This window comes from Mycobacterium branderi, assembly GCF_010728725.1.
Classification (GTDB): Bacteria; Actinomycetota; Actinomycetes; order Mycobacteriales; family Mycobacteriaceae; genus Mycobacterium; species Mycobacterium branderi.
The window spans coordinates 1-114,920 of sequence record NZ_AP022607.1 but is presented as its reverse complement, the minus strand read 5'-3'; the positions used below and the strand labels follow the sequence as shown (position 1 = coordinate 114,920).

The following is a 114,920-nucleotide window of genomic DNA, read 5'->3' as shown; positions in this document are numbered from 1 at the left end:
ACCGCGAAACCGGAGCTGTAACCGCCGTCATCTGTCAGCATCACGCAGGCCAGTTCCCACTGCCCGCCACGAACGCATTCAGACCCGTCAAAGCGGTAGGTGAGACCTACTGGGAGTTGAGCCAGCGGGTGCCCTTCGAACTCGCGCGGCCCCAGCGTGATGACCTTCGGAACGGGAGGGGCGAAATTGGACAGCGCGATGTAGTTCGCCCCGCCGGGGGCTGACGGGAACGGGCCATAGCAGTCCAGATAAGAGGTGCGGTGGCTCGACGACGTGCAGAACAGCCCGTCGGGCGTCTGAAATCCATGCACCCAGTACGCCGGGGTATCACGGACTAGGTAATCCTTATCCTGAGCCCTCGGGTAGGCGTCGAAGTCGGGCAGTGCTGGCGGGCCCGCCGCCGCCCGTGGCCAAGGCGTCACAAGCAGTTGCAGTGCCGCGCTGACGACCACCAGGCCCCTCACCGCGGACCGGACACCGATACCCATCCGCTCATTATCCCGTGGTATGCGCGCGTCGTAGCATCACTCGAATGATGAGCGGCGCGGCTGTTCGTATTGCGGCAATGCTTTCAGCGCTGCTGCTGACGGGTTGTACCGGTCGCGCCGCCCACAGCGACACCACTGCTGTGGACTCGACCCGTAACTGGGCGCGTTGGGGACCGACCAGGAGGACGACGAATAGTGGTGCCAGATCGGCTCCATCGACCAACGGTGCACCCCTGCTGACCGCGAGTGCCTCAATTCGGGACACCACGCTAAAGTCTCACCCGGTGAAATTGGTCGACAATTCGACGGTCCGGCGAGCGGTGGCGCAGTTCGCTGGCGCGCCGTGCCAAAAGTTCGCACTCGACGTGCTGCGCTCATGCATGTACGGCGAGCTCCTTTTCGATATCACCGGCTCGGATGCATTCGGCGATGGATCATTCCGCAAAGGGGGACAGCTTCAGATCTGTGGCGGAACGGGCCCCGACGGCGGGCGCGCACTCTTTGCTTTCACCCGGCACGAGGAGATTGCCCGGCGCTACCCGGCCGGCACCAATATTCAGTCGCTGGTCACACCGGCGACCGGAGCACTGGATTTGGTGCGAAAACGAGGTGACGCCTGGCTCTACATCGATCCGGCGGGACCGACCTGTGCGCTCTCAGCCGCAGAGATCGACTTCGCGCTGCGGAATCCGCACAACGAGCCACTCAAGGAAGCGCTCGCCGCGCTGGCTTCCGGCCAAACAGACAGGCAAGCGGTCTTGCAACTGCTACGGACAGACGGCCCGATGATGCTCGGCGCAGACGACACAGATCCGGCGAACGTACTGATGCGCACCACGACCCATTCCGATGGTTCGTCGAGCCTTTTCGGTTTCACCAGTGGTCCCGAAGTGCTCGCCTTCAATCCCACGGACGCGGCGGCGCCGCTAAGCACCGCCAAAGTCCTGGACATCATGCGCGAAAGGCGATACGGCGCCTTGGTCATCAATCCCGCCGGACCGTCCGTCACCTTCTCAGCCGCAGCGCTCTTCCACTGAATTCGGCGGCGATCATAAGCAGCTCTTCGTAATTCGGGCTGATGCCGGGCAGTCAGTAAGCCCCGGGCAACGATCTGCCGGGGCGCGTCTTGTCGGCGAACAGCCACCTTCCGCCACCTGCCGTCCTGATCTGGTGAGACGCCTGATACCGCCACAACTCCGGAGTAAATCCATAGCTGAGTCGGCGCGCTGGCGAGCCGGGCGGCCATCACGGCTGCTTGCCTCCCGCGCACCCGATGCTATAGTTTAATCATTTAGATAGTTAGGGGATGCGATGGACTTCGGGCTCTCGCCAGAGCACGCGGCGCTTCAGGATGTAGCGCGGCAGTTCGTCGACCGGCACTGCCCGCCCCGGCGGGCCAAGGAATGGGACGAGTCCGGCGCCTACCCGGCGGAGCTGTTCAAGGCCATGGCCGAGATGGGCTGGTACGGTCTGCCCTTTCCCGAAGAGTCCGGCGGCGAGGACGGCGGCCCGATGGAGCTCGCCATCATCGCCGAACAACTCGGGCGGGCCAGTCTGGACATCGCGATGTGCTACATCGGCACGCTGATCCCGTCCCTGACCGTCTACAAGTGGGGCACCGACGCCCAGCGTGAGGCGATCGCCGCCAAGATGATCCCCGGCGACGCGCGCTACGTGGTGGCCCTCAGTGAACCGGACACCGGGTCGGATGCGGCGGCGTTGCGCTGCGCCGCCACCGACGCCGGTGATCACTTCGTCATCAACGGCCAGAAAATGTGGTGCACGGGCGCGGGTCTGCCGGGCACCCACATCATGATGTACGTGCGCACCTCGAAGGGGCAGAAAAAGCACGACGGCATCAGCCTGGTGCTCCTGGAGGCGGACACCCCCGGTGTCGAGCTGCGCCAAACGGCGACGCTGGCCAGACACATCCTGGGCACCTACGAGATCTTCCTCAACGACGTGATCGTCCCCAAGGAAAACCTCGTCGGCGAGCAGGATCAGGGCTGGCGGGTGATGTTGTCCAACCTCGAGCTCGAGCGGGTGCTGATGAGCGGCGCATACGTCGGGGTGGCGCAGGCGACGCTGGATGAGGCGCTCGAATTTTCCAAGGAGAGAACAGCATTCGGGCGGCCCATCGGAAACTTTCAGGCGCTCGCACACGCCATGGCCGACATGCAAACCGAGATCGATGCCGCGCGACTGTTGGCCTACCGGGCGGCGTGGATGCTCGCCCAGGGCTTGTCGTGCGCACGGGAAGGCGCGATGGCCAAACTGAAAGGCTCGGAAACCTACGTGGCCGCCGCCCGGCTCGGGATGCAGATCTGCGCCGGACACGGCTTCGCCACCGACAGCGTGATGAGCTTTCGCTGGCGGGAATCCATCGTCGCGCCGATCTCCGGCGGCACCAGCCAAATCCAGCGCAACGGCATCGCCCGCAGCATGGGCCTGCGCAGCTACTGAGAGGCACACATGACCGGTCCACTCGACGGTGTCACCGTGGTTGCGATCGAGCAGGCGGTGAGCGCGCCGTTCGCATCACGGCACCTCGGCGACATGGGTGCCCGGGTGATCAAGGTGGAGCGGGTGGGCGAGGGCGACTTCGCCCGCCACTACGACACCGAAGCGCACGGTATGGCAAGCCATTTCGTGTGGGTCAACCGCAACAAGGAGTCCCTGGCGCTCGATTTCAAAACCGCCGCCGGTCGCGAGATCCTGAACGATTTGATCGCCACCGCCGATGTGGTGATTCAAAACCTCGGGCCCGGCGCGGCCAGGGGGCTGGGCTTGGCGGGCGAGCAACTGGTGACGCATTACCCGGAGCTGATCGCCTGCGACATAACCGGATACGGCGACGACGGCCCGTATGCGGCCAAGCGTGCCTACGATCTGCTGGTGCAGGCGGAGGCCGCCTCGATCGCGACGACGGGGTGGCCGGATCGTCCGGCCAAACCCGGTATCGCGATCGCTGATCTGGCTGCGGGCCTGTATGCCTACAGTAGTGTCCTGGCGGCCCTCTACGAGCGGGAGAAGACCGGCCGGGGACGCGCGATTTCGGTGAGCCTTTTCGATGCGATCAGTGAATTGATGGGATATACCGTCTATTTCACGTCGTGCAGCGGGCGGCGCCACGAGCCCAACGGCATCAGCCATCCGACGTTGTCGCCGTATGAGGCGTTCGACACCGCCGACGGCCGCAACCTGGTCGTCGGTGTCCAAAACGACCGTGAATGGCAGCGACTGGCCGGCGCGGTGCTGGGCCGCCCGGAGCTGGCCGACGACCCGCGCTACGCGACCGGGCCCGCGCGGGCTGCGCACCGCAGCGAGGTGACCGCTTTGTGCCGCAACATTTTCGCCCGGATGAGTTTGGACGAGGCGATCGCGAACCTTGACCGGGCGGCGGTGCCGTGCGGACGGGTCAACCTCGCCGACGACTTCGTCAACCACCCGCAACACGAGGCGCGCCAGCGTTGGCGCGAAGTCGATTCGCCGGTCGGGCAGATCCGGTCGCTGCTGCCGCCGCCGGTCTCGCCGGGCTGGGCGCCGCGCATGGACAGCATCCCCGCGCTCGGCGAGCACACCCGCACGGTGCTTGGCGAGCTGGGTCGCACCCAGGAGCAGATCGACGGGCTCATCGACGCAGGCGTCGTCGGTGTCCCAGCACCGACTCACACGCCAGCGGAACAATGTACCGACAGCTGAATCGTTATTCTGGCGCCGGCGCGGTCGGCATGGAGGGCGGTGGAAGGTGGGCGTTCCAAGGGCAATAGATGGTAACGGCCGCGGCATGGATGTTGTTGGCCTGATCGAATGTGTACCCGCCCGCCCTCTCAAGCGCATGGACCACGTCGAGGCTACGCATACCGTTGGTTTCCTCCTGACAACCCCACAATGCTTGCCCTTTTAGGCTCGGGAAATCCATGATCACGAAGCCGGGGGCATCGTCGTCGTGTGTCACGAAGTAGGCGAAGTGCTGATCGGGGGTGGTTCCCCAGGCCGCCCTATCGGCTGGCGAGTGCTCCTCGGTGGCTAAGCTGAGCGGCGCATACGAGCAGTTGCCGTAGTTATCTACGTAGCAACCACCGTGGTACGCGCTAGCTGGTGCCGCGACCCCTACCGCAACTAACCCGAGTGCTCCTCCGACAAGACTCGTAGCGATCTTGGTTCGCCTACTCAGGCTCAACCGTAGGGTTGCTGAGTAAGGCTGCATAAGTCGCCGGCGCGGAGGCGCGCTGATCATCAGAATCTCGACCTTCAGACCCCTCTACCGGCAAAGTATGCGCCTGAGGGATTGGACGAACGTCGCTTTCAACAAAATCAGCGCGGATTGACCCATCCTTTGCCTGGCCCGCTGATCAAGCTCGCTAGCTGACGTACCGGCTTTGCACACGGTGGAAGTCCATGGCGTACGGGTCCGGGAAATACACCTCTGTGCTTTGGCGACGGCCAAGTCGTTGCCGACCCTCGTGCAGCGGATCCAACCGCCGGAGTTCCTCGGTGGCCGGGGGTCAGCGACAGCTGTCGACGATCTCCTGTTGCCTGTTCGAGGCGAACGATACTTACTTACTTCTGCTGACCACACATCAGCCACGGGCTTCACGCGGCAGCCCGAGCGCGGACTCGGCCAGGATGTTGCGCTGGATCTCCGACGTGCCGGCATAGATGGTGCCCGACACCGCGGCGAGCCAGGTGTGTGACCACGACGCCGTCGAGTTGGGCGCGCCGGGATCGTCGGCACGGTAATGGCGCAACGGCGGCCGGCCTTCGGGGATCAGTCCGGCCGGTCCGAGCAACGTCATCGCCAGGTCGGTCACCCAACGGTGGTATTCACTCCAATACAGCTTCGACACCGAGGCCTCGGTGCCCGGTGGGTCGCCCCGCAGCCAGCCGGTGAGCATGCGCGCTCCGAGGAAGCGCATGATCTCCACTTTGGTGTAGGCGTGGGCGAGCCGATCACGAACGATCTCATCGCCGGACAGACCATGCTCCTGCACGAGCGCGATGAGACGGTCGATCTCGGCGCGAAACAGCACCGGGTTGGTGGCCGCCTCGTCGCCGCGTTCCAGGCCGAGCAGCGCCATCGCGGCCTTCCAGCCTTGATTCACGCCCAGCACGACGTCGTCGGCGCGGGTCCGGGCATCGCTGAAGAAGACTTCGTTGAAGGCGCGGCTGCCGGTGGGCATGGTGATCGGGCGGATCTCGATGCCCGGCTGATCCAGCGGCACCAGCAACATGCTGATGCCGCGGTGGCGGGGCGCGTCCGGGTCGGTGCGCGCCAGCAGGAAAATCCAGTTCGCGGTGGTCGCGTCGGACGTCCAGATCTTTTGGCCGTTGATCACCCACTCGTGGCCGTCCAGGGCCGCGCTGGTCTTGACCGCGGCCAGATCCGAGCCGGCGCCGGGCTCTGAAAAGCCTTGGCACCAGCGGTCTTGACGGTTGATGATGCGCGGCAGGTAGTGCTGCTTTTGCTCGTGGGTGCCGAACATCAACAACAGGTTGCCGATCATCTTGATGCCGAAGTTGTCGTTGGCTCCGTAGGTCGGCACGCCGGACTTGGCGAACTCTTCGGCGATGACAACCTGCTGCAGCTTGGACATCCCGCCGCCGCCATACCGCTTCGGCCAGACCGGCGCCAGGTAACCATGCTCGGCGAGAACGCCGCGCCACTGCTCGGTAAACGCGGTCGCCTCGGCGGTGTCGAGCGCGCCCACCCCGGCCCAGTCGGCGGGTAGGTGCTCGGCCAAAAAGGCGCGGATCTCGGCGCGAAACGCCTCGGCCTCAGGTGGAAATCGTGGATCCATTGGGTTACTCGCTGACAAATTGCGGTGCACGCTTGTCGAGGAACGCCGAGAAACCCTCCCGGCCATCGGGGGTGTCGAATAGGTCGGCCACCACAGCGCGCTCCTGCGTGATCCCGTCATCAACACTTAACCGAAGTGTGCTGCGCAGCAACGACTTCGCCGCTGCCGGCACCTGCATGCTGCCGGCCGCGAGTTGCCCGGCCAGCTCTGCGGCGACCTGCAGGACGGTGTCCGGCTCGCTGAGCCGATTGATCAGGCCGAGGGAATATGCGCGTTCGGCCGAGATGGGGTCGCCCAGCATCAGCATCTCGGCGGCGACCCCGGGCGGCACCAGGCGGGGGAGTCGCTGTGTGCCGCCGGCGCCGGGAAGGACGCCGAGCTTGGCTTCGGGCAGCCCGAGTTTGGTGTCGCGGGCGGCGACCCGCAGATCGCAGGCCAGGGCAAGCTCGAGACCACCGCCGAGCGCCGCGCCGTGGATGGCGGCGATCACCGGCAGCCTGCTGGCCGCGACGACGTCGAGCGCGTCGGTGAAGCCGTGAATGAACGCTTCGAACTCGCCACGACCGGCGAAGCCGCGGATCTCCTCGATGTCGGCGCCGGCCGAAAACACCCGGCCGGCGCCGTGCACCACGACCGCCCTGACTTGACGCTGCCGCCCGAGATGACCGATCGCGTCGGCAAGCTCGGTGTAGGTCGTGGTGCCGATGGCATTGAGCCGGTCGGGGCCGTCGAGCCGGACCCAGCCCACCGCGTCGTGGACCCGATAACTGATCGCGGTGGCCATCACAGCGTCGTCGTGAACGGGATGTCGGAAAATCGCGGCGGCCGCTTTTCCCGGTGCGCGGCAATGCCCTCACGTACTTCGGGCCCGCCAAAGCCATGGAATTCCAGGCCCAACGACGCCTCGAACGTCGGGGCGAACATCCGATACCACTGGTTGAGGCTGTGCTTGGTCCACCGGATCGCCGATTGCGCGCCGGCCGCGAGCTCGGTGGCGATGCGGGTTGCCACCGCGACGACCTCGTCGTCGTCGATGCACTTGGCAACCAGCCCGATGCGCTCGGCCTCATCACCGCGTAGCGGCTCGCAGGTCAGCAGGTAGTACTTGGCCTTGGCCATCCCGGCCAGCAGCGGCCAGCAGATCGCCGCGTGATCACCGGCGGCGACCCCGAGGCGGGTGTGGCCGTCGATGATTTTCGCGGTGCGCCCCGCCACGCAGATGTCGGCAAGCATCGCGACGACAAGTCCGGCGCCCACCGCCGGCCCGACGACGGCCGACACCACCGGCTTGGTGAGGGCGACCATGTTGAGCACGAGGTCACGCGCCTCGCGCATGATTCTCATCCGACTGGAGTAGTCGTCGGTCATTTCCTCGAGCAGGTCGAAATTGCCGCCCGAGGAAAACGCCGTGCCCTCGCCGCGGACCAGCACCGCACGCACCGTGTCGTCTCGTTCGATCGCCGGCCACACGTCTGCCAGGTCGCGATGCATCTGGGGCCCAACGGAATTGAGGCCCGGCGCGTCGAGCACCAGGTGCAGTACGCCATCTGCGGCGGGCCGGTCGAATCGCAGGCTGGGAAACTCGTTGTACCACTGCGCCATCTGCTCGCCTTTCCCCGCCGCCTCTTTGATGTTCGGCGGACAGCTTACCATGATATAGTTAAATGATTCATTCAATGGCGGGAGGTCCTGCGGTGCCCGAGGTAGTGATCGTAGAGGCTGTCCGCTCCGCGGTCGGCAAACGCAACGGCGGGCTTTCGCACTACCCGGCACCGGATCTTTTCGCCGATGTGCTCGCCGGACTCATCGACCGGGCGGGCATCGATTCGGCGCTGGTCGGACAGGTCACCGGCGGATGTGTCAGCCAGGTGGGCCAGCAGAGCGGCAACATCACCCGCAGCGCGTGGTTGGCCGCGGGTCTGGATCAGGGTGTCGGCGCGTGCACCGTCCACGCGCAGTGCGGTTCGTCGCAGCAGGCGTTCACGCTGGCCTACGGGCTGGTCGCGGCAGGGGTGGTCGACGTTGCAGTGGCCGGCGGTGTGGAGTCGATGAGCCAGGTGCCGATGACGGCCAGCCTGGTGCCCGAACTCGGGCGGTCCAAGTCGGCGCGCTACGAGCGCCGTTACGAGATCACCACGCAATTCGAGGCGGCCGATCGCATCGCCGGAGCGTGGGGTTTCACCCGCGATCAGCTCGAGGAGTTCGCGGTCATGTCGCAGCAGCGGGCAGCCGCAGCCATCGAACAAGGCCGATTCGCCACTCAGATCGTGCCGGTGAAGGCGCCCGTGGCCGACAGCGATGGAAAGGTGACCGGCACCGCAACCGTTGCCGTCGACGAGGGGCCGCGTCCGACGACACGCGACGGGCTTGCCGCACTCAAAGTCAACTTGAAAGACCGTCCCGGCGCATTGCACACCGCCGGCACGTCGTCGCAGATCTCCGATGGCGCCTCCGCGCTGCTGATCATGGCCGCAGAACGCAGCGCGGCGCTCAGCGTTCGCCCGCGGGCCCGGGTGGTGGACTCCGTGCTCGTCGGCAGCGACCCGGTGATGATGCTGACCGGGCCGATCAACGCCACCGCGCAGATCCTCGAGCGCAACAACCTCACACTCGATGATCTCGACGTCATCGAAGTCAATGAGGCCTTCGCCTCGGTCGTGCTGGCATGGGCCCATGAGATGAAGTCCGATCTATCCAATGTGAACGTCAACGGCGGCGCTATTGCGTTGGGCCATCCGCTGGGCGCGACCGGCGGCGTGCTGCTGACCAAGTGCCTGGGCGAACTGGAACGAACCGGCGGGCGCTACGGCCTGGTCACCATGTGTGTGGGCGGGGGCATGGGCACCGGCACCCTGATCGAGCGGATCTGAATGGACCTGGCACTGACCCCGCAGCTGCGTGACTTCCGCGACGAGGTGCGCACCTGGCTCGCCGAGCATCTGGTGGGCGAGTTCGCACAACATTGCGGGGTCGGATTCTCCTGGGACGACGCGGCATTCGACGTTCGGCTGGCGTGGGACAAGGAGCTCGCGGCCGGCGGGTGGCTGTGCATCGGCTGGCCCGAGCAGTACGGCGGAAGTGATGCCGGGGTCGACGAGCAGTTGATCTTCCAGCTCGAATATGCCCGCGCCGACGCCCCGTACCGGGCGGGTGTGCAGGGACAAGATCTGCTGGGGCCGACGCTGCTGGCGTTCGGCGACGACGACCACAAACGCAGGTTCTTGCCGAAGATCGCCGCCGCCGAGGAGCTGTGGGCGCAGGCCTTCAGCGAGCCCGGCGCCGGCTCGGATCTGGCGAGCCTGCGCACCAAGGCCGTTCGCGACGGCGACGAATGGGTGATCGACGGCCAGAAAATCTGGTCGTCGTTGGCGGTGCACGCCGATTGGTTCTATGTGCTGTGCCGCACCCACCCGTCGGCGCCGCGACACAAGGGAATCTCCCTGCTGCTGGTTCCCGCTAACCAGCCCGGGGTGGAGGTCCGCCCGATCCCAAACATCCTGGGCGGCCGCGATTTCTGCGAGATCTATTTCACCGGCGCGCGCACTGCGGCGGATCTGGTCGTCGGCGGCGTGGATCAGGGCTGGCCAGTGGCGATGGGTGCGCTGGGCACCGAGCGCGGCACCACCTTGCTGGCCGAGCATCTGCGGATCCAACGCGAGGTCGACGCGATGATCGACGCAGCCCGCAGCACCGGCCGGCACACGCGCGCCGTGATGCGCGCCGAACTTGCCAGAGCCTGGAGCGATGCGCGGATCATGGAGTGGAACGGGCGCCGGCTGCTCAGTGCCCTCAACCGCGGCGGCGGGGATCCCGGCGCGCAGGCCAGCGCGGCGAAGGTGTTCGCCGCCACGGCGCACCAGCGGATGGGCGAGCTCGGCATGCGCGCGGAAGGACCCGCCAGCGAGCTCGTCGGCTTCGGGTATCAGCTCGACCGGTTACAGCAGGTGATGCTCGCCTCCCGAGCGGAATCGATATACGGGGGAACGACACAGATCCAGCTCAACTTGCTTGCCGAACGGACGTTGGGATTGCCTCGCGAACCTCGCTGGGAGAGCACACATGACAGGTGATAGTGACGGCAAGGTCGCCAGGCTGGCCGACAGGCTTGTCGATCGGCTGCGGCTCGAGCCTGACGGGGCGGACAGGTTCGTCGGCCGGGCTCCGGCGGCACCACCACGCATCTACGGCGGAGAGCTGGCCGCACAGGCACTGGCGGCCGCCAATGCCACGGTCGACGCGGACCGCGCCGCGCATGTGCTGCAGTGCACCTATCTGGCACCCGGTGATCCCGCGCATCCGTTGGAACACAACATATCCCGGGTCCGCGATGGTCGCTCGTTTTCGACACGGACAGTGCAGGTGCTCAACGCCGGCCGGCCGGTGCTGATGGCCACCGTGGGCTACCACGTGTTCGAGACGGGATTGACACACCAGCTGACGATGCCGAAAACCCCGCCGCCCGAGGAGCTTCCGCCGATCCAGGACGCCGAGGGCACCGCGTGGACCCGGTGGGCCGAACAAGACCGCGACATTCAGATGCGGGTCGTGGCGGCGGACGTCGCCGACCCGGTGGGGCGTCGCCTGTTCTGGTGCCGCGCGGTCGGCGACGGCTGCGACGACCCTCGGTTGCAGACCGCCCTGGCCACCTACCTCAGCGATTTCACGATGGTCGCATCGATCCGGCTGCCACACGAGCCGCCCACGGTCAAGAAATACCTGATGTCCACGCTCAGCCACAGCGTGTACTTCCACCGCCCGATCCGCGCCGGGGAATGGCAACTGGTGGACCACCATTCACCGGTGGCCGCCAGCGGGCGCGGTCTGGCGATGTCGCACACCTACAGCGCAGACGGCACGCTCGTGATGTCGGCGGTGCAGGAGGGGCTCATCCGCCCGCTACCCGCGGACTACGGCTAGATCAAGCAGACAGGCGGTGACATGGTTGGGAAAGTGCGACGACTGCCGTGGTCGACGAGGTCGACCGGCAATTCCTTTGGCGGGGAGGTAGGTAACGGTGGATTTCGCACTGAATGAGGACCAGGCCACCCTGCAGGAGGTCTTACGCGACTTCTTCGACAAGAAGTCCCCCGAGTCAGCGGTGCGTGAGCAGATGGCGGACCCCGCAGGCTACGACAAGGCGTTGTGGCGGCAGATGGCCGAGCAACTCGGGCTGCAAAGCCTGGCGTTACCCGAGGAATACGGCGGCAGCGGCTTTACTTTCGTCGAACTGGGCATCGCGCTCGAAGAGATGGGCCGGGCGCTGGTGGTGTCGCCGTTCTTCGCCTCATGCGTGATGGCCACCCAACTGCTGTTGGCGGCCGACGACCACGACGCGATGAAGCAGTACCTTCCGGCTATCGCGTCCGGTGAGTTGATCGGCACAGTGGCGATCGCCGAGGACTCCGGTTCGTGGCTGCCCGCAGACGTGACCACCACGGCCACCGAATCGGCTGGCGGATGGACGATTTCGGGGCACAAATCGTATGTACTTGACGGGGCGATCGCCGATGTGGTGCTCGTCGCAGCGCGTAGCAACGACCGAGTCGGGGTGTTCGCCGTCGACGGTGGCACGGCCGGGTTGACGCGAGTGCCCCTGCAGACCATGGATCAGACCAGGAAGCAGGCCAGGATCGAGTTCGGCAACACACCGGCGAAGCTGATCGGTTCCCTGGATCGCGGCCAGCGCGCGATCCAGACCATGCTCGATCATTCGATGATCGCACTGTCGGCCGAAGCGCTCGGCGGCACCGCGAAGGTGCTTGACATGGCCGTTGACTACGCGAAGGTGCGTGAACAGTTCGGCCGGCCCATCGGCTCATTTCAAGCGATCAAGCACAAATGCGCGTCGATGCTCGTCGAGCTGGAATCCTCACGCTCGGCGGCGTATTACGCGCTGTGGGCGGCCTCAGCAGGGGATCCCGACGTGCCGAAGCTGGCCAGCCTGGCGAAGGCTTTTTGCGCCGACACCTACCTGTCCGCGTGCGGTGAAAACATCCAGATCCACGGCGGTATCGGATTCACCTGGGAGCATCCCGCACATCTGTACTTGAAGCGCGCCAAGAACACGCAGCTCTTCTTGGGCAGTTCTGATCTGCATCGCCAGCGATTGGCCGATCTGATCGGAATCTAACGAGCTCTAAGCTGGGGCGACATGATGACCCGCCGCAAATGGTGGATCAGCGCAGTCGCCGCCTGTGCCGCTGGTGCGATCGGCGCCGGGGTCGCGCTCGTTGCCTACCAACACCGGCCGCAACCGGACTGCGCCACTGTGCGCGCCCTAGTCAACGATGCCGACCGATTCACCGACAGCGTCGCCAAAAGACATTAACGAGCCCACCAGACCCATCACCGGCGACTACGCGACATTGGTCGCCCAGTTTAACAGCCAGGCAACACATCTGCGCGATCCCGGCCTGGCCCGGCGCGCACATGACGCCGCCGCACTGGCCGGCCAGATCGCCGCGCTCATCCCGGCCATTCGCGACGACAAGCGCAGCGCACAGCCCGCGACCTCGTCGACGCAGGACTTCACGCGGGTCACAACGCAATTCAACGAGAATGTCGCTGCGCTGGCCCATGCCTGCCCCGACGACAGCTACCGCGTGCGCATCGGGTGATCGTTCGCCAAGCAGGGTATTGGTGATGTAAACCGTCGAGCACCTGTCGATGGCCGGTGCTGCGCCTGATCGGCTAAATCTGGCCACTCGCCGCTCGCCACCAGCCAGCCATATGCTGGGCCGGTGGCGACGGCCCGCAGCAGTGATCCGGTCACGCCGCTGTGGCGGGCGGCGCAGGTGTTTCGTTTGCTGAGTTGCCTGTATGCGCTGGGATTCCAGGTCGCGGTCAATGCCGATTTGGCCCGGCCCGCGCTCGCATGGGCATTGTGCGCGGTGCTGCTCGGGTTCAGTGTGGCGTGTGCGGTCGCTTATGTGCGGGGGTTCGGGCGCCGCCCGGCATGGGTGATCGCCGAGCTTGTGGTCGTTGTCGCGTTGATGTGCTCGAACAGGATTGTGGCGTCGGCGCAGTGGGCGGCGGACAACCAGACCTGGCCCACGACGCTGTGGGCGACCAATCCGACGATTTCTGCGGCGCTGCTGTTCGGTCCGGTCGGCGGGATGGCGGCGGGAATAGCCGTGATGGCGACCAATTTCGCCGTCAAAAACTACTTCACCCTCGACATGAGTCACAACGCCACCCTCATCATCGAGATCGCGCTCGGGTTGGCTATCGGCATGGCCGCACAGACTGCCCGACGCGCCCACGAGGATCTGCAGCGGGCGATCCGGTTATCGGTCGCCGTCGAGGAACGCGAACGCCTGTCGCGCCACGTTCATGACGGTGTGATCCAGGTGTTGGCGCTGGTATCCAAGCGTGGCCGCGAGATCGGCGGCGACGCGGCCGAATTGGCGGATTTGGCAGGCGAACAAGAACGGGTGTTGCGCCGGCTGGTGGCCTCGGCGGAGTTGCCGCGCGACGGCGACGCGACGACGGTCGACATCCGCACCCTGCTGACCCGCCGACAGGACGACCGGGTGTCGGTCAGCTTGCCGGCCACGCCGGTGCCCCTGCTGCGGCATGCGGCTGACGAACTGGACGCCGCGGTCGGCAACGCGCTGGACAACGTGCGCTCGCATGCAGGCCCGGACGCCCGGGCATTCGTGCTGCTGGAGGACCTGGGCGATGCGGTGACGGTCAGTGTCCGCGATGATGGTGTGGGCATTCCCGCCGGCCGCCTCGACGAGGCGGTCGAGCAAGGCCATGTCGGGATCTCGAAGTCCATTGTGGGACGGCTGGCCTCGCTGGGCGGCAGCGCGCACCTGAGCACCGATGTCGGCGCGGGCACCGAATGGGAGCTTACCGTCCCGCGGGCGGAGCAACGTCGTGGCTGAGCAGACATCGTTGACGGTGATGGTGGTCGACGACCATCCGATCTGGCGTGACGCGGTCGCCCGCGACCTCGCCGACAATGGCTTTGTCGTGGTCGCCACCGCCGACGGCGTCGCCTCGGCGCGGCGGCGCGCCGCGGTGGTCAAACCCGACGTCGTCCTGATGGACATGCGGCTGGCCGACGGCGACGGCGTCCAGGCCACCACCGCGGTCCTGGAGGTCTCGCCGGCTTCACGAGTGCTGGTGTTGTCGGCGTCTGACGAGCGTGACGACGTCTTGCAAGCGGTGAAGGCCGGCGCGCTGGGGTATCTGGTCAAGAGCGCCTCGAGCGCCGAGCTGGCGCAGGCCGTGCACGCCACCGCGGCGGGCCGGGCCGTGTTCACCCCCGGTTTGGCCGGGCTGGTGTTGGGTGAATATCGCCGCCTGGAACGCAGCCCGCAGGCGGGCCCGGCCACCCCGGCGCTCACGCAGCGGGAAACCGAGGTGTTGCGGTTGGTTGCCAAAGGGCTGTCCGCCAAGCAGATCGCCAGCAGGCTCTCGCTGAGTCACCGCACGGTGGAAAATCATGTTCAGGCGACGTTCCGGAAGCTTCAGGTCGCTAACCGGGTGGAGTTGACCCGCTACGCCATCGAGCACGGCTTGCACGAATAGCTGGCCCAAGTCAGGTAGTTCTACTCATCCATTTCGATCGGTCGCCCGCGATCGTGGCAGCTATGACCGAACCGCATGTGGTGATCACCCGATTGTCGGCTGATTTCGCGTCGATCTCGCGGCAGATGTCGCGCGTCTCGGCGGACTTGGCCGAACTCGACCGCTACTTCGCGTCGTGGGCGGCGGGCGCGCCGCGGCGTGTCGCGCCCGCACCAGCCGCGCCGTCGACGCCGCCCGCCCCAGCGGAACCCGGGCCCACACCACCGCCCGCCCCTGCCCGGCCGGCGCAGGTGCAGCGCAGTGAACCAGCACCGCCGCCGGGCTGGCCGCCGCCGCGCACCCGCACACCGCGGGAGCCGCGGGAGTGGCGGTTGGCGGATTCCGGCGCGATCGGCAAGATCCTGGCCGTCGCCGGGGTCGCCGTCACGCTGGTCGGTGTCGTGCTGCTGCTGGTTTTGGCCGCCAGAGCCGGCCTGCTGCGGCCGGAGATCCGGGTGGCCGGTGGCGGCGCTCTGGCCGCCGCACTCGTGACCGTCGGCGCCCGGCTGGCCAGCCGGCCGGGTGGGCGCGTCGGCGCGATCGCGATGGCCGCCACCGGTATCGCCGCCGGCTACCTCGACGTCATCGCCGTGACCACCATCTACCACTGGGTGCCGGCCGCGGCCGGGCTGGTGCTCGCCGCCGTCGTGGGCGGTGCGGGCCTGGCTCTGGCGCGGAGTTGGGACTCCGAGCACCTCGGATTGCTGGTGGTAGTCCCGTTGGTCGGCCTGGCGCCGGCCATCACGCGCGGCGTCGATCTCATGGTCATCGGTTTCATGCTCGCCCTGTCGGTGGCGGCCCTGGCCCTGCAGTGGGGCAAGGACTGGATCTGGATGTACGCCGCCCGTATCGCCGCACCCACGGTGCCGTCGCTGATCGCGTTATCGACGATCGGTCGGGATGACCCGTGGCTGGTGGGCGCCGCCTGCGGCCTGGCCGCGCTGCTGGCCATCGTCTCGGGGCTCGCGCTGGTCGCCACCATCACCAACAAGGCCGCGCTCGCTGTGTTGGCGGCGGCGGGAACGCTGCCGGTGCTCGCCAGCGGCGTGGCCGTCGACCGGGTGCTGGCCACGCTGTTGACCGGCAGCCTCGCCGCGGGCCTGCTCGCACTGGTCGTGCTGGGCCGCGAGCTGCCCCGCATCGTCGTGCAGGTCTGGTCGGTGCTGTCGGCAGCATCGGCGCTCATCGCGGTCACCACCGCGTTCCATGGCTACCTCGAACCCCCGGTGCTGCTGGCGATGGCGATCGTCGTCGCGGTCGCGGGCCGGCGCAACGCGATCGCCCGTTGGGTCGCAGCAGGATTCGGCTTCATCGGACTTGCCGAATTCCTGCACTACGCCCCTCCGGGCAACCTGTTGACGGGCACCGCGGTGCCGACGTCGGTCGCGGTCGCCACCATGGCCACCAGCCTGCTGGCCATCGGCTATGTGGCGGCCATGGCACCGGTGCACACCCTGATCGACGCACGCGATCCCGACATCACCCGGCTGCTGGCCATCGCCGGCGTAGCGCAACTCGTCTACTCCGTCACGATGTTCAGCGTGACCGCCGGGGTGCTGATCGGCGGCGCCAGTGCCGGGTTCCTGGCCGGGCACATGGCGGCCACGATCTGCTGGATCGCCATGGCCGCTGCACTTTTCGGCTATGCGCGCCGGCAGTCGAACCAGAAGCGGGCTGTCGCGGTGAGCGGCGGTCTGGCATTGACTGCGGCAGCCACGGCCAAGCTGTTCCTGTTCGATCTGGGCACCCTCGACGGCATCTTCCGGGTGACCGCCTTCATCGTCGTGGGCCTGGTGCTGCTCGCCATGGGCACCGGCTACGCCCGCTCCCTGGCCCCGTATGACCGCACCCTCCAACACTGACCCACCATCGCGAAAAGCGCTTCACCGAAAGGCATCTGAATACATCATGACAACGTTGACCGGACTCCCCACGCCCGACGAACTGGCGGCGAGCACTCCGGCCGGGCGCGACCGTGCGCTGGACGTCATCCGCATCACCTCCCTGATCGCCGTGGTAGCCGGCCACACCCTGATGGCGATCAGTACGATCCGCGGCGGGGTCCTCATCTGGGACAACCTGCTCACCAAATCCGTTGCATTCCAGGCGCTGACCTGGATCTTCCAGATCATGCCGCTGTTCTTTTTCGCCGGCGCCGCCGCATGCCTGACGTCCTGGCAGCCCGGTACCAACTGGGGCAACTGGCTGATGACACGGTGCACCCGACTATTCCGGCCGGTGTTCTACTACCTCGGATTCTGGGCAATCGCACTCACTGCGCTGCATTGTGTTCTGCCACAACACGTCTACGACCCGATCGCCGGTGTGGCCACCCAGGCGATGTGGTTTTTGGGTGCCTACGTGTTGGTGCTCGCCGCGATGCCGGCGCTGTATCGCATCACTACCACGGTCCGCCTGGCCGCCGGTGTGAGTGCCGTCTACGGGGCCATCGCCGTCATCGACGTCGTCCGGCTGCACTGGCCTGCCGCGTCGTCGCTCGGCTATCTGAACCTCGCGGTCTGGTTGATCCCCGCCATGTTCGGCGTCGCCTACCGCCGCCGATTGCTCACTGGCCGCGCTGCGCTCACCATCGCCGCCGCGATGTTCGCGGTGAACCTCGCGCTGGTGTGGTGGGGGCCCTACCAGGTGAGCATGGTCGGCACCGGTGACCACCACCTGTCCAACACCAGCCCGCCGTCGCTGTTGATGGCCGGCCACGCCATCGTCCTGAGTCTCGTGGCGATCGCCGCCGCCCCGGCGATCAGCCGGTGGGCGCAGCGGCCACGCGTGTGGTGGTGGACAGCGCTCGGCAACTCCGGTGCCATGACCCTGTATTTGTGGCACATCCCCGCACTGCTGGGCGTCCACCTGCTCTTCGACGAACTCGGCCTGCCCCGCTACCCCGGCCAGCCCGATTTCGTCGTGGTCAGCGCCGCGCAGATACTCCTGATGAGCGGCGTCGTCGCAACACTGTTCATCGCACTGCGGCCCTTGGAGAACAACCCGCTGCCCGGTTGGGACCGCGCCGCACCCGTCAAGACCGTCGGGCGCGGCCGGGTGATCGGTACGCTGCTGTGCGTGGCCGGGGCCGCGACGTTGGTGTCGATCCATTGGGGCCTCAAAGATGTAGGCCTGTACTTCCAAGCCACCACCGTGACCGCGCTGGTGGCCGCCCGGGCGCTCGCGTCCACGCGGCCCCGCGCACATCAAGCTCTGGCACCCGCCATGGCGAACCCAGGGCGGGATCATTGATACCTCACGCGCTTTCGGCGTTATCCCGAGAGCTACACGCCGTACCGCGGCTGCGCTGATCGGTGATGTGCGTCCGCGGCGTCTGGCTGAACGAATTGGACGGTCAGCGCCGTGAGCGTGCGACCGGAACGCGAACACGTTTACCGTCGCAGGCGGTGATTTAATCGGTCGCGCCCGGTTATGGTTGCGCACTACGCTATGGCGATTCGACTGACGGAAGGTGAGTTTATGCTCGGCTGCGCCCAGGCCAGGCCGGACCGGGAGGACGACGAATAGTGGTGTCACAGAAGGTCGACGGCTGCAAGCTGCTGAACTTCGCCAGCGAGCTCGACGACTCGACCCTACAGCAGGCCAAAGAGACAGCGTCGATGCCGTTCGTGCACCCGCATGTCGCGCTGATGCCGGACGCACACTTCGGTAAGGGTTCGTCGGTTGGCACCGTCATTCCCACGATCGACGCGGTGATACCGGCAGCCGTCGGTGTCGACATCGGCTGCGGAATGATCGCCGCTCGAATGGATTTCACCACTGACGAACTGGCCGGCCGCGACCTCGCCGCGCTGCGGCGCTCGATCGAGTCCGCTATCCCGATGAGCAAGGGAAGCTATAACACCTCCACTGAGCACTTCTCGTTCACCGCGAAGCGAATCGCGCTGTTGGAGAAGCTCGCCGGCGACGCCGAGGTGGATCTCACCCACTCACCGAACTGGCGTCTGCAGCTCGGTTCGCTCGGCGGCGGCAACCACTTTATCGAGCTGTGCCTCGATGAGCAGGAGCGCGTGTGGTTGTTTCTGCATTCCGGTTCCCGCGGCGTGGGCAACAAGATCGCGCAACGCCACATTAAGGTCGCGCAGAAGCTGTGCAAGCAATGGTGGATCAAGCTGCCCAACCCCGATCTGGCGTACCTTGCGCAAGGCACGCCGGAATTCGGCCGCTACCTTCGGGAGCTGAAATGGGCGCAGAGGTTCGCGCTGGAGAACCGCGCCGAGATGATGGACCGCTTCCGCCGGGCCTTCGCCCACTGGATGGGCTGCGACCCCGACCGGGCAGATGAACTGGAGGTGGACCGGGTCAACGCGCACCACAACTACACGGCCAAGGAAAACCACGGCGGCCGCGACGTGTGGGTTACCCGCAAGGGCGCGATCGACGCGCACGAAGGGGTCCGGGGCCTGATACCGGGAAGCATGGGTACACGCTCGTATGTGGTGCGCGGCAAGGGCTCTCCGTCCGCCTTGTGCTCGGCGCCGCACGGCGCCGGGCGGCGTTACTCGCGCAACAAGGCCCGCGAATTGTTCACCGCCGACGATCTGGCGCAGCGCATGCAAGGCATCGAGTACCGACACGGTGACGCCTGGGTCGACGAGATACCCGACGCCTACAAGCCGATCGACGCGGTGATGGCAGACGCGGCCGAGCTGGTGACGGTGGAACACCAGCTGCGTCAAATCCTCAACGTGAAAGGAGAATGATCGCGGTGTGCCGACGACGCGCTCGGTGGACCGCGTCGACAAGCGTCATCGTCCATCTGGGGCCGCGGCGCGGCGCGCGGCCGCGGCGATCGCGTTAGGCCATCGTCAGGCCGCCGCTGACCGACAGTGTTTGGCCGGTGATGTATGCCGCGCCGTCGCCGGCGAAAAACACCACCGCCGGGGCGATGTCGTCGGGCGTGCCGATGCGCTTCATCGGCACCGCTTTCGCCAACGCGTCATACATGGACTGGCTGCGCTCGGAGATCTGTTTGAGCAGCGCGGTGTCGGTTGGTCCCGGGCACACCGTGTTGACCGTGATTCCCTTGGTGGCGGTTTCGCGGGCCAGCGCCTTACCGAACGCGATGACCGCACCCTTCGTACCCGAATACACCACCTCGCCGGAGGATCCAACGCGGCCGGCGTCGGAACCGATATTGATGATTCGCCCGTAGCGGCGCTCGATCATCCCGTCGAGCACTGCGCGGGTGACGATGACGGCGCCGAGATAGTTGACCGACACGACCTTTTTCCAGGTGTCTTCGGCCGATTCGACGAACGGTTCGATCTTGTCGATGCCGGCGTTGTTGACCAGGATGTCCACTGCTCCCTGCCGGGCCTGGACGGCCGCGACGGCCTCGGCGACATCGGCGCTGTCGGTCACGTCCATGGCGTACCCGGCCAGCTGTCCGTTGGCGGTCCCCGCGAGTTCGGCGGCGAGCTGCTCGGCGGCCTGGCCGTTGAGGTCACACATGGCCACGTTCGCGCCGGCTCGTGCCAGGTGCCGGCAGATCGCGTTGCCTATGCCGCCCGCTGCACCGGTGACCAGTGCGGTGCGTCCATCAAGTGTCATGTCGCTCACCGTTGATCAGCGCGGAAGTGGGGGAGGCTCAAGCGGCGTGGACGGATCCCACGCCGCGAACCGCGGCGGCCGCTTCTCCAGAAAACTGGTGATGCCCTCGTTGAAGTCGGGATGATGGCGCAAAAGGCCCATCCAATACCGCAAGGCCAGTGTACGGGCCTCTTCATGCGAACTTTCTTGTGCCGCATACACTTGCCGCTTGATCACCCCCATCGCCAGCGGCGAGGAATTGCGGGCGAGGTTCGCTGCGTAGTCGAGCGTCTGGGTCATCAGCTCGTCCGGTTCGTACACCCGGTCGACGATGCCGAGCTCGGCCGCCTCGGGCGCCATCACAACCCGCGCGGAAAATAACAGATCCAATGCCTTCGACACGCCGATGTTGCGCGGCAGCGACCAGGCCAGCCCGTGCTCGGCCATGATGCCGCGCTGCGCGAACGAGGTGGTGAGCTTGGCCGTTGACGAGGCGAATCGCAAGTCGCAGTTCATCGCCGCGACGAATCCGATGCCGGCGCAGGCGCCGTTGATTGCCGCGATGATCGGCTTGGGAATCGAGCGCGGCAACGTAAACGGTGTTCGTAGATGAGGTTCGGTGGTCGTGCCGTTCCGGGCGTTCTCGGCCAGCACACCGGCGTCCATGCCAGGGCAAAAGCTGCGCCCGACGCCGGTTACCACGATCACCCGCACCGACGGGTCATTCCCGCACTCTTCGAGGAGGCGGAAGTACTCGTTCTCCATCGGCACGGTCCACGCGTTGTTGCGCCCGGGGCGATTCCAGGTCAACACCGCGACGCCGTCGGTGACCGCTCGCGTTACCGGCTGCTGCCCGGTGGTGGCTTCTGTCATGGTGTTCCTTCCACTGCCAAATCCCCTATGCCCCAATCTCGTAACACCGCTTCGGTGTCGGCGCCGCGCGGCGGCGGAGGTGTCGGCGCGGCGGCGGGAGTCCTGCTGAAACGCGGTGCGGGAGCGGGCTGTACGGTGCCGGCGACCTCGATGAACGCCGATCGGGCCACGGCATGGGGGTGATGCGGCGCCTCGTCGAGGCTCAGTACCGGCGACACGCAGGCGTCGCTGCCGTCGAACACGGCGGCCCACTCGTCACGCGATCGGGTCCCAAACACCTCGGCCAGCCGCCGTTTGCCTTCTGGCCACAGCGTTGGGTCGTCGCGGTCGGGCAGCGAATCCGGCGCTACGCCAAGGCGTTTGACGAACTCATCCCAAAACGGCTCTTCGAGGGCGCCGACGGCGATGAAGCGACCGTCCGCGCACTCATACACCTCATAAAACGGTGCGCCGCTGTCGGAGACGTTCGAACCCGGCGCACCGGGCCAGCGGCCCTGCGCGCGCATCCCGATCGTCGTCGCCAGCTGCAGTGCCGCCCCGTCCACCATGGCGGCATCGACCACCTGGCCGCGACCGGTGCGCCCAGCATGCACTAGTGCGGCTGCGATCCCGAACGCCAAAAGCATGCCGCCGCCGCCCATGTCGCCCACCACGTTAAGCGGCGCCAGCGGACGTTCACCGGTTCGCCGGAAGTTGTCCAGCACGCCCGCCACCGCGATGTAGTTGATGTCGTGTCCGGCCGCATCGGCCAGCGGACCGCTTTGACCCCACCCGGTCATGCGGGTATACACCAGGCGCGGATTGCGTGCCAGGCAAACGTCGGGCCCGACGCCGAGCCGTTCGGCAACCCCGGGGCGAAAAGACTCGACGAGCGCGTCGGCGCGCTCGACAAGCGCCAGCAGTGTGTCACGTCCGGCCGGCGACTTGAGATCCAGCGCTATGGAGCGCCGCCCGCGGTGCGGCACATACTTTTTGGGATCGGATCCTGCGCGGCCTGCGCCGTCGATCGTCGACGCACCTGTCGCGCGCTCGACGCGGACCACCTCCGCACCAAGATCGGCTAACAGCATGCAGCCGAACGGTGCCGGGCCGATGCCGGCGAGTTCGAGAACCCGGATGCCCTGCAATGGCCCCATTCAGCGCTGCGCTTCCTCATAATCGGCGCCCCGGATCAAGCGCACCGGGGTGAAGACGAGCACCTCCTCGTCATGCTGGTTGCGCACGCTGACCGTTGCGGTGACCACGCCGCGTCCGGGCTTACTGGTGGCTCGTGACTCGGTGGTGGTGACGATGGCGTGCAACGTGTCACCGACATACACCGGCTTTTTCACCGACAGCTCCATGCTCATGAACGCCAGGCCGGTGCCGTTGAGCACGTTGGTCTGGATGATGAGGCCTTCGGCGATGCAGTAGACCATCGCCCCGGGCACCAGCCGGCCGGTGTAGCCGCCGGCCGCGGCATGCGAGGCGTCGAAGAACAACGCTTCGTTGAAGCCGCCCCAGGTCACGAATTGAACCAGGTCGGCTTCGGTCACGGTGCGTTTAGCGGTGCGGAAACTGGTGCCCGGCTTCATTTCCTCCCAGGTCTTACCCCGCACCAGGGGTTCGACCTCGGAGCTGCGCAGGTGGGTGTCGGCGGTGGTCACGGGCGGGTCCTTTCACGGTCGGACAGGTAGTCGATTGCGGGCATCCACAGGCCGGGGTCGTGCTCGTAGGGCGCGTAGAAGTTGAAGCGGTCGGCGATGTCGCCGTAACGCTCGGCTATCGCGTGGCCGAGACGGTCGGGTTCGGCGACGACCGCGAACGCCGCGACGATGTCGTCGTCGATCACCCCGCCCATCCGGGTCCAGCGGTCGGGGGAGTCGCTGCGCGACAGTGCGGTCAGTTGATGCCCAAGGTCACCCCAGCCGTGCAGCTCCAACACGGGGTAGTAGGCGGGGGTGCTCGCGTAGAACGCAATCTGTTGCTTGACGCCGTGCATGGCCTGCGCCATCTCTTCTTCGGTTCGCCCCGACACCACCAGACCGGACAGGCTGATCGAGAAATTCTCGGCGCTTCGGCCCGAACTGGCGAGCCCGCGTTGCACCGCGGGCAGTGTGCGCTCGCGCAGATATCGCGCGGTGGTGAAGGGGTGCGGCAGCAATCCGTCGCAGGCTGCGCCGGCGACTTCGGTCATCTGCTCGCCCACCGCGGCCAGATACACGGCGGGTGGCCCGAACGGTGAGGGCGGCGGCGCGAAGAAGGGGGTCATCAGAGTGTGGCTGTAGAAATCGCCGCGAAAGCGAAGTGGCTCACCGGTGGCCCATGCGGTCCAGATCGCGCGCATCGCCTCGATGAATTCCCGCATCCGTGCGGCGGGCCGGCTCCATGGCATGCCGAACCTGCGCTCGATGTGCGGACGGACCTGGCTGCCGAGGCCGAGCAGAAACCTTCCCTCGCTGAGGGTTTGCAGATCATGGGCGGTGTAGGCCAGCGACATCGGATTGCGGGCGAACGCCACGGCGATCGCGGTGCCCAGCTGCAACGTGGACGTGACGTGCGCCGCGGCGATCAACGGCAGAAACGGATCGTGGGCCGACTCCGCGCTCCACAGGCCGTGATATCCGTCGGATTCGGCCGTTCGGGCACCTTCGGCGAAGCCAGTCAGCGACTGCTTGCCGCCGTCGGCCCAGGTCAGCTTGGCATCGATCCTCACCGGCGTATAGTATAATCAGTTATACATATATGCCAAATTAGCAGCTGGTGCGCCAGCCGATCCTGTACTCTCGATAGGCTTAATGTTTTAGTTGATTGTGGATGGCCATGACAGCCGAACCTGCCGATGACGCGGCCGATCAGCGTCTGCACGTGCCGAAGATGGCCGAGGTCATCGTCGATCGGCTGCGGCGACAGATCGTGCGAGGCCAGCTGGCCGAAGGCGAAGCACTTCCCTCCGAACAGGAACTGCAGGCCCGCTTCGGGGTTTCGCGGCCAACCCTGCGCGAGGCGTTTAGGATCCTGGAAGCCGAATCGCTGATCACGATCAGGCGGGGAGCGCACGGCGGCGCGCTGGTGCGGGTGCCCAACACCGACGTCGCTGCGCGATATGCGGCATTCATCCTCGAGCATCGGGGGACGACCCTGGCCGATCTGTATGAAGCGCGCATCGTGATGGAGCCCGCGGCGGTGGGACTGTTGGCGACCAAACGCACCCAGCGCGACATCGCCCGGTTGCGCCAGGCTTTGGACGAGCACGATGCACTGGTCGCTAATCCGAAAGCCTCGATTCGCACCCACACCGGGTTTCACGCGCTGCTCATCGAACTCACCGGGAATCAGACGCTGCAGGTGCTCGCGGGGATGATCCAGCGCATCATCGACCTGGCGAACTGGAAGCACGTCGAATCCGACGCCGGCAGCGCGGCGCATGCACAGGCCAGCCGCCGCGGCTTGAAGGCCCACCACCGGGTCGTGGACCTGATCGAGGCCGCCGATGAGGCCGCAGCCACCGAGTTGTGGCGCAGCCACCTGATCGGGGCCCGCGATTATCTGCTGCGCGCCGATGTGAAGACCGTGCTTGACCTGATGAGCTGACCGCGCCGCCGGTGGGGCGGCGCGGCAATCGGCCACAATGTGCTTACGCTTGCCGGGTACGGTGCGCAAGAGCCGAGCCGAAGGGACACGCTGCCAGTGCCACTAGACGCATCTGCGGTCAGGGTGCCCAAGGCCGGTGAGCTGGTTGCGGCGGAGCTGCGGCGCAAGATCGTCACCGGCGAGCTCGAGGTGGGTGAGCCGCTACCCGGCGAGGCCGCGCTGATGGCTCAGTTCGGAGTGTCCCGACCGACATTGCGCGAGGCGTTTCGAATCCTCGAGTCCGAACAGCTGATCCGGGTGCTCCGCGGCGCCCACGGCGGTGCGCGGGTATTGAAGCCGGACCCGGCGGTGGCCGCACGCTACACGGGCGTGCTGCTGCAGTCCCTCGGCACACCGCTGCTCGACGTCTACCGTGCGCGCGCGACGCTCGAGGAGTCGGCGATCGGGATGGCGGCCGGCCGGCGCCTTACCGCCAACGTCAAGGAGTTGGAGCGGCTGCTCGGCGAGGGCGCACAAGTGGTCGACGATCCGCCGGCCTATGCCGAACACGATGTCACATTTCACCGGGCCGTCGTCGACCTAGCCGACAGCATCACGTTGAAGGTGTTGGCGGACATGCTGTTTCACATCATCGGCGCGCACAATCGGGCATTCATCGCCGCACATCCCGAGGGTTACGAGGTGCCGGCGAACCGCACTGCCCAACGCGCCCACGCCAAGCTGGTCAGGCTGCTCGACACCGGGGATCTGGATGCCGCGCAGCGGCACTGGCGTCGGCACCTGGACGGCGTGGAGAAGTACATGGTCGGCGATTCTAAACAGACGATCGTCGACGTGCTGGCCGCCGCAAGCTTCGGGTAGGTCACCAGTTGTGCTGACTACTCGTCGCTGATCCACCAGCTGCCCGGTGTCGGGCGCCGTTACATGCGCGGAACACAGCCCCGACGTCCCAGCATGGCTGCCGTCTTTCTTGCGCGGAAGTGGCCGGTGGACACCCTCAACCTTACAGTGTAAGGTAATCCATCGATGGCTGAGACGCACTAGGAGAAGACCCGAATGACATTGGCAGACCCGGCCACCGGAAGCGCCGACACAGCCCGCAAGATCTGGGCTCATTCCGGTGACTCGCACGTCATGGAGCCAGACGACTTGTGGACCTCTCGGCTGCCGAAGCGGCTGGCGGAGCGGGCGCCCCGGACCGAGCGCGGGGACAAGTACGAGATCGTCTACGTCGACGGAGAGCAGATCGACCGTCAGCTCAACGACTTCATGGATGCGATGCGCCCACCGGGCTTCAAAGACGTGACAATCCGGCTACAAGACCTGGACCAGGAAGGTGTGTGGTGCCAGCTTGCGTTCCCCTCGTCGGGCTTCTGGACGGTCAACATCGCCGACCCCGAACTGGCCCGTGCGGTGGTGCGCGCGTGGAACGAGTGGGCCGCCGACGATTTCATGGCGAGCCAGGACCGGATCTTCACCCCGGCCATCGTGCCGCTTGCCGACATCGGTGACGCCGTCGCCGAGGTGGAATGGGCCGCCGAGCACGGCTTCCAGGCGATCTTCCTGCCCACCAGCGTGCCCGACGACAAGGCCTGGGGTTTGGACTTGTGGGAGCCGTTGTGGGCGGCGACCGAGGCGGCGGGCATGGTGCTCGCCTATCACATCGGAACCGGGCGGAACAACGTCGTGTACCGCGGGCCGGGCGGTGCCATCGTCAACTACATGGAGACCACCTACCCCGGCATGCGGGTGGTGTCGCACCTGGTGGCCAGCGGCGCCCTGGACCGCCACCCCAGTTTGAAGCTGCTGATCGCCGAAGGTGGTGCCGGCTGGGTGCCCGCTCTCGGGGACCGGTTGGACGAGGCCTACCGTCAGCACGGCATGTTTGTGCGGCCGCGGCTGAGTCGGTTGCCCAGTGAGATTATGCGCCAACAGGTTTACGCATCTTTCCAGCATGACGTCAGCGCGGTGCAGGTCATCGAGGGCACCCAGTACTACAACGTGATGTGGGGCGACGACTATCCGCACCTGGAGGGAACCTACGGCCACACCCAGCAGACGCTGCGTCAACTGTTCGACACTGTCGACCCGCGCATCGTCGAGCGCGTGTTGCGGGGAACTTTCGAAGAACTGTTCACCGTCCCGCCGATGAGCGATGACAAACGTGAAAGCCTTTCCGCCGCAGGTGATGCTGCAGATCGCCGATGAAAACTTCAGCCGCTGACACGAGATGAGGCATCGGCTGCGCGAGCGGCGAGCTTTGGCTAAAGGATTCCGCGAGTCGCAAGCTCTGCCAGCTCGTGCTCGGTGAGGCCGAGCCGCTCGCCGAGCACCTGGGCGGTATGTTCTCCGAGCAGTGGGGATACCATGCAGCGAGCATTCCGCCACGGCTACTCCTTCACGGCTGAGACGAGTTCGCGGCGCAAGATCTTGCCCGCGGCGTTGCGCGGCAACGCATTCGTGAACGTCCATTGCGCGGGAACCTTGAACCCGGCCAGCCTTTCCCGGCAGTAGGCGCGCAGCTCGTCGACGCTCGGCGGCGACGCTGGGTCGACGGCCACGATGCAGGCCCGGATCGTCTCGCCGAGCCGCTGATCGGGGACCCCGACGACCGCCGCTTCGGCAACGCCGGGATGGCTTTGCAGGATGTGTTCAACTTCGACGGGGAACACGTTCTCACCGCCGCGAATGATCTTGTCGCCCTGGCGGCCGACGAGGTAGAGATAGCCGTCTACCAGGCGGCCCAAATCGCCGGTGTGCTGCCAGCCCTCGGCGTCGACGACGAAGGAATGGCCGCAGCGGGCCCATACCTCTCCCACACCGTCCGGACCCGGATTGTCAATGCGCAGTTCGACTCCCGGCGCCGCGCGCCCGACAGATCTCAGCAGTTCCTCGCGGCCCCCCAGGGCGGCGCGATGGTCGTCGTGGCTCAGCACAGTCAGCGGGCTGCCCTCGGTCTGGCCGAACAGCTCCACGAGCGCGACATCCGGCATCACGTGGTGGATCCGGCGCATGGTGTCCGGGCGGATCGGCGATCCGCCGTAGCCGAGGACTTTCAGGGTGGGCAGTCTCAAAGCGTCTGCGTCCAGCAGTGTTTCGATGACGGAGGGCACGGTCACCGTGTGTGTCGGTGCGACCGCGTCCAGATCCCGCCAGGCCGCCACGCTGAACGATGGGTACATCACCAGCGCGGTCTGGTTGGCCAGCGCCACGGCGATGTTGCCCAGGCCCGCGACATGATGAAACAGGCCGCCGATCGCCAGGCGGGCACCCGGCCCGAGTTGCAACAACGCACCGTTGACTTCGGCGCGGCGCGCCAGCGCCGCTTCACGTACCAGGACCTGCTTGGGAGCGCCGGTCGTGCCGGAAGTGTGCATCATGAACGCCACCGCGGGCTCCCCACGCAACGAGCAGGGGTCCGCGCCCGGTGCCAGCTGATCGAGGATCGCAACGCGTCGTCCGGTCTTGGCCGCTAGGTGGCCGGCCTTGTCGGCCCACTCCGGTTCTGCCACCAGCAGCCCGCCGTCCAGGCTCTCGAGGCAGCCCAGAAGTTCGCGCTCGGTCATGTGCGGCCCGAGCGGTGCCAACGGGCGCCGCGACCATGCACCGGCCAGCAGCATGGCCACCGAGGCCGGCCGGGTGCTCAGCAGTGCCGGGACATACTGGCCCGGCGCTGCTCCGTGGGCGTCGAGCAGCTCGATCGCACCGGCCGCCATGCCTAGAAGAGTGGCGGCCGTCCACGTGCAGCGATCGGGCGAAGAGATGATCGCCGGTGCCTGCGGATCGCGAAGCAGCGTCTCGAGCACCCGCCCGGACCAGCTACGTTGACTGTGCACAATTAGTAGGATAATTAATCGATTTATGGGATGGGAAGGAGGCCTACCATGCGCGCCGGCCTCGTGTTACCCCGCGACCAGCGCCGCGTCCCGGCCATGGCGCGATGGGCTGAGGAGCAGGGGTTCGACTGGGTGGCATGTGGCGAACACTTGTTTTTTCATGGCCGCACCCCCAACGCGTTCGTCCTGCTCGCCGCGGCCGCCGGCGCCACCGAGCGCATCCGGCTGCTGAGCGCGCTGACCATCTTGCCGCTCTATCCGGCGGTGCTTGCGGCCAAGCTGGTCGCCACGCTCGACCAGGTGTCCAACGGGCGCTTCGACTTCGGTGTGGGCATCGGTGGTGAGTATCCACCCGAATTCGCCTCCGTGGGAGTTCCGGTGCGGGAGCGGGGGGCACGCACCGACGAAGGGCTGGCGCTGGTCACCCGACTGGTCGGTGGTGAGCCGGTGCAGTTCGCCGGCCGGTGGTCGAGAGTCGACGGTCTGTCGCTGAATCCGCCTGCGCTTCAACGCCCGTGGCCGCCGGTGTGGATCGGTGGTCGCCGCGATGGTGCCTTCCGCCGTGCCGGGCGTTTCGCCGATGTGTGGATGCCCTACATGTACACGCCGCAACGGCTCGAGGACAGCCTCGAATCGGTTCGGGCTTATGCGGCACAGTTCGGCCGCGACCCAAGCACGATCCGGAGTGCCATCTTCTGTTGGGGCTCGATCGAACGTGATTCGGCGGTGGCGCGCCGCGAAGCCATCGCGGCGGTCAGCGCGACCTACAAGCAGGACTTCGAGCCGCTTGCCGACCGCTATCTGCTCACGGGAACTCCGCAACAAGTCGTTGAGCGGCTCGGGGAATTCCGGGATGCCGGCGCGCAGACGGTCATCTTCGGCGGTCCACGCGACGCCGACGCCTGGCAGCGAAGTGCCGAGTTGTTCGCCGCAGAGGTGCTGCCGGCCATCCGCGGCTGGTGACGACCCACGCCGAGTCTGGCAGACGTGGGCAAGGCCGGCCTTGCCGTTGGTCGCCGTGGCGCAGGAGAGCCGGCCATGGTCGAAAACGTCGCCAACTGTTACCATGTAGCTAAATGAATAACGGAATAGGAGGCTGCGCGGCGGAGGAGTGTTTCTCGATCGGCGCGGCCTTGCTGTGAGAAGCCCGCGGTCAGCCCCGGCGCCAGCGTTGTCGCCGGGGTTGACTGCGCAACGAGCCGTGATGGTTCTGTCCAGCGACGGGATTTGATGGGAGCCGCATGACAACTTCAGAGGTGGCCACGCTGGCCGGATACGAGGCGTTCGCCCCGTCGCTGCTGGTGGAAAAGGTCGGTGCAGTCCACGTGGTCAGCATCAACCGGCCCGAGGCGTTCAACGCGGTTGACGAGGCGGTTCACAAGGCGCTGACCAGAATCTGGCGCGCGCTGCTCGACGATGATGACGTACGGGCCGTCGTGACGACTGGTGTCGGCAAGGCGTTCTCGGCGGGCGGGGACATGGTGATGTTCGGCCGGCTGATCGAGAATCCGCGGGCGCGTACCGAGCAGATCGCCGATGCCCGAACGGTTTTCACTGAGGTGATCAATTTCGGCAAGCCCCTGGTGTCGGCGGTTAACGGTCCGGCCGTCGGATTGGGCTGCTCCATCGCGTTGCTCTCGGATCTGCTGGTGATGGGGGAGAGCAGCTACCTTGCCGATCCCCACGTGGCGGTCGGGCTGACGGCGGGCGACGGCGGCGCCGCGATGCTGCCGTTGCTGGTCGGCATGATGAAAGCCAAAGAGTACGTACTGCTCGGTGACAAGATCACCGCGTCGGTTGCCAAAGAACTCAACCTGGTGACCCGCGTGGTCGCCGACGACAAGGTGCTCGATGAGGCGTTGGCGCTGGCGGAACGACTGGCCGCGCTGCCCGCGCAAGCGGTGCAGTCGACCAAGATCGCGATGAACATGCACCTGAGCCGGGCGGCGCTGGGCGTGTTGGAATACGCGCTGGCCGCCGAGTACACCTCGTTTACCACGCAGGAGTTCAAGGACCGGGTGGCCGCGTTCCGGGCTCGCTCGAATCAGAAGTAGCTCAGCGATAAGCGGTGACGCGTGCGGTAAGCGCGACCCTGCCCATGTCATCGATGGCCTGCGCGTCGGCAACCGCGGTGCCGCGGCCGATCCGCAACGGGGCGGCCTCGTAACGGGAACACTCGCCGGCCATAAACGGGCGCAGGAAATTCACCCGCACTGACGCCGTCCGCAGTGGCGAGCCGTCGTCGCTGATGACCGCAGAGGCCGCCAGTTCCAGGCCCGCGGACGACACGCCGCCGTGCACGATACCCACGTCGTTGTAGAGCACAGGGTCGGTGAGTTGGCGCAGCACCCGCCGCCCATCGTTTGAGGGCGTGACCTCTACCGCCATCAGCTCCGACAACGGGGTGTACGGCGTCCTGATCAAGGTGTCGCTCACCCGGTTACCGACCACACGGTCAGCGGAAAGGTAATAGGAGCGCACGGTTGCACCGCCGATGATGGTGCCGGCGCAGGACAGTGTGCAAAACGACAGCGAACTGCTCCCTTTTGGGCCCAGTACCCGGGCGTCGGCGATCACCGGGACATCCGGGTCGGCGGTGGCCAAAGCAGCGCCGTCCGGACTCAGCTCTAGTGAGAGTTCGCTCGAAACCGACCATTCATCCGGGTTGCGGCGCAAGTGATTGGCCAGACCGCTTGCCGCGTCGACCAGGATGGCGAGAGGCCCGACCGTCGCGGCGCCGGTGAACGGATTGGTCATGCCGGCGACACACATCGACATGACGGTCGTGGCCGCCACCGGGTCCTCGTCCAAGGATTCGATGCCGAACCGGCCGAAGATGCGCCGGGGCGTTTCAACGTCATGGGGCACGGCGCCACCTGCCGGCCTGCTCATTGCAGCAGGTCGACGACTGTCGACAACTCGGCTCCGGAGAGCACGTATTCCTCGGCCTTCCTCAGATGCCGATCCCACAGCTCGGCGGCCTTCTCTGAGTCTCCGGCCCGGATCAGCTCCAGCACCATTCGATGTGTCTTGGACGCGCGGCGCGTGGCCTGCTCTGCCGCGGGACCCGTACTGGGCTGCAGCGACCGGTTTGCCTTCTCGATGATGTGATGCAGCATCTCGCTGATCATCTGCAGCGTCTGGTTTCCGGACAGCTTGGCGATCGCGGCGTGAAATTCGGTGCCCGCGTCCACGGCGTCGCTTCCTTCGAGCTCGGCTTCGCGGGCGACGATCTGCGCGAGTTGCTCGAGGGCGGCCGGGTCGCGGTCCTTGGCCAGCTGCACGACCATCGGCGTCTCGATGGCGGCGCGGGCGGCATAGACATCGCGCACGGTCACACCGTCGTACTCGAGTATCAGGCCCGCGTAGCGGGCAAGTGTTTGGCGCCGCGGCCGATTGACGCGCGCCCCCCCGTGCACACCGCGTCGGATCTTGATCAGCGACTCCGATTCCAGCACCCGGAAGGCCTCGCGCAGCGTGGGCCGTGATACCCCGAAACGTTCGATCAACTCAGATTCCGGCGGCAGCATGGTGCCCTCGGCTATTTCGCCCCGCACCATCATTTTGCGCAGCACGGTGGCGACCCGCTCGGCCATCTTCGGCTCCCGAAGGCTGTCGACCTCCACCGTGGCGCTCCCTTCGTTGCCGATCATCCTATGACCCAGCTCAGAAAGGTATAACTATATACTAAATTACGAACTGGACGGATTCATTAAGTCCGCGAGGCCGCTGCCGTGGGGCCGCAACGAAACCGCTAAACAGTTAGCGATACGGTAAGGTAGAACCGCTCCGCGTATCGGGTTGAAGCACGATGCGGCGGCATGATCAGGGGTGAAGGGTGCGGTGGTGTGGCGATGGCCCTTAGCGATGTGCTGGCGCGGCGCTTCCTGCACGTCAACCTCAACTGCAAATCGCTGGATGCCACCGAAGCGCTGTATGTGAAGCAACTCGGCCTATCGGCTCGGATGCGCTCCGACCCCGACGCACCCTCCGACGGCAGAATCCTGGGGCTGCAGGGCGAAACACGCGCTGCCACATCGTTTTTGTACGACGCTCGCGGCGGCCGCAACGCATGCGCGCTGGAAGCCATCCAGTGGACCACTCCGGGACTCAAACCCGATCCCAATCCTGACCCTGCACGTCCCGGAATCCGCTCGGCGCTGTTCACCGTCGGCGATCTGGACACCTATGTGGGCGGTCTGCGCGGCGCCGGCTTTGCGGTGAGCGATCCGCTGACCGGCCTGATTTCGGGCGGCAAATCGGTGCTGGTGATGGACCCGGACGGCGTCGTCATCGAGCTGACGGAAATGCCCGCCGACCTGCCGACCGCATTATTTGCCGGCATCCGGCTCTCGGTCATCGACGTGGCGGCCACCGTGGACTTCCTGACCGCCATCGGTTTTATGGTGCTGCAGGCACCGGCGGGCATGGCGGTCGCGGGTGATCAGCTGGCGCCGGGCTGCGGCGGGACCCAGGCGCAGTGCGTCGTGGCGCGCCTGGCGTTACCCGAAGATCGGCACCAGTTCACGATCAGCGTCGTGCAGCATCCCGCCGCAGTCACCCATCCGCTCCCGGTGGGCGGCAACAGTCAGGGCCTGTATCGTTGTGCGTTGCGGGTAGACAACGTCGAAAGAGCGGTTTCTTCGTTGCCCGGTTCGGTGGAGTTGCTGGGCGATCCGGTGTGGTGCCCGCTGCCGGGCACCAAGATCGACGGGCTCTACGTGGCCTTCATGCGCTCGCCGGACGGCGTTGTCTTCGAATTCGTCGAGCGGCCGCTGAAATACTTCACTGGCTGACCGCAGGCTCAGATGGGCACAACCGCGCGTTCTCACGCCGCCGAAGGCAGCGGATTCGACTACGGGCAGCTGCGCGACATGTGGTATCGCCAAGGCTGGTATTCGAGGCGCACCTGTATCGACGCCTTCAAGCACGGCGCGGCCCACCATGGCGGGGCTGGCGTCACTTTCGTCACCGACCAAGCCGAGGCGACGTCGACGGTGGCCGAGATCCACCGGGCGGCGTTGGCGGCGTCGGCCGGCCTGCAGCGGCTGGGTGTGGCGCCGGGTGACGCGGTGGCGGTGCAGCTGACGAACCGGCTGGAATGCGCCATCGCCTATCAGGCCGTGCTGCTCTGTGGCGCTGTGCTGGTGCCGATCGTGCACGTCTACGGCGCCAACGAGGTCGGCTTCATCCTGGCTGAATCCGCCGCCAAGGTGCTTGTCATGCCGGCGCGGTTTGGCTCGACGCTCTATCTCGACCGGTTGGCCGAGTACGCGCGGATAGACACGCTGCAGCGCGTCGTCATCGTGGGCGCGCAGCCCGCGGCGGGCTATCTGAGCTGGGCCGAACTGGGCTCCGGACCGGGCGAGTACGTCGAGCCCTCACCGGAGGCCGACGACGTGTGCGTGCTGCTGTACACCTCGGGAACGACCTCGGCGCCCAAAGGTGTTCAACACAGCCACAATTCGCTGCTCGCCGAACAACGCACCATGCCCGATCTGATCGCCGCTGATCCCGGCGATAGCCAGTTGGTGACCTTCCCGCCCGGCCATGTCGCGGGGCTGGGCTCGATGCTGCGGGCACTGCTGTCCGGTACCCGGTCGGTGTTCCTCGACAGCTGGGACCCTCATCGGGCCGCTGAGCTCATCGAGCGTTTCGCTGTCACGTCCACCGCGGGAACGCCGTTTCACCTCCTGGGGCTGCTGCAGGTCGATGCTATCGACGCAAAGTTAGCGACGCTGCGCGAATTCCTCACGGGGGCAACCACAGTGACAGAGGAGCTGGGTCGCCGCGCCCACGCGGCGGGAATCAACTCCTACCGGTCCTACGGGCTCACCGAGCATCCGACCGTGACCGGGGCACGAACCGACGATCCCGAGGCGCGGCTGCGCACCGATGGTAAGCCGCTGCCCGGTTCGGCGGTGCGCATCATCGCCCCGGACGGCGCCGATCTGCCGTCCGGCGTCGACGGCGAGGTCATCGTGCGCGGGCCTGATCAATTCATCGGCTACCGCGATCCGGCTCTGAATACCGATGCCTTCACTTCCGATAGTTGGTTCCGCACCGGCGATCTTGGCCGTCTCGACGCCGAAGGACGGCTCGTGATCACCGGCCGGATCAAGGATGTCATCATCCGCGGCGGCGAAACGATCTCCGCGCGCCAGGTGGAGGAAATCCTCAATGCCCATCCCGCGGTCGGTGAAGGAGTCGCCGTGCCCGCGCCGCACCCGACGTATGGTGAGGTGGTCGCGGCTGTCGTGGTTCTCAAGCCGGGCGCCACACTCAGCCTCGAGGAACTAACGGCGCATTTCGCCGACTCCGGTCTGGCCAGACAAAAGACACCCGAGCGGTTGGTGATCGTCGAGTCTGTGCCCAGGACCGCGATGGGCAAGGTAAGCAAAGCCGAACTGAGGCAAGCGCTTTTCGGTGGCGCAGTGTAAGAGTCGTCGATTCGCCTCGGAGTGGCGGTTGCAGCGAGCGCAACGCCGGTGTGGAATGAAAGGTCCCGCCCAGGACCGTGTCAGTCCGCTGAGGGGGCGCTGCCGGTGCTTGCGGTCCACTTTCCGTACGGAATGTGCTCGGGAATCACCCAGAAGCTGCGCACGGCGCTGCTGCCGTCGGGGTTGAGGCGCCACACGTCGACGCTGGGAATCACCAGCGGTTCGCCGCGGTAGCGGCCTTCGTTGTGGGCCACCACGACGGCTTCAGATCCGCCGGTGATCAATTGGGTGATCGTGACCGCAGGATGGTTGGGACCGGTGCGGTCCCACAGTTCACCGGCAAACTCCCAGCCCCGCTTGACGGGGGTGCCCACCGGATCTTCCAGACTCGGTTCGCCGGGCGCGGTCTCGCGCCAGTGCCGCAACCAGCCGTCTTTGTCCTGCTCGTTCCACAGTTGGTACCACCGGCGAATGAATAGTTCTAGCTCGTGGCCTGTCAGAGGCATCGCGGTACTCCCTTCACCTGCCGGGCCGCATCTCTGGGATCGACTCGCGCCCGCGCAAGGCGTTCCCTGCGGTATGACTCCGTGCAAGAATCCTAAGCTGTCTGTAAACTATATAACTGTTTGTGGAGCTTAGGGTGTTGAGCGCGAAGCGGCAGCCGATTAGGTGGGCGAGCACGTGACATGCGCGGTAATCGGCATCGGCCGAACGCTATACTCGCGTAGCTCCGGGCGCACCACCGGCGCCATGGCTGTGCAAGCCTGCCGGGAAGCAATCACCGACGCCGGCCTGGCGTGCACGGATGTGGACGGCATCTGCACCTACATGGTCAACGACTCCGAGCAACCGATCTATGTGGGCTGGGCGCTGGGCATCGAAGAGCTGGCCTGGGCCAACGCGATGTATGGCGGCGGAAATCTGGTGGCCGACCAGATCGCCACCGCCGCAGCGGTTATCGAGGCCGGGATGTGCCGAGCCGTGCTGGTCTACCGGTCCCTTAACGGCCGCTCCGGCCATCGGTTCGGCAGCGTCGAGGGGCCAATGCGTGTCGGTCATGAGGGTCAGTTCGATACGGTCTCCGGGTTTCTCGTTCCGCCGCAGTGGTTTGCGATGTGGGCGCGCCGACACCAGTACGTCTACGGATCTACCTGCGAGGACCTCGGCCAGATCGCCATAACCCAGCGCAAGCACGCCGGACCCAATGAGCATGCGCTGCGCCGTGAACCCCTCACCATGGACGACTACCTGGCAGCCCGGTGGATCAACGAGCCGTTCCGGGTCCTGGATTGCACGTCCGAGGCCGACGGCGCGGTCGCGATCCTGATCGCCGGTGAGGACATCGCCCGTGACAGTGCCCAGACACCGACGTGGTTGGTGGGGTCCTCGAACTCGCAGAGCGGGGCGGGATGGACCGGCTGGGACGATCCCACCGAAATGTATGCGCGCTCAGCGGGTCCCAAGATCTGGGCACGAACGGGTTTGACGCCTGCCGACATTGATGTCGCCTGCATGTACGACTGCTTCACCTACACGGTGATGGCTACCATGGAAGGCTACGGCTTCTGCGAGAAGGGCGAGGTCGGCACGTTCTTCTCCAGCGGGCGCGCCACCTACGGCGGCGATGTCGTGGTCAACCCGCACGGCGGGTTGCTCTCCGAGGGCTACATCCATGGCCTCAACCATCACTACGAGGCAGCGCTGCAACTTCGCCACGCGGCCGGGGACCGCCAGGTCGACGATGCCCAGCTGGCACTTGTCACCGCGGGCGGCGGGCCGTTCGGCGGAGCCAACATCTACAGCAGGGAGCATCCGTGACCAATCCCGCACTGCTGGCGCCGATTCCCGTTCCGGACCCGGATTCGGCACCGTTCTGGAATGCACTCATGGACGGAAAATTGATGCTGTGCCGCTGCGATGACACCGGCAAATGGATCCATCCGCCGCTGGAGCGCAGCCGCTTCACCGGCGGCCCCGTACATTTCGAGCAAGTCAGCGGCGCGGGAACGATATTCAGCTACATCGTCGTGCGGCAACCATTGGTGCCCGGCAGAATGCCCCCATACGTCATCGGCATCGTTGAACTCGCCGAGCAGCCCGGTCTGCGGATCAGTGCGGTCATCGCTGCCGATCCCGCCGCCGTGCGCATCGGGCAGCCGGTCACCATGCGCATCGTCGACTTGGGCGAGGGCGGTTACCGCGTCCCGGAATTTGTGCCTGCGGATGCCGACGGCTCATGACCGTGGCTGTTGACGTGAAAGACGACATCTTGGACGCACCGGGATGGAGCGAGCCGAGGGCCGCGACGCCCTGGCGGAGCAGTCAGTCGCGGTAACCGCGGCACAACGTGGCCTTTCCGATACCGCTATTAGCACCGGTGACAATGACTTTCACTGCGGTGCCATATTCAGCGCACGGTGCCGGTGATTACGGGTAGCCTCTCCCACCCGCGCACCGTCGAGGTGTGGGCCTGCACGGCGTTGTCCCAATCGACCTCCCATTCGGGGAAACGCTTGAGCACCTCCTCAAGCGCCACCCTGGCTTCGAGACGGGCCAGGTGTGCGCCTAAGCAGTGATGGATGCCGAAGCCGAAAGCCAAGTGTTGCCGGGCTTTGCGATGGATGTCGAAGCGATCCGGGTCGGCGAACATGCGCTCGTCGCGATTGGCCGAGGCAGTGAGCAGCAGCATCACGCTGCCCTGGGGCACCGTGGTGCCGTAATGCTCGACGTCGTGTGCGACGTAGCGGGCCTGCACCGGCGAGGGCGCCTCGTATCGCAGCAGTTCCTCGATGGCCCCGGGAATCAGACTGGGATTCTCGGCGAGTTGGCGCCGCTGGTCTGGGTGTTCGGCGAGCACCTTGCCGGCCCACCCAATCAGCCGCACCGTTGTTTCGTTACCGGCGGCGGCCAGTAGTCCGACATAGGTCTGGATGGCAACCTTGTCGAGGCGCTTCTCCCTACCGTCGGTGTCGGTGTAGGTCGCGTTGAGCAGGTCAGTCATCACATCGTCGGCGGGGTGTTGCTGCCGGTAGTCGATGTAGGAGCCAAACCGTTCGGCGTCGAGCAGGTTGAGCAGCGCCGCACTGCCGTCGGGGGACGCGTCGCCGGAGTCGAGCTTGAAGCCCTCGTCGATGCGCTGCCGGTGCTGCGGTTGGTCAGCGTCGGGGATACCGAGCATCATTCCGATGGTCCGCATGGGGATTTCGGAGCCGAAATCGGCTACAAAATCGAAGCTTCCGTGATCGATGAGTGGGTCGAGCGTGGCGACGCAGAACGCTCGGACCTTCGGCTCTATCTCGGCGATCCGTCGCATAGTGAACACGCGGGCGAGCAGCCCCCGGTGCAGGTCGTGCACGGGCGGGTCCTCGAACAGAATGAACCCGGGCGGTATCGGCGCGCCGCTCTTGATCAGTTCGAGCACACTGCCATGACCCGACTGGTAGATCTGCCACTCAAGGCTGGCCTTTTTGATGTCGTCGTAGCGGCTCAGCGCGTAGAAGTCGTACTTGCGGTTGTAGTAGATGGGTGCTTCGTCGCGTAGCCGTCGAAAGGTCGGGTACGGGTCGGCGTCGACCTCGAAATCGTAGGGATCGTAGTTGATGCTGTCGCCAAGAGTCGATGTCGTCATCGGACCCCGCTTCGTTGTGTGCATAGGGCTGGCCGGCGCTGAGACCAGGAGTGGATAAGGCCCCCGGTACACGAGTTGTTCGCTCTCGATGGTCTACCTAGTCGTTCCTTCACAGAGGGCTCCACGTTCTCACCGCTGCATAAGAATACCGCTATATAGTTATATTATCAGTTGGTACTTAAAGGAGTATGCAGAAGCCGCGCGCCTCACCCACTGGTCCTGCTCGCCCACTGTTCGCGCAGCCGGCTCTTGATGATTTTCATGCTGGCGTTGCGGGGTATCTCGTCGACGAGAAGTACATGGCGGGGCACTTTGTAGTTGGCGAGTCGTTCGCGGGCCCAGTTGATCAGCTCCTGCTCGGTGAGGTGTTCGGCCACGACGAAGGCCGCGCCCACTTCGCCCATCCGCTCGTCGGGAACACCGATCACCGCCGCGTCGACGACACCCTCGTGCTGTCTGAGAACCTGTTCGATCTCGGCCGGGTAGGCGTTGAAACCGCCGACGATGAACATGTCCTTCTTGCGGTCGACGATCGTGAGGAAGCCCCGCTGGTTCATGGTCGCGATATCGCCGGTGTGCAGCCAGCCGTCGCCGTCGATCACCGCTGCGGTCGCCTGCGGGTCCTCCCAGTAGCCGCGCATGACGTTGTAGCCGCGCACCAACACCTCGCCCGGTTCGCCGGCGGGGACCGCTGCGCCGGTGTCGTCGACAACCTTGACCTCGACGTCACGGGCGGGCCGGCCAACCGAATTCGCGATGTCGTCGATGTCGTCGCCGGGCTCGGACGTGGTGACCAGCGAGGTCGCCTCGGTGAGACCGTAGGCGGACAGCACCACCTCGAACCCTAGGTCGTCACGCAGTCGGCTGTACAAGGAAACGGGGACGTTGGCGGCGGACGGCACCGCGACCCGCAACGGGGACAGGTCGAATTGGCTGCGGCGGGGATGGCGGATGAGGTCGGTGAACAGTGTGGGCGGGCCGACCAGGATCGACACGCGTTCGCTGGCCAGCCGGTGCAACACGACGTCGACGTCGAACACCGGCTGGGGGATGGCGCACACGCCCTGCATCAGGCAGGCCATCCAGCCGCATTTGTAGCCGAAGGTGTGAAAGAACGGCGGGATGATCAAAAACCGGTCACCCGGGGTGAAGGTGAACACGTCGGTGAGATAGCCGAAGGCCCGCAACGACTGCCCGTGGGTCAGCATCACCCCTTTGGGCGCCCCGGTCGTGCCGGAGGTGAACATGATGTCGGACAGGTCGTCACTGCCCACCGCCTCGATGCGCGAGCGCGCGGTGGACTCCTCGACGGCCGCCCCGGCCGCCAGATAGTCGGCCCACGTTGTCGTGCCGTCCGCGCCGCCGGGCCCCACGAGCATGACCGGGACGTCGACTGCTTCGGCCCGCAGCATCGAAACGTAGTCATTACCAACGAATCCGGGCACTGTCAGCACCGCTTTCGCGCCGCTCTTGCGCAGGATGTAGCCGGCCTCGGGTCCCTTGAACCGGGTGTTGAGCGGCACCAGGATCGCACCGGCGCCCAGCACGCCGAGCGCGGCCATGATCCAGTCTGCGCAGTTGGGTGCCCACAGCGCGACCCGGTCGCCGGGCCCGACACCGGCCGCCATGGCCGCGCGCACCGATTCGATCATGCGCTCGGCGACATCGGCGAAATTCCAGCGCACCCCGGCATCGAGGTCGACGACCGCGTCGGCGGCGCCGAACCGTTGCGCGCTTGCCAGCACCATCCGCGGGATGCTGACGAACTCCCGGTCGTGCCGCATCATGGCTGCGGTGTCAGCCGGTGGTGCTGTTGGCGAATGCGCTGATCGCGCCGGCGGTTTCGTCCGGCTGGTCCAGCATCACATATGTCGAGCTGTCCTTGATCGTGTGCAGCGTGGCGTGTGGAAACGTGTCGACGAGCCGCTGGGCATGGCTCACCGGAAAGAGTTTGTCGGCGTCGCCCCAGGCGACCAACACCGGCTTGTCCCAGGTCTTCATCGCCGCGGTTGCGGCCAGCGTGTAGCGGGGGTTCAGGTCGGCGGTGAGACTGACCGCCTCGCGGCGCACCTGGCCCGACGTGATGAAGCCGTCGAAGATCGCCGGCCGGCGATCGTCATCGATGCCGTGCCGGGTGACCGCCGACGCGAACCGGTCCAGACCCGGTCCGGTGGCCAATAGGCGCAGCACCCCCGCGCCCAGTGTCGCGTTGAGCCGGCATAACCGCACCAGGGGCGCGAAGCCCGACGGCGGGAAGTGCTCGAAGCTGTCGCAGTTGGTGAACACCAGCCGGGCCACCCGATCGAAGGCCAGCAGGTCGTTGCCCAGCGCCGCCTGCACGATGCCGCCGCCGGTGTCGTTGGCCACCAGCGTGACGCCGGAAAGGTCGAGCACTTCAAGGAATTTAGCGATCCGTCGGGCGGCTGCTGCCACGCCCAGATCGACGCCGGGACCGACCGGGATGCGGTGCGCGCCGAAAGGCCAGGTCGGCACGATGCAGCGGTGGGTCTGCGAAAGCCGCTGGGCGACGTCGTCCCACACCGCCCCGGTGACATAGACGCCGTGCACGAAAACCAGCGGCGGGCCTGAACCGGTTTCGGTGTATTCGATTTCGGCGTCGTCGACGACAACGGTGTCAGCCACGGTGGCACTACCCTCCTGCAGACCGTCTTGCGCCTGCAACAGGGTAACTATATAGCTGATTCGGTTCGATCGGTGTTTGGGTCCGCGAAGTCACACCCCGAGCCTGTCCAGTAGGAGCTCGCGGTACCTCGTGGGGCTGCCGAGCAGGTATTCGCTGCTCTTGGCCCTACGGAAATACAGGTGCGCCGGGTGCTCCCAGGTGAACCCGATGCCGCCGTGCACCTGGATCGTCTCTGCGGCGACGCGGAAGAATGCCTCCGAGCAGAACACCTTGGCGATTGCGGCGGCCACCGGAAGTTCGGGTGAATCCGTGGCCGCCGCGGTGGCCGCGTGGCGGACCACCGAGTCCATTCGCTCCACATCGAAGGCCATGTCGGCGAGCTTGTGCTTGATCGCCTGGAACGCGCCGATCGGCCGCCCGAACTGATGGCGCAGCTTCGCATACTCCATGCACATCTGCATCAAAAACCCTGCGGCTCCTGCTTGTTCGGCGGCCAGCGCGACACAAGCATGGTCAAGCATCGATGCGACGGCGCCGCCGGCGGCTCCGTGGTCACCGACAAGGGTGGCCGGTGCGCCGTCGAAACGCACCTTGGACTGGCGCCGGGTGAGGTCGAGCGCCGACAGCGGCACGATCGTGACGCCCGGCGCGGCCGGATCGACGGCATACACACTGGTGGCGGTCCCGGCGGTGACGACGACCAGGATCAGCCCGGCGGCATCGGCGGATAACACGGTGGTCTTCTCACCGCACAGCCGCCATTGGCCGTCGCGGTACTCGGCCACCACGTCGCAAAGGTCGCGTGGCTGCCAGGACCCTGCCCGTTCGGCGAGCGCGACGGTCGCAACCAGCTCACCGGCGGCGATCGCCGGCAGGTAACGCTGGTTGGCGTCCTCGTCGCCGAGCGCGACGAGCAGTCCGGTGGTCAGGGCGATCGTGGCGAAAAACGGCGAGGGCACCAACGCGCGCCCGAGTTCCTCGAAGACGATGGTCGTCTCCTGCGGGCCGTAGCCGGAGCCGCCGCAGGCTTCCGGCAGCCCGAGTCCGTGCAGGCCCAGCTGGCCGGCCATCTGGCGCCACAGCTCGACGTCGTAGCCGGTGTCGCTGTCGATGGCCCGCCGGACCGCGTCCCCGGGGCAGCGCTGTTGCAGAAAGCGGCGCACCGTGGCGCGCAGCTCGCCGTGTTCCTCGCTTACTACGTCCGGGATGAACACGTGTACCTCGAATGGTGATCAGTGCGTGCCGGTGCCGGCGGCGGCATCGCGAGCGGTCTGGTCGAACGGCACATCGCGGTTGGCGTGGCGCTCGCGGGGCAAGCCGAGCAGCCGCTCGGCGATCGTGTTCTTCTGGATCTCGGTGGTGCCGCCCGCGATGCCGGTCATGGGGAAAAACAGCAGATCGCGTGCCCAGCGCTCGCTGTCGAGATCGCCGGGCTCCCAGGCCAATACGTCCGGACCGCCGATGAAAATGGCGGCCTCGGCGCCGGCCCGGGCATTGCGGGCGATGCCGACCTTGCCCAGCGATCCCACCGGGCCCATCGCCAGCCCGGCGGAGGCAGCCGCTCTCATGCGGCGGCCCATGTAGTCCAGCAGCTGCTTGTCGATGTAGAGGTCGGCGAGGCGGGCGCGCACCGCGGGATCGGTGTCGACGCCGCGTGCCCGCGCGAGCGCGACCAGCTCGCCGAAATTGTCCGGGTCGAAAACATTGCCCGCGGTGGTCCCGGCGCTCAACGCGATGCGCTCATGCAGCAGCATCCGGTTCAGCACCGCCCAGCCGCCGTTGTACTCGCCGAGCAGGTTCCCCACCGGCACCCGAACGTCGTCGAGGAAGACCTCGTTGAAATGGGCGTCCCCGGTCATCTGGCGCAGCGGCCGGACGTCGACACCCGCGGTTGTCATGTCGACGATCACCATGGAAAGCCCCTGATATTTCGGCACTGTGCCGTCGGTGCGCACCAGCGCCGCGGCGTAGTCGGCGTCCGCGGCACCGGAGGTCCAGACTTTCTGGCCGTTGAGCACGAAGTCCTCGCCGTCGCGCGTCGCGCGGGTGCTGACGGCGCCGAGGTCCGAGCCGGCGCCCGGCTCGGACAGCAGCTGCGTCCACACCTCGTCGCCGCGCAGCATCGCAGGAATGTGCCGCCGCTTCTGCTCCTCGCTGCCCGCGTCGAGCAGCGTGGCCGCACAGATCCCGACGGTGACGGCGCTGGGAATCAAAGCCCAGGCGTAGGCCGCCGATTCCTCATTGAAGACGGTCTGGTACTCCGGCGGTAGTCCCCGTACTCCACCGGCCACGTCACATGCAGAATGCCCGCGTCGTAAGCCGCGGCGGTGGTGCGTTTGCGCTGCGCGTCGGTGTAGCTGGTCTCGGCATGCGGATCCACGTTGGCGCGAAACCATTCCCGCACCACGGCGCGGAACTGTTCGGGTGTCGCAATCCCGGGTTCGGCATCTGCGGCTGGCAACTCGGGCACGTCCACAAGCCTCTCAAGAGAACCGGTAGTTCGTCGAGACGACGTGACGTCGGCAATGACCTGCAGTGCTCAGAACGCCGAGCGATGCAGCCCGCCGTCGACCTCTATCCAGTCGCCGGTGATGTAACCGGCAGCATCGGAGCACAAATACACGATGAGAGAGGCGATCTCTGCAGCCTTGCCCATCCGCCCGGCCGGGATTCGCGCCTGGGAGAGCAGGAATTCCCGGCGTTGATCATCGGTGGTGACGCCAACGCTGTCGGCCAGGTAATTGAGGGAGTTCTCGGTCTCGATCCATCCGGGCGCAACGGTGTTGACCGTGATGCCGTAGCGAGCGTATTCGTCGGCCACCGTCTTGAGCAGCCCGATGGTCGATGGCCGGGTGGCGTTGGCAACCATGTGGTGGATACTGCCCGTCGGTTCTTTCGCTGTGGCAGAACCGATGTGGACATATCGGCCCCAGCCGGCTTCTTTCATGGCGGGCAGCACCGCATGCAGCAAATAGAACTGACTGATCGTGTAGGACTCGAACGACTCACGTAACGGCGCGGGGTCGGTGATATCGGAGAAGTCCCCGCTCCGCAGGTATTTGGTCTGGCCGATGACGATCAGCGGATCGCCGAGCTCCTCGCGCACCCGCTCGACCGCGGTCGCGACGCCTTCTTGCGAGGTGATATCGGCGGGGACGCTGATCGCCGTGCCCCCTCGGTGCCGAATCGCTGCGGCGGCGGCCTCGACGTCAGCGGCGGTGCGGGCCAGGATTCCGATCGGACAGCCCTCGTCGGCGAGCATCTTCGCCGCCTCGAAACCCATCCCCTTGCTGCCGCCGACGACCAGCGCGACGCGGCCTTTGATGCGGTAGTCCACAGCTAAAGTCTTCCGGTTGTCGGCCTAGTTGATTGTGGACCTCACCGTAGCAAAAGCAGATAAACATATTCCTGTTTTGTGGATCTGCGGCGGTTTCACCGATCCGGTGTCGGCTCAGCGTGTAGTTGTTGCGCGAGGTTCTTCAGGGCTTCCATCGCCACATTGACGGCCTCTTCGACTTCCCTGGTGCGGGAGCGATATTCGCCGTCATGTCCGCTGCGTGCCTCTAGGGCGGGGGCGATGAAGTGCCGGAACCGGCGCCGCACCGCCCTTTCTGTGCGGTCGAGCTCCTCGGCGGCCAGATATGTCTGCTCGACGAGGAAGTCGATGAGTTCGTCGAGCGGGACGTCGCTGCGGATCTCCCCGTTGCGCTGACCTTCCTCGAGCACCGGGCCCATCACACCGACGGCGGCCTGGTGGACCCGCGGATCGTGCACCGAGGCCGCATGCCGCGAAATCAGCACCTGGATGGCGGAATCGGTCGGTAGCTCGCGTGCGGTGTAGATCAGCGCCGCCTCGATCTTCGCGAACGCGCCGGTCTTCGTCTGCATCAACTGGTGCACCGCGTCGATGTGGCGCTGCGCTCGAAGCAGCGCCACCTGAACTACAACCTCGGAGACGCTGCCCAATTGCCGAAACGCGGTGGCGCGAGACACCCCGGCTCGTTTGGCGACTGCTTCCATTTGGACCGCGTCGATGCCATGCGCTGCGATCAGCGCGTCGGCGGCGCGGATCAGCCGGGACCTCACCGTGCCGTCGTCAGCACTGCCGATGCTGACGACATTCATGTGATCGCGCCGGCGAGTTTCAATTCGATGAGTCGCTCGTCGTCGATACCGAGTTCGCGCAGTACGTCATCGGTGTGTTCGGCGAATTGCGGCGCCCGTGTCAACGAGGGCTTCGCCTCGTCGAACTTGACCGGGTTGGCCACCAGCCTGCGGGGTTGCCCCTCGGCGTCGATGACATCGACGATGCGCCCGTTGGCGTTCAAAGCGTCGTCGTTGCCGACGTCCCACGGATCCTGTACCGGCGCCCACTGTCCGCTGGTCGGCTTCAGCAGCCGCACGCACTCGTCGAATGTCCGGCGGGCGAATGCTTCCCGCACGATCGCATATGCCGCGTCGGCGTTCTCGGCCAAAGCCTCCAGCGATTCGAACCTCGGATCGTGCGCGAACTCATCGCATCCCATCAGTCGGCAGACCTCGGGCCAGTAGCGGGTGGGCTGCAGCATCGACAGCTGGATGAAACGCCCGTCGGCCGTGCGGTAGTTGCCTGTCAACGGGTTACCCGGCGCCTGGGTCTTGCGATCGATTTTCGGCAGCGGTCCGCCGGCCAGGAGCGCCAGGTTCACGCTGAACTGGGTGGCCCAGGCGCCGACGGCCAGCAGCGACACGTCTATCACCGACGGTTCGCCGGTTGCCCGGCGACCGTAGAGGGCGGCGGCGACGCCGCCCGCGATGGCCAGCCCGCCTATGTTGTCCCCGTAGGCGCCCGCGGGCATGAACGCGACTTGCTCAGTGTCACACGGCGTCACGCCGTCGGCGCTGCCGCCGCGCGCCCAGAACGCGGTCGCGTCGTAGGCGCCGGTGTCGCGGTCGGGGCCCTGGCTTCCGAATCCGCTGCCGGCCACATAGATGATGTCGGGATTGATCCGGCGGACATCGTCGAGGTCGATGTGCAGCTTGGCGCGCGCGGTCGGCAGGTAGTTCGTCAAGAAGACGTCGCTTCGGCGGATCAGCTCGTCGAGGACCGGTCGCGACTCGGCGACGGCCAGACCCAGTCCGACGCTGCGTTTGCCCCGGTTGGGTGCTTCCATGATCGGCGCAAACGACGATCCGGGCACGGTGGTGGCGCGTCCCAAGACGTTGATCAGGCCGCGTTGCGCATCGCCGGTGACCGGGTTTTCGATCTTGATCACGTCTGCGCCCCAGTCCGCCAGCACGGCGCCGGCCGCGGGAACGAAAGTGAACTGGGCGACCTCCAAAACACGCACCCCGTCCAACGGTCGATGCATTACGCCTCCCACTCCAGCGGCAATGACTCCAAACCCAACTGGCTGCCGGTCTCTAACAGCTCGGCGCCGGCTGCGACGCGATAGTGCGGAATCCGCTTGTGCCACTCTTCGAGCGCGATTTTCAGCTCGCGGCGGGCCAGATGCGATCCCAAACAGCGGTGTGGGCCGGCGCCAAAGCCGATGTGGTTGTTCGGCTTGCGGGTGATGTCGACTGTCGTGGCGTTGGGGAATGCGGCATCGTCGCGGGTCGCGGCGTTCAGCGGAATGTTCACCATGTCGCCGGCCTTCATCGGGCAGCCTTGTAGCTCAACGTCTTTCATGACCTTGCGAGCCGGTATCACGATCGCGTAGGCGCGCAGGAACTCCTCGACCGCGGTGGGGATGATCGTCGGGTCGGTGACGATGCGGTTGCGGTCGTCGTCCTTGCGGGCCAGGTGCAAAAAGATCCAGCCCAGCGTGACCGACACCGTGTCGAGCCCCGCCATGAACATCAGCAGGCAAAACGACAGCAGGTCGGCGTCGGAGACCGGTTCGCCGTCGATCTGGTAGGTCAGGGCCTTGCTGACGATGTCGTTGCGCGGATGGGCGCGGCGTTCGGCGATGACACTGTTAAAGCGGCCCATCACGGCCATCATCGCGGCGAGCTGCTTTTGCATGCCGGCCTCGTCGCCGGCCCCGGCGTGCAGGATGTCGTGCTCCCACTGGAGAAACTGGTCGAGTTCGTCGACGGGCAGGCCCATCAGTTCCAAGAAGATGGTGGTCGGGAACCGCTGCGCGAAATCGGCCATGAAGTCGCACGACTCTCGCTGAGCGACCGCGTCGATCAGTTCGATCGCCCGGGCGCGCACGGTGCCCTCCAGCCGCTCAACGGCCATGGGGGAAAACAGCGGACCGAGTTGGTGGCGCCACTGCTTGTGCTCATTGCCGTCGAGCATCTCGGGGATCCACTTGTACGGCGGGTCGGGGTCGTAGGCGACGACCACGCTGCTGGAGAACACTTCGGGGTTTTGCAGGACCTGCAGGATGCCCTGGTAGTTGCACACCGTCCAAAAGCCGGGACCGAACTCGTTGCGGTACCAGGGGAATTGGGCACGCAGCTCGTCGTAGGTCTTGAACCACGTGCCCGCGGGCTTGGTCTGCATGTAGTCGAATGTCACGACCGGGCAGTTCCGCTGTTCCGTCGCCGTCACGCCAACCTCCGATGCGATTGATAAAGCCCTGCGACTCATATTTGAGACTTGATCGCATGAGAGTATCACCAACAACGGTTTCGGGGGAGACCCGGATCACACTGCGTCGGCGGTCATTCCATGATGTCGCGCACCTTGGCCTTCTCCAGGCCCTTGAGCAGCGCGGCGGCGGCGTTCTCCATGTGTCGGCGCCAATGCGCTTCGGCTCCCGCGCCGTCACGCTTGACGACGAGTCCGAGAAGCCGGCGATACGACCGCAGCAACCTGTCGTACTCGGCCTTCGGTACCGCGTTGTCGGTGCCGCGGATGGCCGTGGCGGTGTGGCGTTCGGAAATCTCGTGCAGCATCCCGGCGATCATGGCCAGGGTCGTGTTGCCCGACAACTGCACCAATCTGACATGCAGGTCGGCCGACGCCCGCGCAAGCTCACCGTTTTTGCGCGCGGCGGGAATCTCGCCGACCAGCCGTTCGAGCTCCTGATGCGCTGCCTTGGTACCGTTTTCGGCCACCAGCCTCGCGGCGAGCGGCTCGATTGCAATACGCGCGGTCATGACGTCGGCCAATGTCGCCCCGGACAGTTCGAGCAACAACGCGGCCGGCCGGGCGACGATCTCCGGTCCCGGGATACGAACCCTGGCACCGGTACGCGAGCCACGCCGAACTTCAACAAGGCGTTGCGATTCGAGCACGCGCACCGCTTCCCGCAACGTCGGCCTGCTGACCCCGAACTGCGCCATCAGCTCGGCCTCGCGAGGCAGGAAGTCCCCATCGCCGAGTTCTCCGTCGACGATCATCCGGCGAAGCCTGTTGGCCACCAACTCGGCGGTCTTGGGCGAGCGCACCGCCGGCACCAAGGGGTCCTGGGGAGATGTCAACGAGAAAGTTTCAGGTCCGGCCATCGCGGCCTCCTATCGCGTGAGCCAACACAGCCAACCGACTACACAATCTAGATCGCTGCGCCGGGCGCCAACGAGGCCGAGTCACGCGAACTCACCGGCGAACGCGATGGCGGCGGCGTCGTAGTGCAAGCGGCGGCGCGTGCCGACCAAGAAACTCGGCGGTGCCAGAAAGGCGGTGTCGGGCAAGTGTTTGCGGGCGCGCAGCATCTCGTGGGCCTGCGCGGCGTCGCCACAGACCGCGATCGACCAGAGCATGTCGTCGGTGACGTGGTCACCGATTTGGTCCGGTCGGCCGCTGCCGAACGCAGCGCGGATGGCGGCCACCTGGTCCTGCCAACCGTGCAGCTCCACCAGCGGATCGTAGGTGCGCACGGTCAGATAGAACGCGATCTGCATGCGGGCATCTCGGATCGCCCGAACAGGATCGGCGTCGTTGATCGCGGTGATCAACCACCCCCAGCGGTGCAAGGCGGCGGGATCGCGACCACTGTCCGCACACCCTGTGGCCAGCGCGGGCTCGGCGGTCTCGGTCCACCACCGATCGGTGAACAGGCCGTGGCCCAGCACACCATCGGCCACCCGGCCCGCAGTGCGCAGCATGATCCGATTGAACGCACCGATCAGGATCGGCACATCGAGCCGACCCAACACAGGAGCCCTGATATCGGCGTCGACGGTGTAAAACCTGCCGCTGTAGCGGACTGCTTCGCCGTTTTCGGCCTGCAGGTAGGCCCTGATCGCCTCGACCAATTCCGCCATCCGCGCCGCCGGATGATCGGCGCAAGCAGCGAACCAATCCCGATTCATGCGCGGGGTGCCAGAACCAAGACCGAGAAACACCCGCCCCGGAGCCCATTTCGACAGATGGCGCACGGCGGAGGCATGAACGAACGGGGAGCGGGCGAACGCATACGCGACACCCGGCCCCACCATCGCCGCCGACGTGCGCAGGGCCATTTCGGCACTGGTCACATACGCGTTGGCGTCACTGAATTCGCCGGCGCAGAAAGCGCGCGCCCCCGACGCCTCGGCCCGGGCCGCACACTCGGCGCCGGGCCACGGCAGCCCCCATTTCATCGGGGCACCCCTTGCCGAATCGTCTGCGCTGCGCCACACTGTCTCCACATAAATAACTTAGTTTACCTTGTGGGAGTTCGATGGGCTACGTGTGGGCTACACCTCCGACGCCACCGGCGCTGCTGGATCCGTCGGGAGCCTGGTTCTTCAACTGGGTAATCCCGGTGGCCGGCAGCGTGGTAATCGCACTGGCGGTCTACGACTCGATCCGGCGGCGCCGCCTGACATGGGGCTTTCTCTTTCTGTTCAACAGCATGCTCGTGTATTGGATGGAGACCATCGGTGACTGGGGCCAAGAGCTGATCTACAGCCCCACGTTCTGGACGCACCATGCCCTGGAGTGGCTACCGCTGAAGACACCCAACGACCCGGTCTTCATGCCGTTCGCTTATGCGGTGTATTGGACGGTACACGCGGTCGTGGTGCTGTGGCTCGGCCAGCTGCTGGCCCGCCGGTTCGGCTGGAGCATGCTCAAAGCGGTTGCCATCTTGGCGATTCCGGTCAATTACGGATGGGATCTTCTCGTCGAGGGCACCGCCGCGGCGATGGGATGGTGGACCTACGACCCGGGAATGGGCCCCGTGCTGACATTCGGCAATGGGGGCCGGTTCACGCTGCTGTGGACAGTCGGGCTGATGTGCTTCTGGCCCAACCTGATCGCCTACTGGGCTGGAAAGCCACCGGTGCGCGGCTTGAATCACTTCGAGCGCTTTTTCGCCCTGGACCGGTTCACCAGGCCAAAATCCCCTGCCGTCGAAGGCGTGTCGGGAGCCGAGCCGCCGCCGCCGAGCGCGAGTACGACCGTGGCCACGCTCGCTCGGCAGGGGCAGCGCAGCAAGCAGCAGCAATACGATGATCTGCTCGACTACGAGGTGATCATCCCGCGGTGGAAGTTCGAATTGGCCCGGTTCGGAGCGTGGTTCGTGGTCTTTCAGATCAGCTTTTTCGTGTTGCTCGACGTCCCGTTGGTGGTGATGCGGGTGGTCACCGGCAATGACAGCATCTACGTTCCATGAACTCGGGGGAGAAAAGCCAATGACCTACCTGCCACCGTCCGATCGCGACGACCTGATCAAGGAGACGGCGCGGCTGATCGGTGCCTGCATCACCGGCATTGTGCTGCTGGGCATCGTCGTGTACTTCTGCACGGTCTGAGATCAACGCCCTCACCGGATGCGCGGCGCGCGCTTGTGGGTCCGCGCGTCGACGCGTGTCCCGCCGAGATTGCCGAGTTGGGTGTAGGAAAGGCCGCGCTGCTGGGCGAGACTCGGCGCAAGGTCGCGGGCCTCCCACAGCGCACGCACGGTGCCCTGAATGCCTTCTGGCCGCCGCGCGGCAATCTCAGCGGCCAACTGGCCGGCACGCGCCCGCAGCTCGTCATCGGGCACCACCTCGGTGACTAGGCCTATCCGAAGCGCGGTCTGCGCTACCAGCCGCTCCTCACTGCCGAGCAGCGCCCAGCGCAGCACCTCGCCGTAGGGCACGCCAAGAGCCAGCATGCCGATGGGCTCCAGTGCCGACACCACACCGATATTGGCGTGCGGATCGAAAAACGTTGTTGTCTCGGCGCAGATCGCAAAATCGCACTCATTGACGAAGTACATGGCGCCGCCGGCCACCATGCCGTGCAACGCCGCGATGACCGGCTTCCAGACCTTGTGCGCCTTCGGGCCGAGCGTGGTGCCGGGGTCCTGCTGGTCGACGAACGGCTTGTGCTCCCACCACGTCCCCTCCGACACGTCGATTCCCGTGCAGAACGCGCGCTCGCCGTTGCCGCGCAGCACCGCGACCCGGATGTCGCCGTCGTCGCGTACCTGCTGCCACACCGTGGTGATCTCGCGGGCCATCTGCTCGTTGAAGCTGTTGAGCCGTTCCGGCCGGTTCAGTGTCACGGTCGCAACGTGGTTTTCGACCTCGAATTCGATCGTCTGGAAGGTTGTCACGTGTCTAACGTAGTGCACTAACTGCGGCTTGGGTAGCCAGCTCCTGCTACTGCGTGGATCGCGTCGCAGACGGGCGTGCGACGAACAACCGAGCACAGCCATGCCACTCAACTGGACATCGGCCGCCATAAGATTGGACTTGTGGGTTCACACCACTGTGGGTATCCACGCCGCGATGCGGTCCCATAGCTGGGCGCGGTGGCTGCCGAAGTTGTGACAGTGTCCCGACTTCGGCACCAGATACAGCGTTACGTCAGATGAGCCCGTGTAGTTGGCCGGTTCGGCGTACGGGTTGGGTGACACGTCGATGGCCGCTCCGAACGCCAGGAATACCGGCACATCCAGCTGCGGTGTGTACTTCTCGACGAAGCCTGGCGTAGTGACTTCTGCCGCGGCGCGTACCGGAACTCGGCTCTCGACGGCGGTGTCAGCGTCGATGACCTGTTGTGGTACCTCGCCCGCGTAGAACATGTCGGCCAGAAACGTTCGCGGACCGATCATATGGCTGTCGTCGGGGCTGACGCCGGCCAATTGGCAGACGTTCACGATGTTCTGTTGAAGCCGGGTCTCGAGATCGTCGGCGTCGGCGTCGTGCTCGTAGACGTGAGTGATCTGGACTGCGTAGCCCAGCAGCGCGACGGCGTCGTAGACCTGATGTCGTGCCTGCACCATCGTCGTGAGGCAAGAGCCCATGGAGTGGCCAACGCCGATGACCGGCAAGCTCACTGCAGGCAGACCGTCTGCCAAAGTGCCCGCCACGGATTTGGCGCGGATCTGCCGGAGCACCTCGGCGTCGCCGGTGGCAAGCATGTCCAGGCCGAGCGGACCTGAGTCGACCGGGTCGGTGCTCTCGCCCACACCCAAGTGGTCGACCGCGATCACGATGTAGCCTGCCTCGGCCATGTGTTCGCCGAAGCTGTAGCCGGGATGCCCTGGAATCTGCATGTGCCAGTAGTGCTTGTCGTACACGCCGCCCGCGAGGCACACCAAAATCGCCGGCGCCTCCGAGGGGCGTACTGGCAGGAACGTCCACGCCGCCTGGGTGAGCTCTTCTTCGCTTCCGATGGCGGCAGAGACGTCGAAGGACAACCGCAGGGGCATTGTTTCTCCGGTGGTTTCTCGGGGCATCAGACGGTATGCAACATGGGCGTCAGCGCCGCGGCGTCGGCGATGCTGCGCAACAGATCGTTGAGGTGAGTGCAGGTGGACGTGCCCGATAGTTCGCGGCGGACACGAAAATGCAACTCGCCCAATTTCATCCCCGTGATGCGGGTCGCGCTGGCGACGGCGCCGGGGCATTCCTGCCACGGCAGCACTCTGGGGACCGCCGCCGAACGCACGATGGTGTCAGTCTCGGGATCGACCGACGCTTCCAGTGTGTACTCGTGGATGATGGTTTGCGTGCCGTCGGCGCGGACGTAGGTGTCGCGAAACATCGCGTCGATCAACACTTCTCGGTTCTTCTGGCTTCGGTACACGTCGAGGCGGCGCCGCCGCCGCATACCGAGGACCGGCAGCGTCGCCATGTCATGCCAGGCGAGGGGATCGGCCGGGTCCTCGAGATCGGGGGCCGCCGGCCCGGTCACCACGGCGGGGTCGCCGGCTTCGAACGACGTCATCAACAGGCCGCCGGTTACAAAGCCGGCGCACTGATAGGCGACCGGTAGATAACCGGACTTCGATACGTTACCCAGTGCGCCGGAGGCCGACAGCGCATGCCCGGAAATCAATGTCGCGACTGGGACGTCGTCAAGCAGGGTGTAGCGCAGATCGCGTCGCAGCCGCAGCTGCGGCGCCGCCTTGTCGACCGCGGCTCGAAAGCCCCGCATCGCCGGGGCGCCGACCAGCCGCATGCCGGGAACGGCCGGCGCGACCTCGATGTGCTGGATGACCCGCGGGATCATCTCGACGGTCGCCTGCATCCAGGCCTGGCCGATCTCGGTTGCGGTTCCGTCGCGGGCTGTCTTGAGGTCGCGTGCCCGACCCAGTAGGTACACCGGGTCCAGTGAGCCGGGGTCGCGCGTCATGTCGATGGAGCTGGTGCGCCGGACCGAGCCGGGGAGCCGCGGTGGCGTTCCCCGCGTCGGTTCGTGAATGCCGTGCAGGGGATGAAGCCCGAAACCCGGTGTGCCCAAATCCGTGCGGGTCGTGTCGGAAGTCGAAGTGGTCACGGGTTTTTGCGTCCTTTGCTATCGCACCGCGAAGCCGGCGTCCAGCGGCCAGGCGGTGCCGGTGATGAATCTGGCTTCGTCGGAAACCAGCCAGGCAACGGCACCGGCGACATCTTCGGGTTGCAGAATCTGTATCGGTAGCACGTTCTGCATGGCCGAGAGCGCCTCGTCATTGGCTTCGAACAGCTTGGCCATCGTCTCGTTCATCACCATGCCGGTCGCCACCCCTGTCGGGTGGATGGTGTTGACGCGAATCGAATGTGGCCCAAGGTGGTTGGCCCACACCTGCATCAATGCGACCAGCCCCCGTTTGGCGGCGGCATACGCCTGCCCACCCGCCCGGTCGGTGCCGGTGGCCTTCAAACCGGCGCTGGAGCTGGTGATCACGATCGATCCGCCCCGGCCGCCCCCTATCAGGGTAGGGATCGCTGCCTCGACGGTGTTCCACACGCCGATCAGGTTCACGTCGATGATGTCCCGGAAGATCTGGCGTCGATTCGGTCCCTCGCTGAGCCGGACGATCCCGGCGTTGGCCACCACGATGTCCAGACGGCCGAGTTCGGCTACGCCTGCGCGGACAATGGCGTCGACGGCGTCCGCGTCGCGAACATCGGCCTGGCGGGCCACGATTCGCCGGCCCTGATCCTCGACGAGCTTGACGGTCTGCTCGAGGTCTGCCGGTGTCGCGTTGGGGTAGTCCATCGAGTCGATCTCGGCGCAGATGTCGAGGGCGATGATGTCGGCGCCGTCGCCGGCGAGGCGCACGGCATGCGCGCGGCCCTGCCCTCGGGCACCGCCGGTGATGAAGGCGACCTTGCCGTCCAGATTTCCCACGAGATCTCCTTCGATGGGTTGGTGGTGTCAGGAAAGCGCACTGCCGGTATGAAGGCGCGCCAATCTCAGCCCGTCTTGGGGGTCGTCGACCTCGACGCTCCAATTGCCGCATGAGCACGAGGCGCGGAAATGCCCGTTTGCGGGCAGAATCGATTGACCGTCGCATGATCCACCGGTGTTGGCGATGCTGGTGAGAAACTCCAGGGGCTTTTCGTGCCAAGCGCTCTCGTCGTCGGTCATGGAACCTCACTCTCATGGGGTGTCCGCGGTCGGAACACCGGAAGCATCCAGCCGTCGGTGATCGGGGAGAAGTCAACGCGCACAGTCATGCCGATCGTCACGTCACTCGGCGCGATGCCGACGATGTTGCTGACCAGCCGTGCACCGGGCGCATCGGGCAGATCGACCACGGCGGGTACCAACGTCAGGTCGGGCAGGCCGGGGATTCCGTGCACGACCGCAAAGCTGTATACGGTTGCCTGACCACTCAATTGGACCCAGGTGACGGCGGTGGACTGGCAAGCCGGGCAGAACGGTGTGGGGGGCAGCCGGAAGGTGCCACAGTCGGTGCAGCGGGGAGCGACGAGCCGCCGTTGTTGGGCTGCCTGCCAGAACGGTTCGGTGTGTTTGTTGACGGCGATGCGGACGTGCTGGCCGGGCAGGGTGGTGGCCGGCGTCGCCAGCGGGGCGCTCATGCCGCGCGTCCCAGGATCAAGCCGCTGACCGGGAGACTGGCCGGCCCGCCGGTGACCAACGCAAGCTCTGCGCCGGGCACCTGGTTGATGGCGGTGCCGCGCATCTGCTCGACTCCTTCCATGATGTGGGTCATGCCGATGATGTAGGCCTCCGACAGTTGGCCGCCGTGGGTGTTGACCGGAATGGAGCCGCCGTCATAGCGGATCGCCCCACTCTCGACGAATGCACCGCCTTCGCCTTTGTCGCAAAAGCCGTAATCTTCGAGCTGCATCAGCACCATCGGGGTGAAGTGGTCGTAGAGCAGCGCCACGTCGATGTCGGTGGCGGTGATCCCGGCCTGCCGGTAGAGCCGTTCGGCGATCGGCTTGTTACCGGCGGAGGCGAAGTACTCGTCGGGCATGCCCATCCAGGCGAATGCGCGTCCCCAGTCCCGCACCCCACCGTGGGCGGCGGCGACCACCGGGACCGGCGGCCGGCGAAGGTCGCGGGCCCGCTCCATGCTGGTGGTGATGACCGCGACCGCGCCGTCGGTCTCCTGGCAGAAGTCGTAGAGACACAACGGTTCTGCGATCATCCGCGCGTTGAAGTAGTCCTCCAGGGTGAGGGGTTCTCGGTGGATCGCCTTGGGCCGGTTCATCGCATTGGCCCGGGTGGAGATCGCTATCTCGGCGAACGCCTCGCGACGGGTGCCGTAGAGATGCATGTGCCTGCGCGCCAGCACCGACATGAGCTGTCCCGGACCGAACAGGCCTGAGGGCTGAAGGAACGAGTTGAGCGGGTCGGGCTCCATCGCCGAAAACACTGATCCCAGGCGCTGTTTGGACTGCTGCAGGGCCATCACGGTGACCATCACTGACGCGTCGCCGGCGACAATGGCCGCCCTGGCTAGGCCGATCGCGCCGGCTGAACCACCGCCGCCCGAAGTCAGCGCCGCGCTGAAGCGGACCTCCGGAATGCCGAGCGTTTCCATGAATTCGCCGGTGTCCATTTTCTCGGTGTAACCGGCGGTGGCCCCCGAGTAGTAGGCGAAACCGTCAATGTCAGCGACGCAGAGTCCGGCGTCTTCGCACGCGGCGAGGATCGCCTCGCCGGCGAGTTCGGTGGTGGTTTTCGGCAGCGACCCGCCGCGTTTGTAGTACGGCGTCGCGCCGACGCCGACGATGGCGACGTCACGCAGGCCGTTCGAATTGGACACCGGCTCAGATGCTTTCGGCCCGGACAGGCGGGACATCGGGGAACAGTTCGAAGAAGGTGCCCTGGGTGATGCGCAGCCGTGTCTGGTCGCTGACGCCGTCGAAAAGCGTCTTGAGCGTGTCCTGGGTGTGGCCGAACGTGCCTTCCATGTGCGGATAGTCGCTGCCGAACATGACGTTGCGGTAGCCCATGTGGTCGAAGGCCTGCACGGCGGTCTCGTCATGCTGGAACGACGCGTACACCTGGTTGAAGAGGATCTCCTTGGGGCTGCGGCTGAGCTTCGGCCGCACCGCCATGCGGTGTTGGCGATACCCCTCGAGCAGTCGGTCACCGAGGAACGGAACCCACGTCGCGCCGCCCTCGGAGATCAGCACTTTCAGATCCGGATGGCGGTCCAGCGCGCCGGAGGCGACCATCTTCATCGCTGCCCGCTGACCGGAGAACGTCGTCTCGGCGTAGTTCATGATCGCGCCGCCCGGCCCGCGGTAGACCAGACCCATACCGCCCGACGCGCCGCCTACGGTCATGTCGACCGGGTCGGTGCCGATGTGGAAGGCCAGCACCATTCCGGCCTCTTCGGCGGCTGCCCACAACGGTTCCCAGTCATCGCGGTGCCAGTCCGGTGCGCTGGGATGAGGTGTGGTCGGCAAGAAGACCGCTTTGAATCCCTTGTCTGCGGCCCAGCGCAGCTCTTCGACCGCGTCGTCGACGACCAGGGTCGAGATCTGGGCGGTGACCACATAACGGGGCGACACCGCAACGATCTCCTCCAGCGCCCATTCATTACTGGCCCGCATGCACGCCTTGAGTAACTCCGGTGTGCGGAATGTGGAGGCCCACATGCCCAGCGACGGGAAGATCACTTCGCCCCAGACGCCTTCCTTGTCGAGGTCGGCCAGCCGGGCCCTTGCGTCGCGACTCCCTTGTGGCCCCATACTCGCCTCGGCGAAGGCCTGCATCGCCGAGGACGGCAGTTTGCGACGGAAGATCTGGCCATCGACGTAGACGGTTTCGTACTCGCCGTCGGGATCCTTCTCCGCTCGCGGGCACAACTCGGCCAACCGCTGAGGCAACCTGGACTGCCACAGATCGTCGGGCTCCAGGAAGTGTGAGTCGCCGGAGTTCGTCCACATTTTCGCCATCGCTCCTCCAACCGACGTTTCGCAAGCAGGTGGTCGGTCCAACGCCCGGTGCGAAAAACCGATTTTCACGAAGGTTATGGCTGCCGTGCCTGGTATGTCAACTGCCCAGCGCACGGAATCCGTGCTGGTCTACCTTAGATCGATGCGATAGCATGCGATTCACGTCACAAATACGCCAGGCTGCGGTTGAGTTCGAAAAACCGATTTTCAGGGAGTGCGCATCTGATGTCTGCCTCGATCAACGGTCAGGACGGTTCTAGTTCGGTGGCGCCGCTGGCCGGCATCCGCATCGTCGACCTGTCCACCACGCCGGCCGGCGCGATCTGCACCCAGTTTCTGGCCGATGCGGGGGCGGATGTCCTGATGCTTGAAGCGCCCGGAGGTGCTCCGGTGCGCTCGCTTCGCGGGTGGCCTGCGCTCGGGCGCGGCAAGCGCAGCCGGGTACTCGACCTGAAGAGCGCGGCCGGCGCCGCTGAATTCAACGATGTGCTTGCAGCCGCCGACGTCCTGGTGACCACATTCAGCCCGGCCGGGCTCGCCGAACTCGGTATCGACTCCGAGGCGCTGGCGGCTCGTCACCCGCAGCTGGTCATCGCTCACATCACCGGATGGGGTCGCAGCGGCCCGTGGCGGGATCTGAAGGGCTATGAGGGGCTCGTCCTCGCCAAGACCGGGCTTTTCCACGCGGTGCGCCGGATGGCCAATCCGCCCCGGCCTACCTATGTCACCGCGCCGTACGCCAGCTTCGCCGCGGGCCACATCGCCGTACACGGCATCCTGGCCGCGCTGCATGAGCGCGACCGCAGCGGGCTCGGCCAAATCGTCGACGCCGACCTCGTGCGTGGCGTGTATGCGATCGATGCGTGGAATTGGTTCGGGGAACTGGTCGGCATCCGGTGGCCGGAGGCCTACAACACCGTGGAGGCCTGGACGCCGGAAGGCACTCCGCAGAGCCCGATGCTGCTTGCGCTGCTGGCCGCGCCCACGAAGGACGGGCACTGGCTGCAGTTCGCCCAGGTGTCGCCGCACCTGTTCGCCGCGATGCTCACGGAGTTCGGGTTGATGGAGCTGCTATCGGATCCGAAGTGGAAAGGCTTTCCCGCACTTGCGGATCCGGCGCTCTACACCGAGTTATGGTCGATCATGCTGTCGAAGGTCGGTGAGCGCACGCTGGCCGAATGGCAGCAGTGTTTCGACGCCAACCCCAACCTGTGTGCCGAGTTGTTCCGGTCCGGCCCCGAGGTGTTCGAGCATCCGCAACTGATTCACGACCGGCGTTGCACCGTCGTCGAAGATCCGCACGTCGGGCCGGTACGCCAGCCCACCACGCTCATCCATACCCCGCAGGGTCCACTGTGCCGGCCGTCGCCTGCCCCCCGGCTCGGCGATACCGAAGGCGGGTGGTCGTCGAAGCCCCTACCTGCCAAGCCAAGTAGTGACCCAGGTTCGGCGCCGGCGCTTGCAGGCATCACGATCCTGGAATTCGGCGAGATGTTCGCCGCGCCGTATGCCTCGAGTGTGCTGGCCGACCTCGGCGCCCGGGTCATCAAATTCGAGGCCATGAACGGCGACAACATCCGGAACCTGCTGCCGTTCCCGGAGGCGGCAGGCGCGAAGGTGATGCAGGGCAAGCAAAGCATTCAGGTCGATCTACACACCGATGAGGGACGCGCGGTGGCCCACAAACTCGTCGCATCGGCTGACGTCGTGCTGCAGTCCATGCGGGCCGGCGCCGCCGACCGGCTGGGAATCGGCGCACAGGCGCTGCACGCGATCAACCCCGACCTGATCTATGTGTCGGCGCCCGGCTACGGCGTTGAGGGACCCTACGGGGCTCGGCCGGCGTATGCACCCAGCATCGCGGCCGCCGGCGGGGTGGCGCTGACCAACACGCCGGACGCCGCGTGCGTGACGTCATGCCTGGACGAGGTCATGCATCACGCTCCGCGGGTGGTGTCCGCGGGAACAGCGCCGGAGTTGCAAAGTGATGGCTTGGCAGCTCTGGCCGTCGCGTCGGCGATCCTCACCGCGATCGTGGGTCGCAACCGCGGCCGGCCGGTCAACGACGTGCGCACCTCGATGCTGGCCACGGTCACCCACGTGCTCACCGATTGGGTGGTCGATTATCCGGATGCTCCTGGGCCTTTGGTTCCGAAACACGACAGCACTGGGCTCTCGGCGCTCTACCGGATCTATGACGCCAGCCAGGGCCATCTCTTCCTGGCGGCGCCACAACCGAAGGAGTGGCAGCGGCTGATCGAGGCGCTCAGTGAGTTCACCGATCTTCGTGGTGACGACCGGTTCTCGACGCCGCAGGGCCGGCGCGCGTCCGATGACGACCTCGCCCGCCGTTTGCAGTCGGTCTTTTGCAAAGAACCGGCCGCGTTCTGGGAAGGCCACCTCGGTGCGGCCGGCGTCGGCTGCGTGGAGCTCTACGAGGGGCCGCCGGCACGCCTTATTCAGACCGATCCGGGGCTGGCGGCCGAATACACCGCCGAAGCGGTCAGTCCCGTCTTCGATGAGCACCTGCGCTTCTCTGCGTTGGTGGCGATGAGCAGGTCGGCGACCATGACACCCGGCGGATGCCTTGCCGGTCAGCACACCGCCGAGGTGCTGGCCGAGTTCGGTTACGATGACGCGACGATCGCCAAATGGCAGGATGCCGGTGTAATCCATTGTGGCTGAAACAAAAACCATCAACCGTTCGTCGGAGCGGCGGCGCATCATCGACGCGGCATACCGGTGCCTGGACCGCAACTCGGGTTCTTCGGCGTCCATCACCGAGATCCTCGACGAGGCGGGGCTGGGCACCAGGGCCTTCTACCGCAACTTCAGCACCAAAAACGATCTGTTGCTGGAAATGTTCCGGCGCGACCGTGAAGCGGTGCTCGCGCAACTGCGCGAAATCGTCGCGGCCGCAGACACTCCCATCGACGCGCTACGGCTGTGGATGACGCACATGTTCGGCATCGTGTCCGACCCGCGCAGACGTAAGCGGATGGCCACCTTCTACTCCGAGGAAATGCAGCGAACACCCGGCTACTCGCGCGAGCTCGAGATCTTCGAGACCGCGCAAGAGGCCGCGATCGCCACCATCCTGCACCGCGGACGAGCCGACGGCACCTTCACCGCCTGTACACCCGAGGCGGACGCGAGGTCGATACGAGCCGCGTTCGAGGCCGCATTCATCGACCACTTCCAGCACAAGTCGACAACCGATGCAACCGAGGACATCGAGCAGCTTTTAGGGTTCGTACTACGGGGCGTGGGCGCACCACCCGCCGCTAAATAGACATACAGTTGTATGTATCGGTCGCGCCGTGTCACACTACTGACCTGGCCACAGAGTTTTCAAGGACGCTGATGACCGTGGAACACCATTGCGAAGCTTCACTTCTGTCAGACGACATTTCGCGGGATCGATCGCCATGGTGAATTGGTGGCGCAGCGATACGGCGAGCCGAACCGGTGGGCGGGGGCGGATGTGAGCGGGCGCAGGCACGCCTTGCGAACTCGGGTAAGTGAAATGCTCGGAATCGATTACCCCATCTTGCAAGCCCCGATGGGCTACATCGCCCGGGCGCAACTGGCCGCCGCGGTATCCCAAGCCGGTGGTATGGGAATCATCGAGACGTCGTCGGGCGACCTGCCGGCAATTCGCGAGGAGATTGTCAAGCTGAAAGACGCGACCGACAAGCCGTTCGGTCTCAACATCGCGCTGTTGCACCATGCGAACTCCGAACTGATGGAATTGGTCGCCGAGCACCGCATCCGCTTCGTCACCACGTCCGCGGGGGATCCGACCGTCTTAACGCAAGATCTGCACTCGATGGGGGTTACCGTCTTTCACGTCGTGCCCAGCCTGAAGGGGGCGCTCAAAGCGGCCGCCGCCGGGGTCGACGGCCTGGTGGTGGAAGGCAACGAGGGTGGCGGCTTCAAGACCTGGGAGGGCGCAGCCACGATGGTCTTGCTGCCGCTTGTCGCCAGTAAGGTAGCGCTTCCGATTGTTGCCGCCGGCGGCATCACAGACGGCCGCTCGATGGCGGCGGCGTTTGCCCTTGGCGCAGAGGGGGTCCAGATGGGCACCCGGATGCTGTCGTCGGCCGAGTCGCCGGTGCACCAGAATTACAAGCAGCTCGTGGTCAACGCGGCCGAGACCGATACGCTGCTGCTCAACCGGGAGTCCAGGCCCTCGTTTCGAGTCCTGCGGACACCCGTGGCCGAACAGCTCGCACAGCGCGCCCGCGTGACATTGGCCGACGCGGGTGACCTTCTGGACCTCTATTTTGGCGGGCGACTCGAGCACGGTCTGGCTTTCGGCGGACAAGTCGCCGGACGCATTGACACCGTGAAGCCCGTGGCGCAGATCATCGCGGAGATGATACGCGAATTCGCCGCTGTGCTAACGGATCTCACCGACCGCTTCGTCGCCGGCTCCCAGGGCCCTGCTGCTGAACCGGCACCGTAACGCGGCGAGCGGACAGTCGCTCTCGCGCAGGCCCTACAGCCGACTTTGGGGCCTGCCGGCCTGTCAGCGACTCGCGGCACCGGCCAGAGCGGCGCGGCTCGACCACTCCGCTATGAGCTCGTCGACGGAGGTGACACGGCCGAGCAGCGCGATGGTGTGGGTGAGCACCTGCTCGCAGTAGTCGGCCGGGGTGCCGCCCACGGCGTCGCGCGGCACGACCAGGTCGAAGCCGGCCTGGGTGGTGTGCCCGGCGCTGAACAGTATCGCCAGATTCACCGACACTCCTGTCAGCACGACGGTGCGCACTCCGAGGTTGGCCAGCACCGACAGCAGCTCGGTGTCCTGTGTGGGAAACAGTCCGTGATGGCGGGCCAGCACGATGTCGGTCGAATCGAACAACTCCGGAATCACTTGCGTGGTAGGGCTTCCGGGTGCCCAGTCGGCGGTTGCGGGCCCGAGTGCTCGCCACAAACGCGCAGTCCCGACTTGTGTGCCGCCCAGCGATCCCTCATACGTCGCATGCACGACCTTGATGCCGCATGTGCGCGCGGCATCGAGCAGGCGGCGCAGGTTAGGGACGAGATCGCCGATGTGGGCGGCCAATTCGGGCAGCACCGATCCCGGGCCGAGCACACCGTTTTGGCACTCGATACACACCACGGCGATGGTGGACGGGTCGTCGGGGGTGAGCGGTGATCGCGGCATATCGACTCCTGGTGGCGTGGGCGGATCTCACGCCGTCTTGGACGGCGAGTTGTCAACGCCTGGCTGCGGATAGAACTGCCGCGCCCAGCGGCGCATCCGCCGGAACCCGCGGCCCTCTTCGGTGGCCAGGGCAGGTGGGTCGAGAAATATTTGGTGGTGCCAGATATTGATGTCATCGGGAAGTGCCCGCCTGGCGTCGTCGAGCCTGCGCTGGTATGAGCCGTCCTGCTCGTCGCCGTCGCGGCGGGAAATCCAGTAACTGGCAAAGATTTCGGTCTTACCGTCATCGACCGGGGTGGTGTTGATCGCGATTCCGCGCATGCCATCGGCAGTGTGCTCGATGTTCGCGCTGACGCCCAGGCCTGCCCAGATGATCTCGAGGGTATTGAGGCTATCGGTGCGCAGTTTGCCCGCGCCGTCGCGCGGGTGATTCGCCCAGCCCTTGCCGAAGCCGACGCGCGCTTGCCAGATCGGGCCGTCAACGTGTTCTTCCAGCACCACCGGGCTGATGGGTGTGCGGTGCACGAAGCGGAAGTGGTGGGGGTCGACAGCATTCTCGGCCACCATTTGCGGGTGAACACGCAGATCGCGGTAGTGTGCGCGCGCTTCGGGGCTTAGTGGGTGAAACTGTTGTGCCGCAGCGTGTTGCACAAACGCCAACGCGTCGGGGACGTCCCAGTAGGGAGCGCGTCCGGCCGCGTCGTGCCACACATAGATGGCCTCGTTGCGTTCGCTGACCGGCCACGTGCCAAGCCGGCGGGCGCGGTTGGGCCGCTCTTGGTACGGGATCGAGACGTTGCGGCCATCGGGTCCCCACACCCAGCCATGGAAGGGGCACTGGATTCCGGCGTCGACCACCGTTCCGCCGTGCGCCAGGCTGGCACCCAGGTGCCGGCAATGACGGTCGTGCACCCGCACCGCGCCGTCGCGGCTGCGGTAGGCGACCAGGTCGCGGCCGAAGTAATGCAGTGCAAGCACTTGTCCGGGAGCAAGATCGGCCGACCAGGCCACCTGGAACCATCCCGTGAGGTCGAGGCTAAGGCCATGCAGGTTCAACGGATCACCCCTTCTCGTTGCCGAAAGATGTTGTTGCGCGGCGGGCTAGCTCATGGTGTCGATCCGCAGCGAGCGCCGCAGCACGGTCAGCATCAGCGCCGCGGTCTCGTCGGCGGTGTTTTCGGGGTGCGCCGACGCCGAAAGCTCGGTCAACCGACCCAGTACGGTCAAGAACACCGCTGCAGCCACGGTCATATCCATGCCGGCGGGCAGCTGCACACGCCCAAGCAGTGCGACCACGGCGCGGTGGAACGCGCCGACTCCGTGGGTCACCGCGTCCACCGGCAGCTGTTGGGCCAGGGTGCCGTCGTACCAGGCGCGGGTGACTCCGGAAAAGCGGCGGTTGTGGATCACGAACACCGTCAGCCAGCGCTGCAGGGCGTCGATGTCCGGGCCCTGTTCGGCTAACTGGCGAAGCTCACCGGAAAGATAGCGGGCCGCCAGGATCGCGCCGTCGGTGAGTTCGGCGAGGATCTTCACCTTGCTGCCGAAGTGGCGATACAGGGTGGCCCTGCTGATTGCGGCCGCCGAGGCGATGTCCTCCATCGCCACTGCGTAATAGCCGCGCTCGGCGAACAGTGCCGATGCCGCGGTCAAGATGTCCTGCCGGATCGGCGATAGGGCCAAGGCGTCCGGCCGGGAAAATGCCGGGGGCTCAGTGTCATCCGGCAGCTCCGGTACATGGGCAGTCGCCGGCTCGTCAGCGACGGTCGCGATCACATCGTCGGGCGTGTCCGGGAAAAGGAGAAGCTGCATCGCGATGGCGAGGGATGCCGATGTGCGCGCGCTGGACCTCAGCCCGAACATCGCACGGAATCGGTAGAGGTTGACCATGTGGGCGATCCGCAACAGTGCACCGGCGGCATCGGCCGGATCGATGCCGACCACCCCGGCGTCGCGCAGTTTGCCGGTGATCATGTCGGCGTATCTGCCCGATACCGCACCCGCATTGATCTCGGGGATGCCTTCGATCGTGCCGACGCCGGGCAATTCCAGTAGCACGACGGCGTGCCTGTCGTAGAGCGCCGCCCACTCCGCCAGCCACTGGTGCAAGTGACGCATGCCGTCGGCATCGGGGCCCAGGCGGCCCAGGCTTCGACCGTGCTCGAGAACCGCTGGTTCGGCGTGGCGGAACAGTTCGACCAGAATCTGTTCCTTGCCCGGGAAGTACTGGTAGATGGTGGCGCGGGACCCGCCCACCGCCTTGGCGATCGCATCAAGGGAAGTGCCGTGGTAGCCCTGCGCGACGAACAGCTCGCCGGCGCTGGCCACAATTCGCTGCCTGGTGTGCAGGCCGCGGCGCCCCACCGCGGAATTCGCCGGCGCGTAGCCCGGACGGCGCAGCGTGGCCGGTGATGTCATCATTCGACCGCGCCCGGGCCGGCCAAGTTGCGCTTGGCTTTGCCCGCATAGCCGAAGAACTTCTCGAAATTGGCGTCGTTGATCGGCTGGGCGGTGTTGCGCTCGGCGGCCGCGCGCAGGGCGGCCAGCCGTGCCTCGGCCTGTTGCAGCGCCTCCACGTCACCGGCGGCTTCCAGCCGGCTGATGTCTTGTGCCACCTGAGCGATCTCGATCCGCAGCCGTTCTCCTGCCTCGCCGAAGGTCAGCAGATCGTGGTCGTCCTCGTCGACCTTGCCCCGGGTCAAGTCGGCATCGTGATCGTTGACGGACATGATTCCTCTAAACGTCTAGACAATTGTGGCCGGCACCACTAGTATGTGAGACACATTGTCAGAAATCAAGACCAAGTGTCAGGTTCGGAGGCGTGTCATGCCGCTGCAGGATCACCATCAGATCGTCTCGGTCGATGATCATCTCGTCGAGCATCCGCGGGTGTGGCAGGACCGCTTGCCGGCGAAGTTCCGCGAAAACGGGCCGCGCATCATCGAGATGGACGGCAAGCACGTGTGGAGCTACGACGGCCAGATCATCCCGACCATCGGGCTTAACGCCGTGGCCGGCAAGCCGCGGGAGGAGTGGGGGTTGGACCCGGTCCGCTACGAGGACATGATCCCCGGCTGCTACGACCCGGTGGCCCGCATCGCCGACATGGACATCGACGGGGTGCAGGCCGCGCTGTGCTTTCCGTCGTTTCCAGGCTTTGCCGGCAGCACGTTCATCAACGCCCAGGACAAGGAATTGGCGCTGCTGTGCGTGAAGGCCTGGAACGACTTTTACATCGACGAGTGGTGCGCCACCGCGCCGGATCGCTATATACCGCTGGCGATCCTGCCGGTCTGGGACATCGAGGAGACGGTGGCCGAAGCCGAGCGGGTCGCCGAAAAAGGCGCCCGCACCGTGTCTTTTCTGGACAGCCCGGTGCCGCTCGGGTTCCCGTCATACCATTCCGACCACTGGGATCCGCTGTGGCGGGTGTGTTCGGACGCGCACATGCCGGTGTCGCTGCACTTCGGCGCCGGCGGCTATGTCCCCGGGTTCTCGTTCTCCGCGATGAAAGCCGAGCCGGGCAAAATCGCAGCACCGGAAGCACCGTTCGTCGTCGCGATCACCCTGTTTGGAACGAATTCGATTTGGACGACGGTCGATCTGCTGTTCTCCGGCAAGCTGCAGCAGTTCCCGGACCTGCAGTTCTCCCTCGCCGAGGGCGGGGTGGGGTGGATCCCCTACATCCTGGAGCGCGCCGACTACGTCTGGGAGCGCCACCGCTACTACCAGCCGATCGACTTCCACGCCCGGCCGTCGGAGCTGTTCCGTCAACATTTCTGGGGCTGCTTCATCGAAGACGACCACGGCCTGGCCAACCGGCACGCGATCGGCGTCGACCGCATCATGCTCGAGATCGACTACCCGCACTCGGACTCCAACTGGCCCAACTCGCGCAAACGGGCGGCGGAAGCCCTCGCCGGTGTCCCCGATGAAGAGTGTTCGCTGATCGTCGAGGAAAACGCCCGCCGGATGCTGAACTTCCCGCGGGTGTCTACCCGCGAACCAGTGCTGACGCAGTGACCCTGCGAGTTGGCGTCGTCGGCGTCGGCTGGGGCGCGCATGTCCAGGTACCCGCATTCCGCGCCGCAGCGGGCTTCGAACCGGTGGCGCTGTGCGCGCGAACGCCGCAGCGGCTGCAGCGCGTGGCCACCAAGCTGGACATCGCCGATACCTCGACCGGCTGGCGCACTTTCGTGGCCCGCGACGACCTCGACGTGATATCGGTGGCCACGCCGACAGCGCGGCATCACGACATGACGCTGGCTGCGCTCGAGGCGGGCAAGGCCGTACTCTGTGAGAAACCACTGGCCACCGACACCGCCGCGGCCCGTGGCATGGTCCTTGCCGCACGCAAATCCGGCCGCCCGACCACCTGCTGCTTTGAAAACCGTTGGAATGCAGACTGGTTGGCGGTGGCCGAGCAAGTCCGTGCCGGATTCCTCGGCAGGCCATACGTCGCACGGGTCACCCGCAGCGCCCCGTATTGGCATCCCAGTCATCCGCCGCAGGCCCGCTGGATGTATGAGCGAGACCAGGGCGGCGGATACCTGGCCGGCATGCTGGTGCACGACCTCGATTTCTTGTGCAGCCTGCTGGGCCGGCCCGAGTCGGTGTGCGCCGAGGTGCGCACCAGTGAACCGGTGCGCGACCTTCCGGACGGGGAGACCCTTCACGTCACCGCCGATGACACCGCGGCACTGCTGATGCGGATGGAATCCGGGGTGACCGCGATGCTCAGCGTGTCGGTGATGGGCGCGCATGCCGACCACTATCGGCTGGAGCTGTTCGGCGCCGACGGAACCATCGTCGGTGACGGGAATTTGCGCTCGGCCACCTATCAGATCGGCGCCGCCGGTGACGAAGGGCTCAGTACCCTTCCGGTGCGCGACCGCGACCCGGCGCACCCCGAACGCCTCCCGGCCGGGCTGGCCGGGCATGCAAGTCGCGCGATGGCGCTGATGCTCGAGGATTGGCTGCCGGCCTTCGACGGCGGCCAATCCAGCGCTCCCACGTTCGACGATGGCTTGCTCAGCATCGCGGTGATCGACGCCGCGCACAGATCCGCCGAAGGCGGCGGTTGGGAGCCCGTGGATGCCAGCGTCTGACTACCGACGACCACAGCTGCGGCTGGTGCCCAGCCCGACCCCCGAATCGAAGGCTTTCTGGACCGGCGGACGCGGCGGCGAACTGCTGATCTCGCACTGTGCAAGCTGTCACCGGTTCTTCCACCCACCGGCACCGGCATGCTGGCGATGCCGCAGCACAGACGTTGGCCCGCAGAAGGTTTCGGGCCGCGCCACGGTGGCCGCCTACACCGTCAACCGCCAACCATGGGTTCCCGGGTTCGACCCGCCGTACGTCGTCGCCACGGTCGAACTCGCCGAGCAACCCGACGTGCGGCTCATCACCAACATCGTCGGTATCCCCGTCGAGCAGGTGCGAGTCGGCCTGCAAGTTGAGGTGTTCTTCGAAGACTGGGCCGCAGATCCCGCCGACGAGGACACCCGGGTGTGGGTACCGTTGTTTCGCCCGGTGCCGGTCTCGTGAATTCCGGGCGGCTGCCAGACCTCGTTCTGGTCCATGGCGGCGAGCACGCCGCTGACTGCTGGGACCTCACCGTGGCCGAATTGAACCGGCAGGCACCGAATTTGCGGGTGTTGGCAGTCGATCTGCCCGGCCGCCGCGGCAAACCGACCGACCCGGCCACCGTGACCATCGCCGGATGGGTGGAATCGGTCGTCGCCGACATCGAGAACGCCGGCCTCGGCGACATCGTCATCGTCGGGCATTCGATGGCGGGGCTGACGGTGCCCGGGGTGGTGGCCCGACTCGGCTCGCGCAGGATCCGGGAGATGATCCTTGCGGCGGCATTCGTTCCGCCGCAGGGCGCGAGGCTGGTGGACACGCTGCGGGGTCCGCTGGCGCCGTTCACGCGGCGGGCAGCCCGACGCAACCGGCCGGTCACGATACCCGCGGTCGCCAACAGCTTCGCATTCTGCAACGGCATGACCGCCGAGCAGCGCCGGTTCGTCCTGTCGCGGATCTGCCCCGAGTATCCCCACGTCGTCCTCGAGCGCGTCGACCGCAGCGGGCTGCCCGACGACGTGCCGCGAACCTGGATCCTGACCGAACATGATCGGGCGCTATCGGTGCGCCAACAGCGTGACTGCATCAACGCCCTTGGCGGCGTTGACACCCTGATCAGAATCAACACCTGTCACGACCTGATGGTCAGTGAACCGCAATGGCTGGCCCGCATCCTGGTGCAACGCTGCCGGCTGCGCGCCGATCACACTGCGGCGGAGCCGCAACTCGTTGCCGAAACAGATAAACAATTACCTAGTAAACTAGGCCAGACACCACAAGGAAGAGGTATCCAATGACCGCTTCACCGGCCGCGGCCAGCACCGTCGCGTTCCACCCCGAGACCCGCCTCTACATCGACGGCCGGTTGCGTGAGTCGTCGACCGGCAACACGGTGGACAACATCAACCCGGCCACCGAGGAAGTCCTGGGCATCACCACCGATGCCGGGGTGCAGGACATGGACGAGGCGATCGCCGCGGCCCGGCGGACCTTCGACACCACCGACTGGTCGACCAATCACGAGTTCCGCCAACACTGTCTGCGTCAGCTACACGAAGCGCTGCAGGAAGAAAAGGAAGAGATCCGCGCCGAACTGGTCGCCGAGGTGGGGGCGCCGCTGAGCTCGACCTACATCGCACAGCTGGATTGGCCGCTGGCCGACGCGGTGCGCTGGCCCGCGGAGTTCATCACCGAATTCCCGTGGGAGCGCACGCTGGCTCAAGACGCCAAGATGGGCGTGCCCAGCAACCGCATCGTCGTCAAGGAACCGATCGGTGTGGTCGGTGCGATCACGCCGTGGAATTTTCCGTTCGAGATCATCAGCAACAAGATGGGCCAGGCCCTGGCGACCGGCAACACGATGGTGCTCAAGCCGGCCATCGAAACCCCGTGGAGCGCGCTGCGCTGGGGACGCATCATCGCCGAGAAAACCGACATCCCCGCCGGGGTGGTCAACATCGTGCCCGCCTCGGACAACAACATTGCGCAGCGGCTGCTGAGCGACCCGCGCGTCGACATGATCTCGTTCACCGGGTCGACCGCGGTCGGGAAATTGATCCAGCAGCTTTCCGCGGACACCATGAAACGAAACCTGCTCGAGCTGGGCGGCAAGTCGGCCTACATCGTGCTCGACGACGCCGACATGAACCTCGCCCTGCCCGGTTGCATGGGAATGCTGATCCACTCCGGGCAGGGCTGCGCGCTGACCACCCGGATGCTGGTGCCGCGGCAGCACTACGAGCAAGCGATCGAGGTGGCGACCGCGACATTCGCCGGGATCCAGTGCGGCGACCCGACCGATCCGGCAACCTTCTGTGGCCCGCTGGTATCAGCCAAGCAGCGCGACCGGGTGATGAGCTACATCGAAAACGGCAAATCCCAGGGCGCGCGCCTGACGATCGGCGGCGGCGCGCCCGAGGACTGCAGCCGCGGCTATTACGTCGCCCCGTCGGTGTTCGCCGACGTGACGCCAGACATGCGGATCTTCCAGGAGGAGATCTTCGGTCCGGTCCTGACAATCACCCCCTACGACGGCGGAGACGACGGCGCGGTGGAGTTGGCGAACAACTCGGTGTACGGGCTGGCCGGTGCGGTGATGGGCTCCCCGCAGCGCGCGATGGCCGTGGCCCGGCGCATCCGCACCGGCTCGATGATGGTCAACGGCGGCATGTGGTACGGGGCCGACGCCCCGTTCGGCGGATACAAGATGAGCGGCATCGGCCGCCAAAACGGCCTCGAAGGCTTCGAGCAGTACCTGCAAACCAAGGTCATCGGCCACCCGGCGGAATGAAGGACGCAATGACTGACATTCTCAACGGCATCCGCGTCGTCGAAGTCGCCTCGTGGACGTTCGTGCCGGCAGCCGGCGCGGTGCTGGCGGACTGGGGCGCCGACGTCATCAAGGTCGAACACCCCGAGACCGGCGACCCGCAGCGCGGCCTGATCAGCTCGGGCCTAGTGCCCGGCGCGGGCGGGGTCAACCATTTCATCGAGGTGCCCAATCGCGGTAAACGCAGCATCGGCCTGGACACCTCCACCCCCGACGGGCTGGAGCTGCTGATGAAGCTCGTCGAGACCGCCGACGTATTCCTCACCAATCTGCTGCCAGGCTCGCGGCAGCGGATGGGCATCGACGTCGAGCATGTGCGGGCCCGCAACCCGAAAATCATCTACGCCCGTGGCCATGGTTACGGCACCAAGGGTGAGATGGCTGACCATGGCGGCTTCGATGCGGCGGCCTACTGGGCGCGCAGCGGAATCGCCAGCGCGTACGCACCGGCCGACGGGGAGTATCCGCCGATGCAGCGGCCGGCGTTCGGCGACGTCTACGGCGGGCTGGCGATCGCGGCCGGGATCGCGGGCGCTCTGGTGAAGCGGGAGCGCACCGGTGAACCCTCGGTCGTCGACGTTTCGCTGCTGGGCGCGGCGATCTGGCAGCTCGGCCCGGACATCGTCGGGGCCGGCGTCACCGGGGCCGACGTCCCCAGGTTCCACTACGAGGACGCCCCCAACCCGGTGACCAACGTGTACAAGACCGCTGACGGGCGCTTCGTCCAGTTCGTGCTGCTGCAGGCCGACCGGTTCTGGGCAGACTTCTGCACTCGCATCAACCGGGCAGACCTCATCGACGACGAACGCTTCGCGAACGCCGCAGTGCGGTTTGCCAATCGCGGCGACTGTATCGCCGAGCTGCGCAAGACATTCGAATCCGAGGATCTCGCACACTGGGAGAGCGCGTTCGCCGGGTTCGGCGGCGTCTTCGACGTGGTGCGCACCGCCCACGAGGTGCACGCCGACCCGCAGGCGCTGGCCAACGGGTACCTGCCCCGCACCGTCGACAACAACGGCAACGAATTCGCTTTGGCCGCAAGCCCCGTGCAGTTCGACGAAACCCCACTGCAGCTGCGCTGCGCGCCCGGGCACGGCGAACACACCGATGCGCTACTGGCCGAACTCGGTTACGGCGAGGACGAGATCATCGACTTCAAAGTGAACTCGGTGGTGCTGTAGTGATGGCGGCATCCGGCCGGCCGCGGCGGCGCCTGCGTGCGCGGCCGGCTGCGGCGCAATGACCGGCGGACCCTTCGACGGCAAGGCCGTCATCACCGGCGCGGGCAAGTCGCAGGTCGGACGCCGGCTGGGCCGCACCGGACTGGAGTTGACGCTGGAGGCGGTGCTGCGCGCGATCGCCGACGCGGGGCTCAGCGTCGATGACATCGACGGCATCGCAAGCTATCCGGGCCCCGGGGTGCCGGACCCCGGATTCTCCGGGGCCAACATCACCGAGGTCCGCAACGCGCTGGGCCTGCGCTGCCGCTGGTACATGTCGGCCATCGAAACCGCCGGCCAGATCGGGCCCGCGATCGAGGCGTGCATGGCGGTCACTCTCGGGCTCGCCAACCACGTCGTGGTGTTCCGCTCGGTGTGGGAATCGACCGCCGCCCAGCAAGCGGGCGGGGGGAGGGCGTCGGTGCTGTTCACCGGCGGCAAGCTGCCGCCGCACCTGGAATGGGTAGCGCCGTTCGGCGCGCTGTCAGCGGCTAACTGGGTGGCCATGCCCGCCCAGCGCTACATGCACGACTTCGGTTTGACCCGTGAACACCTGGGCGCTATCGCGATCAACGCGCGCCGCAACGCCGGTCTCAATCCCGACGCCATTTACCGCGACCCGATGACCATGGACGATTATCTGGGCGCCCGGATGATCTCCGAACCACTGTGCCTCTATGACTGCGACATACCGTGCGACGGCGCCACCGCGGTGGTCATCTCCCGCCGCGACGCCGCCACAGGGCTGCCGCGCCACCCGTTGACCGTGGAATCGGTCGGGCCCGGGATGGTCGAGCGCGCAACGTGGGATCAGCGCAGCGACATCACCACGATGGCAGCCCACGATGCGGCAGCCACACTGTGGCAGCACACAACGCTGACACCCTCCGACGTGGACATGGCACAGCTCTACGACGGGTTCAGCTTCTTGACCGTAATGTGGTTGGAAGCCATGAGATTTTGCGAGCACGGCAAGGTCGGGCAGTTCGTCGAGGGCGGCGAGCGGATCGCACTGGACGGTCCGCTGCCGCTGAACACCAGCGGCGGTCAACTGTCCGGCGGACGGTTGCACGGCATGGGCTTCCTGCACGAAGCCTGCGTGCAGCTGTGGGGTGAAGGCGGCCAGCGGCAAGCCCCCAAGACGCCGGAGGTGGTGGCCATCGGGGTCGGCGGCGGGCCGGTGGCGGGGTCAATGCTGCTGAGCTCGCGATAGGAGCGGCGCGAAACCAGGTTTAAGCGTTGCCTTGGCCCGCCAGCCGCTCCAGCGTGGGGATCGCGTCGTTGAGGGTCACCAAATGCTCGGCGCTGAGCGTTTCCAGCATTGCTGCGAGTTGCGCGTACCTCGTGGCCAGCGCCTGGCAACAGACCGCGTCGCCATGCGCGGTAATCCTGACGAGTACCGCCCGCAGGTCAACCGGGTCGCGGGACTTCGCGACGAGTCCCAGTTTCTCCAGCCGGCCGATGCCCACTGTCGTTGTGGGAGTGCGGACACGCTCGTGAGCCGCCAACTCCGTGACCCGCATCGGTCCGCACTCGCGCAACGTCATCAGAATCGACAGTTGAGCCAGCGTGAGATCACCTGTGGGCGCACCGGGATTGCGATGACCCAGCGCCAGGAGCACCCCGAACAATGTGTGATGCAGCTCCTCGGCGAGCTCACCGACGATGCCTGGCGGCCGCAGGGCCATAGTGTGCTGCTTCCACCGCGAGAGGTGCACCTCAGGCTCCGGAGTATTTCTTTACGAGTTCGTGCTTGAAGAGTTTGCCCGCGTCAGTGCGGGGTAGTTGCGCCTCGAACGAGATGGATTGCGGGCACTTGTAATGCGCCAGGCGCTCCCGTATCCAAGCCTGCAGTTCGTCGGCGAATACATCGGTCGCGTCGGCCGGGTCCACCGTCTGCACAACGGCTTTGACGCTTTGGCCCATCTCATCGTCGGGTATCCCGAACACCGCTGCATCCATGACCTTTGGATGGGTGACCAAGATGTTCTCCGCCTCTTGCGGATAGATGTTCACCCCTCCGGAAATGATCACGTGGTGGCGCCTGTCGGTGAGATAAACATAGCCCTCGGCGTCGAGATAGCCGATGTCGCCGACGGTCGCCCAACCGCAGGCGTTGGTTGCCGCGTTCGTCTTGGCCGCATCGTTGAGGTATTCGAAGCTGTATCCGCCTTCGAAATAAATCTCACCGGCCTGCCCCGCGGGCAACTCATTGCCGTCTTCGCCGACGATGTGCGCTTTTCCCAGCAGCGGCCGGCCCACCGACCCGGGGTGGGTCAGCCATTCATCGGCAGTGATGTACGTGACTCCGGCACCCTCGGAGGAGGAGTAGTACTCGTCAACGATCGGGCCCCACCAGTCGATCATCTGCTTCTTGATCTCCACAGGGCAGGGCGCCGCCGCATGAACCACTCGTACGAGACTGGACACATCGTATGAATCCCGCACGGTGGCAGGCAGTTTCAGCATCCGGGTGAACATTGCCGGAACGAACTGGCCATGTGTGACGCGATAACGCTGGATGACATCCAGACAGCCTTCCGCATCGAACTTTTGCATCACCACAGTCGTTGCGCCGACTGTTTGTGCGCCCATGGACCACATCGACGGTGCTGTGTGGTAAAGCGGGGCCGGAGTCAGGTAAACGGCTGTGCGCTCGATTCCCAATGCCGACAACAGCGGGGCGACGAGGTTGGGGGCCTCAGACGGTGTCAGGCCCGGCAACTCGCGTTTGATACCCTTCGGCCGGCCGGTGGTGCCTGAGGAGTACTGCAGCAGATCACCTTCGTACTCGTTATCGATCGGTGTAACAGGTTGGTCGGCAACACATTCGGGATAGCGCAGCCAACCGTCCATGTCGTCGTCTGCGATGATGAGAACGCGGGGCAATCCATGGGGCAGATGATCAGCGAGACCCTCCAACGTTGCGCGCAGCGCCGCGGATCCGATGAGCGCCACAGCGTTGCTGTTATCCAGAATGTAGGCGGCCTCGGCTGCGGTCAGATGGGTGTTGATCGGCACGTAGTAAAGCCCGCTGCGCCGGGCGGCCCACATGACCGCAAGGATGTGCTCGTTGTTCTCCATGAGTATGGCGATCGCATCACCGTCGCGCAGTCCGGACCTGCGGAAGTAGTGCGCGAGCTGATTCGCCCGTGCCTCAAGCTCACCGAAGGTCACCACCTTTGCGGATGGGTAAAGAATGATCGCCGGCTTGTCGGGCTCCGCAGCCGCGTGGCTTCGTATCTGCACCGGCCCCTCCGTAGCCGTCATGAACAGTTATATAGTTTAATATCTTAGCCCACGGTCATTACCGCTCGACGCCGGCTTGCAGCGCTGGTGTGTCTGGCTGCGGTTAGGCGTGCGCGCGGCGGTTCGCGCATGTACGCATCGTCCTGGGGTCGGCTCCCGGCGGTCACACGTGTAGCCCCACATCTGCCCTTGGTCAGGCTTGCCCGGCAGCTGAGAAGAAGGTCGTGCCTCACCGGTCGCGCGAGCGCTTGGCGCGCTTGCCGCCGAGGAAGGCGTCGAATCTTCTGGCAATTGCACCGTGAGACGCAGAGCCGACGCCGAATGTTTGGTTAACCGAGTCACCGTCACCGTGACCTTTGGTGACCGGTGCCGATCGGCGGCTCCATGCCGGCTTGCCAAACGTGCTGACGACAGGTCAGACTCTAATGAGATAGATAACCAAGTTAGCTTTCTAAGGGTGGTTGTGGGAGCTGAAGACTGGCGTGCGCGACTGCAGAAGCTGCTGACCGATTGGCGGCAGCGCCAGGCCGACGCGACATCCGCGGGCCACAAGCCCGACCGCATCGAAACCGCCCGGGCCTGGCATGGCGAGCTGGTCGACAACAACCTGGCCGCACCGGGCTGGCCCAAGTCGGTTGGGGGACTGGAACTCTCGCTGCAAGACCAGCTCGACTACTACCGGATGACCACCGCGGCAGGAGCGCCGCCGCATCCATGCCCGTTGTCGTTCATCGTGGCGCCGACGCTGATCCGGCATGGCACCGCGGCGCAGAAGGATCGATTCCTGCGTCCGTTGCTGCGGGCCGATGAGTTCTGGTGCCAGGGATTTTCCGAACCCGGCGCGGGCAGCGACCTGGCATCGCTGTCGACCCGCGCGGTGCGGGACGGGGACATGTATCGCGTGACCGGCCAGAAGGTGTGGACGTCGATGGCCGATCGTGCCGACTGGATGTTCGCGCTGGTGCGCACGGGGCCGCCAGGTCGCAGCACGGAGGGGATCACCTATCTGCTGATCCCGATGAACAGCCCCGGTATCGCGGTGCGGCCGCTGCGTGACATCAGCGGCGCGGCGCACTTCGCCGAGGTGTTCCTTGACGACGTGGCGGTGCCCGTCGAGAACCGGGTCGGCGCCGAGGGCGAGGGCTGGTCGATCATGCGCACCTCGCTCGGTCACGAGCGTGCCACCGCCTTCCTGGCCGACGAGTTCAAGTATCGCCGCACTGTTGACAAGGTCATCGGGCTGGCAGTCGCTCAGGGCCTGGCGAGTGATCCGCTGGTGCGCCAGGACATCGCCCGGCTCGAGTCCGGTGTCCGGACGATCGCCGCGAACAGCGCACGAGCCCTGGCCGCGGTGCTACGCGGCGAAGACCCCGGCGGGGTGGCATCGGTCAACCGGCTGGTGAAATCCGAATTCGAACAACACCTGCATGCATTGGCGCTGCGGGCGCTCGGCCCGTACGCGGTCCTGGGCAGTCGCGCAGCAGCAGCGGTCGACACCGGCCGCTGGACCTACGGCTACCTCATGAGCCGCGCCACGACGATCGGCGCGGGCACCGCCGAGATTCAGCGCAACACCATCGCGGAGACGGTGCTGGGACTGCCATCGCACCGCGGTGACGGCGCCAAAAGCGCCGCGGTCGTTCCCGGCGCGCCGCTGGCGATCGCCGATGAAGATGAACGCGCCCTGCGTGAAGTGCTATGCCGCGCACTGGAAACGCGGGTGGACCTGGCGGCAATACTCGATGTCCACCGCCGCATCGATGCCATGGATGCTGATGTGTGGTCGGCGCTCGTCGAGTTCGGCCTGCCCGGTCTGGCCTCCGACGAATCCCTCGGCGGCACCGGCGCGCGCCCCCGCCTGCTCTACGCCGCCCTCGAAGAGGCCGGCAAAGCGCTGGCGCCGGCACCCCTTGTGGCCACGCTCACCGCGCTGGAAGTTGCGGCCCGGGTAGGGGCGGCAGAGATCGCCAAGCGCATCATCGCCGGTATCCCAGCTGCATTCGCCGTGCCCGTCAACGATTGCGGTTGGGTGACATCAGGTTTGGATCTGCCGGAATGGGACGGATCGCAGCTGTGCGGGCTGATCCCGCTCGTTGCCGGCGCACCGGTCGCCGAGGTGATGCTCGTGTTGGCGCGCACGGGCGAGCCCGGAACCGAAGCGATCGTGTCGATCGATCCCGCTGATGACACCGTGGTGATCACCCCACAGCAGTCGCTCGATCTCACCTCCACCATCGGCAGCGTGGCATTCAACGGCGCCGTGGGTGAGCTGGTTGCCACCGGAAGCCAACTGCGCCAAGGACTTCGCGCCGCACACCACCGGGCTGTACTGGCGGTGGCGGCCGACTCCGTCGGCGTCGGGTCGCGCGCGCTGGCCATGGCGGTGCACTGGGCAGGCCAACGTGAGCAATTCGGCCGCCCCATCGGCAGCTTTCAGGCCGTTTCGCATCGTTGCGCGGACATGCTGGTGGCGCTCGAAGGCGCGCGCAGCCAGGTACTGGCCGCGGCCGATGCTTTGGACACAGACCGATCGGGGCAGCTGGTCGATTTGGCCGCCGCAACGGCGTTCGACGCCGCGGTCGCCGTGACCGAGGCCGCGATCCAGGTTCACGGCGGTGTCGGCTTCACCTGGGAGCACCCGGCACATCTGCTGCTGCGACGTGCGCAGGCCAATGCCGTGCTGGTCGGCCGGGCCTCGGCGCTGCGTGACCGGGCGGCAGGAGAACTGATGGGTGAGGTTGAACACCCAATGAAATTGGGGATGGGGCCACAACTCGAGGAATTCCGCGATGAAGTCCGCGCCTTCATCGACAAGTACGCACCCGAGATCCCGCCGCGCGCGGGTGTGCGCAGCGCCGCGAACGAAGCCGAGCTCATGGCGTTGCAGCAATGGACGGCTCGCCTGTACGACGCCGGCTACGCCGGAGCCGATTGGCCTAGGGAATACGGCGGCCGAAACGACTACTCGACCGAGCATGCGATCGTCGTCGGCGAGGAACTGGCCCGCGCCCAGGTCCCCGGCGTACCCAGCGGGTCGGCGCTGGCAGCACACGCGCTAATCCATTACGGCACCGACGAACAGCGGCGCCGTCATCTGCCCGCGATCCGGGCGGGCCGCGAGCTGTGGTGCCAGCTGTTCAGCGAGCCCGAAGCCGGCAGCGACCTGGCGTCGCTGCGCACCCGCGCAGTCGTTGACGGCGACGGCTACACGATCAACGGGCAGAAGGTGTGGACAACCGATGGGCACTGGGCGCAGTACGGCTACCTGCTGGCCCGCACCGATCCCGAGGCTCCCAAGCACAAGGGCATCAGCGCGTTCATCCTCGACATGTCGGCGCCCGGCGTCAGCGTGCGGCCGCTGCGCGAGCTGACCGGTACGTCGGATTTCAACGAGGTGTTCTTCGACGACGTCCAGGTCCCGGCCGACGCCATGATCGGAGCGCCGGGGGAAGGCTGGCGGATCGCCACCGCGACACTGTCTCAGGAACGCGCCAATGTGGGCGCCATTGTGGTCAAACTGCGGCTGGCCGTCGATGCCCTGACCACCTTGGCGCGCAACGTCGAAATCGATGGGCGCCCCGGCATCGAAAGCGACCGGGTCCGTGACCGGATCGGCCAGTTCAGCGCCGAGGTCGAGGCGCTGGCCGCACTGACGTATGCCAACATCACCCGCTGGTCGCGCGGCACCGAACGCCCCCATGACGCGGCGATGGCCAAGCTGATGTTCAGCGAACTGAACCTGGAGATAGCGCGCTTCGCCCTCGAACTTCAAGGTGAGTCGGGCGTGCTTACCGAGGGGGACCCGAACGCGGTCGATGCCGGGCGCTGGCAGGACGAGTGGCTCTACGCCCGGGCCTACACGATTGCCGGCGGCAGCTCGGAAATCATGCGAACGCTGATCGCCGAGCGCGGGCTGGGCCTGCCCCGCGAGGGGCGCTAGGTGGCGGCCGCTTTACCAGTGAAGCTGCATGTTCGGCTGGCCCCCGGACGGGTGCGGTGATAGCTGCCGCATGTTGCGGAAGCCTTTCCGCGAGGCACAATCGGACCATGCTCGGGCGCCCAGGAAAGGCCAACAAGTCGAACCCGATCGTGCCGCGCCGGCGGCAGGAAGCAGCCGTGCCTCAATCAGAGAGCAATACGTTCGACCCTCTGAGGATCCCGTATCTACCCGGTGAAGACCGCCAGGCTTACCACGCCCGAATACAGCGCGACTATCCCGACGCCTGGATAGTGATGTTGCGTGACTGGCATTCTCAGGCCCGAATGAATCGCAACCATGGTCACATCAGTGAGGCTGAGTTCCAGGCCGCGGTCGCCGACATCCGGTCACGGTTTTTAGCTGCTGGTGTCGATCCCCCCGAGGACTAAGGGTGAGGGCAGAAGCGTTCGCGCCGTAGGACCTTCCCGGCCGAGAGCTGGATACATTTGCGCACCACCAATCCCATCGAAACCGGCTTCGTCACCGTACGCAACCGCAGCAAGATCACCAAGAGCCCGGGAACTCCTCGTTGCGGGGACGGGCAATTTTTACGAAGTGCACACCGTTGACGAGCTCTACCAGCAGCGGCTGATGCACATGGGGTTCGTCCCGACAGGCACCGACCGGTTCACTCGCAACCTGTCCGGGTCCAGCGTTCTCGGATGACCGGGTCACCGTCGCTGTCGCGCGATCACCGACTGACTTCCCTTCATCCGAAAGATAAGCTGACCGCTCTCCAGTGATGCCCAGCGTCACGGACCGGCCGAACACGTCTGCTACCCCTAACGTTTGCGCGCGGCGAAGTAACGCTGCGCCGCCGCCACCTGCGCCGGGCTGCCGACATTGCCCGCCATTACGGCCAGTTCTTCGCCCATGCCCTCTACCACGGTTGCGGTCTCGGCCAGCCGTACCAGGCGTTTGGTCTGGAGCACGGCGTGCTGGCTGCGCTCGGTTATCGCGTGCGCGAGGTCGAGCGCCTCGGCCAACGGGTCATCGCTGAGGCGGCTGGCCAGCCCCCAACTCGTCGCGTCGACACCGCTGATGCGCCGGCCCGTTACCAACAGGTCGGTTGCGCAACCGCTTCCGATCAGTCGGGGAAGAAGCTGGCTGGCGCCCATGTCCACGGTCATCCCGAAATCGATTTCGGCGCAGGCGAGTTGGACATCGGGCGTGACGATGCGGATATCTGCGCCCAGCGCGATCTGCAATCCCGCGCCGATAGCATGGCCGTGCACGGCGGCGATGACGATCGCCGGCGCATCACGCAGCGCCCGCACGATCCGTTGCCCGCGTCCGGGCACCCGCTGGCCGCTGGAATTCGGATCGGCGGGGTCGGCGTAGGGCCGTTGTCCGGCAGCGCCTTCCGCGGCGAACGCGCGGTGCACGGCGAAGTCGAGGCCCGCGCAGAACGACCGGCCGGCACCCGAGATGACAATGGCCGACAGGCCGGTGTCGTCTCTGGCCGCCTCGGCCGCTGCACCGAGTTCGTCGAACATCTCGTCGTTGACCGCGTTGCGCTTGTCGGGTCGGTTCAGCTGGATGTGCACCATGCCGGGAGATCTGCTCACCAGGACGGTCTTCATCGGCATGCCTTTCTGGCAGACAGCGTGCGCACAGACGCTATTAGTTAAATGAATATGCTAATGCTCGGCCACTTGCCGCCGCGGGCCCGGTCCGCAGACTGGCCCTGTCAGGCGGTGACCAGCGCAGCCCGGTGCTCGGCGACGGAGCCGTCGAAGGCCTCGTCCACCCTGATCCGGCGCAACAACAGATGAAGGTCGTGTTCCCAGGTGAAGCCGATGCCGCCGTGGACCTGCAGGGCGGTGCTCGCCACCCGGGTAGCCGCCGACTTCGCGTAGGCCGCCGCCGCCGATGCGGCGCGCGACCGGGCCGCATCGGGTGCGCCGTCGAGGGCCAGCGCCGCGGCCCACAGCGCCGAGCGGGCGGCCTCCACGGCCACGGCCATATCGGCGCAGTGATGTTTGACCGCCTGAAACGAGCCGATGGGTGCACCGAACTGCCGGCGCTGTCCGGCATAGGTGACGGTCATCTCCAGCAGCCGCGCCGCGGCGCCCAGCGCGTCGAGGCTGCGGTGTACCGCCATCGCATCCCGCAGATACGCAAGTGTCCCGGCCGGCAACCTGTGCGGTTGGCCCATCGAGCTATCGAGGCCGAGGCGTGCCCATGAACGGGTGAGGTCGAGCGTCTTCATGCCGACCAAGTGAGGGTCGCGAGCCAGTGCCAGGTATTCGCCGTCCTGGCCCTGACCGACGACCGCGACGGCGGCCATGTCGGCAGCCATCGGCAGCGGGCTGGTCGCGGCACGCAGGCTGGCGCTGTCATAGGCACCGATGGCGAGCGGCGCGCGCGCCACACCGACCAGCAGGCTGCCCGCAGCGGCGGCGTCGCACTCGGCCGCCCCAGCCTGGCCAAGCAGCCACGCCGCCACCGCGAGATCGGCGAGCGGCAGCGAACTGGCCGCGTAGCCGTGTGCCTCGCTGAGCACGGCCAAATCGACGTGGGTGCCGCCCATCTCGGGGGTCAGCAGCGCGATCAGCCCGGATTCGGCCGCGTGCGTCACCGCGGCGGAGTCGACGGTGACCTCTGCGACGTCGAGCGCCGCACGGACCCGCGCGATCGGATCACGGCGGCCCAGCCACGACCGCTCGGAGTCGGCGAGCTGTTGTTGCTCATCGGTGAGCCCGAAATCCATCAGCGCCTCGCTACAAAGTTGACCTAGTAAACCATGTCCAACTAGTTTAAGGGGCGATGACGAGACTGCGTGAAGTCTTCGACCGGTTGTGGGCGGCCGACGATGGTGCCGACATGGTGCAGTGCGAGGGCAAGTGGGTGCGCTGGGGTGAGGTGCGCCAGCTCGCCGAGCGCATCGATCGGGTACTGAGCGACGCCGGCTGCGGCGCGGGGGGACGGGTGGCGGTCGTGCTGGGCAACCGGATGGAATCGGTTGGCGCACTGATCGCGATCTTCCGCGCCGAACGCACCCTCGTCACGATCAGCCCGCTGCAGCCGCCGGAGCGCATGAGCGAAGACCTCACCGCCACGGGCGCGTCCTGGGTGCTGGCCCCGGGGCAATGCTGGTCGCAGCCCGCTTTCGTCGAAGGTGTCGCAAAACTGGGGGCGGCCGGTTGGAGTGTCGATGGCGATGCGGTCGTGGCGCGCTCCGAATCACGTCGTGAGCCGGCGGTCGGTGATCCGGCCGTCGCGATCGAGATGCTCACCTCCGGTACCACGGGGCGGCCCAAGCGAATCCCGTTGACTCGCAGGCAGCTCGAGGCATCGCTGGCGGCACCGCTGCGCCACAACGAGCGGCCCGAAGTCCGGGACAAGCCGCCGTTCACCGGCGCTGTCGCGCTGGTCGCCATCCCGATCGTGCACATCGGCGGCCTGTTTGCGCTGCTGCAGTCGCTGGTGGCCGCTCGCCGTTTCGTTCTGCTGGAGCGTTTCACGCTCGAGGGTTGGCACGCGGCGGTCAGGGAGCACAAACCGATCCTTGCCGGTCTGCCTCCCCCGGCGATCCGCTCGGTGCTGGACTCCGACATTCCGCGTGAAGACCTGGCCAGCGTTCGTGCGATCAACGCCGGGACCAGCCCGGTCGACCCGGCTCTGGTGGACGCGTTTTACGAGCGGTACGGGATCCCGATCCTGATCGTCTACGGCGCCACCGAATTCTGCGGAGCCGTCGCCGGCTGGACCGTGCGCGACTTCCGTGAGCGTTGGCACGCCAAGAAGGGCAGTGTGGGCCGGGCGTTTCCCGGTGTGGCGCTGCGCGCCGTCGATGACGACGGCGCTGTGTTGGCGCCGGGCCGCTCGGGCCGGTTGCAGGTGGCCTCGGTGCAGGTCGGCGGCTCCGCCGAGCGTTGGGTCACCACCAGCGACCTGGCGCACATCGATGAGGACGGCTTTCTCTACATCGATGGGCGGGCCGACGACGTGATCTTGCGGGGTGGGTTCAAGGTTGCCCCAGACCGGGTGGCGACGGCGCTGCGTGGCCATGACGCGGTGGCCGACGCCGCGGTGGATGGCATGCCCGACGAGCGGCTCGGCCGGGTCCCGGTCGCGGCGGTGCAGTTGCGTTCCGGCGCATCGGCAACACCGGAGGAACTGCGCGCGCACTGCCGATCGGTGCTGACGCCCTATGAGGTGCCGGCCCGGGTCTACATCGTCGACGAGCTGCCCCGCGGTGCGGCGCTGAAAGTCGACCGGCGCCGGCTGCGAGCGCTACTCGACCAGCTGGGTGGCTCCCCGGCGAGCAGCTACGCTGGCAATCAGTAATACATTCAACTGTTAAGGAGACGTTGGTGGCTGCACCCCTGATCGTGCCGGGCGGGACGCTTCAACGCGTGCGCGACAAAGGAATTCGTTGCTGGTTGTCAAACCAGCTGTCAGGACTGCGGTAATCGAAGTGAAAGGCAGGTAACACAATGGCCGGTCGCGTGCAGGACAAAGTCGTTCTGATCACCGGCGGCGCCCGCGGTCAGGGCCGCAGCCACGCCGTCAAGCTTGCTGAAGAGGGCGCCGACGTCATCCTTTTCGACATCTGCCATGACATCGACACCAACGGCTATCCGCTTGCCACTGCCCACGATCTGCAAGAGGCCGGTCTGGAAGTGGAGAAGACCGGGCGACGGGCGATCACCGCCGAGGTGGACGTGCGCGACCGGGTGGCGCTGAGCACCGCATTGGCCGATGCGGTCAGCGAACTGGGCAAGCTCGACGTGGTGGTCGCCAATGCCGGCATCTGCCCGTTGGGCGGCGATGTACCGATCCAGGGGTTCGCGGACGCCTTCGACGTCGACTTCATCGGCGTGGTCAACACCGTGCACGCCGCGCTGCCGTACCTGCAGGCCGGCGCGTCGGTGATCACGATCGGATCGGTCGCCGGCTTGATCGCCGAAACGGCGGCAGCCGGCACCGTCGGTCCGCTCGGCCCGGGTGGGGAGGGTTACAACCTGGCCAAGCAGCTGATCGACCGCTACACCAGGGCGTTGGCCAAACAGCTTGCCCTGCTGTCGATTCGGGCTAACGTGGTGCACCCGACCAACGTGGATTCGCCGATGTTGCAGAGCGATCCGATGTACCGGACTTTCCGGCCCGACTTGGAGCATCCGACCAAAGAGGATGCGCTGCTTGCCTTCCCGGTGATGCAGGCCATGCCGATCCCTTACATCGAGCCCCAGGACACCTCCAATGCGGTGTGCTTCCTGGCCTCCGACGAGTCGCGCTACGTCACCGGGCTGCAATTCAAAGTCGACGCCGGGGCGACACTGAAGTTCTAGGGAGGACACCATGACCACTGCAGAAACCTCCGCGGGCTCGGCGGCCGATGCCGCGGCCGTCGAGGGCCGCATCACCGATGAGGACATCGAACGCGCCAGGGCGCAGATCGGCGTCCCGGTCAACCAGCGTGACGAGGCCTGGAACAAACTGCCGAGCGCCGACACCATCAGCCACTTCGCCTTCGGCTGCGGCGACGACAATCCGCTGTTCCATGATCCCGGATATGGCGCCAAGACCCGCTGGCACGGTCAGATCGCGCCGCCCACCTTCCCGATCAGCACCGGTGTGGACCAGACACCGAAATTCACCGACCCCGAACGCAAGAAGCTCTTCCGCGGCCTGTTCCGCGGTACCGGCAAGTACTACGCGGGAGTGAAATGGACCTGGTATCAACCGGTCTACGCCGGGCGCCCGGTGCTGTGCGAGACCTACACCCTCGACGTGCAGGTCAAGGAGAGCAGTTTCTCCGGCGGACGCTCGGTCAAAGAGACGTACCGGTACCTCTACGTCGACGCCAACGGCATCCCGATCGCCACCCGCGACGAGTCCTACATCAGCGCCGAGCGGCAGGGCTCGAAAAAGTCGGGCAAATATTCAAATATCGAGCGCCAACATTGGACCGCCGAAGAGCTCGCCGAGGTCGACGCGGTCTACGACGCCGAGGAGCGCCGCGGCGTCGACCCGAACTGGTGGGAGGACGTGTCCGTCGGTGACGTGCTGACCCCGGTGATGAAGGGACCGCTGACCGTCGTCGACATCATCAGCATGCACATGGGCTGGGGCTGGGGCGGTTACGGCGTCGGGCCGCTGAAGTACGCCCGCGAGCTGCGCAAGCGGATGCCGGCCTTCTACGTGCCCGACGAGTATGGCGTGCCCGATGTGGTCCAGCGGTTGCACTGGGACGCCGCGCGGGCGCAGGCCCTGGGCATTCCGGCGCCCTATGACTACGGGCAGATGCGTGCGGCCTGGGTCAGCCATCTGCTGACCAACTGGGTAGGCGATGACGGCTGGCTGGCCGAAATGGAACTGCAGCTGCGCGGTTTCAACTACCACGGCGACACGCACAAGTGCACCGGCGTGGTGAGCGGGAAGGGATCCGAACCCGACGAGCCGGTCAGCATCGAAGTCAAAGCGACCAACCAGCGTGGCGAGGACACCACCAAAGGAACGGCCAAGGTGTTGCTGCCGTCCAAGCAGACCGGCGCGGTGGTGCTGCCGACACCCAATGACGAGCTGAGACGCCGTGGGGCGCAGGTGGTCTCGCGGATATCGGGACGAGTCGGCGAGGAAATGCGCCGCCTACACGGAGAGTGAACTCAGGTGAAGCGGCTGGTTTTCGAGCCCGAGCATGAGCAGCTGCGGGAGACAACTCGACAATACATCGAGCGCGAGGTGGCGCCGAACGCCGAGAAGTGGGAACGCGAACGGATCGTGGACCGCTCGGCGTACGTGGCGGCGGGCAAATACGGCCTGATCGGCTTCAATATGCCCGAACAGTATGGTGGGGGCGGGTCCGACGATTTCCGGTTCAACGCGGTCATCAACGAGGAACTCGCACGGTGGGGTTCGGTCGCTCCGGCGCTGAGCCTGCAAAACGACGTCGTCGGCCCGTACTTCAAGACGCTGGCCAGCAATGAGCAAAAGCAGCGCTGGCTGCCCGGCATCATCACCGGAGAGATCATCGTGGCGATCGCCATGACCGAGCCCGGCGCCGGCAGCGACCTGGCCGGTATCCGCACCTCGGCCGTGCGCGACGGTGACGACTGGATTGTCAACGGCTCCAAGACGTTTATCTCGTCGGGCATCAACTGTGACCTTGTCGTTGTGGTGGCCCGCACCGACCCCGACGCCGGCCACAAGGGCTTCACGCTGCTGGTCGTCGAACGCGACATGGACGGCTTCACCAGGGGCCGCAAGCTCGACAAGATGGGTCTGCACTCGCAAGACACCGCCGAACTGCATTTCGAGAATGTTCGTGTACCGGGGACCAACGTACTCGGCCAGGAGGGTCGCGGCTTCTATCACCTGATGCACAACCTGCCCTCGGAGCGGCTGTCCATCGCCATCTCGGCGCTCGCCGGTGCCCGCGAAACCTGGCGACAGACACTGCAATACGCCAAGGACCGCAAGGCTTTCGGCCAGCCGATCGGCAGCTTCCAGCACAACCGGTTCCTGCTTGCCGAAATGGACACCGAACTCGACCTCGGTGAGCAATACATCGACCGGTGCCTGCGCGCGGTCGTCGACGGGGAGCTGACCGCGGTGGAGGCGGCCAAGGCGAAGTGGTGGTGCACCGAGCTGGCCAAAAAGGTCATCGACGGCTGCGTGCAGCTGCACGGCGGCTACGGCTACATGAACGAATACCGGGTCGCCCGTGACTATGTCGATTCGCGCATCTATACGATCTTCGGCGGCACCACCGAGATCATGAAGGACATCATCGGCCGAGACTTGGGTCTATAGACGGTGCACGGCATCACCTGCCGCACAGACGGCGCCATCCTGCGCATCGAGCTGAACCGGCCCGACAAGCTCAATGCGGTCAACACGGCGATGCTCAACGAGCTCACGGCGCGCCTCAACGATGGGGCCGATGACGCGGTGCGGGTCGTGGTGCTGACCGGTGCGGGTCGTGCGTTTTGCTCGGGAGGCGATCTGACCGGCGGCGGCACCGGGGGCGCCGCGGATGCCGCTCTCGAGGCGGTGCGGGCGATCACCGCCCTGCCCAAACCCGTTGTCGCCGGTGTGCAAGGAGCTGCCGCGGGATTCGGCTGCCCGCTGGCGCTGGCCTGCGACCTGGTGGTTGCCGCGCGATCGGCGTTCTTCCAGCTGGCTTTCACCAAAATCGGCCTGATGCCCGACGGTGGATCGTCAGCGCTCGTGCCGGCGGCGATCGGGCGGGCGCGCACCGCGAGGATGGCCATGCTGGCTGAAAGGATCGAGGCGCCAACAGCATTCGAGTGGGGAATGATCTCGCATCTGGTCGACGACGACGAGTACGACACCGAACTGCAGACGGTGGTCCAGACGCTGGCGAGCGGGCCGACGATGTCCTACGGATGGATCAAACGCGCGCTGCGCGAGTCGACGCTGTCCACACTTGATGTGGTGGGGGACCTCGAGATGGAAGGCCAGTCGGCCCTGCGGGATAGCGACGACTTTCGCCGCGGCGCCAGGGCATTCGTCGAGCGGCGCCCGCCGGAATTTCGCGGTCACTGAGGTGCGGGCGGAGCATCGCCGGGCCCGGCGGTACAGCGGGGCCGGCTGCTAACTGGTTCCCACAGGCTTGCCGGGGCTGAACCGGATCGGCAGTTTGCGCACGGCATAAACCTCACCTGCGTCCTCGAATCGTTCAGGGACACCGGCAAGTTCGAAGTCGGGTAGCCGGGTGAAGATCTGGCCCAGCATCACCTGGAACATCATCTTGGCGATGTGCGAGCCCAGACAGCGGTGAACGCCCACCCCAAACGCCATGTGCTTGCGGGCATTGGCGCGGTGCAGATCGAGCGCGTCGGGATCGCTGAACACCGCGGGGTCGCGGTTGGCGGCGCCCCACATCAAAATCGCGCGATCACCCTGCCGAAGATGCTGGCCGTGAAAGTCGGCGTCCCGGGTCACTGTGCGCGCCAGGCCGAGTGTCGGCGTGTAGAGCCGGATGAACTCGTCGCTGCCCTGCGCGATGAGGTCGAGGTCGGCGGCGAGTCTGTCGCGCAAGTCGCGGTCTTCGCACAGCCGCAGCAGCACGTTGCCGGTCAGTCCGCTGGTGGTGTCCATGCCGCCCAGCATCATCAGGAACCCGTACATGGTGATCTGGGCATCGTCGAGCGGTTCGCCGTCCAGCGTGCCGCGCAGGATGTCGCTGAACAGGTCGCCGGCCAGGCCTTGTTCACGCCGCTGCTGCATGTGTCTGGCGATCTCGGCGAACATCTCCATGCCCGCGGCCGCGGCCTTCTCCGGTTCGTGTGCCCTGTCGTGCACGGTGGTGTGCACCCATTCGACCCATTCGCGATAACGCGATTCGTCGAAGTCGAGCATCCGCAAGATCAGCCGGGCAGGCATCGGGGTGGTCAGCTCACCGACGATGTCGCATTCTCCGCGTTCAATAAAGGCGTCGATGAGCTCATTGGTGAGTTCGGTTGCCACCGGCCGAAGCTTCTCCGCCGCGGCGGGGGAGAACTGGCGCAGCGTCACCTCGCGCAGCTCCTTGGTGGCCGGCGGATCGGTCTCGATGGGCAGGATCGGCATCGGCACCGGACTGGGCGGTATCCCGATGCTGGGGCAGGAGCTGAACAGATCGTCGTCCCGCGTAGCGTCGAATACCGGTGCGTAGTCGACCAGTGCCCAGAACCCGCCGTGCGCATCGGAAAACGCTACCGGACAACCTGATTCGCGCATCGCGCGGAATGCCCCGTAGGGGTCTTCCCGGAATTGCGGCGAGTGGTGGTCGAGGTCGACGTGTGCCCTCGATACGGTTTCGGTCATCGGCTCCCTCTCGGCGTGCGGCGACTTATGCGTGGGTCAGCACCGGCGGCTTGGTCGCCTCCGGGTCCGGATTGGCGATCGGAAGCCCCATGAAACGCCGCGCATTGTCGCCCATGAAGTCGTAGGTGCGGCGCCGATCCATGCCCTCGGCGTACTGGTAGTAGCGCCTCGGTTCAGCCAGTCCTTCTGGATGCGGATAGTCCGACCCGAACAGGACCTTGTCCCAGCCGACGGTTTGCACGACGTCGGAAACCTTGCCTTCCCAGAAGGGGCTGACCCAAACGTTGCGGCGGAAGACATCCAGCGGATGCTCGGGGAAGTTCTGCGGCATCTTGTTGTAGACGTCTTCCAGGTCGTGAAACAGCGGGTGGATCCAGGAGCTGCCGTTCTCGACGCTGGCGATCCGCAGCTTGGGGAACCTGGTCAGCGTGCCGTGGCAGATCAGGCTGCTGAGCATGTCGGCGATCTCGCGGTGACCGAGCACCACCCATCGAAACGCGCTCATCTCCATGAAGCTGTTGGTGTCCGGCGGCTCCCACATGTCGATGTATTCGGTGAGCGGGGGCTGGCTGGCGTGCAGCACGATGGGCAGCCCGGCCGCCTCGACTTCGCGCCAGAACGGATCGAACTCGGGCAGCGCCGGTGAGCGCCAGCCCCGAAAGCCTTTGACCGGTGCGGGTTTGATCAGCGCGACTTTGGCGCCATTTTCCAGGATGTACTCAAGCTCCCGTAGCGCGCCGTCGACTTCGGCGCAGTTGATCACCGGGGTCATGAACAGCCGGCCCTGATAAGTGAATCCCCAGTGCTCGAGCATCCACTGATTCAGGGCGTGGATCATCGCCATCGTCAGCTCGGGGTCTTCGGCCGCTGAGTGCTCGACGAGGTTTGCCAGGGTCGGGTAGATCAGGGTTTCGCGTACCTCTTGGCGGTCGAGCTCTTTGATCCGGTCCTGCGGGTTGCGGGTCGCCGCGGGGGCTTCGATGGGCGGACCCTGCATCTCGCGCAGCGTCAGGCCCTCGGTGTTGTGGCCCGAATAGAACTTCTCGTGCCCGCCGGGGCGGGCGACCCGCTCGAAGGTCGGATTGGGGATGTACTCGGTGATCCTGCCCAGGATCGCGATCCGCGTGCGCTTGCCGACCTGCACGAACTGCACGGCCTTCTGATAGCGCTCGGGCAGGTGCCTTGTGAGTGCTTCGGGCAACTCGTACATGTGCTGATCCGCATCGAAGATCGGTACGTCGGTGAACTGCGTCATCGTGCCTCCCGTGATGGCTCTGATATGAGCTTGGCCGCTGTTGACGAAACTGTCAAGTAGCAGCCAGATGATCCACCAAATATGTATGTTCTCTTGGATGCTTTCACCTGACGCTTCTGTCAGATACAGTATTGCCATGACGGTGACTTCCGACCAGCGCCCCGGCGATGCGCTGGAAATCGGCCGTGGCGAGCGGACGCGCGCGCAGATCCTCGAAGCGAGTCGGCGGATCTTTCTGGAGCGCGGGTATGCCGGCACTCCGATCAACGCGATCACCGAGGCATGCGGCATCTCGCGGGCCGGCTTTTACACCTATTTCAAGGACAAGCACGACGTCTTCAACGCACTCGGTCAGAATGCCTACCACGATCAGCTGGCTGTGATCGCGCGATGGAAGACGTTGCCGCGGCCCTATCAACTGGCCGACGTGCGGGGGTGGGTCAGCGATTATTTCGAGTACATGGACCGCCATGGCGCGTTCGTTTTATCGGCCTATTCCTCGGCGCCCGACGACGAGGCGTTTCGGCGTTCGCGCAACCGAATGGTCACCCGGGCCACATGGCGGCTCGGGCAGGCAATCGGCGGTGCCGCCCATTCACCTGAGGTCGTCGGAGCGGCGGCGATGGGGCTACTGGAGCGCGCCTGGCATTCGGTGCAGTCCCAGTGGGTCGCCCTCGACCCCGATGAGATGATCGCCGTCGTGGCCGAGATGATCTTCCGCATGGCCGGCCCCGATGAGTGAGTCCGCGGTGGATGACGCGATCGGCTTCATCGGCGCCGGGCAGATGGGCGAACCGATGGTGCGGCAGTTACTGCAGGCCGACCGTGATGTCCTGGTCTATGCGCGTCGCGACGAAGTGCGCGACCGGTTGGCCAAAGCCGGTGCGCGGCTTGCCGATTCGATCGGCGAGCTGGCTGCGCGCAGCGATGTCGTGATCTCGTGTCTGTTCTCCGACCAGCAACTGCGTGCGGTCGCCGCCGGACCCCATGGTCTGCTTGCCAACGCCAAGCCGGGTGCGGTCCTCGTCTCGCACACCACCGGAAACGTCTCCACACTCGCCGAGCTCGCCAACGCGACGCGGGGGGCGATTCTCGATGCTCCGGTGAGCGGAACCGCTGACGATATCGCCGCAGGGAACCTGACGGTTTTGGTCGGAGGCCCCGACGAGGCTGTTGAACGGGTCAAACCGGTGCTCGCGGCTTACGCCGACCCGATCATCGCCACCGGCGAATTGGGCAGTGCCCTCAATATCAAGCTGATCAACAATGTGCTCTTTGCCGCCAATGCCCAACTCGTCGCCGCCGCGGTGGAAGTGGGGCGCCGGCTGCGCATTGAACCCGAGGCGTTGCTCACCGCGTTGTCGGTGTGCAGCGGTGGGAGCAAAGCGGCGATGTATGTCCAAAGCACCGGTGGCATCGATGCTTTCGCGAACATCGCCGCACCGTTTTTGCGCAAGGACTTCGCAGCGGCCGTCGCTGCCGCCGCCGAAGCAGAGGTGGACTTGGGTTTGCTGCATACGGCTGTGCACAGCGGTCCGCTGAACCTGACCGAACTGCCACCGGAGAAGTGATGACCGCCCAGTACGGATGCCGCGAATGTCGCGAAGGCTTGCCGGAATCAGAACAAGTCTTCTATCTTAATGAGATAAACAAATAGCTAGATTGGTGCGGGCCGGTTGGCGGCGGCTAGTCGCAGTGCGGCGATTAGGAGATGAGTTTTCATGACTACCGTTCCGGAGGCGGGAACCGGTATTGATGGTGTCCCCGAGGTGGAATGGACCTCCCTGCCCATGGCGGACGATCGAGGTGCGGGGTGGGCGGCACTGCGGGAGCTGGGACCGGTTGTACTGACACACAACTTTTACCACTTGACTCGCCGCGACGACGTTTTGCATGCGTTGCGCACTCCGGAGGTTTACTCGTCGCGCAAGGCCTTCGACATGCTCGGCAGCCCGATGCCGCTGGTACCCATATCGTTCGACCCTCCGGAACACACCCGGTTCCGCAAGATCCTGCAGCCTTTCTTCAGCCCGCACACCCTGAATGCGATGATGTCGGATCTGCAAGCTCAGGCCGCCCAGATCATCACCGACATCGCGGCTCGGGGCCAGTGCGACGCGGTCACCGACATCGCCATTCCGTATCCGTCGCAGGTGTTCTTGACGCTATACGGGCTGCCGCTGAGCGACCGCGATCAACTGATCCGCTGGAAGGACGCCGTCATCGCGCTGGCCGACTACGGCCCGTCACTCGAGGGTGCCGATCTGGCTCCGGCGGTGGAGCTGTTCACCTATTTGACCAACGCCATCAATGAGCGCCGGGCCAATCCGGGTCCGGACATCTTGTCGCAGGTGCTCACTGGTGAGGAACCGCTCGATGACGCCGAGGCGATTGGGTTGAGCTATCTGTTCGTGCTGGCCGGGCTGGATACGGTGACCGCGGCTATCGGTTTTTCCCTGCTCGAGCTGGCCCGTAACCCGGTCCTGCGCGCGGAATTGCGCCGCGATCCCGAGCAGGTCAAGGTGTTCATCGAGGAGATCGTGCGGCTGGAACCGCCCGCGCCGATGACACCGCGGGTGACCACCGAAGCGGTCACCATCGGCGGCGTCCGGCTGCCAGCGGAAACCCCGGTGATGCTGTGTCTGGCGGCGATCAACCGTGATGACAGCGACGACACCTCGACCAACTCTTTGGTGATGGACGGGCACGTCCACCGGCATTGGGGCTTCGGCGGCGGCCCGCACCGCTGTCTGGGCTCACACCTTGCACGGATGGAGCTCACCTTCGTGATCAACGAATGGTTAAACCGCATCCCGGATTTCGAGCTGGCGCCCGGCTACACCCCGCGGATCCACTTCCCCGCCAACACGTTTTCGCTGACCTCGCTGCCGCTGCGCTGGACTTGAGCTTGGCCTGCCGTCAGCGACCGCGCCCGCCGCTAAGGCGATCCGGCGCCTGCTGTCATTCCGGCGGATAGCCGGGTGGCGGGTAGGCACCCCGGAGGATCCAGGGCAGCCAGTTGATGCCGAACTCCAACTCGTCACTGGCGTCGTAGTCGGGGACGGGGTCGATCGGCGCATTCCCCTCGCTTTGGGCCGCAGCCAGCGGCGACGGTGCACCCCCCCTGCTGCCGGCTCCTTGCTGGGGCTGTCCGTAGACGGCCACCACGACGGTGCGATCCGGGCTGTTTTCCGACCAGACACCCATTTGGGAGTTGGCGCAATTGGACATGATGGCGTTATAGGCGGGGTTGTAGTACCACCGGTTGATCAAGTCGTTGCCACTGATGGCGATGGACTGGTTGATCGCCACCGTTTCGGCCACCTGGCCATGGAAGCCGGCTGCGTTGGCGCGGTCCTGTGGCGTGGATCCGTCCGAGCCGATGTCGCCGTCAAGGTTGCGGTTGTTCAGCACATCTCTGGTGTGCTGCTGGGCGGCGAGTTGGAGCTGCGGGTTGCTTTTGACGTCGTTGGTGCACCCGGCCTGATGCTGCATCGTGTAGACGTTGGCGATGACGGCGTCGTTGAGTCGTTTGTTGTTGGGGATGAGCGTGTTGTTGTCGTTGTCCGCATGTGCGGCGGGGGCCCCCACCATGGCGACGACGGCGGCGGCCAGCGCGGCGGACAGGCTCAGTGGCCGATACTGCATGTCAATCTCCTCCGTGTCAGCCGCCGAGGGGGCGGTCGGCGGTGGCGGGCGGACCAAGCTCCTCTGGCCGAATAAAGGGCGACCAAATTAGACAGATATATTACGCTTTGGCCGCACTGAAGCAAGGAGAGCCGCCTGTCGCCTGGGCGGGCTAACACGCGACCTGGATCGCGAAGGTGCCGGTTGCCCGCATGCTGGGGTCGTCCGTGTTGAAGCCATCGGCGCTCCCGCGGATCGTGTACGTCTGATCCTTCATGCTTATGGCCGCCTTGCCGGCGAGGCCTTCCATGTAGCTGCCGGTGAAGCCGCCCAGGGAATTGATACTGACAGATTTGGCCGTCAGCCCCGCTTCGCTGGATACCAGCGCTGTGACACCCGCCGCGGTGTCACCGGCGGTGATCGTCGTCAACGGTCCGATCAGCGTGCACTTCACGGCGGTCATCTCCGGAAGAGCACTGTCGTTGATCGTCACCTTCGCGGTTCCGGCGGGTACCGTTCCCCGTGCAGGAGAGGGTGGCGGTGAGGATGAGCACGCCCCAACACCCGCCGCGATCAGGGCGGCGACCGAAGCTTCAACGCACCATTTCTGCACAGGCCACCTCGGTTCGGTTTCGACGCATCTGCCGGCTTTCCCACTGCAGAAATGTAGTCGCTGTCCGACCTCGCCGAGGGGTGAATCGTGTAACCAGCGACAGGCGCCGGTGCTGTGACGGGCGGGTAGGGAGCTCGACGGATCTCTTGATTCTGTGTGAGCGCCACCTACATACTACGTAAGTGGCACCTACGGCGGGTGTGGCGTACGCGTTCGACCCGAGGGTGGAGCATGGATGCGCGCGTAGGGGGTATGACCCTGTTATCTGCGATAGGGAGTTGACCAGGTGGCAGCTCAACCGACTGTGGCAGTCATCGGCGCTGGACCCGGCGGTATCGCAATGGGAATCCAGCTGACCCGTGGCGGTTATAACTTCACCATCTTCGAGCGCGGCGAGGGCTTCGGTGGAACCTGGCGCAACAACACCTATCCCGGTGCCGCCTGCGACGTGCCGTCCCACTTCTACTCTTTCTCCTTCGCGCTCAACCCCCGCTGGAGCAAGGTCTACGCCAACCAGCCCGAGATACTGGCCTATCTGGAGAAGGTTGCGCTCGACCACCACCTCGACACTCATCTGATCGCCGGTGCCCGCGTCAGTTGCCTGCGCTGGTCGGACCGCGACCGGCGCTGGACGGTACAGACCGAAGATGGCGCGGCCCACCAGTTCGATGTCGTGGTCAGCGCCGTCGGAATGCTCGACGTCCCCAACGTTCCGGACATCCCCGGCGCGAAGTGCTTCGGTGGACGTGCGTTCCACTCGTCGATCTGGGACCACTCGAAATCAACTGCGGGAGAACGGGTCGCCTCAATCGGTACCGGAGCCAGCGCCATCCAGTACGTGCCCGCAATCGCCGCCGACACAAAGCACCTGACGGTATTTCAGCGCACACCGACCTGGGTCAGCCCGCGCCTGGACGCGCCGTTCACTGCTGAACAGCAGGAGTTTTTCGAGCGCAACCCCGAGCAGGCGCGCAAGCTGCGCGACGCGGCTTTTCAGCAGTACGAGCAGATGGACTTCGACACCGACTCCGAGCAGACCAAGCAGCTCACCGCGGAGGCCCACGAATTCCTGGCCGCGAACGTGCGCGATCCCGAACTACGGGCCAAGCTGCTACCGAACTATCCGCTGGGCTGCAAACGCCCGCTGCTCTCCGATGATTGGCTTCCCACGTTTGCGCTGCCGAACGTCACGCTGGAGACCTCGCCGATCGTGGCGTTCACCGAGCACGGTTTGCGCACCGCCGAGGGCACCGAACACCGCGTCGACACCGTCGTCTACGGGACTGGATTCAAAGCCGCCGACTATCTGAGCAGCCTTGACGTCTACGGCAGGGACGCCCGTCGTCTTCGTGACGAGTGGCGTGACGGTGCCGAGGCGTATCTGGGAACCGTGGTGCCCGGCTATCCGAATCTGTTCACCCTGTATGGACCCAACACCAACGGGGTCACCTCGATCATCTATATCCTCGAGGCCCAAGCCGAATTCGCTCGCCGCGTCCTTGATGAGATGGTTTACCGGAACATCCGCACGGTCGAAGTCAAACGCAGCGTGCACGACGCTTACAACCGCGAGATCCAAGATGCGCTGGCGGGTAAAGTGTGGGCGGCCAACTGCAACAACTACTTCCGGCACCCCAACGGTAAGATAATCACCCAATTCCCTTACAGCGGTTCCGCGTTCGCAAAGCGACTGCAGCAGGTAACGCTGGATGTGTTGACTGCGCCCGCCGGCGAGGACGACCGGCAGCTGGAGAAGGCAGGCAGCAGCGCATGACGGCGGTCGTCACCGGCGGTGGATCCGGAATCGGCAAGGCGGTAGCGGAAAGGCTGCGTAAAGCGGGCCAGGATGTGGTGGCCTGGGATATCGCGGGCGGCGATATCGACTGCGACATCAGCGATTGCGACGCGGTCGGGGCGGCTATCCGGCAGACCGTCGCCGAGCGGGGAACGCCGGACCGGCTGGTGGCGTGCGCCGGCGTCGGCGCGTTGGGGACTCTGCTCGAGCAAGGACCCGCCGACTGGCGCAGGGTCCTCGACACCAACCTGACCGGTACGTGGCTGACCATGCGGGCCGTTGCACAAGCCATGATCGACGCCGGCGCGCCAGGATCCATTGTCGCGGTGTCGAGTATCAGCGGGACCATCGCCGATCGGGACATGGACGCTTATTGCGTGTCCAAAGCCGGCGTTGACATGTTGGTGCGGGTGGCTGCCGCCGAGTGGGGGGTCCATGGTATCCGCGTCAACGCGGTGGGCCCCGGGGTCACCCGCACACCCATGCTGGCCGAGGCCGAACAGTTGCCGGGCTGGGTTCAGGCGCTGACCGAGCGGACTGCCCTGGGTCGCCTCGGTCGGGCCGATGACGTCGCCGAGGCGATTGTTGCAGTACTCGAGATGTCCTGAGTCACCGGGCAAATCGTGTTCGCCGACGGTGGGCTGGCGTTGCACAGTCCCATCGACAGCTATGGGCAGCAACAGCGCGTACTGAGGGGCACGACCGGCTGAGCGGTCATGGCCGTGGCGTTCCCCGGGCCGCGCCGGCGGTGAAGGTGACCGGCAGCTTGCCCAAGCCCGTCATGGTCGGGTTGCCCAGGTATTGGTAGACGCCGTCGGTATCAACCCGGTAGTCGGGAATGCGCTCAAGAACCGCCCTCACCATCACCTCGAACATGACCCGCGCCAGATGAGATCCGATGCACCGATGCGGCCCCAGCCCAAAGGCGACATGGCGATTCGGTGCCCGGTCCAGGACCACGTCGCCGGCTCGGGCGAACTCTTGCTCGTCATGGTTGGCGGCCAACCAGCTGATGATGAGGCGGTCGTTGCGTCGAAGGTGTTGTCCACCGAGGACGACATCGCGTGTCACCGTCCGGCTGAGCTGCTGATTGACCGAGAAGTAGCGCAGAAACTCATCGGTGGCGGTGCGGTAAAGCTCCGGGCGATCGATGAGTTGCCGGCGCAGATCGGGATGCGTGCCCAGGTGAAGCAGACTCAGCGCCGTCTGTGACGTCGTGGTGTCGACGCCGCCGGCGACCAGGTTCCACAAGATATCGAGCAGCTGTGTGTCATCCAGCCGCCTGCCGTCGTACTCGAATTGGACGAGGAAGCTCGTCAAGTCGTCGCGAGGGGCGGCTCGCCGGGTCGCCGCAAACTTCAGCAGACCCTCCATCATCGCGGGTACCTCGGCGACCGCGCCGGCGTACTCGGCACTGTCCTGCGGAAGAGCCATCACCGAGTGGAACAGGTTGGCATACAGCTGCCAGTTGTCGTAGGGCAGGCCCATCAACCGCATGGTCAGGATGGCCGGAACGGGGCTGGCGTAGTCCAGCACGAGGTCCATGCGACCGTCTGCGATCCGTTGATCGAGAAACCAGTGCACCGACTGTTCCATAAACGGCCGTATTTTCTGGACAGCTCCCGGCGAGAAGAATGGGGCGAGCGCGCGCCTTAACGCCCGGTGGTACGGCCCGTCGACTTCACCGATTCCCAGGGCCGGCTGGCCTTCGGGGCGCGGGACACCCATCTCGCCTTGGTAATCGACCCCGTCGGCGGAGTTCGGCTCGTATTTGTGCGCGAAGGTTTCACCGTCCCGGGCGATTTGTGCCACCGCGTCATAGCTTGTGACGAACCAGAATCCGCCGTAGTTCTCGTTCCATGCCACCGGGCAGCGCCGTCGAAGGCCGGCGTTGACTTGCAGCTCGTTTTGATTGAAGTCCGGTGAGTGATGGTCGAAATCGACAACCGCGTCGGCACTGACATCACGGCGTGCGGCCATCAAAACCTCCAACACACGCAAACCAGCAAATTCGCTTTCGCGCCGGCGGCGGCATCTCTAGACTCGGCATTAAATGGCAATCTTAGCAATGTTAGTGCTCTGAGGGTATGGAGGCTGTGATCGTGAGCGCTGATGCCCTGCGGCACTGAAGGTATGGCCATTGACGAGCCACTGTTACCGGTCGGTATCGGATGCGCAGTTGCAGGCGCGCTGCGCACCGTTAGCCACAGGCGGGCCGGTGACGCTGGCTATTCGTTGAGCCGATGATCACACTGAACCACGCTCGGGAGGCGCAGGCCATGAGCAATTTCGATTTTGTCGACTTCTTCACCGACTCCGCCGTCATTCCGGATCCCTACCCTACTTCGACTACCTGCGCGGCAAGAACCCGGTGCTTCGGCTGCCGCACCACAACGTCGTCGCGGTCACCGGCCATGAGGAGGCCGCCGCGGTCTACAAAGACACCGATACCTTTTCGAGTTGCGTCGCAGTTGGGGGACCGTTTCCACCTTTGCCGTTCGAGGCCGAAGGCGATGACATCAGTGCGCAGATCGAGGCGCACCGCGATCAGTTTCCGATGTCCGAGCACATGCTCACGATGGACCCGCCGGTACACACGCGTGCACGGTCACTGCTGAGCCGGCTGCTGACGCCGAGCCGGCTGAAGGAGAACGAGGAGTTCATGTGGCGCCTCGCCGACCGCCAGCTTGAGGAGTTCCTCGGCAGCAGCGAACGCGAGTTCATCAGCCAATACTCCAAGCCCTTCTCCACCTTGGTTATCGCCGATCTACTCGGCGTGCCCGAGAAGACCACCAGGAGTTCCGCATCTTGTTGGGCGACGACCCGCCGGTGGGGACACTCGACCACGAGTCGGTCGGTGCACCGCTGGACAGGCTCGACGAGAAGTTCTGCTCCTATATCGAGGACCGCCGACGCGAACCCCGCGACGACGTGCTGACTGCGCTGGCCACCGCGAAGTATCCTGACGAATCCATTCCTAAGGTCATCGAGGTGGTTCGCTCGGCCACCTTCCTGTTCGCCGCCGGCCGCGAGACCACCGCCAAGCTGCTCGGCGCCGCCGTACAGATCCTGGGTGACCGGCCCGACATCCAGCAAAAGCTGCGAGGTGACCGGAGCCTGATCCCGTCGTTCATCGAGGAAGCACTGCGCATGGAAAGCTCGGTCAAGGCCACCTACCGGCTGGCCCGCAAACCCGTGACCGTGGGTGGTGTTGATATTCCCGCCGGCACAATCGTGACGGTGCTGGTGGGTGGCGCCAACCGTGATCCGCGCCGGTTCGACGATCCGCACGAGTTTCGGCTCGACCGCAGGAATGTTCGCGAGCACATGGCGTTTGTCCGCGGGGTGCATTCCTGCCCGGGCGCGCCGCTGGCCCGAGTGGAGGGTCGCGTGTCAATTGAACGCATCCTCGACCGGATACCCGACATCAAGATCAACGAAGACAAACACGGACCTGCCGGGCACCGTCGCTACACCTACGAGCCGACGTACATGCTGCGCGGGCTCACCGAGCTGTACCTTAGCTTCACTGCAGCGTGAGCGGGGTTGTAGGGGATCTTGACGAGACGGTGCGGGTATCGGTGAAGTTGTTGGGCGAGAGCACTTTCCGTTGCCGATCAGGGTCGTCCCGATCTGTCGACGAACAGACCCGCGAATGCTTCGGCGGAATGGTCGAGCGCAGTATCATCGGGGAGCATCTGATCGTGAGCCTAGATGCAGTGCGGCTCAGCAGGAGTGACCTGTGACGAGCCACCGAACTGTCTTCAACCATGTCGGATTGTGTGTTGCCGATCGGGAGCGCTCGCGCCGCTTTTACGAAGGGCTCTTCGGTTTTGTGTTCTGGTGGGAGCTCGAACCGCCCGATGACGGCACCGACCGTCTTCTGCAGCTGAACGAACCGATCGGACTGCGTGCGACCTACCTGGTACGAGACGGCTTGGTGCTGGAGCTTCTCGACTACGCCCGGCGCGAAGTCCACGCCGGGCCGAAACGTGCCATGGACCAGATCGGGTTGACGCATCTGTCGTTGTCGGTGTCCGATCTGCGCGACGTGTTGGAGATGGTCGACAGTTTCGGGGGATCGGTGATCGAAGAAACGGTCTCTGAGCAATCAGCAATGATCCGCGATCCGGATGGACAGCTGATTGAACTGCTTTCGGACTCCTGGCTTGCGGTCCTGCCGCCGCGGCCTCGCTCGCACTAACTACTCCGCTTGAAACTGGACTGGCGGATTTTGTGCGCCGACATGGGCATCCACGGTGATGGCGCCGGTAGTGCCGTCGATCGTAATGGTGGCACCGTCGGAGATTCGGCTCATCGCGGTCGGGACCTGGACGGCGGGCAGTCCATACTCGCGCGCAAGGCAGGAACCGTGTGCGAGCCTTCCGCCGGTCTCGAGAACGAGTCCCGATATGACGCCGAACACTGGTGTCCATCCCGGATCGGTGCTGTTGCAGACCAGGATGTCTCCGTCGGTTAGAGTGCCAATCTCTCGGAGGCTCTTAATGATTCGGGCCGTCCCTACGGCGCGCCCGGCGGATAATCCGGCTCCGCTCAAATCGGCATCAGCGTCGGGCGTTTCGTCGAATTGAACGCCTTGACCGTTACGCAAGAACAGCGGTGCAACGACCTCTTTATCGTCTTCGCGTTTCCAATCGCGGAAGCGGCCCTTTATCTTCAGCCGGTCCAGGACCGGGTTGCCGCGGCCGTAGCACAGGTCGAAGGCTTCTTGGTGACCGAGGAAGAACACGTCCATTGGATAGTCGATGAGGCCACGCTCGGCGAGGCGCCATCCCAGTTCAACGTAGCCTCTTTTCATTGCGAGTAGGCCGCGGTCGACGAAGTAGCGCTCATCGTCTCGTATCACAGTCCACCTGTGCACGTAGTCGAGTGCGAGTTTTAAGGCTTCGGCCTTCAACGTGCCGAGGGTCCTTGTTTGAGGTTGGCGATGACTTCCTTGGTGGCGGCCTCGCGTTTTGCATTGACGCGTTGTTCGAGGACAGACGGGCGCACTGGATCGCTCACGTTGAGCAATGCCCGGAACGCTTCGTAGTCGATCGAAGGGTCCTCACATCGCCGGGGAAAGTACATGTCACGGTCCGTCATGCCCCGGTGGCCATGCCGGCTGACGAAATCTTCGTAGCGGCAGAGGAATTCCCGGCCTGCCGGGAAGTTGCGTAGGCGCTCGAAGAACTCGTCGCCACTGTGGTTGCGGAAGCAATGCAGAAGCGCTTCGGATTCGCGAATCGTCTGCGCGAGTTCCCATACCTCCGCGTTCTCGATCTGGGTCGCTGAGCGCGTCGTAGATCCGGAGATCAGGTCTCCGAACGCGTTTGGATTGTTGCCGGTGTACCAGTGGGCGAGAATCAAGCCCACGACGGCGAGGGCATCGCGTGCGTAGATGACGTAGCCGTGCCAGACCCTTTCCGAAAGCGTCGCTTCTGCGGCGGCGTATTTCTGCAGATACGTCTCGAGTTGGCGGTCGGTCATTCGAGCGAGCCGCTCTGGCGTGGTTCCGTTGTACCACTGCTCTCGCTGGTCCATCCATTGCCGAAAGACGTTTAGCCAACGATAGAAACCGTCGTCGGGATTCAGCATTCGGATCCGCATATACATGCGGACATAGTCGAGGTAGTTGAACTTCGCGGACATGACGTCGGCGTGCCACGATGGCGGCAGCCAGTTCTGAAGCATATTCGCGCGGATGGGCGGCGGTGCCGTTGCCTCCAGAAGCCTTCTGTGCAACTCGCAGTTGGAATAGACCTTAGCCCTGTGGAACTTCCAGTACCTCAGCCGGTCGAGCTCAGCGCATCCCCAGCCCTTAACGGCATATAGCTGCGCTTGGTGTTGGCCGGGTGCGCGCATGGAATACATCATTGGGCTGCATGGGCCCGTCCATCCCTCGTCAGCTGTCGCGCGTGTCCAGATCGTGTCATCTGGCTCGGGTACTCGCTGCCAGTCGTCCAGATCTACATCCCAGCTGAACTCGACGCCCGTGATCGGACGGGACTGCAACAGGAAGAAGGTATCTGCGTGTAACGCCCATTCAATATCTTGAGGCACATCGTGGTAGATCTCTTGTACATGCCGACCGAGCTCGGCTAGCTTCACCACCCGATCATCCGACAAACTAAAGGCATTGCGGTCGGCCGCCGGAAGCTCTTCGGTGATGGTTCCGCTGCCCGTGTCCCGGTTGGGGATAGCGCGGGTCGCCTTGTCACCGAGCGTCTTTGCGCGGATCCGTAAGTCGCCATGCTTCACCACGAATTCGTCGGGTGTGACGGTGCCCGAAACCACCGAGTCTCCCAGCCCCCAGCTCGCGTTAATCAGGATCTCGTCAGTCGCGGCGTTGACGGGATTGGCGGTAAACATGACCCCGGACACATCCGAGTCGACCATTGTTTGCACCACCACGGCGATACGCGCCCGGCACTGATCGAACCCATTCTGGTGACGGTATGCCGTTGCCCGCGCTGTCCACAGCGACGCCCAGCACCGCCTAATCTGTTCAAGCAGCTCGGTCGCTCCCTTGACGTTGAGATACGTGTCGTGCAACCCGCAAATGATGCATCGGCCATATCCTCTGCTGTTCCTGACGACCGCACCGCGACCAGTACTTCCTCACCGAGTGCGCTGTAGGCCTTCTCGATGTCAGCCGCGACCTCAGCCGGCACCTTCGCCGAGCGGACCAGTTCGCGGATGGTGGCCGTCGCATCCTCAACCAGCCCCGCATCGCCAAAGTCGATCGTGTCCAGCGCATCCCGGATCAGTTCGTCCATGGCGTTGGCTTCTAGGAATGTCGCGTATGCCTGCGCCGACACACAAAACCCTGGTGGTACGGGTAGCCCGTACGCCGCCATCACTCCGAGATTAAGGGCCTTGCCGCCAACCAGGTTCCTGCACACGGACTCGTCAAGATCAGCAAGGTCTTCAAACCCAAAGATCGTCGGGCCATTCATCGAGACCTCCTCCCGAGTGGCTTACAAGCTGCCCCTGCAACGGCTTTCTCACCGGTATCCGGCGAAGAAGGCCCGGACGTCCTCGACGAAAAGCTGGGGTTGCTCGAATGCCGCGAAGTGTCCGCCGCGCGGCATGTCGGACCAGTGTGTGATGTTGTAGTTCGCTTCGCACCACGCTCGCGGTGAGCGGATGATCTCTTTCGGAAAGGCCGCCACACCGGTGGGCAGGTCGACGCTGCCGGCGGCCTGGAAGCTCTTGAAACTTTCCCAGTACATTCGCGCTGAGGACGCCGCCGAGGCGGTGAGCCAATACACCATCACGTTGTCGAGCAGTTCGTCGCGGCTGACCACGTTTTCCGGGTGGCCGTCGCAGTCCATCCACGACCAGAACTTCTCGATGATCCACGCCATCTGGCCCGCTGGCGAATCCACCAAGCCGTAACCGAGAGTCTGCGGTCGGGTCGACTGCTGCTTGGCGTAGCCGGAGTCCCACGTTTCGTAATATTCGAGGCGGGCCAGCGCCTCCCGCTCATCGTCGCTCGGATTGTCCAGGGCGCCGGCGGGTGGCGCGCCGAAGGGCATGTTGGTATGAATGGCGATGCAGTGGCCACGGTTTCGGCCCAGCTGTGTAGTGACCGCCGCCCCCCAGTCGCCGCCCTGTGCGCCGTAGTGGTCGTAGCCCAGCCGGACCATCAGTGTTTCCCACGCCTGTGCGACTTTGCCGATACCCCAGCCGGTCGCGACCGGTTTCCCGGAGAAGCCATACCCGGGAAGGGAGGGGCAGACGACGTGAAACGCGTCTTCGGCTTGCCCTCCGTGTGCCGTCGGGTTGGACAACGGCTCGATGACTTTGTGGAATTCCACGAATGATCCGGGCCAGCCGTGCGTGATCACCAGCGGCAACGCTTCGGGGTGCGGGGAACGTTGGTGCACAAAGTGGATCTCGAGCCCGTCGATGTCGGTGGTGAATTGGTCGTAGCGATTCAGTGCCGCCTCCCGCACCCGCCAGTCGTAGCCGTCTGCCCAATAGGCGGCGAGCTCCCGGGCGTAGTGCAGCGGCAGACCCTGGCTCCAGTCATCGACGCATTCGCGCTCTGGCCAGCGGGTTCGCGACAGGCGTGCGTGCAGATCGGTAAGGACGTCGTCGCCAACCGTGATGCGAAACGGCCTGGGGTCTGTCATGGCGCTGCCATGGCCTGAATGCCCAGCATCCGTGTGGCCCCGGGCGGGCCGTGTAAGAGTCCGGCATTGACACCGTCGGTAGGTAACACCTACACATTATGTATGTGCCACTTACTTCGAATCAAGCACGCGGGCCGGCGCGGCGGCGGCGGCCGCGCGCAGTAAGCGGCCGGCGCCGGCGATATGCGTGATGCGGCGGAGAAAAGGCGGGCGACATGTCGACGATCAGCAGCGGTGACCGCGACTGGAACATGGTGCTGGATGGCTTCCGGTCGTTTCTGGCCGAGCGCTGGCACGGCGCCAGCGCGATCTGCGTGAACATGGCAGAAGCCGTTCGTACAAACGGCTTTTCGAGTGAAGCGCGCTGCTGGATGTGTCGTGGCGCGAGCAGGGGGTGCCACGCTCACGTGGAATGGTACTGCGGGTCCCGCCGGCGGGCGAAGGGGTGTTCCCCGACTACGACCTGGTCCGGCAGGCCCGCGCCATGACGCGCGCTGCCACGGGGTGGCGGTGCCTGAGGTCATCGCCGTGGAAACCGATGAGTCCTATCTCGGTTCCGCGTTCCTCGCGATGGATCTGGTGCCGGGAAGAATTCCCGCCGACGAAGCACCCCAGTACTGCGTCGCCGGGTGGTTGTTCGAGGCCGCACCGGATCGGCAACGCGAGCTGTACAACAACTTTCACGACACGTTGGCCGATATCAACCGCATCGGCGCCACTACCGGCGCCGACCTGTCGTTTCTGCATCGCCCGCAGGGTGAGGGACCGGCAGGTGAGTTGGCGTGGTGGTCGAGCTACCTGGATTGGGCCACTGACGGTTTGCCGCCAACCGAAATGGTTGAGGCGCTAGCATGGCTGCACCGCAACCGCCCGGACCCAGAGCCACCCGCAACGCTGGTGTGGGGCGACGCCCGCTTCGGAAACGTGATCTTTGACGATGCCTTCCGGGTGCGCGCAGTGCTGGACTGGGAAATGGCAACGGCCGGCCCGGCGGAGGTCGACCTCGGATGGTCATTCGCGGTCCGGCGCTCGATCCAGCGCGGCAATGGGCTACCACTTGACCGTGAACTACCCGGCTTTCCCGATCGCGCGGCGACCATCCATCGGTACGCACGGCGCCTCGGCCGGCCGATCCAGGCACTTGGATGGTACGAGGTGTTCGCCATGGTCCGGATGGGCGCCGTCCTCAAGGCGCTGGCCGGACTGCTGCACCAGCGCGGCATCACCGACCACATCGTCCACACGATTCCACCGCTGCAGGATTGGATCTACGACCTGATGGAGGCCGCCCCATGATGTTCGCCGGACCTCTGGTGCCCGCAGACGATCACCTCAACCATCAGATCGCCGACACCTTTGCCACCGTGTCGCAGACCGATCGGGCATGGACCGAGAAGGTTGCCGCCTCGGCGTACTCGAACGACGGCCGACTGCAAATGGACTTCGGCGTCGGCAAATACACCAACCGTGGGGTGATCGACGCGTTCGGTGGGGTCAGTCGCGGAACCGATCAGTGGACTGTACGGGCGAGCAGGTCGTTGACGCCGGACGTGGACTCGGTGTCGGTGGGCCCGTTGCACTACGAAATCGTGGAGCCGATGACGCGGGTGCGTTTCGCGCTCGACCCGAACGACGTCGTACCGATCAGCTTCGAATGGAACTTCACCGCTGTCGTTCCCGCCGTGCTGGAAAACCGCGAGCAGCACCGCTCGCTGGGCGGTACGCGCATCGATGCCGATCTGGTGCGATACCACCAGATCGGAGTGGCCAGCGGATGGGTCGAGGTCGACGGTGAGCGAACCGAATTCGATGACTCGACTTGGATTTCCACCCGCGACCATTCCTGGGGGGTTCGCTACTACGTCGGCAATCCGGTGACTGACATCCCACCGGCGCCCGAGCTCGGCGCATCGTCGCACCACATGATCTGGATGCCGGTCCTGATGCAACGTGAGGACGGCTCCCGGTGCGGCTTTCATCTGTACTACACGGCGAGCACCTCCGAACTGGTGGGATCGTCGTTACAGGTTCAGGGCGGCTTCGAGTATCCCGATGGCCGAAGGGATGTGGTCGTCTCGGCGGTACCCGAGCTGAAGTACCGTCCCGACAATCGCCGCTTGCTCGGCGGCACCATCGCCGTGACGCTGGCGAGTGGTGAGGACCATCTCCTCACCGTTACCCCGATGTCTGACACGGGTTTTCATCTGGGAACCGGTCTGTACTTCGGCTTTGACGGTGACATCCATGGTGTCTGGCACGGTCCCCTGCACGTCACGGGCGAATACATCGCAGATTGCGACGCGCCGCAAACTGCGCGCCGGCTGCACCAGCTGCGCGATGCCGTGGTGGAAGTCCACGACCAGGGCGACGGCACGCGCGGCTGGGGCAACATTCAGACGATGGTGATCGGTGCACACCCCGGCCTGGGCCTGGACGCCGATACCTCGTTCGTCTGACCGGCGCGTTGATCCGTGGTTAGGTGATCGGGAACGACTGCCCGGCAGGCGCATCCGTGTCGAGGTAGAGGATCGAGTACCGGCGCGCAGCGAATACCCAGCGGTCACCGTCACGGCGCAGCTCGTCGTCATAGAGCGCGTACAGGTTCATGGCCGCGAGTCCGGGGGGAGCGCCCTCGGCGGCGCGGCCGAGCTCGTGCACGGTCGCTCTGCTGTGGGCGATCTCGTCGTGCACCGAGACGACGATGTTGCTGACGGTGAACAGGAAAAAGTCGAGCCTCGATATCTGCGAGGACAATTCAGCGACGATTGCGTCGCGGCCCTCGATGCGTTGATCAACGGGTGGTCCGATCGTCCACACTGCGTCCGGTGCGTACATCGCAGCGTATGTCGCGACATCACGCCGGGTGACCGCGTCGGCGTAGCCCTCGATGACGCGCCGTACTGCCGCCTCACGACGAAGCATCTCCAGTTCGTGGGTCCCGATGTCGGTGGTCATCCGTTGCCTTCCTCGGCCTGGGCCGCTGTTGCTTACTTGCTGAATTCGATCGGAAGGTGTTCGTAGACATACATGTTGAGTCCCAGATTCGGATAGGTGGCCGTCGGTTCGCCGATCGTCATCCGTGCCGGGCGGGTCAGTAGTTCATCGAAGGCTGCGCGTATCTCGGCGCGGGCCAACATCGCACCCAAACAGTAGTGAGGGCCGCCGCCGCCGAAGGTGACATGCGGATTGTCGGCGCGTGAGATGTCGAAGGTGAACGGGTCCGGAAATACGTCCTCGTCGCGGTTCGCCGACGCGATCATCGACACCACGCGTGATCCGGCCGGTATCGTCTGACCGTCCATCTCCAGATCCGTTTTCGCGCCGCGCACCCAGAACGCGATCGGCGATGTCCACCGCAATACTTCTTCGACAGCAGATGTGCGGACGGACTCATCAGATCGGTAGCGCTCCAGCTGATCCGGATTGTCGATGAAGGCCTGAAGGCCCGCCGTGAGGGCGTTTTTCGAGGTGTCGGCGCCGGCGAGGCTCAAGACGAAAAAGAACACTTCCAGCTCGTTCTGCTCGAGCGCATAACGATTGCCGTCGTCGTCGGTAGCGATCGCGGCGCACAACGTGCTCCAGATGTCGTCGGTGGGGTTGCGCCGTTTCTCGGCGGTCAGCGCGGACGCATACTCGAAGATCTGCATGTAGATGCCGGGCTCGTCTTCGGGCTTGATGCGCGAGGTCGGCGACTTGCTCATGATGATGTCGTCGATCAGTGTGAATATGCGGGGCCGGTCGGCTTCGGGGATGCCGACGATGTCGCCGATGACGGTCATCGGCAGGTGCCCGGCGACCTGGGTGACCCAATCACCGCCGCCCGATGCGTACAGTTCGTCGACCATCTTCTTGGCGCGTTCGCGAATACCCGCTTCGAGTTTGGAGATCGCGCGGGGAGTGAACGCGCCGCTGAGAATCTTGCGCCGCTTGTTCACATCGGGCGGATCCATGTTGATGATGCTGGGATAGGACGAAAGGTGTCAAGCGCCTGAATGAGCGGGCCGTCGGTCGCGGTGAAACTGTCTGTGTCACGGTGGATCCGCACGACATGCCGGTGCTTGGTGCACACCCAGAAGTCGCGCTGCACCAGCTCGGCGTATTCGTGATGGATGATCGGTGATTCCTGGCGCAACCGGGTGAACACCTCGTGCGGGAATCCGGATTGCCAAATCGCCGGATCGGACAGGTCGATTGCGGCCGTTGTCATCTGGTCACCTCCTGGTCGAAGACAACCACGCCGCGGATATTGCGATCCTCGCGCAGGTCGTCGTATCCGTCGTTGATCTGGTCCAGCGAGTATGTGTTGGTGATCATCTCATCGAGCTTGAGTATTCCAGAGCTGTAGAGCTCCAACAGCTTTGGCACATCGGCGCGCGGATTCATCGAGCCCAGGATGGTGCCGCACAGTGTCTTGTTCATCAATGTGAAGTCCTGCATGTTGATATTGATCGACGTCATCGTTTGGGGCGACATTCCCGTGACAACGCAGGTGCCGCCTTTGCGTGTCATCGCCAGCCCCGCCGCGGGAAGGTCGCTGTGCACCAGTGACGGGGACAAAACGACGGCGTCTGCCATCACGCCGCGAGTGATGTCGCGGACGAGATCGATGGCCTCCTCGGTCGATGCCGCGGTGTGGGTCGCGCCGAAGCGGGTCGCCGACGTGCGCTTGAACTCGCTCGGGTCGACCGCGACGATGCGGGCTGCCCCGCTGATGTGTGCGGCCTGAACTGCGCTGGTGCCGATACCGCCGCAGCCGACCACGACAACGGTGTCGCCGCTGCGGACATTCGCCCGGTTGGTCACCGAGCCGAAGCCGGTCGGCACGGCGCAGGCCACCAGCGCGGCCGGCGTGAGGGGAATGTCGGGGTCGATCTTGACCAGTGAGGTCTCGGCCACGACGGTGTGCTCGGCGAATGCGCCGACCTTCGACAGGTGGCCCAAGCCCTGACCCGACAGCGTGTGGTGGCGAAACGTCCCGTCCGTCGGCATACCGGGCACCATGGTCAACGATCCCGCGTCGCACAGGTACTGCGTGCCCGATGCACACCATCGGCAATGCCCACAGCTGGCGACGAATGACATCACGACGTGGTCGCCGGGCTGGAACTCGCTGACCCCGTCACCGACTTCCAGCACGACCGCGGAACCCTCGTGACCACCGATCAACGGGAACATCTCGGGCATGCCCATGGACTTCATCACGTCGTTGGGTGCGGAGGTCTCCGGTGACGATGTGTTCATCGGGTGGCACATGCCGGCCGCCACGTTCTTGAGTAATACTTCGCCGGCCCTGGGCGGGTCGAGTTCAAACTCCTCCACCGACCACGGCTTGCCCACTCCGTGCAATACGGCCCCTCGTGTTCGCATCCCGGCTCCCGTTCTGGCCCTGCGCCCCGCCTCGACCCATACCCGTCGATGCTTCGGACGTGCGCGCCGTATGTGCTACTTACTTAGTCTGTAGGTGCCACTGACATCAGTCAAGGGATGGCGCGGCCGCTGCACAGTCTGCGCCCACCGGTTGCGCGTCCGGCGCCAAAAGCGTTCCCATTGTTTCTTGGCCGGCTGTTGAGCACCCCGAACAGCAGGTGGGTGAATTGCCGGAAGACCGTCGGCTACAGCGCGATCCAGACATTCTTGGGTCTGGTGAACTCGCGGATCCCTTCGCGGCCGCCGGTGCGTCCGTAACCGCTGGCTTTGACACCACCGAAGGGCACTGACGGCGGAATCCCGAAGAAGCCGTTGACCCATACGTTTCCCGCGGCGAGCTCAGCTACGACCCGATGCGTGTGTTGGAGATCCTTGCCCCACACGTAGGCCGCCAGCCCATAGGGGGTGTCGTTGGCCAACCGCACGGCCTCGGCGGCATCACTGAACCGAAGTAGCGCCAACACCGGCCCGAACACCTCGTTCTGGGCGATGTAGGAGTCGTTGTCGACGTCGGCCAACACGGTCGGAGGTATGTAGTAACCGGCGGCGAATTCGCCGGACATCCGTTCGCCCCCCATAACGACGCGGCACTCGGTGCGGGCGCGTTCGATCATCGACATGATCCGGTCTGCGGCCGCTGCACTGACCACGGGCCCCATGTGGGTGTCGGCGTCGAAGGGATCGCCGACGGTCAGCTGCGAAAGGATGTCAACGGCCATATCGACCACCGCGTCATAAACGCTGTCTTCGGCAATGACGCGTGTTCCGCTCAGGCATGTCTGCCCGGCAAGTTGCACGATGCCCCCGACCGCCTGCTGCACGGCCGCCGGTAGGTCGGCGTCGGCGAAAATCAGATTGGCACTCTTGCCGCCGAGTTCCAGGCACACCGGCGTCAGGTTCTGCTGTGCGCCGGCCAGCACGCGACGAGCCGTCGCTCCACTGCCGGTGAAGTGCAGCTTGTCGATACCGGGATGGCTGGTGAGGGCTTCACCGGCGCTGGGCCCGCCCGGCACCACGCTGACGACTCCCGGTGGAATACCGGCCTCTAACAACAATTCTCCGAAACGCAAGCTGGTCCATGGTGCGAGTTCGGGAGGCTTTAACACGACACAATTTCCGGCGGCAAGAGCCGGCGCGACAACCATGCCGATGGAGGCAAGGTCCGTTCCACGGAATGATGACACCGATGACGCCGTACGGCTCTTCCACCGTGTAGTCGAATGCCGGTACGGGCCAGGTCGCTTCGACCGTTCCGCCGATCTTGTCCGCCCAGCCGGCGTTGTATTCGAACAAGTCTGCTGTCAAATGTGGGGAGTGGGCGGCCAGCGACACCGGTGTGGCGTTCTCGATGACCGTGGTCGTCGTGAGTTCGTCGGCGTTGGTCCGGATCAACTCGGCTACCGCTAACAGCAGCCGACGCCGGTTGTCGCGGGAAGAGAGCGCCAGGCGGGCGCCGCAGCACGTGCTGCTCGTACGGCAGCGTCGATCTCGGCGTCGCCGGCCAATGGGACACGCCGGGTGGCTGTCCCCGTGGCCGCATACCGGTGCTCGTGCCATCCACCGCTGGAGGTGCTGATCCGTTCGTCGCCCACCAGCAGGTGCGGGTCCGGTAGGACCTCGAGGGTGGCGCGGTCATAGGCATGTCATCGCTCCTGGGTCGATGAGCTCGAGGTGTGCATCCGGACTCCTAATCACCCCAACGTCTCTCGTCCGGGAGGTCGATTCCGTAGGTGATACCCCAGTATGTGGGTGGCACTGACACTAATCAAGGCATTTCGTCACCACCGGGGGCGTGACCGGTGCGGCGAATCCGCCCGACCTTTCGGTAATTATCACTAACAGCCCCTGTATGTGGCACTGACATTTGGCGGTGATTTCTATTGCGATCATTGGAAACAGAGGGCTAACATCCTGTTCAGCGGGGGCTCATGGAGGTTGCGATGGCATCGGACGGGCAAGTCATCCACGCAGATGCGATTCTGGCGGGGGGATCGTTGGCCGGGCTCGTCGCCGCGGCCGTGTTGTCGCGACAGGGCTACCGGGTCATCGTGCTGGAGGAGACCGGACACCTCGGCTCGCGGGTCGGGGGGACGCAAGTAGACGGCTATTGGATCGACTGGGGGCACCGCGACGGCCACGGCGTGGGTGACATCGCGTTTGCTCCCGTCTTCACCAGGCGCGCCGCGGAGGCGGTGGGCATCTCCGCGCCGCTTCGTCCCTTCGTTGGCTCGTGCCTTCGGGTGCATTGGCTGCCCGATCAGCGGGTTACCGAACTCCCGATGGAGTCGGTGGTGGGAACCAGCGCCGACCCGGTCCAGCAGGTCCGCAGCGTGCACCTGCTTCGGCGTCGCGCCGGACCGCCTGGAGCAGGTCACCAAATCCATCCTTGACGCGATGATGCAGTTGGTCGGCATCAGCGACGAAGAACACGCTCTGATACCCGCGCGACTGGCCGACTGGTTGGTGCGAAACGTCAGTGAGCCTGAGGCCAGGCGTGTGATTCTGCAGCAAAATGAGCTTGTCCCACTGGGCCCGAACGAGTCGCTTGGCCGCTATATCACCCATCTCAAGACCTTCGCCGGGGAAGCCGGCGCGGTGGTGATCGACCACGAACGCGTCGGCGGTGTGCGGGGATCGTCACCGCATTCGCCGACGTCGTGAAAGACAACGGCGGACAGATCCTGCTGAACATGAAGCCTCTGGAGGTAATGGTCGGCGACCACGAGGTGCAGGGCGTTATCGCTCTTGACGAGTCGAGCCTCGTTCACGAATTCCGCGCACCGATCGTCATCACCGACTACGAGGGCTGGCGGCTGCCCGAATTCGTCGATCCCGATTTGCTGCCGGCCGGATTCGTCGAAGCGGCCAGCGACTTGCGCCAATACAGCGTCGCGTTGCCTTCGTGGTGGGCGGGGCTTAGTCGGTTGCCCCGGCGCAGGTCCGACGGTGAGTGGAAGACCACGCAAGTCCCTGGCAGCGGATCTTCCGTGGCCGTGCTGATGTGAAACACGCATACGGCGGTTGGTTTTTCACGTCCGCATTTTCGAGGAACTCGGCACCACCCGGTAAGCACTTGCTCACATTCTGGTTGGAAACCTTCAGTGAGTCCGGTAAGCCGGGCTGGCGCAGTTGGGCGGATGCCCGCGCAGACCTCGATGTCGCGATCGATTACCTGCACCAGTACTACGCCGACCTTGATGAGTGCGTGGAATGGTCGCGCTACCAATACAAGACACCGCCGTCGTGGCTGTCGTGGTACTTGAAGCCGGCATATCGGCATCCAGTCAAAGTGTCGACGATCGACGGCTTCTACGTCGCCAGCGCGACAGCAGAAACCAAGGGCAGCTTCTTAGACATCGAGTGTGCTGTCGGACTAGAGGCCGCTGAACTGGCTCAGCAAGAACGAGGTCACCTCGTCAGCGACGCACGGCCACTGACCGCGGCACCGCCCCGAGCAAGGAGGATACCGATGGCGAACCCGAGCGAGCAGGAAATCAGAGACTTCGTGGCCGAACACTGCAGGATCTGGATGACCCGGGACAAGGAGGCTTTCATCAAGCTCTGGAAGAGCTTTGCCACCAAGGAGGTCATATTCGAAGATCCCGTCGGCACACCAAGGTGGGATGGGACCAATGGTCGGACATGTGGGACCGGTTCAATCCGTACATGGACGAATACCGCCCGGAGCGCGTCTACGTCTGCGGCACCGAAGCGGCGATCGCCTTTTACCACAAGATGAACACCGCCGGGGAGATCGTCGAGATTCGCGACATCGAGATCTGGAAGTTCGACAACGGCATCGTGACCGTGCGCTGTTGGTGGGACTTACCCGAGGGCGGGGCACACGCGGCATCTCTGACCGAGTATGCCGCCGAAGGGCGAACGTAGCATGCCCGCCGAACGCACCAAGCCCGCCGTTGACAGCGACAGGCACCTGGTCGCGCCATGACGCGCAATCGGACGCCGCCGTTAGATACTCTGTCTACTATGCCGCCGCGTGGTAAAAATGCAGCCCGCCGGGTAGAACCCGAGCGCGACGGCGTTCGCGCGCGACTGCTCAAGGCCGCACATGAGCTCTTCACCGAAAGGGCTATCGGGCGACGACTACCAAAAAATCGCGGTGAGGGCAGGTGTCGCCGAACTCAGCCTGTTTCGCCACTTCGGTTCGAAGGTGGAAATTTTCGAAGCCAGCATCCTCACGCCGGTCAAGACCTACATCGACCAGTGGTGCCGTTCCTGGGTCGATTTCTCCAGCGAGGCAACCCTCGACGAAATGGCGGACAACCTCGTCGAGGGCCTCTATACACTCATCCGGCAGGATCGTCGCATCTTCCAGGAGTTGGTCGCAGCACGTTCGGATCCGCTGAGTGACCTGTACCCGTCGGCTGTCGCGGTCAGTGGCGAGTTGCGAAAGGGATTGCGCGCGGTCCACGATGCCTCCCTCGTCATCGCCCAGAAACACGGATTACCCGCCGATGACAAACCCGCCACGATCGGCGCGGTAGCAAGCATGATCATCGGTTCGGTCTTGCTCGAGGACTGGGCTTATCCGGCCAACAAGCGCGTGCCGGGCAGGACTCGCATGATCCGGGAGCTGTCCACGCTCATCGTTGACGGAACGACGCACCGCGGTCGGGGATAACGGCCGCCGCAGCACACGCCGGGCTCATCGGCAGCGCAAGCACTCTGTGAGTATCGGCTGACCGCTCGGGTAACCGCGTGAGGGAGAAGGCATTTCCCGCATGCGAACGCCCGCCCGGGGCCGAGATCGGCCCGGCGAGGCGGCTATGGCCGAGGATGCAGCGAGGCGACGAGCAGAGTTCCGCAGGACGC

At 65.4% G+C, this 114,920-nt stretch carries 106 protein-coding genes and 6 pseudogenes (1 of these 112 running past the window's edge); 57 read left to right on the top strand and 55 right to left on the bottom strand.

The features are described from left to right. Positions 1-488, bottom strand: the 5' portion of a protein-coding gene (locus G6N47_RS25470) for a hypothetical protein (RefSeq protein WP_083130832.1). The gene continues 28 nt to the left of window position 1, outside the view; only the first 488 of its 516 coding nucleotides appear in the window; the start codon lies at positions 486-488; the stop codon falls past the left edge of the window. A gap of 44 nt (positions 489-532) precedes the next feature. On the opposite strand from G6N47_RS25470, the gene G6N47_RS25465 reads away from it, so the two are divergent. The 3 genes from G6N47_RS25465 to G6N47_RS25455 all read left to right on the top strand — a co-directional run bounded on the left by G6N47_RS25465 (position 533) and on the right by G6N47_RS25455 (position 4,190). After that, the gene (locus tag G6N47_RS25465; RefSeq protein WP_232080407.1) at positions 533-1,525 is read left to right on the top strand and encodes an SseB family protein; all 993 of its coding nucleotides are present in this window, start codon (positions 533-535) and stop codon (positions 1,523-1,525) included. Between the two features lie 274 nt (positions 1,526-1,799). Next, complete coding sequence (locus G6N47_RS25460; RefSeq protein ID WP_083130830.1) at positions 1,800-2,951, top strand: acyl-CoA dehydrogenase family protein; 1,152 nt, start codon at positions 1,800-1,802, stop codon at positions 2,949-2,951. Between the two features lie 9 nt (positions 2,952-2,960). After that, positions 2,961-4,190, top strand: coding sequence for a CaiB/BaiF CoA transferase family protein (locus tag G6N47_RS25455; protein ID WP_083130829.1), 1,230 nt, complete (start codon positions 2,961-2,963; stop codon positions 4,188-4,190). A gap of 4 nt (positions 4,191-4,194) precedes the next feature. Here G6N47_RS25455 and G6N47_RS25450 read toward each other — a convergent pair whose 3' ends face one another. The 4 genes from G6N47_RS25450 to G6N47_RS25435 all read right to left on the bottom strand — a co-directional run bounded on the left by G6N47_RS25450 (position 4,195) and on the right by G6N47_RS25435 (position 7,891). Further along, the gene (locus G6N47_RS25450; RefSeq protein WP_139799400.1) at positions 4,195-4,446 is read right to left on the bottom strand and encodes a DUF732 domain-containing protein; all 252 of its coding nucleotides are present in this window, start codon (positions 4,444-4,446) and stop codon (positions 4,195-4,197) included. Between the two features lie 625 nt (positions 4,447-5,071). After that, positions 5,072-6,289 carry an acyl-CoA dehydrogenase family protein gene (locus G6N47_RS25445; RefSeq protein ID WP_083130826.1) on the bottom strand — a complete coding sequence of 406 codons (1,218 nt, stop codon included), beginning with the start codon at positions 6,287-6,289 and terminating at the stop codon, positions 5,072-5,074. A gap of 4 nt (positions 6,290-6,293) precedes the next feature. Continuing rightward, on the bottom strand, positions 6,294-7,073 hold the full coding sequence (locus G6N47_RS25440; protein ID WP_083130824.1) for an enoyl-CoA hydratase/isomerase family protein: 780 nt from the start codon (positions 7,071-7,073) through the stop codon (positions 6,294-6,296). Next, positions 7,073-7,891 carry an enoyl-CoA hydratase/isomerase family protein gene (locus tag G6N47_RS25435; RefSeq protein WP_083130911.1) on the bottom strand — a complete coding sequence of 273 codons (819 nt, stop codon included), beginning with the start codon at positions 7,889-7,891 and terminating at the stop codon, positions 7,073-7,075. Before G6N47_RS25435 ends, G6N47_RS25440 begins: the two co-directional genes overlap by 1 nt. Positions 7,892-7,965: 74 nt before the next feature. Here G6N47_RS25435 and G6N47_RS25430 point away from each other — a divergent pair, with 74 nt between their 5' ends. The 10 genes from G6N47_RS25430 (at position 7,966) to G6N47_RS25385 (ending at position 19,590) form a co-directional block, all read left to right on the top strand. Continuing rightward, a complete protein-coding gene (locus G6N47_RS25430) occupies positions 7,966-9,159 on the top strand; it encodes an acetyl-CoA C-acyltransferase (protein WP_083130910.1) in 1,194 nt (397 codons plus the stop codon). Then, entirely contained in the window at positions 9,160-10,359 is a 1,200-nt protein-coding gene (locus G6N47_RS25425; RefSeq protein WP_083130822.1) for an acyl-CoA dehydrogenase family protein, read from the top strand. After that, on the top strand, positions 10,349-11,206 hold the full coding sequence (locus G6N47_RS25420) for an acyl-CoA thioesterase (RefSeq protein WP_083130820.1): 858 nt from the start codon (positions 10,349-10,351) through the stop codon (positions 11,204-11,206). The genes G6N47_RS25425 and G6N47_RS25420 overlap by 11 nt, the downstream gene beginning before the upstream one ends. Before the next feature lie 97 nt (positions 11,207-11,303). Continuing rightward, entirely contained in the window at positions 11,304-12,419 is a 1,116-nt protein-coding gene (locus tag G6N47_RS25415; RefSeq protein WP_083130818.1) for an acyl-CoA dehydrogenase family protein, read from the top strand. 157 nt (positions 12,420-12,576) lie between these two features. Continuing rightward, entirely contained in the window at positions 12,577-12,906 is a 330-nt protein-coding gene (locus G6N47_RS25410; RefSeq protein WP_083130816.1) for a hypothetical protein, read from the top strand. Positions 12,907-13,029: 123 nt separating this feature from the next. After that, positions 13,030-14,178: a MacS family sensor histidine kinase gene (gene macS, locus G6N47_RS25405; protein ID WP_083130815.1), complete on the top strand. Its 1,149-nt coding sequence runs from the start codon at positions 13,030-13,032 to the stop codon at positions 14,176-14,178. A gap of 19 nt (positions 14,179-14,197) precedes the next feature. After that, complete coding sequence (locus G6N47_RS25400) at positions 14,198-14,827, top strand: response regulator (RefSeq protein WP_232080475.1); 630 nt, start codon at positions 14,198-14,200, stop codon at positions 14,825-14,827. 62 nt (positions 14,828-14,889) lie between these two features. Beyond that, positions 14,890-16,728 (top strand): DUF2339 domain-containing protein, encoded by a 1,839-nt coding sequence (locus tag G6N47_RS25395; protein ID WP_083130811.1) that lies wholly within the window; start codon positions 14,890-14,892, stop codon positions 16,726-16,728. Positions 16,729-16,774: 46 nt separating this feature from the next. Then, a complete protein-coding gene (locus G6N47_RS25390) occupies positions 16,775-18,118 on the top strand; it encodes an acyltransferase family protein (protein WP_083130809.1) in 1,344 nt (447 codons plus the stop codon). Between the two features lie 278 nt (positions 18,119-18,396). Continuing rightward, positions 18,397-19,590 carry an RtcB family protein gene (locus G6N47_RS25385; RefSeq protein ID WP_232080474.1) on the top strand — a complete coding sequence of 398 codons (1,194 nt, stop codon included), beginning with the start codon at positions 18,397-18,399 and terminating at the stop codon, positions 19,588-19,590. A 94-nt stretch (positions 19,591-19,684) separates the two neighbouring features. Here the strand turns inward: G6N47_RS25385 and G6N47_RS25380 are convergent, their stop codons facing one another. From G6N47_RS25380 to G6N47_RS25360, 5 genes are all read right to left on the bottom strand, one after another. Continuing rightward, positions 19,685-20,440, bottom strand: coding sequence for an SDR family NAD(P)-dependent oxidoreductase (locus tag G6N47_RS25380; RefSeq protein ID WP_083130805.1), 756 nt, complete (start codon positions 20,438-20,440; stop codon positions 19,685-19,687). 15 nt (positions 20,441-20,455) lie between these two features. Next, positions 20,456-21,292 (bottom strand): enoyl-CoA hydratase-related protein, encoded by an 837-nt coding sequence (locus G6N47_RS25375; protein WP_083130803.1) that lies wholly within the window; start codon positions 21,290-21,292, stop codon positions 20,456-20,458. Continuing rightward, positions 21,289-22,428, bottom strand: a complete 1,140-nt coding sequence (locus tag G6N47_RS25370) for a CaiB/BaiF CoA transferase family protein (protein WP_083130801.1) — start codon at positions 22,426-22,428, stop codon at positions 21,289-21,291. Before G6N47_RS25370 ends, G6N47_RS25375 begins: the two co-directional genes overlap by 4 nt. Then, positions 22,429-22,866, bottom strand: a complete 438-nt coding sequence (locus tag G6N47_RS25365; RefSeq protein ID WP_083130909.1) for a MaoC/PaaZ C-terminal domain-containing protein — start codon at positions 22,864-22,866, stop codon at positions 22,429-22,431. A gap of 68 nt (positions 22,867-22,934) precedes the next feature. Then, positions 22,935-23,987 (bottom strand): TIGR03617 family F420-dependent LLM class oxidoreductase, encoded by a 1,053-nt coding sequence (locus G6N47_RS25360; RefSeq protein ID WP_083130799.1) that lies wholly within the window; start codon positions 23,985-23,987, stop codon positions 22,935-22,937. Positions 23,988-24,094: 107 nt separating this feature from the next. Here G6N47_RS25360 and G6N47_RS25355 point away from each other — a divergent pair, with 107 nt between their 5' ends. The 3 genes from G6N47_RS25355 to G6N47_RS25345 all read left to right on the top strand — a co-directional run bounded on the left by G6N47_RS25355 (position 24,095) and on the right by G6N47_RS25345 (position 27,073). Next, on the top strand, positions 24,095-24,865 hold the full coding sequence (locus tag G6N47_RS25355; RefSeq protein ID WP_083130908.1) for a FadR/GntR family transcriptional regulator: 771 nt from the start codon (positions 24,095-24,097) through the stop codon (positions 24,863-24,865). 90 nt (positions 24,866-24,955) lie between these two features. Next, positions 24,956-25,726, top strand: coding sequence for a FadR/GntR family transcriptional regulator (locus G6N47_RS25350; RefSeq protein ID WP_372517475.1), 771 nt, complete (start codon positions 24,956-24,958; stop codon positions 25,724-25,726). 195 nt (positions 25,727-25,921) lie between these two features. Further along, positions 25,922-27,073, top strand: a complete 1,152-nt coding sequence (locus G6N47_RS25345) for an amidohydrolase family protein (protein ID WP_083130795.1) — start codon at positions 25,922-25,924, stop codon at positions 27,071-27,073. Between the two features lie 182 nt (positions 27,074-27,255). Here the strand turns inward: G6N47_RS25345 and G6N47_RS25340 are convergent, their stop codons facing one another. Continuing rightward, positions 27,256-28,701 carry a class I adenylate-forming enzyme family protein gene (locus tag G6N47_RS25340; protein ID WP_139799399.1) on the bottom strand — a complete coding sequence of 482 codons (1,446 nt, stop codon included), beginning with the start codon at positions 28,699-28,701 and terminating at the stop codon, positions 27,256-27,258. 48 nt (positions 28,702-28,749) lie between these two features. Between G6N47_RS25340 and G6N47_RS25335 the strand changes: the two genes are divergently transcribed. Then, a complete protein-coding gene (locus G6N47_RS25335; protein WP_163659862.1) occupies positions 28,750-29,664 on the top strand; it encodes an LLM class flavin-dependent oxidoreductase in 915 nt (304 codons plus the stop codon). Between the two features lie 278 nt (positions 29,665-29,942). Further along, positions 29,943-30,755, top strand: coding sequence for an enoyl-CoA hydratase/isomerase family protein (locus tag G6N47_RS25330; protein ID WP_083130792.1), 813 nt, complete (start codon positions 29,943-29,945; stop codon positions 30,753-30,755). 1 nt (position 30,756) lies between these two features. On the opposite strand, the gene G6N47_RS25325 is transcribed toward G6N47_RS25330, so the two are convergent. Beyond that, on the bottom strand, positions 30,757-31,593 hold the full coding sequence (locus G6N47_RS25325; protein ID WP_083130791.1) for a PaaI family thioesterase: 837 nt from the start codon (positions 31,591-31,593) through the stop codon (positions 30,757-30,759). After that, entirely contained in the window at positions 31,590-32,327 is a 738-nt protein-coding gene (locus G6N47_RS25320; RefSeq protein ID WP_083130907.1) for a FadR/GntR family transcriptional regulator, read from the bottom strand. Before G6N47_RS25320 ends, G6N47_RS25325 begins: the two co-directional genes overlap by 4 nt. Positions 32,328-32,555: 228 nt before the next feature. Here G6N47_RS25320 and G6N47_RS25315 point away from each other — a divergent pair, with 228 nt between their 5' ends. Together G6N47_RS25315 and G6N47_RS25310 are read left to right on the top strand one after the other, a co-directional pair. After that, positions 32,556-33,497: a VOC family protein gene (locus G6N47_RS25315; protein WP_083130906.1), complete on the top strand. Its 942-nt coding sequence runs from the start codon at positions 32,556-32,558 to the stop codon at positions 33,495-33,497. A gap of 12 nt (positions 33,498-33,509) precedes the next feature. Then, positions 33,510-35,141, top strand: a complete 1,632-nt coding sequence (locus G6N47_RS25310) for an AMP-binding protein (RefSeq protein WP_083130790.1) — start codon at positions 33,510-33,512, stop codon at positions 35,139-35,141. Positions 35,142-35,221: 80 nt separating this feature from the next. On the opposite strand, the gene G6N47_RS25305 is transcribed toward G6N47_RS25310, so the two are convergent. Next, entirely contained in the window at positions 35,222-35,647 is a 426-nt protein-coding gene (locus G6N47_RS25305; protein ID WP_083130789.1) for a nuclear transport factor 2 family protein, read from the bottom strand. A gap of 175 nt (positions 35,648-35,822) precedes the next feature. On the opposite strand from G6N47_RS25305, the gene G6N47_RS25300 reads away from it, so the two are divergent. Beyond that, positions 35,823-36,959, top strand: coding sequence for a thiolase C-terminal domain-containing protein (locus G6N47_RS25300; protein ID WP_083130905.1), 1,137 nt, complete (start codon positions 35,823-35,825; stop codon positions 36,957-36,959). After that, positions 36,956-37,381, top strand: a complete 426-nt coding sequence (locus G6N47_RS25295) for a Zn-ribbon domain-containing OB-fold protein (RefSeq protein ID WP_083130788.1) — start codon at positions 36,956-36,958, stop codon at positions 37,379-37,381. The genes G6N47_RS25300 and G6N47_RS25295 overlap by 4 nt, the downstream gene beginning before the upstream one ends. 167 nt (positions 37,382-37,548) lie before the next feature. On the opposite strand, the gene G6N47_RS25290 is transcribed toward G6N47_RS25295, so the two are convergent. The 12 genes and pseudogenes from G6N47_RS25290 to G6N47_RS25235 all read right to left on the bottom strand — a co-directional run bounded on the left by G6N47_RS25290 (position 37,549) and on the right by G6N47_RS25235 (position 49,930). After that, positions 37,549-38,769: a cytochrome P450 gene (locus tag G6N47_RS25290; RefSeq protein WP_083130787.1), complete on the bottom strand. Its 1,221-nt coding sequence runs from the start codon at positions 38,767-38,769 to the stop codon at positions 37,549-37,551. 206 nt (positions 38,770-38,975) lie between these two features. Continuing rightward, complete coding sequence (locus tag G6N47_RS25285; RefSeq protein ID WP_308206207.1) at positions 38,976-40,556, bottom strand: FadD3 family acyl-CoA ligase; 1,581 nt, start codon at positions 40,554-40,556, stop codon at positions 38,976-38,978. Positions 40,557-40,566: 10 nt separating this feature from the next. Further along, complete coding sequence (locus G6N47_RS25280) at positions 40,567-41,412, bottom strand: alpha/beta fold hydrolase (RefSeq protein WP_083130903.1); 846 nt, start codon at positions 41,410-41,412, stop codon at positions 40,567-40,569. A 90-nt stretch (positions 41,413-41,502) separates the two neighbouring features. After that, positions 41,503-42,627, bottom strand: coding sequence for an acyl-CoA dehydrogenase family protein (locus tag G6N47_RS25275; protein WP_211281499.1), 1,125 nt, complete (start codon positions 42,625-42,627; stop codon positions 41,503-41,505). Positions 42,628-42,645: 18 nt separating this feature from the next. After that, positions 42,646-43,536 (bottom strand): acyl-CoA dehydrogenase family protein, encoded by an 891-nt coding sequence (locus G6N47_RS25270; protein WP_372517476.1) that lies wholly within the window; start codon positions 43,534-43,536, stop codon positions 42,646-42,648. 45 nt (positions 43,537-43,581) lie between these two features. Continuing rightward, positions 43,582-43,793, bottom strand: a pseudogene (locus tag G6N47_RS30405) (hypothetical protein); the annotation flags it as partial. A 159-nt stretch (positions 43,794-43,952) separates the two neighbouring features. Beyond that, the gene (locus G6N47_RS25260) at positions 43,953-44,750 is read right to left on the bottom strand and encodes an SDR family oxidoreductase (protein WP_083130783.1); all 798 of its coding nucleotides are present in this window, start codon (positions 44,748-44,750) and stop codon (positions 43,953-43,955) included. Between the two features lie 95 nt (positions 44,751-44,845). After that, on the bottom strand, positions 44,846-45,538 hold the full coding sequence (locus tag G6N47_RS25255; RefSeq protein ID WP_083130782.1) for a TetR/AcrR family transcriptional regulator: 693 nt from the start codon (positions 45,536-45,538) through the stop codon (positions 44,846-44,848). Then, entirely contained in the window at positions 45,535-46,764 is a 1,230-nt protein-coding gene (locus G6N47_RS25250) for a CaiB/BaiF CoA transferase family protein (protein WP_083130780.1), read from the bottom strand. Before G6N47_RS25250 ends, G6N47_RS25255 begins: the two co-directional genes overlap by 4 nt. Next, positions 46,764-47,954, bottom strand: a complete 1,191-nt coding sequence (locus tag G6N47_RS25245) for a cytochrome P450 (protein WP_232080406.1) — start codon at positions 47,952-47,954, stop codon at positions 46,764-46,766. Before G6N47_RS25245 ends, G6N47_RS25250 begins: the two co-directional genes overlap by 1 nt. Before the next feature lie 113 nt (positions 47,955-48,067). Continuing rightward, on the bottom strand, positions 48,068-48,853 hold the full coding sequence (locus tag G6N47_RS25240) for a FadR/GntR family transcriptional regulator (RefSeq protein ID WP_083130777.1): 786 nt from the start codon (positions 48,851-48,853) through the stop codon (positions 48,068-48,070). 81 nt (positions 48,854-48,934) lie between these two features. After that, entirely contained in the window at positions 48,935-49,930 is a 996-nt protein-coding gene (locus G6N47_RS25235) for an LLM class flavin-dependent oxidoreductase (protein WP_083130775.1), read from the bottom strand. 89 nt (positions 49,931-50,019) lie between these two features. On the opposite strand from G6N47_RS25235, the gene G6N47_RS25230 reads away from it, so the two are divergent. Then, a complete protein-coding gene (locus G6N47_RS25230; protein ID WP_232080405.1) occupies positions 50,020-50,946 on the top strand; it encodes a hypothetical protein in 927 nt (308 codons plus the stop codon). 19 nt (positions 50,947-50,965) lie between these two features. Then, positions 50,966-51,085 (top strand): DUF7156 family protein, encoded by a 120-nt coding sequence (locus G6N47_RS30470; protein ID WP_428839053.1) that lies wholly within the window; start codon positions 50,966-50,968, stop codon positions 51,083-51,085. Positions 51,086-51,096: 11 nt separating this feature from the next. Here G6N47_RS30470 and G6N47_RS25225 read toward each other — a convergent pair whose 3' ends face one another. The 8 genes from G6N47_RS25225 to G6N47_RS25190 all read right to left on the bottom strand — a co-directional run bounded on the left by G6N47_RS25225 (position 51,097) and on the right by G6N47_RS25190 (position 57,910). Then, a complete protein-coding gene (locus G6N47_RS25225) occupies positions 51,097-51,873 on the bottom strand; it encodes an enoyl-CoA hydratase/isomerase family protein (RefSeq protein WP_232080404.1) in 777 nt (258 codons plus the stop codon). A gap of 147 nt (positions 51,874-52,020) precedes the next feature. Further along, positions 52,021-52,974 carry an alpha/beta hydrolase gene (locus tag G6N47_RS25220; RefSeq protein WP_083130899.1) on the bottom strand — a complete coding sequence of 318 codons (954 nt, stop codon included), beginning with the start codon at positions 52,972-52,974 and terminating at the stop codon, positions 52,021-52,023. A gap of 26 nt (positions 52,975-53,000) precedes the next feature. Further along, positions 53,001-53,900, bottom strand: a complete 900-nt coding sequence (locus G6N47_RS25215; RefSeq protein WP_083130898.1) for a DUF2889 domain-containing protein — start codon at positions 53,898-53,900, stop codon at positions 53,001-53,003. A 162-nt stretch (positions 53,901-54,062) separates the two neighbouring features. Then, positions 54,063-54,878 (bottom strand): mycofactocin-coupled SDR family oxidoreductase, encoded by an 816-nt coding sequence (locus G6N47_RS25210; RefSeq protein WP_083130774.1) that lies wholly within the window; start codon positions 54,876-54,878, stop codon positions 54,063-54,065. A 27-nt stretch (positions 54,879-54,905) separates the two neighbouring features. Further along, complete coding sequence (locus tag G6N47_RS25205) at positions 54,906-55,118, bottom strand: hypothetical protein (protein ID WP_083130772.1); 213 nt, start codon at positions 55,116-55,118, stop codon at positions 54,906-54,908. Beyond that, entirely contained in the window at positions 55,115-55,573 is a 459-nt protein-coding gene (locus tag G6N47_RS25200; RefSeq protein ID WP_083130770.1) for a Zn-ribbon domain-containing OB-fold protein, read from the bottom strand. The genes G6N47_RS25205 and G6N47_RS25200 overlap by 4 nt, the downstream gene beginning before the upstream one ends. Then, complete coding sequence (locus G6N47_RS25195) at positions 55,570-56,769, bottom strand: thiolase C-terminal domain-containing protein (protein WP_083130769.1); 1,200 nt, start codon at positions 56,767-56,769, stop codon at positions 55,570-55,572. The genes G6N47_RS25200 and G6N47_RS25195 overlap by 4 nt, the downstream gene beginning before the upstream one ends. 4 nt (positions 56,770-56,773) lie before the next feature. Further along, entirely contained in the window at positions 56,774-57,910 is a 1,137-nt protein-coding gene (locus G6N47_RS25190; protein ID WP_083130767.1) for an amidohydrolase family protein, read from the bottom strand. A gap of 225 nt (positions 57,911-58,135) precedes the next feature. On the opposite strand from G6N47_RS25190, the gene G6N47_RS25185 reads away from it, so the two are divergent. The 3 genes from G6N47_RS25185 to G6N47_RS25175 all read left to right on the top strand — a co-directional run bounded on the left by G6N47_RS25185 (position 58,136) and on the right by G6N47_RS25175 (position 62,378). Next, complete coding sequence (locus G6N47_RS25185; protein WP_083130765.1) at positions 58,136-60,595, top strand: CaiB/BaiF CoA transferase family protein; 2,460 nt, start codon at positions 58,136-58,138, stop codon at positions 60,593-60,595. After that, a complete protein-coding gene (locus G6N47_RS25180) occupies positions 60,588-61,202 on the top strand; it encodes a TetR/AcrR family transcriptional regulator (RefSeq protein ID WP_083130763.1) in 615 nt (204 codons plus the stop codon). The genes G6N47_RS25185 and G6N47_RS25180 overlap by 8 nt, the downstream gene beginning before the upstream one ends. Positions 61,203-61,415: 213 nt before the next feature. Then, positions 61,416-62,378 (top strand): NAD(P)H-dependent flavin oxidoreductase, encoded by a 963-nt coding sequence (locus tag G6N47_RS25175; protein WP_269476096.1) that lies wholly within the window; start codon positions 61,416-61,418, stop codon positions 62,376-62,378. A gap of 63 nt (positions 62,379-62,441) precedes the next feature. Here G6N47_RS25175 and G6N47_RS25170 read toward each other — a convergent pair whose 3' ends face one another. The 4 genes from G6N47_RS25170 to G6N47_RS25155 are packed head-to-tail and all read right to left on the bottom strand — an operon-like array spanning position 62,442 to position 65,812. After that, entirely contained in the window at positions 62,442-63,083 is a 642-nt protein-coding gene (locus G6N47_RS25170) for a cysteine hydrolase (RefSeq protein ID WP_083130760.1), read from the bottom strand. A gap of 27 nt (positions 63,084-63,110) precedes the next feature. Then, complete coding sequence (locus tag G6N47_RS25165) at positions 63,111-64,139, bottom strand: Rieske 2Fe-2S domain-containing protein (RefSeq protein ID WP_083130759.1); 1,029 nt, start codon at positions 64,137-64,139, stop codon at positions 63,111-63,113. A gap of 45 nt (positions 64,140-64,184) precedes the next feature. Next, on the bottom strand, positions 64,185-65,501 hold the full coding sequence (locus G6N47_RS25160; RefSeq protein WP_232080402.1) for a TetR/AcrR family transcriptional regulator: 1,317 nt from the start codon (positions 65,499-65,501) through the stop codon (positions 64,185-64,187). Beyond that, positions 65,501-65,812, bottom strand: coding sequence for an acyl-CoA synthetase (locus G6N47_RS25155; protein WP_083130755.1), 312 nt, complete (start codon positions 65,810-65,812; stop codon positions 65,501-65,503). The genes G6N47_RS25160 and G6N47_RS25155 overlap by 1 nt, the downstream gene beginning before the upstream one ends. 97 nt (positions 65,813-65,909) lie before the next feature. Between G6N47_RS25155 and G6N47_RS25150 the strand changes: the two genes are divergently transcribed. Genes G6N47_RS25150 through G6N47_RS25120 form a run of 7 tightly spaced genes read left to right on the top strand, consistent with a single transcriptional unit; the run spans position 65,910 to position 73,434 of the window. Then, entirely contained in the window at positions 65,910-67,106 is a 1,197-nt protein-coding gene (locus tag G6N47_RS25150; RefSeq protein ID WP_083130753.1) for an amidohydrolase family protein, read from the top strand. Beyond that, complete coding sequence (locus G6N47_RS25145) at positions 67,103-68,191, top strand: Gfo/Idh/MocA family protein (RefSeq protein WP_083130751.1); 1,089 nt, start codon at positions 67,103-67,105, stop codon at positions 68,189-68,191. Before G6N47_RS25150 ends, G6N47_RS25145 begins: the two co-directional genes overlap by 4 nt. After that, positions 68,178-68,633: a Zn-ribbon domain-containing OB-fold protein gene (locus G6N47_RS25140; protein ID WP_083130750.1), complete on the top strand. Its 456-nt coding sequence runs from the start codon at positions 68,178-68,180 to the stop codon at positions 68,631-68,633. Before G6N47_RS25145 ends, G6N47_RS25140 begins: the two co-directional genes overlap by 14 nt. Beyond that, on the top strand, positions 68,597-69,469 hold the full coding sequence (locus G6N47_RS25135) for an alpha/beta fold hydrolase (RefSeq protein WP_232080401.1): 873 nt from the start codon (positions 68,597-68,599) through the stop codon (positions 69,467-69,469). Before G6N47_RS25140 ends, G6N47_RS25135 begins: the two co-directional genes overlap by 37 nt. Then, a complete protein-coding gene (locus tag G6N47_RS25130; RefSeq protein WP_083130749.1) occupies positions 69,466-70,962 on the top strand; it encodes an aldehyde dehydrogenase family protein in 1,497 nt (498 codons plus the stop codon). The genes G6N47_RS25135 and G6N47_RS25130 overlap by 4 nt, the downstream gene beginning before the upstream one ends. A gap of 8 nt (positions 70,963-70,970) precedes the next feature. Further along, the gene (locus G6N47_RS25125; RefSeq protein WP_083130896.1) at positions 70,971-72,182 is read left to right on the top strand and encodes a CaiB/BaiF CoA transferase family protein; all 1,212 of its coding nucleotides are present in this window, start codon (positions 70,971-70,973) and stop codon (positions 72,180-72,182) included. Positions 72,183-72,240: 58 nt separating this feature from the next. Then, complete coding sequence (locus G6N47_RS25120; RefSeq protein ID WP_083130748.1) at positions 72,241-73,434, top strand: thiolase family protein; 1,194 nt, start codon at positions 72,241-72,243, stop codon at positions 73,432-73,434. A 19-nt stretch (positions 73,435-73,453) separates the two neighbouring features. Here the strand turns inward: G6N47_RS25120 and G6N47_RS25115 are convergent, their stop codons facing one another. Together G6N47_RS25115 and fadD4 are read right to left on the bottom strand one after the other, a co-directional pair. After that, positions 73,454-73,909: a MarR family winged helix-turn-helix transcriptional regulator gene (locus G6N47_RS25115; protein WP_083130747.1), complete on the bottom strand. Its 456-nt coding sequence runs from the start codon at positions 73,907-73,909 to the stop codon at positions 73,454-73,456. 31 nt (positions 73,910-73,940) lie between these two features. Further along, positions 73,941-75,470, bottom strand: a complete 1,530-nt coding sequence (gene fadD4, locus G6N47_RS25110) for a fatty-acid--CoA ligase FadD4 (protein WP_083130746.1) — start codon at positions 75,468-75,470, stop codon at positions 73,941-73,943. A 298-nt stretch (positions 75,471-75,768) separates the two neighbouring features. On the opposite strand from fadD4, the pseudogene G6N47_RS30400 reads away from it, so the two are divergent. The 4 genes and pseudogenes from G6N47_RS30400 to G6N47_RS25095 form a co-directional block, all read left to right on the top strand. Next, positions 75,769-77,001 (top strand): annotated as a pseudogene (locus G6N47_RS30400) (acyl-CoA dehydrogenase family protein); the annotation flags it as partial. Positions 77,002-77,190: 189 nt separating this feature from the next. Further along, positions 77,191-78,171, top strand: a pseudogene (locus G6N47_RS30395) (acyl-CoA dehydrogenase family protein); the annotation flags it as partial. A gap of 48 nt (positions 78,172-78,219) precedes the next feature. After that, positions 78,220-79,410 (top strand): acyl-CoA dehydrogenase family protein, encoded by a 1,191-nt coding sequence (locus G6N47_RS25100; RefSeq protein ID WP_083130895.1) that lies wholly within the window; start codon positions 78,220-78,222, stop codon positions 79,408-79,410. Between the two features lie 107 nt (positions 79,411-79,517). Next, on the top strand, positions 79,518-79,838 hold the full coding sequence (locus G6N47_RS25095; protein WP_139799398.1) for a hypothetical protein: 321 nt from the start codon (positions 79,518-79,520) through the stop codon (positions 79,836-79,838). A 393-nt stretch (positions 79,839-80,231) separates the two neighbouring features. Here G6N47_RS25095 and G6N47_RS25090 read toward each other — a convergent pair whose 3' ends face one another. Both G6N47_RS25090 and G6N47_RS25085 read right to left on the bottom strand, forming a co-directional pair. Further along, the gene (locus tag G6N47_RS25090; protein WP_163659859.1) at positions 80,232-81,032 is read right to left on the bottom strand and encodes an enoyl-CoA hydratase-related protein; all 801 of its coding nucleotides are present in this window, start codon (positions 81,030-81,032) and stop codon (positions 80,232-80,234) included. A 107-nt stretch (positions 81,033-81,139) separates the two neighbouring features. Next, positions 81,140-82,162, bottom strand: a complete 1,023-nt coding sequence (locus tag G6N47_RS25085; RefSeq protein ID WP_083130744.1) for an acyl-CoA dehydrogenase — start codon at positions 82,160-82,162, stop codon at positions 81,140-81,142. Positions 82,163-82,218: 56 nt separating this feature from the next. Here G6N47_RS25085 and G6N47_RS25080 point away from each other — a divergent pair, with 56 nt between their 5' ends. The 5 genes from G6N47_RS25080 to G6N47_RS25060 all read left to right on the top strand — a co-directional run bounded on the left by G6N47_RS25080 (position 82,219) and on the right by G6N47_RS25060 (position 87,966). Further along, positions 82,219-83,742, top strand: a complete 1,524-nt coding sequence (locus tag G6N47_RS25080) for a class I adenylate-forming enzyme family protein (protein ID WP_083130743.1) — start codon at positions 82,219-82,221, stop codon at positions 83,740-83,742. A 149-nt stretch (positions 83,743-83,891) separates the two neighbouring features. Next, positions 83,892-84,746 carry a mycofactocin-coupled SDR family oxidoreductase gene (locus G6N47_RS25075; protein WP_083130742.1) on the top strand — a complete coding sequence of 285 codons (855 nt, stop codon included), beginning with the start codon at positions 83,892-83,894 and terminating at the stop codon, positions 84,744-84,746. Between the two features lie 10 nt (positions 84,747-84,756). Continuing rightward, complete coding sequence (locus tag G6N47_RS25070; RefSeq protein ID WP_083130741.1) at positions 84,757-86,061, top strand: FAS1-like dehydratase domain-containing protein; 1,305 nt, start codon at positions 84,757-84,759, stop codon at positions 86,059-86,061. A gap of 6 nt (positions 86,062-86,067) precedes the next feature. Further along, the gene (locus G6N47_RS25065) at positions 86,068-87,210 is read left to right on the top strand and encodes an acyl-CoA dehydrogenase family protein (RefSeq protein WP_083130740.1); all 1,143 of its coding nucleotides are present in this window, start codon (positions 86,068-86,070) and stop codon (positions 87,208-87,210) included. A 3-nt stretch (positions 87,211-87,213) separates the two neighbouring features. Further along, entirely contained in the window at positions 87,214-87,966 is a 753-nt protein-coding gene (locus G6N47_RS25060; RefSeq protein ID WP_083130739.1) for an enoyl-CoA hydratase, read from the top strand. A 48-nt stretch (positions 87,967-88,014) separates the two neighbouring features. Here G6N47_RS25060 and G6N47_RS25055 read toward each other — a convergent pair whose 3' ends face one another. Both G6N47_RS25055 and G6N47_RS25050 read right to left on the bottom strand, forming a co-directional pair. Continuing rightward, complete coding sequence (locus tag G6N47_RS25055; protein ID WP_083130738.1) at positions 88,015-89,229, bottom strand: cytochrome P450; 1,215 nt, start codon at positions 89,227-89,229, stop codon at positions 88,015-88,017. 25 nt (positions 89,230-89,254) lie between these two features. Further along, positions 89,255-90,484: an amidohydrolase family protein gene (locus G6N47_RS25050; protein WP_083130894.1), complete on the bottom strand. Its 1,230-nt coding sequence runs from the start codon at positions 90,482-90,484 to the stop codon at positions 89,255-89,257. A 136-nt stretch (positions 90,485-90,620) separates the two neighbouring features. Between G6N47_RS25050 and G6N47_RS25045 the strand changes: the two genes are divergently transcribed. From G6N47_RS25045 to G6N47_RS25035, 3 genes are all read left to right on the top strand, one after another. Beyond that, complete coding sequence (locus G6N47_RS25045; RefSeq protein ID WP_083130737.1) at positions 90,621-91,226, top strand: TetR/AcrR family transcriptional regulator; 606 nt, start codon at positions 90,621-90,623, stop codon at positions 91,224-91,226. A 7-nt stretch (positions 91,227-91,233) separates the two neighbouring features. Next, a complete protein-coding gene (locus G6N47_RS25040) occupies positions 91,234-92,055 on the top strand; it encodes an NAD(P)-dependent oxidoreductase (RefSeq protein ID WP_139799404.1) in 822 nt (273 codons plus the stop codon). Positions 92,056-92,205: 150 nt separating this feature from the next. Further along, positions 92,206-93,390, top strand: coding sequence for a cytochrome P450 (locus G6N47_RS25035; protein ID WP_083130734.1), 1,185 nt, complete (start codon positions 92,206-92,208; stop codon positions 93,388-93,390). A gap of 55 nt (positions 93,391-93,445) precedes the next feature. Here the strand turns inward: G6N47_RS25035 and G6N47_RS25030 are convergent, their stop codons facing one another. Together G6N47_RS25030 and G6N47_RS25025 are read right to left on the bottom strand one after the other, a co-directional pair. Continuing rightward, the gene (locus tag G6N47_RS25030) at positions 93,446-94,132 is read right to left on the bottom strand and encodes a CAP domain-containing protein (RefSeq protein ID WP_083130732.1); all 687 of its coding nucleotides are present in this window, start codon (positions 94,130-94,132) and stop codon (positions 93,446-93,448) included. Between the two features lie 151 nt (positions 94,133-94,283). Continuing rightward, positions 94,284-94,724: a lipoprotein LpqH gene (locus G6N47_RS25025; RefSeq protein WP_083130730.1), complete on the bottom strand. Its 441-nt coding sequence runs from the start codon at positions 94,722-94,724 to the stop codon at positions 94,284-94,286. A 286-nt stretch (positions 94,725-95,010) separates the two neighbouring features. On the opposite strand from G6N47_RS25025, the gene G6N47_RS25020 reads away from it, so the two are divergent. Beyond that, the gene (locus tag G6N47_RS25020; protein WP_232080399.1) at positions 95,011-96,498 is read left to right on the top strand and encodes a flavin-containing monooxygenase; all 1,488 of its coding nucleotides are present in this window, start codon (positions 95,011-95,013) and stop codon (positions 96,496-96,498) included. Then, complete coding sequence (locus tag G6N47_RS25015) at positions 96,495-97,127, top strand: SDR family NAD(P)-dependent oxidoreductase (RefSeq protein ID WP_232080398.1); 633 nt, start codon at positions 96,495-96,497, stop codon at positions 97,125-97,127. The genes G6N47_RS25020 and G6N47_RS25015 overlap by 4 nt, the downstream gene beginning before the upstream one ends. A 106-nt stretch (positions 97,128-97,233) precedes the next feature. On the opposite strand, the gene G6N47_RS25010 is transcribed toward G6N47_RS25015, so the two are convergent. After that, positions 97,234-98,499 carry a cytochrome P450 gene (locus G6N47_RS25010; protein ID WP_083130893.1) on the bottom strand — a complete coding sequence of 422 codons (1,266 nt, stop codon included), beginning with the start codon at positions 98,497-98,499 and terminating at the stop codon, positions 97,234-97,236. Positions 98,500-98,798: 299 nt separating this feature from the next. Here G6N47_RS25010 and G6N47_RS25005 point away from each other — a divergent pair. Continuing rightward, positions 98,799-100,059 (top strand): annotated as a pseudogene (locus G6N47_RS25005) (cytochrome P450). A gap of 202 nt (positions 100,060-100,261) precedes the next feature. Continuing rightward, entirely contained in the window at positions 100,262-100,723 is a 462-nt protein-coding gene (locus tag G6N47_RS25000) for a VOC family protein (protein ID WP_083130727.1), read from the top strand. Here G6N47_RS25000 and G6N47_RS24995 read toward each other — a convergent pair whose 3' ends face one another. The 3 genes and pseudogenes from G6N47_RS24995 to G6N47_RS24980 all read right to left on the bottom strand — a co-directional run bounded on the left by G6N47_RS24995 (position 100,724) and on the right by G6N47_RS24980 (position 104,660). Next, positions 100,724-101,437 carry a PEP-utilizing enzyme gene (locus G6N47_RS24995; protein WP_163659857.1) on the bottom strand — a complete coding sequence of 238 codons (714 nt, stop codon included), beginning with the start codon at positions 101,435-101,437 and terminating at the stop codon, positions 100,724-100,726. Beyond that, a pseudogene (locus tag G6N47_RS24990) lies at positions 101,434-103,379 on the bottom strand (PEP/pyruvate-binding domain-containing protein). Before G6N47_RS24990 ends, G6N47_RS24995 begins: the two are co-directional and overlap by 4 nt. Positions 103,380-103,526: 147 nt before the next feature. Continuing rightward, on the bottom strand, positions 103,527-104,660 hold the full coding sequence (locus G6N47_RS24980; protein ID WP_083130724.1) for an epoxide hydrolase family protein: 1,134 nt from the start codon (positions 104,658-104,660) through the stop codon (positions 103,527-103,529). A gap of 510 nt (positions 104,661-105,170) precedes the next feature. Between G6N47_RS24980 and G6N47_RS24975 the strand changes: the two genes are divergently transcribed. Further along, complete coding sequence (locus tag G6N47_RS24975) at positions 105,171-105,956, top strand: phosphotransferase family protein (RefSeq protein ID WP_232080397.1); 786 nt, start codon at positions 105,171-105,173, stop codon at positions 105,954-105,956. Next, a complete protein-coding gene (locus G6N47_RS24970; protein ID WP_083130723.1) occupies positions 105,953-107,116 on the top strand; it encodes a hypothetical protein in 1,164 nt (387 codons plus the stop codon). The genes G6N47_RS24975 and G6N47_RS24970 overlap by 4 nt, the downstream gene beginning before the upstream one ends. Positions 107,117-107,135: 19 nt before the next feature. Here the strand turns inward: G6N47_RS24970 and G6N47_RS24965 are convergent, their stop codons facing one another. The 5 genes and pseudogenes from G6N47_RS24965 to G6N47_RS30390 form a co-directional block, all read right to left on the bottom strand. Continuing rightward, the gene (locus tag G6N47_RS24965; RefSeq protein WP_083130722.1) at positions 107,136-107,615 is read right to left on the bottom strand and encodes a YybH family protein; all 480 of its coding nucleotides are present in this window, start codon (positions 107,613-107,615) and stop codon (positions 107,136-107,138) included. A gap of 32 nt (positions 107,616-107,647) precedes the next feature. Further along, a pseudogene (locus G6N47_RS24960) lies at positions 107,648-108,867 on the bottom strand (cytochrome P450). Continuing rightward, positions 108,864-110,027 carry an NDMA-dependent alcohol dehydrogenase gene (locus G6N47_RS24955; protein WP_163659851.1) on the bottom strand — a complete coding sequence of 388 codons (1,164 nt, stop codon included), beginning with the start codon at positions 110,025-110,027 and terminating at the stop codon, positions 108,864-108,866. The pseudogene G6N47_RS24960 and the gene G6N47_RS24955 overlap by 4 nt, the downstream one beginning before the upstream one ends. 245 nt (positions 110,028-110,272) lie before the next feature. Then, positions 110,273-111,193 (bottom strand): aldehyde dehydrogenase family protein, encoded by a 921-nt coding sequence (locus G6N47_RS24950; RefSeq protein WP_408633083.1) that lies wholly within the window; start codon positions 111,191-111,193, stop codon positions 110,273-110,275. Beyond that, positions 111,075-111,644, bottom strand: a complete 570-nt coding sequence (locus tag G6N47_RS30390; RefSeq protein ID WP_408633082.1) for an aldehyde dehydrogenase family protein — start codon at positions 111,642-111,644, stop codon at positions 111,075-111,077. Before G6N47_RS30390 ends, G6N47_RS24950 begins: the two co-directional genes overlap by 119 nt. Before the next feature lie 383 nt (positions 111,645-112,027). Here G6N47_RS30390 and G6N47_RS24945 point away from each other — a divergent pair, with 383 nt between their 5' ends. The 5 genes from G6N47_RS24945 to G6N47_RS24925 all read left to right on the top strand — a co-directional run bounded on the left by G6N47_RS24945 (position 112,028) and on the right by G6N47_RS24925 (position 114,729). After that, entirely contained in the window at positions 112,028-112,477 is a 450-nt protein-coding gene (locus tag G6N47_RS24945) for an NAD(P)-binding protein (protein ID WP_163659849.1), read from the top strand. A 4-nt stretch (positions 112,478-112,481) separates the two neighbouring features. Continuing rightward, a complete protein-coding gene (locus G6N47_RS24940) occupies positions 112,482-112,748 on the top strand; it encodes a hypothetical protein (RefSeq protein ID WP_163659847.1) in 267 nt (88 codons plus the stop codon). A 29-nt stretch (positions 112,749-112,777) separates the two neighbouring features. After that, complete coding sequence (locus tag G6N47_RS24935) at positions 112,778-113,092, top strand: hypothetical protein (RefSeq protein WP_163659845.1); 315 nt, start codon at positions 112,778-112,780, stop codon at positions 113,090-113,092. Between the two features lie 661 nt (positions 113,093-113,753). Next, positions 113,754-113,975 (top strand): hypothetical protein, encoded by a 222-nt coding sequence (locus G6N47_RS24930; RefSeq protein ID WP_163659843.1) that lies wholly within the window; start codon positions 113,754-113,756, stop codon positions 113,973-113,975. A 181-nt stretch (positions 113,976-114,156) separates the two neighbouring features. After that, positions 114,157-114,729 (top strand): TetR/AcrR family transcriptional regulator, encoded by a 573-nt coding sequence (locus G6N47_RS24925; protein WP_232080396.1) that lies wholly within the window; start codon positions 114,157-114,159, stop codon positions 114,727-114,729. The last annotated feature ends 191 nt before the right edge of the window (positions 114,730-114,920 follow it).

Excerpts from the sequence above, each read along its gene's own strand:
- G6N47_RS25465 (WP_232080407.1), top strand. The coding sequence starts at position 533 with ATGATGAGCGGCGCGGCTGTTCGTATTGCGGCAATGCTTTCAGCGCTG.
- G6N47_RS25460 (WP_083130830.1), top strand. The coding sequence starts at position 1,800 with ATGGACTTCGGGCTCTCGCCAGAGCACGCGGCGCTTCAGGATGTAGCG.
- G6N47_RS25455 (WP_083130829.1), top strand. The coding sequence starts at position 2,961 with ATGACCGGTCCACTCGACGGTGTCACCGTGGTTGCGATCGAGCAGGCG.
- G6N47_RS25445 (WP_083130826.1), bottom strand. The coding sequence starts at position 6,289 with ATGGATCCACGATTTCCACCTGAGGCCGAGGCGTTTCGCGCCGAGATC.
- G6N47_RS25440 (WP_083130824.1), bottom strand. The coding sequence starts at position 7,073 with ATGGCCACCGCGATCAGTTATCGGGTCCACGACGCGGTGGGCTGGGTC.
- G6N47_RS25435 (WP_083130911.1), bottom strand. The coding sequence starts at position 7,891 with ATGGCGCAGTGGTACAACGAGTTTCCCAGCCTGCGATTCGACCGGCCC.
- G6N47_RS25430 (WP_083130910.1), top strand. The coding sequence starts at position 7,966 with ATGGCGGGAGGTCCTGCGGTGCCCGAGGTAGTGATCGTAGAGGCTGTC.
- G6N47_RS25425 (WP_083130822.1), top strand. The coding sequence starts at position 9,160 with ATGGACCTGGCACTGACCCCGCAGCTGCGTGACTTCCGCGACGAGGTG.
- G6N47_RS25420 (WP_083130820.1), top strand. The coding sequence starts at position 10,349 with ATGACAGGTGATAGTGACGGCAAGGTCGCCAGGCTGGCCGACAGGCTT.
- G6N47_RS25410 (WP_083130816.1), top strand. The coding sequence starts at position 12,577 with ATGCCGACCGATTCACCGACAGCGTCGCCAAAAGACATTAACGAGCCC.
- G6N47_RS25400 (WP_232080475.1), top strand. The coding sequence starts at position 14,198 with ATGGTGGTCGACGACCATCCGATCTGGCGTGACGCGGTCGCCCGCGAC.
- G6N47_RS25395 (WP_083130811.1), top strand. The coding sequence starts at position 14,890 with ATGACCGAACCGCATGTGGTGATCACCCGATTGTCGGCTGATTTCGCG.
- G6N47_RS25390 (WP_083130809.1), top strand. The coding sequence starts at position 16,775 with ATGACAACGTTGACCGGACTCCCCACGCCCGACGAACTGGCGGCGAGC.
- G6N47_RS25380 (WP_083130805.1), bottom strand. The coding sequence starts at position 20,440 with ATGACACTTGATGGACGCACCGCACTGGTCACCGGTGCAGCGGGCGGC.
- G6N47_RS25375 (WP_083130803.1), bottom strand. The coding sequence starts at position 21,292 with ATGACAGAAGCCACCACCGGGCAGCAGCCGGTAACGCGAGCGGTCACC.
- G6N47_RS25370 (WP_083130801.1), bottom strand. The coding sequence starts at position 22,428 with ATGGGGCCATTGCAGGGCATCCGGGTTCTCGAACTCGCCGGCATCGGC.
- G6N47_RS25365 (WP_083130909.1), bottom strand. The coding sequence starts at position 22,866 with ATGAAGCCGGGCACCAGTTTCCGCACCGCTAAACGCACCGTGACCGAA.
- G6N47_RS25355 (WP_083130908.1), top strand. The coding sequence starts at position 24,095 with ATGACAGCCGAACCTGCCGATGACGCGGCCGATCAGCGTCTGCACGTG.
- G6N47_RS25345 (WP_083130795.1), top strand. The coding sequence starts at position 25,922 with ATGACATTGGCAGACCCGGCCACCGGAAGCGCCGACACAGCCCGCAAG.
- G6N47_RS25335 (WP_163659862.1), top strand. The coding sequence starts at position 28,750 with ATGCGCGCCGGCCTCGTGTTACCCCGCGACCAGCGCCGCGTCCCGGCC.
- G6N47_RS25330 (WP_083130792.1), top strand. The coding sequence starts at position 29,943 with ATGACAACTTCAGAGGTGGCCACGCTGGCCGGATACGAGGCGTTCGCC.
- G6N47_RS25325 (WP_083130791.1), bottom strand. The coding sequence starts at position 31,593 with ATGAGCAGGCCGGCAGGTGGCGCCGTGCCCCATGACGTTGAAACGCCC.
- G6N47_RS25315 (WP_083130906.1), top strand. The coding sequence starts at position 32,556 with ATGGCCCTTAGCGATGTGCTGGCGCGGCGCTTCCTGCACGTCAACCTC.
- G6N47_RS25310 (WP_083130790.1), top strand. The coding sequence starts at position 33,510 with ATGGGCACAACCGCGCGTTCTCACGCCGCCGAAGGCAGCGGATTCGAC.
- G6N47_RS25305 (WP_083130789.1), bottom strand. The coding sequence starts at position 35,647 with ATGCCTCTGACAGGCCACGAGCTAGAACTATTCATTCGCCGGTGGTAC.
- G6N47_RS25290 (WP_083130787.1), bottom strand. The coding sequence starts at position 38,769 with ATGACGACATCGACTCTTGGCGACAGCATCAACTACGATCCCTACGAT.
- G6N47_RS25285 (WP_308206207.1), bottom strand. The coding sequence starts at position 40,556 with ATGATGCGGCACGACCGGGAGTTCGTCAGCATCCCGCGGATGGTGCTG.
- G6N47_RS25270 (WP_372517476.1), bottom strand. The coding sequence starts at position 43,536 with ATGCTGCGCGGCGACGAGGTGTGGACGCAGCTGCTGTCCGAGCCGGGC.
- G6N47_RS25255 (WP_083130782.1), bottom strand. The coding sequence starts at position 45,538 with ATGAATGTCGTCAGCATCGGCAGTGCTGACGACGGCACGGTGAGGTCC.
- G6N47_RS25250 (WP_083130780.1), bottom strand. The coding sequence starts at position 46,764 with ATGCATCGACCGTTGGACGGGGTGCGTGTTTTGGAGGTCGCCCAGTTC.
- G6N47_RS25240 (WP_083130777.1), bottom strand. The coding sequence starts at position 48,853 with ATGGCCGGACCTGAAACTTTCTCGTTGACATCTCCCCAGGACCCCTTG.
- G6N47_RS25235 (WP_083130775.1), bottom strand. The coding sequence starts at position 49,930 with ATGAAATGGGGGCTGCCGTGGCCCGGCGCCGAGTGTGCGGCCCGGGCC.
- G6N47_RS30470 (WP_428839053.1), top strand. The coding sequence starts at position 50,966 with ATGACCTACCTGCCACCGTCCGATCGCGACGACCTGATCAAGGAGACG.
- G6N47_RS25220 (WP_083130899.1), bottom strand. The coding sequence starts at position 52,974 with ATGCCCCTGCGGTTGTCCTTCGACGTCTCTGCCGCCATCGGAAGCGAA.
- G6N47_RS25215 (WP_083130898.1), bottom strand. The coding sequence starts at position 53,900 with ATGACGCGCGACCCCGGCTCACTGGACCCGGTGTACCTACTGGGTCGG.
- G6N47_RS25205 (WP_083130772.1), bottom strand. The coding sequence starts at position 55,118 with ATGACCGACGACGAGAGCGCTTGGCACGAAAAGCCCCTGGAGTTTCTC.
- G6N47_RS25200 (WP_083130770.1), bottom strand. The coding sequence starts at position 55,573 with ATGAGCGCCCCGCTGGCGACGCCGGCCACCACCCTGCCCGGCCAGCAC.
- G6N47_RS25190 (WP_083130767.1), bottom strand. The coding sequence starts at position 57,910 with ATGGCGAAAATGTGGACGAACTCCGGCGACTCACACTTCCTGGAGCCC.
- G6N47_RS25185 (WP_083130765.1), top strand. The coding sequence starts at position 58,136 with ATGTCTGCCTCGATCAACGGTCAGGACGGTTCTAGTTCGGTGGCGCCG.
- G6N47_RS25170 (WP_083130760.1), bottom strand. The coding sequence starts at position 63,083 with ATGCCGCGATCACCGCTCACCCCCGACGACCCGTCCACCATCGCCGTG.
- G6N47_RS25160 (WP_232080402.1), bottom strand. The coding sequence starts at position 65,501 with ATGACATCACCGGCCACGCTGCGCCGTCCGGGCTACGCGCCGGCGAAT.
- G6N47_RS25155 (WP_083130755.1), bottom strand. The coding sequence starts at position 65,812 with ATGTCCGTCAACGATCACGATGCCGACTTGACCCGGGGCAAGGTCGAC.
- G6N47_RS25150 (WP_083130753.1), top strand. The coding sequence starts at position 65,910 with ATGCCGCTGCAGGATCACCATCAGATCGTCTCGGTCGATGATCATCTC.
- G6N47_RS25140 (WP_083130750.1), top strand. The coding sequence starts at position 68,178 with ATGCCAGCGTCTGACTACCGACGACCACAGCTGCGGCTGGTGCCCAGC.
- G6N47_RS25130 (WP_083130749.1), top strand. The coding sequence starts at position 69,466 with ATGACCGCTTCACCGGCCGCGGCCAGCACCGTCGCGTTCCACCCCGAG.
- G6N47_RS25125 (WP_083130896.1), top strand. The coding sequence starts at position 70,971 with ATGACTGACATTCTCAACGGCATCCGCGTCGTCGAAGTCGCCTCGTGG.
- G6N47_RS25120 (WP_083130748.1), top strand. The coding sequence starts at position 72,241 with ATGACCGGCGGACCCTTCGACGGCAAGGCCGTCATCACCGGCGCGGGC.
- G6N47_RS25115 (WP_083130747.1), bottom strand. The coding sequence starts at position 73,909 with ATGGCCCTGCGGCCGCCAGGCATCGTCGGTGAGCTCGCCGAGGAGCTG.
- G6N47_RS25100 (WP_083130895.1), top strand. The coding sequence starts at position 78,220 with ATGAAATTGGGGATGGGGCCACAACTCGAGGAATTCCGCGATGAAGTC.
- G6N47_RS25095 (WP_139799398.1), top strand. The coding sequence starts at position 79,518 with ATGCTCGGGCGCCCAGGAAAGGCCAACAAGTCGAACCCGATCGTGCCG.
- G6N47_RS25090 (WP_163659859.1), bottom strand. The coding sequence starts at position 81,032 with ATGAAGACCGTCCTGGTGAGCAGATCTCCCGGCATGGTGCACATCCAG.
- G6N47_RS25085 (WP_083130744.1), bottom strand. The coding sequence starts at position 82,162 with ATGGATTTCGGGCTCACCGATGAGCAACAACAGCTCGCCGACTCCGAG.
- G6N47_RS25080 (WP_083130743.1), top strand. The coding sequence starts at position 82,219 with ATGACGAGACTGCGTGAAGTCTTCGACCGGTTGTGGGCGGCCGACGAT.
- G6N47_RS25075 (WP_083130742.1), top strand. The coding sequence starts at position 83,892 with ATGGCCGGTCGCGTGCAGGACAAAGTCGTTCTGATCACCGGCGGCGCC.
- G6N47_RS25070 (WP_083130741.1), top strand. The coding sequence starts at position 84,757 with ATGACCACTGCAGAAACCTCCGCGGGCTCGGCGGCCGATGCCGCGGCC.
- G6N47_RS25055 (WP_083130738.1), bottom strand. The coding sequence starts at position 89,229 with ATGACCGAAACCGTATCGAGGGCACACGTCGACCTCGACCACCACTCG.
- G6N47_RS25050 (WP_083130894.1), bottom strand. The coding sequence starts at position 90,484 with ATGACGCAGTTCACCGACGTACCGATCTTCGATGCGGATCAGCACATG.
- G6N47_RS25045 (WP_083130737.1), top strand. The coding sequence starts at position 90,621 with ATGACGGTGACTTCCGACCAGCGCCCCGGCGATGCGCTGGAAATCGGC.
- G6N47_RS25035 (WP_083130734.1), top strand. The coding sequence starts at position 92,206 with ATGACTACCGTTCCGGAGGCGGGAACCGGTATTGATGGTGTCCCCGAG.
- G6N47_RS25030 (WP_083130732.1), bottom strand. The coding sequence starts at position 94,132 with ATGCAGTATCGGCCACTGAGCCTGTCCGCCGCGCTGGCCGCCGCCGTC.
- G6N47_RS25015 (WP_232080398.1), top strand. The coding sequence starts at position 96,495 with ATGACGGCGGTCGTCACCGGCGGTGGATCCGGAATCGGCAAGGCGGTA.
- G6N47_RS25010 (WP_083130893.1), bottom strand. The coding sequence starts at position 98,499 with ATGGCCGCACGCCGTGATGTCAGTGCCGACGCGGTTGTCGATTTCGAC.
- G6N47_RS24980 (WP_083130724.1), bottom strand. The coding sequence starts at position 104,660 with ATGACAGACCCCAGGCCGTTTCGCATCACGGTTGGCGACGACGTCCTT.
- G6N47_RS24970 (WP_083130723.1), top strand. The coding sequence starts at position 105,953 with ATGATGTTCGCCGGACCTCTGGTGCCCGCAGACGATCACCTCAACCAT.
- G6N47_RS24965 (WP_083130722.1), bottom strand. The coding sequence starts at position 107,615 with ATGACCACCGACATCGGGACCCACGAACTGGAGATGCTTCGTCGTGAG.
- G6N47_RS24955 (WP_163659851.1), bottom strand. The coding sequence starts at position 110,027 with ATGCGAACACGAGGGGCCGTATTGCACGGAGTGGGCAAGCCGTGGTCG.
- G6N47_RS30390 (WP_408633082.1), bottom strand. The coding sequence starts at position 111,644 with ATGGCACGAGCACCGGTATGCGGCCACGGGGACAGCCACCCGGCGTGT.
- G6N47_RS24945 (WP_163659849.1), top strand. The coding sequence starts at position 112,028 with ATGGCATCGGACGGGCAAGTCATCCACGCAGATGCGATTCTGGCGGGG.
- G6N47_RS24940 (WP_163659847.1), top strand. The coding sequence starts at position 112,482 with ATGATGCAGTTGGTCGGCATCAGCGACGAAGAACACGCTCTGATACCC.
- G6N47_RS24935 (WP_163659845.1), top strand. The coding sequence starts at position 112,778 with ATGAAGCCTCTGGAGGTAATGGTCGGCGACCACGAGGTGCAGGGCGTT.
- G6N47_RS24930 (WP_163659843.1), top strand. The coding sequence starts at position 113,754 with ATGGACGAATACCGCCCGGAGCGCGTCTACGTCTGCGGCACCGAAGCG.
- G6N47_RS24925 (WP_232080396.1), top strand. The coding sequence starts at position 114,157 with ATGAGCTCTTCACCGAAAGGGCTATCGGGCGACGACTACCAAAAAATC.